The following is a 115,343-nucleotide window of genomic DNA, read 5'->3' on the forward strand; positions in this document are numbered from 1 at the left end:
GCTGTTCATCATCCACAATCAATATTTTCTTAGTTGTCGTATTCATCCTGTATCAACACTCCCTAGTCAAAAATACTTTATCGTAATTATGCCCCGCTTTTCCGGACTCGTTTTTCATTCTTAAAAATTTTCCATCGTTTGTGAAGTTAACAGTTCTTCCGTCTTAGGAGGTATGACGGTCACCTGGCCGTAGATGACAATTTCCTCATCTTCGTTCGTTGCTTGAACTGAAATATCAACACTATTTTCCGTTTGATCAACACGAACGATTTCAAATAGGAAATCAATCGTCGAATAATGATAAACCGCTTTAGGGAATGTAAGTTGCTGAGCAACAATATGCGAACCTGGCCCTGGTAAATACTTTGAAACGGCAGATGTAATAATACCTGTAAGCATAATCACGGGTACAACCGGCTTTTCATAAGCTGTCTGTGAGGCATAATCATGTTGGATATAGAGCGGATTACTATCATTTGTCAAGCCAAGGTATAATAACAGGTCTTTATCTTCAATTTTCTCTGTCAGCTTCAATTTTTCCCCGACAGAAATATCTTCAACTTTTCTTCCAAGACGCCTTTTTCTCCCTAATATCAACTTATTTCCCCCTTCGAATATGAGATAATTCAAGTTTATCAATTAATCGAAAAAAAATCGAGTAGCGAACGCCACCCGATTCATTTATATGCGATTAGACGAGCACTTCCATAACAGCTTTGACAGAGTTAGCCGACTTTGCAAGTGCAGCATTTTCTTCCTCTGTCAATTCGAGTTCAATCACTTTCTCGATGCCGCCTGCTCCAAGAACAGTCGGAACACCAAGGTAAATGCCTTCTAGGCCATATTCCCCTTCCAGATAGGCAATAGAAGGAAGAACCCGCTTCTGATCTTTTAGAATGGCTTCAGCCATCTCTACGAGAGATGCTGCTGGTGCATAATAAGCAGAACCGTTCCCGAGCAGATTCACGATTTCTGCCCCACCTTTACGTGTGCGGTCTACAATTTCTTCAAGTCTCTCAGGTGAGATTAACTTTTCCAACGGAATCCCACCGGCATAGGAATAGCGTACGAGTGGAACCATGTCGTCTCCATGTCCGCCTAGAACGAAACCTGTAACGTCTTTTACCGACAAGTTCAGTTCCTGCGCAACAAATGTACGGAAACGAGCTGTATCCAAAACGCCTGACTGACCGATTACGCGCTCTTTCGGCAATCCCGATTCTTTGTAGACCGTGTAGGTCATAGCATCTACAGGATTTGTTAATACGATGATAGTCGTATTTGGAGAATGTTTTACGATTTCACTTGTAACAGCTTTCATGACTTTTTGATTCGTTTGAACAAGGTCGTCACGGCTCATGCCCGGTTTACGTGCAATACCGGCTGTGATGATGACGATATCAGAGTCTTTCGTCTCTGCATAGTCTGAGGTACCGATAATAGTGGCGTCGAAACCTTGGACAGGTCCGGCTTCAAGCATATCTAGTGCTTTTCCTTTTGTCGGATTTTCCATTTGCGGAATATCAACAAGGACTACATCACAAAGTTCTTTTTGTGCTAGAAGGAATGCAGTTGTTGCACCTGTGAAACCGGAACCGATGACGGATACTTTTTTACGTTTCATTGTCATGCGAAAACTCTCCTTTTTTCAAATGTACGGAGGGGGACTAGTCCCCCTCCGTTCTCAATTTTACTATTTACCCGAGATATTCAGAATCCCTTATTGGAATTATAGGTTTTTAATCAGTTCATCTGCAAATTCAGATGTTTTCACTTCAGTCGCGCCATCCATCAAGCGAGCGAAGTCATATGTGACCACTTTTGAAGCAATCGTTTTTTCAATTGAAGCAGTGATCATTTTCGCAGCTTCGTTCCAGCCAAGGTGTTCAAGCATAAGAACGCCTGAAAGAAGTACTGAAGATGGGTTTACTTTATCAAGACCCGCATATTTCGGTGCTGTACCATGTGTTGCTTCGAAAATCGCATGACCTGAATCATAGTTGATGTTCGCACCAGGAGCGATACCAATTCCGCCGACTTGTGCTGCAAGCGCGTCAGAAATATAGTCTCCGTTCAAGTTCATCGTTGCAACAACGTCGAATTCTTTCGGACGTGTCAAGATTTGTTGTAGGAAGATGTCTGCAATCGCATCTTTTACGATGATTTTGCCAGCTGCTTCAGCATCTGCTTGTGCTTTGTTTGCAGCTTCTGTTCCTTCAGCTTCTTTGATCGCGTCGTATTGGTTCCAAGTGAATACTTTATCACCGAATTCTTGTTCTGCCACTTCATAGCCCCAGTTTTTAAATGAACCTTCCGTGAACTTCATGATGTTTCCTTTATGAACAAGTGTTAATGACTTACGGCCTTCTTTGATGATGTAGTTAAGCGCACCGCGTACTAGACGTTTCGTTCCTTCTTCTGAAACTGGTTTGATACCGATACCAGAAGTTTCTGGGAAGCGAATCTTGTCCACGCCCATTTCATCTTGTAGGAAAGTGATAAGCTTTTTCACTTCGTCAGTACCTTTTTGATACTCGATACCTGCGTAAATATCTTCTGTATTTTCACGGAAAATAACCATATCACAGTCTTCCGGACGTTTAACAGGAGAAGGTACACCTTCAAAATAACGGACCGGACGAAGGCAAGTATAGAGATCCAATTCTTGGCGTAGTGCTACGTTCAATGAACGGAAACCGCCTCCGATTGGCGTTGTTAGAGGTCCTTTGATCGCGATTAGGTATTCTTCGATCACGTCAAGCGTTTCTTGTGGAAGCCATTCTCCTGTTTCATTGAATGCTTTCTCACCCGCAAGGACTTCTTTCCAAATAAGTTTTTTCTGTCCAGCGTATGCTTTCTCAACAGCCGCTTCAAGTACGCGCGATGCAGCGTTCCAAATGTCAGGACCTGTCCCATCTCCGATAATGAAAGGAATTGTTGCGTGATCCGGAACATTCAAAACACCATTTGTTACTGTAATTTTACCACCGTTAGTCATAATTCATTTCCTCCTAAATTCAAGATGCTAGGGCTGGCACTTGCTGAGGCCGCTCCATTTCTATTTTTATCGATCGCCGATAGCTACGTATTTTTGCATGCCTGGCCCGTTATAATCCGCACGCGGACGAATTAGTCGGTTGTTTGCATATTGTTCAAGGATATGTGCAATCCAACCAGATACGCGGGACACTGCAAAAATCGGTGTGAATAAATCGTGATCGATTCCAAGTGAATGGTACACGGAAGCCGAATAAAAATCAACATTCGGCGGCAAATTCTTTTCGCCTGTAACGATTGCTTCAATTTTTAGAGACATGTTATAAAACTTCTCTTCACCGCGAAGTGCTGTCAATTTTTTGGACATTTCACGCAGATGTTTTGCACGTGGATCACCTTTACGATAAACGCGGTGACCGAAGCCCATAATTTTTTCTTTGTTGTCAAGTTTTTCACGAATATAAGTTTCTACGTTTTCTTCCGATCCGATTTCTGTCAGCATTTTCATAACTTGCTCATTCGCACCGCCATGCAATGGCCCTTTCAATGCGCCGATCGCAGCCGTAACGCCAGAATACATATCGGAAAGTGTTGCCACACATACACGAGCTGTAAATGTAGAAGCATTCAACTCATGGTCTGCGTGTAGGACAAGCGCCTTATCGAACGCTTCGATTGCGATTGCTTCTGGCTCTTTGCCTGATAACATGTACAAGAAGTTTTCAGCGTAACCGTAGTCCGATTTCGGAGCGATTGGTTCAAGCCCTTTACGGATACGTGCAAATGCAGTAACAATTGTAGCGATTTGAGCTTGTAGTTTAATCGCTTTTGCGTAATTTGCTTCATCGGACATATCTTCCGCTTTGTCATCGTATAATCCGAGTAGAGAAATAGCCGTACGAAGCGCCGCCATTGGGTGAACTTCCCCAATTGGGTATGTTGTAAAATGGTTCAGGACTTCCTGAGGAACAGACATATTGTTTGCAAGCTGTTGTTTCAATTCTTTGAGCTCTTCCATTTTCGGCAGGCGTTGGTGCCATAGAAGATAAATAACTTCTTCAAAACTCGCGTTTTCTGCAAGATCGTCAATGTCATAGCCGACGTATGTAAGTGTGTCATCAATAATTGAACTGATGGCGGACTGTGTCGCTACAACTCCTTCCAACCCTTTTGTTGCTGTCATATAAATCGCTCCTTCTGTTCAATGTAGCCATTCTGTTCTTGGTAAAGAAAAAATAGCTAATCTTCTAATAATGTTACAAAAGCAAAACAACTAAAAACGCTTACAGGAACTATTATAAGCAATTTTGTCACCTTTGTGAATGGAAACGCTTGTTTTTGTTTTCAGTACTATAAAAAAAGAGGTGGAAAATGACTGTTTTCAACAGTAAACATCAGGGTTTGCAACGACTTATCATAAAATGGCTTCCCGCTATTTTGATATTGGCCATCTTATTTCTTGTGCCCCCGGTTGCCATTGCGGTCATTGTCGCCTACTTCACCGCTCCGATTTTACAAACGATCCGATCTATCGTGAAATTGCCATTGACGATTGCAACGCTTATCGTCATGTGTCTGATTTTTTTACTAGTCGGCGCTTTTACTTTTATGACTTTACACGGATTACTCGATACACTTCCCGCAGTTGAACGACAAATTTCTCCTTTTACAGGAAACACCGATATTATCGCTAAACTTTTTACTTTTTTAGAAAATAATATCGTTCAATACGGACATGCCTTACTAGAATATACGGTCACAAAAATCAGCACCTTTTTTCAGCAAATGTTTAGCTTATTCATCTTCCTCGTCGCCTATTTTTTCGCATTGAGGGAATCAGGTAAAAACCGTTTTTGGTTTCTTATCTATTTTCCCAAAGCGATCCGGGCTTCGACAAAGAAGATGATCACCAATGGCAGCAAACTGATTGGTACATTTTTATCTGTAGAGTTCAGGTTGTTTTTACTAACATTTTTAGTCCTGACAGTCGGTTTTTTCTTTCTGCGATTTGAATCGCCAATTGGTACCGCATTTCTTATTTCACTGGCAGATAGCCTTCCGCTTCTTGGTATAGGTATCTTTCTATTACCGATGTCTGGATTTTTCCTTTACACGGGAAATAATCTCATTGGCATTTCATTGATTTTTCTTTATTTTTTCACTATGACAACCCGACAAATGGCGGAATCGTATATGTGGGCCTCCACATTCCAAGTGAAGCCGATACATGCCTTTTACATCACCGTATGCTCGTTCTATTTGTTCGGCATACCCGGTATTCTACTGACGCCATTTCTACTGTTTGCCGCAATAAAAGTGAGAAGGCATTCAATGTTCACATCATAATAATTCGACCATTCTTCATTTTTTTATAAATCCATCTGTGAATGAATGGGCGGATCAGATTTCTGGGCCCTTTGAAGAGCAATAGCAAGCCACAAATATCTGTTAAAAAGCCAGGTAGCAGCAATAATATCCCGCCAAAGAAAATACACACGCCATCGATGAGTGCATTGCCGGGCGTTTCCATCGCAGCCATGCGATTTTGAAACTCTTTCCATACTTTCATTCCTTGTTTTTTCGCAAAATAAGCGCCCCCGACTCCAGTGAGCAAAATAATAGCGATGGTCGGAAAAAGACCAAGCACCTTTCCCGAATAGATCAGCAACGCAAGCTCGGTCGTAGGGATCGCAATAAACGCAAGGATCAGCCATTTCATACGTAGCAACCTCCTAAACAAGGCTGCTCCGATTTTTAGCCGGAAGCAGCCTTGTTTTGTATTGAATCAGTTAGAGTACACTGGCATGGCCATTATAAATAACACCAGACTCAGCATCAATTGTTATATCATTATCATGGCGAATATTCTTTGTTGCATTTTCAACTCCGACAATAACCGGAATACCGAGACTTAGACCAACGACGGCCCCATGGCTCGTCAGTCCGCCTTCCTCTGTAATCAGTCCTGCACATTTTTCAATGGCTGGCATCATATCCTTGTCCGATGCAGTCGTCACGAGGATCGCACCTTCCGTATCGTGAGCAAGTGCTTCCTTTGCATTGTTAGCTATAACTGCACGGCCAAATGCAACTGATTTCCCAATGCCTTGTCCTCTTGCCAATAAATCACCGATCACATGAATTTTCATCAAGTTCGTCGTCCCTGCTTCTCCAACTGGAACACCTGCTGTAATAATGACAACATCTCCATGACTTACATATTGATGTTTGACACTTTCTTCCACAGATTCCTGTAAGATTTCATCGATGGACGCCACCTTTCTACCGACAATCGGATAAATACCCCAAACAAGCGAAAGTTTTCTTGAACAGGCGTCGGAAGATGTGACCGCAATAACCGGACAACCAGGACGATATTTTGCAATCATTTTCGCCGTATGACCACTTTCCGTAGGCGCTAGCACGGCCTTCACTTTTAAATTGATAGCTGTATAGGCAGCCGCTTGTCCAATCGCTTCTGTCATATTGCCATGCTTTTCACGGCGGCGTGTTGAGACGACAGAACGATAGTCGATAGACGCTTCAGTTGTCTTGGCAATTCGATCCATCGTTTGAACAGATTCAACTGGATAGAGGCCTGCCGCAGTTTCACCGGAAAGCATGATCGCATCCGAGCCATCCAATATGGCATTCGCCACGTCACTTGCTTCCGCACGCGTTGGGCGTGGGTTACGTTGCATCGAATCTAGCATTTGAGTAGCTGTAATAACCGGTTTCCCAGCCTGATTACATTTTTCGATCAGTTTTTTCTGGACGAGCGGCACTTCTTCAGCCGGAATTTCAACGCCCAAGTCTCCCCTTGCAACCATCAATCCATCCGCAATCGTCAGGATTTCATCGATGTTATCGACACCTTCCTGATTTTCGATTTTCGGAATGATCTGGAGATGTGCACCATTGTTGTTCTCTAAAAGTGTACGGATTTCCATCACATCTGATGGTCGTCTAACAAATGACGCAGCGATAAAATCGACGCCCTGCTCTATTCCGAATAGAATATCAGATGCGTCTTTTTCCGTCATGCCTGGAAGTTGTACAGAAACGCCAGGCACATTTACGCCTTTCTTATTTTTCAATGTTCCGGAATTGACGACGACAGTATGAATAAGTCCATTCTCTTTATCTAGATCAGTTACTTCCAATTGAATAAGGCCATCATCCAACAAAATAACAGAGCCTGTATGAACATCATCAATCAGCTTGTCATACGAAACCGAAAAGACATCGTTGTCACCGATGACCTCCTGCATGGAGATTTTAATAGATTGACCCGCCACAAGGTCAACTTGTCCATCTCTCATCGAATGTGTGCGGATTTCAGGACCTTTTGTATCCAATAGGATACCGACCACTTTCCCCTTTTTTTCCGACACATTTCTGATTGTCTCAATCCGTTTTTTATGCTCGTCATGATCGCCATGAGAGAAATTCAACCGGGCAACATTCATTCCCGCATCGATCAGTTTTTCCAAAACTTCTGGAGACTCACTTGCAGGGCCAATTGTACAAACGATTTTTGTTTTTCTCATTCATTCTCGCCTCTTCCCAATTTGCTAAACAACTGTATCAATTACACCACTTATGGAAGTGGGGGACTTCTGTAGCTGACGCTTCGCTTTCAGTACAAAAAGATTTGCTGATTAAATCGACAATTCTTTGGATAATTTGTACATCTTCATATCCAATTCATCAGATTGTTCGAAGACATCTTTCAAATTATATTCTATCACGTCATAATTCTTCATGCCAATCGCAACGCCGCTCTTCCCTTCCTTCAGCACTTCTACCGCTTTTGCTCCATATTGGCTGGCAATGACCCGATCGCGTGCCGAAGGGGATCCGCCCCGCTGGATATGGCCAAGGACGGAGATGCGCGTTTCGATTCCCGCTTCCTTATTAATGATTTCAGCAAGTTCTGCTGCAGTCATCACTCCTTCTGCAACAATGATAATACTATGTTTTTTACCACGGTCTGTACCACTGACGAGCCTGTCGATGATGGTCGGAATTTCGATTTTCTCCTCCGGAATCAAAATCGTTTCCGCTCCTCCTGCAAGCCCGGCCCAGAGCGCCAAATCACCGGCATCCCGGCCCATCACTTCAATAATGAATGTCCGTTCATGAGAAGTTGCTGTATCCCGAATTTTATCGATCGCATCGATGACTGTATTCAAAGCTGTATCAAAGCCGATCGTAAACTCGGTGCCGTTAATATCATTATCAATTGTTGCAGGGACACAAACACATGGGCAGCCCAATTTCGTCAATTCGAGTGCTCCCCTAAAAGAACCATCCCCGCCAATGACAACCAAGCCATCGATTCCATTATTCTTTAATTGTTGCATGGCCTTTTTCTGTCCTTCAGGAGTACGGAATTCCGCACTTCTGGCAGAACGTAGCATCGTACCGCCACGTTGAATGATGTCCCCTACCGAACCAAGTTCCAAGCGCTCGATTTTCCCTTCGATCAATCCTTGGTAGCCATTGTATACACCCGCGACTTCCAAACCTTCATAAATCGCTTTTCTTACAACTGCACGCACCGCAGCATTCATGCCGGGCGCATCCCCGCCACTTGTCAAAACTGCTATCTTTTTCATCTTCAACACTCCCGCTTTCAAAGTCAGTATCTCCGAATGTTAGAAGTAACGGTTCATTGTGTTTTCCTTACTCGGAAAATACACCGATTCGACGGAATTTTTCATAGCGGTCTTCTACCAATGCATCGCCATCCATTGCCCCCAATGTTTCTAGCGAGGAACGGATCGCTTGTCCGATATACGTCGCTTGTGTAGCAGGATCACGATGTGCACCACCAAGAATTTCTGGAATGATCTCATCGATCATCCCCATTTCTTTTAGATCAGGCGCTGTAATTCTCATCGCTTCCGCCGCTTGCTTCGCCAAGCTTGCATCCTTCCATAAAATTGAGGCAGCTCCTTCAGGCGAAATAACTGAATAAGTGGAGTGTTCAAGCATATGAATATGATTCGCGACACCTAAAGCAAGAGCACCACCGCTTCCCCCTTCTCCAATGACAATCGAGATGACTGGAACCCGAAGATTCGCCATTTCAACGAGGTTCCGCGCAATGGCCTCACTTTGTCCTCGTTCTTCTGCCGCTTTGCCGGGGTAAGCCCCTTTCGTGTCAATAAAGCAAATGATTGGGCGTCCAAATTTTTCTGCTTGTTTCATCAGACGCAATGCTTTTCGATACCCTTCCGGATGGGGCATACCGAAATTTCTTTTCACATTCTCTTTTGTATCTTTTCCGCGCTGATGGCCGATGATTGTAACCGGCGTGGCATCAAACGACCCGATTCCACCAACGATTGCCGCATCATCTCCATACGCTCGGTCTCCATGCAGCTGAATAAAATCGTCGAATAATGCTTGGATATAGTCTAATGTTGTCGGACGCTCCTGATGCCTTGCTACTTGCACCCGATCCCACGGTTCCATATTGCCGTAAATTTCTTCTTCCAAGTTTTTCAACCGTTTCTTCAACGTGTTGATTTCATCGGATAAATCAACCGAATTCGTTTTCGTAAACTCTTCTAGTTCCTGAATTTTCTCGCGCAACTTAACAATTGGCACTTCAAATCCCATTGTTTTACTCAACTTATTTCGCCTCCTTCTGGTGCAGACGTATAATTTTAGCCAATGTTTCCTTCATTTCTTCACGATGGACAACCGCATCCAACTGACCGTGTTCGAGGAGGAATTCTGCAGTTTGAAAATCTTCAGGCAGTTTCTCTCTAACAGTCTGCTCGATTACGCGTCTCCCAGCAAAACCGATCAATGCTTTAGGTTCGGCCAAATTGATATCTCCGACCGATGCAAAACTTGCGGATACGCCTCCTGTTGTCGGATACGTCATGATCGATATATATAAATTTCCTGTTTCGGCATGACGATTGAGGGCAACGCTCGTTTTTGCCATTTGCATCAACGACAATACGCCTTCCTGCATCCGGGCACCACCGCTTGCAGAGAATATGAGAATCGGAATATTCAATGCTGTCGCTTTTTCAATTGCACGTGTTATTTTTTCGCCGACGACGGATCCCATCGAGCCCATCCGGAAATGTGAATCCATAATGGCGACGGCAACTTCCATCCCGTCGATTTTCCCGGTTCCTGTAAGCACTGCCTCGTTTAGCCCTGTCCGCTCTGCATCTGCTTCCACCTTCTCCGTGTAGGCAGGAAATTGTAGCGGGTTTTCCGTTTTCAAATGATTATCAATTGACTGGAATGTGCCTTCGTCAAACAAACAGTCCACACGCTCCGCTGCGGTCATTTTGAAATGATAACCACATTTTGGACAAACTTTTTTCGTCTTGAGTAAATCTTTCGTAACGATTACATCTTTACATTGCGGACATTTGGTCATAATTCCTTCCGGGACGTCATTTCTTGCATCAACGGATGGAACAGTTGCACGTTTCTTTTTGTTTTTAGTAAATATATCGCGGATCATACGCTTCTTTCCCTTCTTTCACCTTCTACTAGCCCAATCCATTTCGAATAAGCTGCCATCGTTTCCTTTTCATTGCCTTCAAGTAAATTTTCAAGAAGACATTTGACAACATCATTCTCAACTATTGTTGTCAGCTCTTGATAAGAGACCCTGCTATACTGTTTTAATAAAAACCAGATTTTGAGTGACAGTCGATTACCTGTTGCAACAATCATCTCACGGATAAGATCTTCCCGAATGATTCCCCCATCCGTTTCAATTTTTACGAGTAAACTTGTCCAAACCGGTAAATCGCGCAAGGCCCTATCCTGGCAGACCGTCGAAATGGCCGCTTTTTCATGGATCCTTCTCGTTTCTTGTACATCGAGGAACGATTCCGGTTGTTGCATGATGAAAGCCGCTAGCACTTCAACAAGCTGGTGTTTCTTCAAATCTGCAAGAAATGTCCCTTCTCCACGGCGGGTTTCAATCAGCCCTAATAGCTCCAAACTGCGTAGCGCTTCACGGACCGTCGATCGCCCCGCTTGGAGGCGTTCAGCCAATTCCCGCTCGGACGGCAGTTTCCCCCCCGTTTTAATGCCTTCCACTTTAATGATGTTTTTGAGTTCACCGACAATATCGAGGAACATTTTTGATGACGGTTTTGGATTTTGCATGCATGAACCCCTCTAATCAATCACGCCTCGGCGTGATTGCGTCCAGATTTTGAATCGAGCTTGCTCGATTCAAAATCTGTGACATCCGCCGGAGGCTTTATCTTCGTTCAGCTGGCGTTTGAACACCTGCCGGACAGTAAACCAAAAAACATTCATCTCGCCCTTTAAGAGGTGAGAGTCTTCCGCTGAATGAAGATGATCATCATTATAAAAGTGGTCAGACCACTCTTGTCACTAGCATACAGAAAAGCGGCTTGTACGTAAAGTCATAGTTGAAAATCTTGTCATATAACCGCCATTCTCATAATTTTTCGATCTGTTGGACAAGTATTTGAGGCTGTGCTCTGCGATGTTCAACTGTCCCTTCTACCTGAAGCATCCCCATTTCAACGAGGGCATTATTCGAAGCAGCATATTGTTTCGGGAATAGGGTACAGGAAATTTGCCCCGTTTCATCCTGTAATGTGAGAAAAGCCATCGCTTCTCCTTTTTTCGTACGAATCCGTTTCATATCCACTAAGAGGCCGATCAGTCTGACTGGCGTACGATCCCGCAGTGTTGCAACCGAAACGATCGGATTGCATTGTCCGCCATCCATTTTTTTCGCTTCCAAAGCGGGATGTTCCGAAAGATAAAATCCAAGAACTTCCCTTTCAAATTCCAACATCATCATTCGTGACATGGAAGTCCCCGGAGAATACTTAGGGCTGGCCAAAGCTTGGAACATATCGCCAAACATATCTGCGTCATCATCCGGCCGAACGAATTGCACATGCGCAATAGCCGCTTCGATAGACGCAAGCAGGACATCCCGTGTTTCCCCGAACAAATCGAGTGCCCCTGCCTTGATGAGTGGTCGGATCGACTTTTCTGTAAAAGCCCCACTACCAAGTGCAACAGCCAAATCGAACATCGATTTCCAATGACCGTCGGATTTCCTCGCTCGTTTGAGTGCCTCGTAAAAGGTTGGCGTCACACCTTTAATGATACCGAGACCGATCCGGACCGATCCATTTTCAACCGTATACATATATTTGCTCTGTCTGATGGATGGAGGTAAGAGCTTGATTCCCTTCGCGTCCATTTCCCTCAATAATTCCATCGTCTTTTCACTATTGCCTGTCAGTGAAGACAACAATGCAGCGTAAAAATAGGCAGGTTCATTCGCCTTTAAAAAAGCGAGTCGATAAGAGATCAATGAATAAGCGACCGCATGGCTTTTTGGAAATCCATAATCTGCAAATTTCACGATGAGGTCATAAATTGCGATCGCCGATTCTTTTGGAAACCCATTCTCCACAGCGCTTTGCGTAAAGTGAATCCGTTCTTTTTGGAGCACTTCTCTGTTTTTCTTGCTGACAGCCCGCCTTAACAAATCCGCTTCCGCCATCGTAAAACCTGCGACTCGGACCGCAATTTCCATAATCTGTTCTTGATAGACAATAACCCCGTAGGTTTCTGCCAACACTGTTTCCAATAACGGATGGATATATGTAATTTTTTCGTTATCGTTTTTCCTACGGCTGTAAAGTGGTATATGATCCATCGGGCCCGGACGATACAATGCATTGATCGCAAATAGATCTTCGAACTGAGTGGGCCGGATCAGCTGTAATGCATTGCGCATCCCTTCCGATTCAAACTGAAAGATGCCAGTCGTGTCCCCGGCTTGGAACAGCTCGAATGTCTTGGCATCATCAAGTGGAATCGATTCAAAATCGATTCTGCCCCTTCTATCATAGGCGATCATCGATCTAATGCGATCCAATAATGTCAAATTCCGCAAGCCTAGAAAATCCATTTTCAAAAGCCCTTGTTCTTCAACATCTCCCATTGGCCATTGTGTCAAATAGATGCCGTCTCCGCCACTTTGCAAGGGCACCACATCAACAAGCGGAACCGGTGAAAGAATTACTCCCGCGGCATGCGTCGATGCATTTCGTGGCAGTCCTTCCAGTGTAATCGCAGAGTTCAGCCACTTCGTTCGCATCGGGTCCATAGCGACCCAGTCACGTAACGGCTTGGAAGCGGAAACGGCTTCTTTTAATGTGATTCCGTGCCGATTCGGAATTTCTTTCGACAAAAAGGCCATTTCCTCATTCGAAAAATCAAATACGCGGGCCACATTCCGAGCAACAGAACGCGCCGATAAAGTGCCAAATGTAATAATTTGAGCCACATTTGCTTTGCCGTATTTTCGAGCGACATATTCAATGACTTCATTCCGACGATTATCCGCAAAATCGATATCAATATCCGGCAATGTAATGCGACCTGGATTGAGAAACCGTTCAAAGATCAACCCGTACTTAATCGGGTCAACGTCTGTAATGCCGAGTGCAAATGCAACGAGTGACCCAGCTGACGATCCTCGTCCAGGTCCAGTCAGAATCTGTTGCTCTTTTGCATAGCGCATAAAATCTTCAACAATGAGAAAATAATCAGCAAAGCCCATCTTGCTTATAATGTCTAACTCATGGGCCAACCGTTTCCGATATGCTTCATCCGCTTCAGGAACACGCTTGTTCAATCCCGACAAACTGTTTCTCTCCAATAATACAATTGACGTTTCTCCTTCGTTCACCGGGTAGATCGGCATCATGGACTCGGCGGGCGGCAATGATGCCGTACAAGCTAACAACATGGCTGACATATTTTCCAACCACTCGGGCTGATCTGCGTACCATTCCAATAGCTCGCTTTCCTCAGGTAAATAGGCGGCACGATCATTGTTTTTAGGCCTTGCCGGGTCATTTAGCTTATAGCCGGTTCGGATCGCTTGAGCAACTTCATAGACGAAAGCATCGTCAGGATTGACATAACGCGATTCGTGAACCGCTACGATCGGCAAGCTGATCCCTTTTGCAAACGCTTGTATTGCCGCTTCTTTTTCATGTTTCACACCACCGGCACGGCTGATGCCAATCATAAGTGTCGCCTGTTCACAGGCCTTCAGGATCGCTCTTACCGATTCATCCTCCACTGAATCCCATGTGGCGTCTGTCAGCGGGCAGACGATGATGCAGCCCGCGCTATACGCTTTCAACCATTGGATTGGCAATGTCTCTGCATCCCGAGTGGCAGCTGCACTGCTCATTTTCAATAAATTGCGATAGCCCTCATCATCTTTGGCGTATACATACACAAGAGGTGTCGCTCCCTCACCGATATCTAAATGGACAGATAATCCGAAAACAGGGCGGATACCGTATTTTGTCATCACTTTGTAAAAGGAACGGATGCCATGCAACTTGGAGTTAACGATCGCAACAGAGACAGCCCCTCTCCTTTGCAGAAGTGGGGCCAATCGATCGAGTTTTATAATGCCACGTAGCAGATCTGCTCCTGTCACGATTTGCGGATAGACAAGTGTCAATGCAATCCCTCCGCTCAATTTTTCACCTGCATAATTGTTTCAGTTTTTCAATGACTCTATCTGCTTCTTCCCATGTATAAACGGATGCACCGGCAGCAAGTGGATGACCGCCGCCACCGTGCTCAGCCGCCAATTTATTGATAATAGGACCTTTTGAACGTAATCTCACACGAATTTGATCCGCTTCCTCAATGAAGATGATCCAGGCGCAAATCCCTTTCACATCCCCTAACGCACCGACGAGTTGTGATGTATCTGAAGGTGTCACGCCAAATTGTTCAAGTATTGATTTGTCAATTTTGACAAATGCAGCGCCATTTTCATCCATCGTGAAATTTTGATAAATATAGCCTTTCAAGTGAAGCAATTCACGTTTTACTTCATACATGCCTGCGAAGAGTTCCGGTCGGTTGAAATCATATTTGATCAAATCACTGGCGATTTCAAATGTTTTGCAGGTCGTGCTCGGAAATATGAAACGGCCAGTGTCACCGACGATACCTGCAAACAGTAGTCTCGCAGCTTCATCCGTCATTTCCCAGCCGTAGGAATCCCTTCCTTCTTCATACAATGTATAGATCATTTCCGAAGTGGAACTCGCAGAAGTGTTTACCCATTTCACATCACCGTATGGATCTTCATCCGGGTGGTGATCGATTTTCATGAGCAAATCGCCGGTAGTCGAACAGCTTTTGTCAATCCGGCCGGTATTCGCCGTATCCGTCACAATAACGAGTGCACCATCATAGAATGCACAATCGACTTGGTCTTGGACACCTAAGTATGTAAGCGTTTCTTCATGGGTTCCAGTAGCATATACTTGCTTTTCCGGATAATTGGCTCGAATCAGTTCCTTTAACCCTAACTGTGAGCCATAGGCATCTGGATCCGGCCGCACATGTCGATGAATAATGATTTTGTCATACTTCTCAATTGTGTCGATGATTTGTCTTTTCATTTTCAATTCCTCCGCGTTTTCATATATTCCGGTTTCAATCCGTTTCGAAAGTCGCTACAATATAAGAAGATTTGTTTATCTTCATTCAGCAAATGTTTTTGTACTGAAAGCGAAGCGTCAGCTACAGAAAACTCCCACCTCTATAGGTTGACGAGCTGAATGCGATTTTGTTTTACTATTCAGTGGGTGTTCAAGCACGTGCTGAACGAAGATAATGCCTCCGGCGGATGTCACAGATTTTGAAAGGAGTTAATTGCGCAAGCGCAATTCAAAATCTGGACGCAATTACGCCGAGGCGTAATTGATATTATTGGAGGGCTTTTTGTTGAGTGATACGATTCATTTCATTGTTGTTTTCTTAATTATCGCTTCGGCGGTTTTCTATTTCTATTTTAAGACAAGGCAATTCAGAACCCGGTTCGTTTTTCCAATCCGAAAAAAAATGTACGCAAGCATGGCTGGTGCTGCTCTTGGTGGTTTACTGTTCTTTTTTGGAATCAATCAACTGATTTTATTTGACGGAACCGTCACCTATATCGTTGCTGCTATTTTCATTGCTTTAGGTGCTTATGTCGGTATGTTCAATTACCGGGCATTTAAACATTATAAACGCTTTGTCGATGAGGAAACCGAGCTGAATGAAAACTGATGCATATGAATGCATCAGTTTTTCTTTGCCTCTGATTATTTATCAAATAGTTGGTACATGATCATGCCTTTTGCGATCAGTTCCCCTTCACTTTGAATTTCGAAGTCCACTTTGACAAAGCGTCTCGTCATTTGCAAAATACGAGGTTCAACAATGATCACGCTACCCAATTGCACATGCTTAATAAAATACAACGAAATGCTTTCAGGGACACTTTCTCCACGTTTTTTCATTTTGATCGCCCGACTACCTGCGTCTGCCATGATCGTTGTCAGTGCGCCATAAGAAAGCGATCCAAATTGATTGGTCATTTGCGGAACGACTGTAAATTCGACCGTAGACGACTTATTTTCAATCGTCTTCATTTGCGTTTTTACGATATCATCAATCGTTTCTCCTTGATGCGGCTGGCGCTGTGCCATCTGGAAAGCTTTCAATACGTCTTGCCTGCTGATAATCCCAGCCAGCATTCCGTTTTCTGTTTCCACGGGCATCAAGTCGATCCCTTCCCAAATCATGCTGTGCCCTGCTGAAGCTACGCTCGTTTTCCCAGTGACACTAATCGGGTTACGTGTCATCACTTTCTCGATTAATTCATCTTCCGTTTTACCAATGACATCATGCGACGTGACAATCCCTACTAATTTCCCATTTTTTTCAATAACAGGATAACCCGCGTGCGTTGTCTTGCGATTCGCTTCGTTAAAATGTGCGACTCTATCTTTGGTATGTAGCGTAATTGTATTCTCAAGTGGTGTCAAAATATCTTCCACGAGTAATATTTCTTTTTCAATCAGCTGGTCGTAAATCGCCCGATTCAACATCGTGGCGACTGTAAATGTATCGTAACTCGTTGAAATAACCGGAAGCTCAAGTTCATCGGCCAATTTCTTCACATCATCCGATGCATCGAAGCCACCTGTCACCAAGACTGCCGCTCCTGCTAATAGCGCCGTTTCATGCGCTTTTAGCCGGTTCCCCACAATGAGGAGACTGCCCGCATCTATATAGCGCATCATGTCGTCCAGCTGCATGGCGCCGATGACAAATTTCGTCAATGTTTTATGCAAGCCGCCTCGCCCGCCAAGCACGAGACCGTCCACGATATTGAGCACCTCTGCATACGTCAGGCGTTCGATGTTCTCTTTCTTTTTCTTCTCGATCCGAATGGTTCCAACTCGTTCGATCGTATTAACAAGCTTCTGATTTTCTGCTTCTTTGATCGCCCGATAAGCGGTTCCTTCACTGACGGAAAGCGCGCGGGCAATTTGACGGACTGAAATCTTTTCGCCGACGGCTAGCTCTTCAATATGGCGTAATATCTGTTCATGTTTTGTCGACATGTCTTCACCTTTTTCTCTTTCATGACCTATAGCCCATTCTATCACAAACCGCCACCTTTTACGCTTTCTTGCATCTATGCAAAGAACTTCATTGAATCAGGCTAAAAAAACCGGTCTGTGGCGCGCCATTCGCCCAGACCGAACGTTTAGACGTTTATAGTTCGAATAGGCCTCCCGCTTCCAGCACTTTCACTTCATGCCCTTTGACAAGTGCTCTGAATGTCTCTGGATCCTGTTCGATTGGTGGGAACGTATTAAAATGAATCGGGATGGCCAGTTTCGGATTCAACAATTCAACAGCAAGAGCCGCATCTTCCGGTCCCATCGTAAAATTATCCCCAATCGGAACAAACGCCACATCTATTGGATGTCTCTTACCGATCATCTCCATATCTCCGAACAGCGATGTATCCCCTGCATGGTAAATCGTCTTCCCCTCTGCTGTAAATAAAATTCCTGTTGGCATCCCGGTGTAGATGATTTGATTATCTTCAGTCGTGTAAGATGAACTATGGAATGCTTTTGTAAACTTCACCGTTCCAAATTCAAATTCACATGCGCCACCGATATTCATGCCATGTGTTTTTATCCCTTGCCAGCCAAGGTAAACGGCCAGTTCGTTCGGTGCAATGACGAGCGCATCGCACGCTTTCGCAATCGCCACTGTATCGCCGACGTGGTCATTATGACCGTGTGTCAGCAAAATCGCATCGGGTTTCTCCCCTTCAACTGTCAAATCGGTCAATTTATTACCTGTGATAAACGGATCGATCAGAATGGTATGATTGCCTGTTTTAATTTTCACTATAGAATGTCCATGATATGAAATTTGCATTGAAAAATCCCTCCATCTTTTTAGCCTATATGACATTTTTCGTTATACGACCGAAAAATCCTCCTTTTTGTTATAATTGAAGTATTCGTAGAGGAGGTAATTAGAATGAGTAAAGTAGAAGAGATTCAGCAATATTTACAGCAAGAAGGCTTAGACGCCGCTTTTATCACTACACCCGATAATGTATTTTACGTTTCGGGCTTTCACAGCAATCCACATGAAAGATTGCTCGGTGTCATGGTGTTCAAAGAGGCGGAGCCTTTCCTGATCAGTCCCTTGATGGAAGTGCCGGATGTTAAGGCAGCTGGCTGGTCTTTTGAAGCAATCGGGCATGAAGATACAGACGATGCTTGGGACATCGTCAAACTGGCGGTACAAAAACGCGGTGACCTCCCTGCTACCATCGCCATCGAAAAATCCCATTTAACAGTGGAGCGGCTCGAACGCATGACTCACCTATTTCCAGAAGCCACTTTCTCCAGAATCGATGAACAACTGAATGGGATGCGTAATATCAAAAGTGAAGATGAGCTAGAAAAACTACGGAAAGCTGCACAACTGGCTGACTACGCCATTGAAGTCGGCTGCAAGGAAATCGCGGAAGGAAAAACAGAGTTAGAAATCTTAATGGCCATCGAATTTGAAATGAAGAAAAAAGGTGCCGAAAAGATGTCTTTCGACACGATGGTTCTTTCCGGTCCTAAAACGTCGTCCCCCCACGGAACTCCCGGGGATCGCAAAATTCAAAAAGGTGATTTCATCCTGTTCGATCTAGGCGTTGTCTATCAAGGCTATTGCTCGGATATTACACGAACGGTTGCATTTGGAGAACCAAGTGATGCACAACGCGAAATTTATGAGACAGTCAAAAAAGCGGAGCAAGCGGCGATCGACCTTGTCCGTCCTGGTGTCAAAGCGATGGAAATCGATAAAGCAGCACGGGATGTTATCGAGCAAGCCGGCTATGGCGAATACTTCACACATCGCGTCGGTCACGGTCTCGGTATCTCCGTCCATGAATATCCATCCGTCACAGGAACCAATGAACTTGAACTCGAAGCAGGAATGGTCTTCACAATCGAGCCTGGCATCTATCATCCGGACATCACCGGCGTCCGGATTGAAGATGACGTAGCCGTCACGGCAGACGGTGTGGAAGTCCTTACGAAATTTCCGAAGGAACTTGTCATTATTCAGTGAATTTAGAACTGGGGCTGTCCAGAAAGTCGGTTGTTACAGACTTTCTGGACAGCCCCTTCTTACCTCCAGTCAAGTGTTATTTGACAATTTTTCAAGGGAAATGATTTTGTATAAGTGAGGAGGAATCCCTCTCCTCACTCAAACAAAATTTCCTTACGCCAAAAAGACCTAACGAAAGCTCATTTTTTCGAAAGGTCAATTATGGTATAGTAAACGTAACCAATTACGAACAGGTAGACGCTGTTTCGTAATCATAGGTGATGCCGTGTGTAATAAGGTGAAATGCGACTTTCAAGAACTTATTCATACACGCAACGGACGCAACTTTATGAGGTTTCCTCTGCGGTTGCGTTTTTAATTTGTCATAATACTCCACAAGATGATTGTTTGTTTTTTTGCGAAGGGTGATCATCGTTTGAATCATATAAAACAAAATTTTGCGCAGTTTATTATTTCCCCGTTTATTTATTTTGTCTTGGTAAAACGTATTACCTGATTGATAGCGCATGATATCAATTCCTACATAAGCATTTAGTTGTTTGTGATTTTTAAAGCGGCTAATATCCCCTAATTCTCCGATGATTCGAACGGCTGTGGCTTCACCGATACCGGGAAATGAAAGAAGCACTTGGTACTCGACTCTTTCTTCTGAAAGCTCCACCATTTGTTTGACCAGCTGCTCTTTCTTCTCTTTTAAGTCGGCAATCCTCCGGGCATAATCACGTACCTGCTCACAACGGACATCATCTTTTGAAATCGCAGGATATGCATTTTGAGCGGCTTGGAGTAGAGCCATTCCTTTTTCTTCCGCTCGTTTTAAGGATAAGTTTTTTCGTGTATTCGCTTTTAAACGATTGCGAATCACAGCTTTTGAGTGAGCCAATACCTCGTCTGGATGGGGGAATAGCTGTACAATATTTAAAAATAATGCGGAACGTGTCGAGAAAAGATATTCCAATTCTGGAAAGCTTAATTGTAGGATGGCATGCATTCGATTCTGTAAATGTGTAATTTCGCTATCCAACTCATCGTAATAACGTGTTAACCCTCGCATCTGCTGATAATAATCCTCTTCTTGATATGTCTGTCTGCGCTCCACTCGGAAATGGGATTTTGCCAGCTCGTGTGCATCATTTTTATCAGTTTTCTGCCTACGCATTGATGCCATCTGCAAGTTGGCTTCAAGCGGATTGATGCGATAGTATGCATAGTCATGATCCTGAAAAAATCTCTCCAACGCTTTTGAGTACACTCCCGTTGCTTCAAAAATGATTTCAGGTGGTTGCCCATCTTGGGCAATCAATGTTTGAAGTGTTTCATGAAGCTGTTCAAAGGAAGCGCGATTATGTAAAATCTCTCCTTCAAAATCACACTGGCGATACTGATTATAAATCACCATTGTACTTTTACCCATACTGACATCAAATGCCACTACATGTCTCATCATCTTCTATTCTCCTTATTAGCCAATCATAGAAGTCTCCACAGTGCCTTATCGCTTCCATTTTCTTTTACACGATCTCAAAGATCCAACATACTAAACTGATTCATATAAGGGTGTGAAGTTGGTCGGTTTTTAGATACGGACTCTTAGTTGGTCCCAAGGGCTGTTCGACCTTCCTTCACTTCTACTATAAAAAAATAGTAGCACAAACCATGGCCGTGGTTTGTGCTACTAATGTTAGTATGTTTTCTTTATCAATGGAGAGATGCATGTGTGCTAAAGATAAACTCTGAATGGCTACTAAAATTCAGCATTTTTTATTGATTGATAAAACGAATGGCCCGGCTCATGGTCGTCGGGACGACGGATGCATGATTCTCTTCAGGTGCACAGTAAAAGGTGCAATCCAAATTTTCCGATTGCGCTTCTTCCAATCGCTCGACTAATCGTTTCGCATCGTCTACCATGAAACGTTCCAGCTCACCAACCGCTATGAAAAGACGTTGTTCCCCATTCTTTCCCGTTCGTTCAAGAAATTGCTCAATTATAGAGAAGCAATTCATAATCATTCCACCAAATCGATGGGCTGATAGCAAGATAGGTCTGAAAAGTAGTCGGCTTTGTGAACAGCGTAAATAGTGTAAAAAGCCCGCTAAGCGAATGACCAAATAAGGCTTGTTTCCTTTCATCGACGCGATAACGACGTTCGATTTCAGGTTTTAAACGGGTTTCTAAAAACGTCAAGAATTTTAGCGCTCCCCCATATTCCCTTTCCACATTCAACCGTTTTAGACGCTCCGAATAATGATAGGCTTCAGCAGGTGCGGTAAAATCATAAAATCGGCGTTTTGAAACTTCCTCGTCTTCTCCAGGATGTCCAATGCCGACTACAATTGCTGCTTCAACAAACGTTTTAAGGGCATTTTTAGATTGTAAGCGGATTGCATCCCGCACAAATTGGAAATAGGCATTGCCATCCAGTACATATATAACCGGATAACCCTCTACAGGTGGAAAGGCTTTCGGCAATGATACTCTTATTTCATATGGTTCATCTATTTCTTCAGAATAGCAGCCCCATGCTTCTGTAAGTGCCAACGTAACTGGATTGTTCATTTTGTTTCTATCTCCTCCAACAATGCATCATAAATAAAGCCGACAGGTGTGCCATTTTCCGGGTCGACTAAGCAGACACACCCATACTAAACAAACTAATGATAATGATTATCAATTTCACTTAAAATCTAACGCACCCCATTTTAGTTGTCAATAGAAGGTTGTTCATTTTGTTAATCTATTTGAAAGACGACTTGGCTTTCGGGAAAGGAAGGGAGAAAATAGCAAAAGGGCTGTTCCGGAAAACCAGTTTTCACTGACTTTCCGAACAGCCCTTTCTCTTCATTCAGCGGAAGTTCATTTCAATAATGTCTCTGCCGGTACGTATTCAAACCCTCGTGCTTCTGCTACTCCTTGATGAGTAACATATCCTTCTAATGTGTTTAAGCCTTTTTGCAAGGATAGATTATCCAAGCACGCTTGTTGATATCCTTTATTGGCAATTTGAAGTGCATAAGGGACCGTGACGTTTGTCAAAGCAATCGTAGAAGTTTGCGGCACAGCTCCTGGCATATTCGCGACTGCATAATGGACGACACCATGCTTGACAAAAATAGGATCATCATGCGTTGTCACGCGATCTGATGTCTCAAAAATACCGCCTTGGTCAATCGCGATATCAACAAGAACCGATCCCGGTTTCATCGATTTAATCATTTCTTCCGTAACAAGTTTCGGCGCTTTTGCTCCAGGGATCAGTACTGCGCCGACTACGAGATCAGCCTCTCTCACCGCATTTGAAATATTGAATGGGTTCGAAACAAGTGTCTGAATGTCGTTTCCGAAAAACTCATCCAAATGACGAAGTCGCTCGACCGACAAATCGAGTACAGTGACTGCCGCTCCCATGCCAACCGCAGCCTTCGCAGCAGTTGTCCCTGCTTGCCCACCTCCAATAATGGTCACATTGGCACGAGGAACACCTGGAACACCGCTTAGGAGAATCCCTTTCCCACCATGCGTTTGTTGTAAATATTGTGCACCGATTTGCGTCGCCATACGACCTGCAACTTCACTCATCGGTGCTAAGAGAGGTAGTGTTTTATTTTCTAGCTGAACCGTTTCATATGCGATTGCTATCACTTTCTTTTCAAGAAGCACTTTTGTCAGTTGTTCTTCAGACGCCAGATGCAAATAGGTGAAAAGAATGAGCCCTTCACGTAAGTAATCATATTCTGAAGTGGCCGGCTCCTTTACCTTCATCACCATCTCCACATCCCATGCCTCAGCCGCGGACGGAACAATCTTCGCTCCTGCCTTGACATATTCTTCATCTGTAAAGCTTGAGTTCAGACCTGCGCCTGTTTCAATAATGACTTCATGACCTGCTGTTTTTAAATTATAAACGCCCGCTGGTGTCATGGCGACACGATTTTCATTATTTTTAACTTCTTTTGGAACACCGATTCGCATTACAATTCCTCCTAAAGAAAATGTTTGTTAGTGTTAGTATTAATTGAGCACTGAATCTAACCGTCAGAAACCAACGTAGCTACCATTTTAGCAGAAAGTCATCATTTTGGCTTCATTTTCAGAAAAATACGGAATATTCAACCGCGTATTTTTTTCACGAACATTTGTGAAGCATTTTCATGCATCGTAACAATATTGTCGAATTTCGACGAATTTCAAAATTTTTTTTGGGAAATTAAAAGGAATTTTCTCTTAACTCTCGAAATATTAATAATAACAACTAAAGAATGGAGTGGGAAAGGATGACATTAGTCTATAATCAAATTCTAGTAGCAGTAGATGGATCAAAAGAATCGGAATGGGCATTCAAAAAAGCGGTAGCAATCGCTGATCGAAATGAGGCCACTTTGAATTTGATCAATATCATTGATACTCGTTCATACGCATCTGTTGAAGCTTATGATCGTTCGATTGCAGAACGGGCTCAGAAATTCGCTGAAGAACTATTGAACAAATACAAGGAAGAGGCTTTGCAAGCGGGCGTGACAAATGTCAATATTCTTGTTGAATACGGCTCCCCCAAAACAATGATTTCCAAAGATATCGCCAAGAAATTGAATGCTGATTTGATCATTTGTGGTGCGACTGGTTTGAATGCAGTCGAACGCTTCCTGATCGGTAGTGTCTCTGAAAATATCGTTCGCTCTGCGAAATGTGATGTGCTGGTCATTCGCACGCCTGAAGGTCATTAAGCAAGAAATGCGTCTAAAACAAAAAGAGTTGTCCTGTATTTGTCGGACAACTCTTTTTCATACTAGATTAATTGCCAATGCGTTGCAAACTTGCCGGATGATCATACTTCACGAATAATGTGGTGACGGATTCTTCCACATCAATCCCCATCTCCCTTTCAAAATGTTGAATCATTTGACTAGCGATGCTTGAAGCTTTTAAAGTACATTTCTGTATCAAAAGCAGCTCAAGATAGTCAAGATAGGATTGTTCGTGATCCGGGTCTTTTTTCAAGATCCCCTCAAAATATTCGAAACAAGTATTGTATTCTTTTTGTGCATAGTAAAAATCGGCTAATCGCCTGCTTGTTTTGATATACAACGTTCGAAGCCGTTCACGTTCCGCTTCTAAAAATAATTCATATGGGTACTCTTCAAAATAATCTCCTTGAAATAAAGATATTGCTTGTTGGAGGTTATGAATCGTATCTTCGGAGTCATGATTGTCCTGTACGGAAGTTAAAAATGTAAATCGCTCGATGTCCAAATCTATTTCTTCCGTACAAAACAAATAGTGATTACCGGAACGTTTAATGAAGCGTGACCGGGTTCCCGAAGTTAAATTCGGCTCCAATACTTTGCGCAATACTGACACTGCTACATGAAACTGATTGTGTACGGTTTCGAATGATCCTTCTGGAAACACTGCATCAAGGATGATATCTCTTTCAATTTGCTTATTTCTATTCGTAATAAAATACTGGAGAAGCCGAAGACTTGAACTTCTTTTTATGATAAGCTGTTCATCGTTAAAAAATAGTTTAAAACAACCAAGTGTACGAATAACAAGTCTCGGAAGTTTCTCCTCTTCTTTATTATCAGTTTCTTCTATTTGATTGAACATCCAATCATAATTATGTTCTTTCAAAAATTTGAGCAGTTCGGCTTGTTTTTTTGCTGCACGCTTCCCATCTCCCCTCTTTTTGTATAATTCCAACTGCGTCATCCCTACTTCACAATGATAGAGTGTAAACAAGGAAGAAGCATGACTCGCTTTCTCAAGAAAATGCTCCGCTTTCTCAAGTTGTCCATTTTCGAGATAACTTTTTCCCAACTCATGAGCAGACCAGCCTATATCAAACTCAGCTCTATAACTTTCCGCTATCGCAACCGCTTTTGTTCCCCAATCCTGTGATTTTGCAAAATCTTCTTTTATGCGAAACAACCTTCCCATTGTCGTATAGACAAAAAACAGGGAAGCTTTATCAAACTGCTGTGCCAGTTCCAATGCTTGGTGGATATACAGGGAAGCTTCTTCCGTATTTTTATCATCGAGATAGATAGTTGCCATCGTATCAAGTGCTTGGATTTGTGTATGTCTGATCCGATATTTATCTGAAATAAATAACGACTCTCGCACATATGCCATCGCTTTCGAGTAATTCCCTAAGTATCTATAGATTTCCGCAAGAAGAGTTAAATTCAATGCATTCGTTGTATGATTGTGAAACCGTTCCGAGCTAGCCAAAGATTTATGGAAAAGGTCCTTCGCTGTTTGGATATCGCCCCGCACTAAATAGATTGTAGCAAGTCGATGTTGAAGATTACAAAGCCACAGTTCACTCTTCTCCTTCTGCAAAACTGAAATACTTTTCTCAAAAAGTACGGTTAACTCGTTGAAGGCGGATAATGGGATGCATCGGATTAAAAACAATGTATTGCTGGCAAATGATTCATCCGGTGATATTTCATCCAGCCATCCGTCTAATAAGAGCATGGATTCTACAGGGTTATACCGATTCCCGATCATCCCCATAACCTTTGTTGCATTTATATAATCCTTCCCGACCGTATAGTGTGCAAATGCGTTAATAAGCTGAAAACGGCCTTCATATATCGCTGCAAGTTTAAGGTGCTCACGATTGATCAATTCAATTGTTACAAGCCCTTTATAATTTTGATATAAAAATTGGCGAAATAATCGATGGTAACGCAAAATGCCTAAACCATCCCGATAAATAAACAAATGATGATTTAAAAGATGATTGAGTATTTCCCCCGATTTTTGAATCCCTAGCAATTCATCAATTACAATCGGATCCAATTCTGGCAACAAGCTTGTTCGATATAAAAACAACTTGATATCATCCGGTTGTGATTGAATGACTTCCGTAGAAAGATAATCATAAATGTCTTGAACTTTGGGAAATGTAGACCAAAAAAGGGAACGTTCCTGATGATTCATTTTACCGATCACTCCAAGGATCAGCTGGTAACTAGCAATCCATCCTTCTGTTGTTTTATGGATTAACTGAAGCTCATGGTCTTCAAGCGCCAATTTATGCGTCGTATTATAAAATTCTTTCGTCTCCTCAAATGTAAATGCTAAATCAGCAGTGGATAATTCCATATACTTTTGTTCCATTTTCAATTTCGTCATGGATAGCGAAGGACGTACTCGGCTAATGACAATGAATTTCACCATCGAAGAAGCCCGATTGATGAGCGTCGTCAGAAGGAAGCCGATTTCAGGACTTGCATCTACTGATTGATAATCATCTAAAACAATATACATCGGCGTAGATTGTCTGGATAGCAACGAAGCAATTTCTTCCAGTTCCAATTCTGTATTTTTAGGTAATACCGTTTCTATTGGATACTCTTCATTTTTCAATTTACAGATTCCAACTTTTAAATAACTTAGAAACATATGTACATAGCGTTCCGTGCCTGCTAACTGGATCCAAACAGTTGGCAAATTCTTTTCACGAATGTAATTTGAAACGAACGTCGTTTTACCGTATCCACTGTCCCCCATTAATAAAATGAGCGAGGCGTTAGGATACTTATCAAACTCATCGTATAATCGACTTCGTTGTTCATATGAGGAGTAAGTAGGTAATCGCAGCCTGTTCTCTTCAATTTTCATCGTCATCCAACTCCTTCTCCAAGCATTTCATATTCTTTTAACCTTCACTTTTCACTCAGATAACTTAAAGACTTCCATTACCATTCAATGTAAAAATACATTAGTAAGAATATTCTACCCTTTTGTAAGATTGCAGTAAGTATCGTCATTTATCATGACCTTACATGTTCCAAAGCATTTATGAAAGGGGTTGCATAATAACACGTATTATTCAGTTTAAGCCAAATTTTCCAATCATTCAAGACAATAACTATTACACATGAGGGGGTCTTTTTAATGACAAAACAAATAACGGAAAACAAAGTGAGTCCTGAACAATTACAAAAGCTCGATAAAAAACATTTCCTACACCCTACCACTCCATTACCGCTCCAACAAGCAGATGGTCCTGCTGTCATTTTTGAAAAAGGTAAAGGGATCCATATTACGGATGTTCACGGAGTTGAATACATTGACGGGGTTTCCTCATTATGGAACGTCAATCTTGGATATGGCCGACAAGAACTTGCAGATGCGGCGAGTGAGCAAATGATGAAACTGGCCTACGCTTCGTCTTTCTTTAATAACTCACACGAAGTGGTCATTCGATTATCCGAAAAACTAGCAAGCATTGCACCCGGGGATTTAAACGTTAGTTTTTTCACTTCCGGCGGTTCCGAATCAAATGAAAGTGCTTTTAAAATTGTGCGCCACTACTGGAAACTAAAAGGACAGCCAAAACGAAGAAAAATCATTTCTTTAGATCTTAGTTACCATGGCGTAACAATGGGTGCAACAAGTGCAACTGGCGTACCGGAATTTAAAAAGATGATCACAGCTATAGCGCCTGATTTTCTACATGCAATTCCTTATAAAACCAATTGCGAACTTGGGGATAAAAACGATCCGGATTACGACCGTAGTTTTAGAGGGATTATCGAGAAGGAAGGCTCAGAAAACATCGCGGCGATTATTCTTGAACCGATCCAAGGTGTTGGCGGCGTTAATATTCCACCTGAAGGGTATTTGAAAGCGGTTCGTGACCTATGTGACGAATTTGGGATTTTCATGATCACTGACGAAGTCATTACCGGCTTTGGAAGAACGGGCAAAATGTTTGGGGTCAATCATTGGAATGTTGTGCCTGATATTATGTGTGTTGCGAAAGGAATTACGAGCGGTTATATTCAGCTCGGTGCAGTGATGATGACGGAAAAGTTGAGAGATGAACTGAACAGGATGTCTGACGATGTTTTCTATCACGGCTTCACTTATAGTGGGCACCCTACAGCATGTGCAGTCGCTTTAAAAACAATTGAAATTATCGAAAATGAAGGTCTCGTGGACAATGCTCGTATAGTCGGTGAAGAATTACTAAAAGGTCTCAACCATTTAGAGCAAAAACATAAAATTACTGCAAAACCAAGAGCGATCGGTCTGATGGGAGCCATCGAATTATTCAGAGACCCGGAGCAGAGCATTCCATTTTCCCCAACTGAATTTGCAGCTCTCGCAGTCGTAGAAGAATGTGCAAAACGGAACTTGATTTTAAGACCTCTTACTTTTGGAGGGATGAACGCCGTTGCTATTGCGCCTCCTCTCATTTCAACGAAGCAAGATATCGAAAAAATGATTGACATTTTATCAGATTCGATCAGTGCATATGAAAAACAAGTTTTATAATCTGCAAGTACAATCAATTACGCCTCGGCGTAATTGCGTCCAGATTTTTTCGAGCTCGCTCGAAAAGCTCCACTAAAAAATCTGTGACATCCGCCGGAGGCTTTATCTTCGTTCAGCAGGCGTTTGGACACCCGCTGAACAGGAAAACAAAACTGCATTCATCTCACCACCTAGAGAGGTGGGAGCCTTCTGCTGAATGAAGATAATTCGTGATAATCCAGGCTATCCCGCAACCTATAAACCAGATAGAGCTGGGTGGGATAGCCTGCTTTGATTGCATCGGAATTACTGTTGCAACCCGTCTTTATGATGACTTACCCCTTTTCAACAAACAGTGGATGAAGGAGTGAATATAATGGGAATTTATAAAGATTCAAATGATTCGGTCACTACCGCAACTACCAACACTTTTGCAAACGCTTACAGTCAATCGGATGAAAATTCGTTAAAGAAAGTTTTAAAGACAAGAGATTTAGTTATTTTTGGAATGGTATTTATGGCCCCTGTATCAGCACAAACACTATTTGGCGAACTTACTCTCACTTCACAGGGTCATGCAGTGCTCTCTTATTTAGTCGGCCTCATTGCAATGGTATTTACGGCTTCTTCCTACGGGAAAATGGCAGGTGCTTTTCCAAAAGCCGGCTCTACGTATAGTTACACATCCCAAGCCATTTCTCCCAAAGTCGGCTTTGTGGCCGGTTGGGCGATCTTATTGGATTATTTACTAATCCCCATGCTACTGTATAAAATAAGCGCGATTTTTCTCATGGAACTCTTTCCGACTCTCCCATTATGGTTAACATTACTTTTCTTCCTTGTTCCTGTTACCGTAAGTAATTATCTAGGAGCCCATGTGAGCTCTCGCCTCAATATTCTGATGACCTTATTAATGCTTTTCAGTTTGGTCTTATTTATTAGTTTCGCCATCCATCATTTAATACAGAACGGTGGGATAGGCAATATATTTTCCTTTCAAGGCATTTATAATTCATCCACTTTTTCTTTTGATGCTTTACTCGCGGGGACTTCGCTCGCTGTTCTTTCTTATTTAGGATTTGACGCAGTTACAACAATGGCGGAAGATTCGAAAGTAGCAGGTAAAACAGTCGGTCGTGCGGCTGTACTTGCTCTCTTGATCAGTTCTTTCTTTTATATTTTACAAGTATACTTTGCTACAATCGTTGTCACAGACTTCACATCGTTCAGCTCCCAAGATACTGCATTCTTTGAAATTGCTGTAACCGTTGGAGGGATGGGATTAGCAACGATTTGTACCTTAATCATTGCCGTTTCAGGAATTTCAACTGCCTTGGCAGGCCAAGCCTCTGCCTCACGAATTTTGTACAGTATGGGCGGGGACAAACTATTGCCTAGCCTGTTCGCCCGATTGCATCCTAAGCATAAAACCCCTTACTGCAGCATTCTTATTTTGGCCGTTGTGGGGTATATGGGAGCGATTCTAATTCCGTTAAGTGTTTTATTTCAACTCATTGTATTTGGCGCTTTAATCGGCTTCCTTGCTGTCAACCTTTCCGTGATCATCGAGTTTTTCGGACGCCGGCATGAACGTTCGCTAAAGTATTTTATCCCGAATTTACTGGGTCCCATTTTAGGTTTAGTTGTATGCGGTTATATCACAATCGGCATTTCTCCGCTTGGAAAAACAATCGGTCTGATATGGGTATTCATAGGAATTACATTCTTATTCATCATGACAAAGATACTGAAAAGGGACGCAAACTTTTTGAATGATATGTAAGGCAAAAACTCGGTTATGAACAGTTGTTGAATGTTCATAACCGAGTTGGGTTTAATGGGACTTCTACAAGCCCGCAACACGCATCGTATCGCGCGCGATCATAATTTCCTCGTTCGTCGGGATGACTAACACTTTTACCGGTGAATGCGGGAAACTAATATAAACTTCTTTTCCGCGGATATTATTCAGATCCGGGTCAAAGTAAACACCCATGAATTCTAGGCCATGTAATACTTTCTCACGGATGACATCACTGTTCTCACCGATACCTGCTGTGAAGATGATCGCATCGACGCCGCCCATTTTTGCGGCATAAGAGCCGATGTATTTATGGATCCGCCCAGCAAAAACTTCCAAGGCAAGCTGTGCGCGCTCATTACCTTCTGAAGCCAGGATCTCGATATCGCGTAAATCGCTTGAAAAACCGGATAATGCAAGCATCCCTGACTCTTTATTGAGAATCTCCAGCACTTCTTCAACGGTTTTCCCTGTCCGTTCCATAATGTAAGGGATCAATGCAGGGTCAATATTGCCCGAACGAGTTCCCATGGTCACGCCGGCAAGTGGCGTGAAGCCCATGGAAGTGTCGATGGATTTTCCTCCTTTGACCGCTGCTATACTCGCTCCATTTCCAAGATGACAAGAAATGAGACGTGTATCTTCTAATGGGCGGTTTAATAACACTGCAGCCCGCTCAGTTACATATTTATGGCTTGTGCCATGGAAACCATACTTACGGATACCGTATTTTTCATAGTACTCATAGGGTAACGGGTACAAGAAGGAACTTTCCGTCATTGTCTGATGAAAAGCTGTATCAAAAGTCGCAGCCGCTGGAACACCTGGCAAAGCCTTTTGGAATTCCTTAATTCCAACGATATTCGCCGGATTATGCAACGGTGCCAAGCTTGAAAGTTCTTCTAGCTTTTCAAGGATTTCATCAGTGATCAATACGGAATCACTGAATATTTCCCCCCCGTGTACGACCCGATGACCAACACCGTCAATTTCCTCGTACGAACGGACAACCCCCTCACTAATGAGCATCTCCAATAACAGAGCTACCGCATCCGCATGGTTGTGAATAGCCTGTTCTTTTTTCGTATTCACCGCTTCGGATTTTAATTTAATAAAAGATCCTGGAAGTCCGATCCGTTCAATTTGCCCGATTGCCGTGACGTCCTCTTCCGGCATTTGAAGAAGCTGAAACTTTAAAGATGAACTCCCTGCATTGATTGCTAAAATATTTCGCATGGCTATGGCCTCCTATTTACTTAAATTACAATGGATCACTCTGAAGCCCAGCTATCTATCTTTTGAAGAAATAACGCCATGGCATGCTTGTCCGTCATATCTGGTACTTTTGCCAGTAGTACGTCCGGTGTTGCTGTCATTTCTGGATATGGCTTTTGCAGGATAAGTAGACTTTTGGCATGGATCGCATTTTTAAATAACGAGTCTGGCAACTGAATCACCGCTCGAATCAATGTTCGATTCTTTAAATAGGGATGTAGATAACTGGATTGCTCCGAATCAAACAAATTGGCCGGCACAAGGAATAGAGCGTAGCCGCCTGCTTTCGTATGCTTCATCGATTGTTCGATAAACAAATGATGCGCATAAGCATGACCTTCCGTCGGCATCAATTCATAATTGAGCGCATTGTCATCATCCGGGTAATAACCGACCGGCAAATCACTGATCGTCATATCGACCGGATCGACCAACAAAGGTCTTAAGGAATCTTGTATATAAAATGTAACGGGTTGCTCGAGCAAATCCGCCATCACGGCAGACAGCCGAACAAGCAACTCATCAACTTCAACCGCTGTCGCTGTTGCTCCGTTACCGATGGCATTCATCACGGTGTATAATAAATTTCCTGTTCCGGCTGCCGGGTCAAGCAATGCTAAGTTTTGCTTATCTTGAGCCACTCTCCCTGCAATATGGCCGATGAGCATCCCGATCGCATCCGGTGTCATTTGATGATTTGGTTGTGCGTGTCGGTTCATCCCTTTCAACACAGCAAGCTGGATTCCTCTTCGAATTTCCTCTTTTGTGGCTATTGCCTCTAAATCCGGTTGTTGCTCACCTTTCACCCATTTCTGGCATGCTTCAATGACCGACTCCAAGTAAAGCGAGTCCGATGATTCTGCATATGTATCGATAAACGCAAAAATTTTCTCAGTATTTGTCTCCATAATTATCCCTCTATCGCGAGAAAACCCACCCGTTTCCGAGTGGGTTTCCAAAATTAGTTTAGTAATTGTTTCACTGCTTCGATGGCTTGTTCATAGTTCGGATGGTTCGTGTTTTCACTCACGTACTCGACATACGTCACTTTATCATTTTGATCGACGACGAAGATTGAACGTGATAGTAAGCGAAGTTCTTGAATGACAACTCCATACGCTTCACCAAAAGAAAGATCACGATGATCGGAGAGAGTTTTCACATTTTCGATTCCTTCTGCCGCACACCATCTTGCCTGCGCAAATGGTAAATCGACAGAAATGGTCAAGATTTCAACATCATCTCCAAGAGATGCCGCTTCTTCATTGAACTTACGGGTTTGTACAGCGCAAACTCCCGTATCAACGGAAGGTACAACGCTGATCAGTCTGATTTTCCCTTTGGAATCTGCTAGTGTAACAGGGTTCAAATCGTTTGAGAGTACTGTGAAATCCGGTGCCGTATCTCCTACAGCTACCTCTTTGCCAAGTAATGTAACAGGATTGTTCTTAAATGTAACATTTGCCACGAAAACGCCTCCCTTTCTCTTTACATCTTACTAAATCATGGTCCCTTCTGGCAACTGTTGACTATCAGATGTACTACGATCATTGATACGCAGCTCTTTTTCATAAGCATTTTCATGGATTACGATTGTATCTGCAAACAAGTCATGTAAAGCCTCTTTTCTCGGCATGAACACAACGAGAAAATACGGGATCAAGAGCATTTTCGAAATGAAGCGTCCGAACCCTTCGCGGAAAATGACAGTTGACCACGTCAATTTCTCTCTGTCTTTCGGGATGACCTTTATGCCCATAATCATTTTTCCTACGGTTTGCTGCAAATACTTCGTCATCAAAATAAAATAGAGAAGAAGTAAAAGCAGTGCCGTCACTTTATAAGGGCTGAATAATAGAAACGAAGGATTGGTAATTTCGATACCCGCAGCTCTGAAAATCGGCTTGACAAGTATTCCACTTAACGCACTTAAAACGAGCAAGTCGATCGTATAGGCCCAGAACCGTGTCCAAAAACCTGCATATTTCGCCCGGAAGTGTTCGATCCGGACAGGCTCAGCAGTAGCAACCGATCTTGTAACGACTGTTTTTTCTGCTCGCTCTTCTTGTGGTCCCATCTGTTCTGTCATTGCGAATGCCTCCTTATCTTTCACCATACAAGTACATCATCCGTGGCGCATTGTAATCAGATAGCAATTTACCGATCAGTTCAGACTCGATATTGCTTCCAAATAATTTGCTCGCTTTCACGCCAAAAATCGAACTCCAGCTATCGAGCGTCGAATATTCGAAAACAGTTGCCTTTTGAAGATCATAGTCTTCTTTCATCGCGGCAATCACGTCCGAAGTCTTCCCGTACTCATCCGCTAATCCTGACTCGATTGCTTGACGTCCATTCATGATCCGCCCATCGGCTATTTTCTTCACATCGGCCTCTGTCATATCCCGACCTTCTTCAATAATGTCAACAAAACGCTCATACGAATCATTGATCATTTCCTGCAACATTGCCCGCTCTTCGTCTGTCATTGCACGCGAGCCACTCATAATATCTTTGTACGGACCCGTTTTGATCGTATTAAAATCGATGCCATATTTTTCAGCGAGCTTCGCATAATTGACACTTTCCATAATGACACCGATCGAACCTGTAATCGTCTCATGGTTGACGAAAATCTTATCAGCCGGTGCCGAAATGTAGTAGCCACCGGAAGCCGCCATACCACCCATGGAAACATAAAACGGGATGCCTCTTTCTTCCTGGATCATCCGTATCGCGTCATAGATATCCGCCGATTCGACAACGCCCCCGCCAGGTGTATTCACCTTTAAGACGACACCTTTGATCTGTTTGTCTTCCAGGATCCCATTCAGCTGATTCATAAAATATTGATGGTTATAGCCTGACGGTTGGAAAATGGAAGTTGAATTCCCCAAGTCTTGAATGATCCCATCAACAGTCAGAACAGCAATTTTATCTTTTCCTGTCCCTTGCTCTAAAATATTTTCCTGATAGCCCGAAGAAGAGGTGGCCCTCATCTCTTCAAAGAGACCGTTAAAATCCCTTGTAAATATGTACGATAAAGAGTTTACGCCTATCGAAACAAAAATAAGCGCTGCTGCTACGATGATTGCGATCCATCGTTTCATTGTCATTTCTAAATTCCTCCTTTTTCTCTACACCATTGTATACGTTTCAATCCCCCAAATGTTTCATATTCATGTTAAAATGGAAATACCTCATTCGGAAGGAGACAACATATTGGAAGATCGAATGAATATTTTCATTTACAGCAAACATGACAAAGACTCTCTCGAAAAGAAATCAAAAGTCGAAGATGCTTTAATTCATGAAGGATTCACAATAACGGAAGATGATACCAAAGCGAATATCATTATTAGCATCGGCAGTGACGGGTCGTTTTTACAGGCCGTTCGCAAAACCGGATTCCGTCAGGACTGCTTATATGCTGGCATATCGCTGACAGGCAAGCATGCTTTATATTGTGACTTCCATTATAACAATCTTTACGAAATGACACAGGCTATACGTGGAGCAAAACTAAAAGTGAGAAAATATCCACTTATCGAGGTAGCCGTCGATAATCAACAACCCTTTTATTGTTTAAATGAGTTCAGTATCCGTTCAAATATCATTCGGACATTCATTCTGGATGTCATCATCGACGGTACATTGTTTGAAACATTTCTCGGTGACGGGTTGATTATTTCCACTCCGACCGGTAGTACGGCTTACAACAAATCTGTAAGAGGTGCTGTCGTCGATCCATTATTGCCTTGTTTCCAAGTAACAGAACTTGCATCTGTCAATAACAATACATACAGAACGCTCGGCTCATCTTTCATCATGAGCGGTAATCGTAACTTAAAGCTGAAAGTCCACCAAGATGGGAACGACTTCCCTTCAATGGCCGCTGACAATGAAGCAATCGGCATTCGTCAAGTGGAAAATGTAGAAATCCGCTTAAGCGATAAAGTGATTAAAACGGTCAAGCTAAAAGACAATTCATTCTGGGAAAAAGTACAACGTATTTACTTATAACAGAAGGTAAAAAGAAGCCGCCTCACTGAGGTTGGCTTCTTTTTACCTTTACCACTTCCAAAATAGTAGATGCCGTAAATATGATTAATGCGAACCAGATAAATGCAAAAGACAGAAATTCAATTTTTCCAAAGGTCTCTTTAAAAACGACGACGCCGATAAATAACATTATCGTGGGCGCAATATATTGAAGGAATCCTGCCATGTAGAGCGGTATCCTTTGCACAGCTTTCGCATACATGACCAACGGGAGCGCTGTGACCAATCCTGTGAAAATCAGTAATAGATCGGTTTTCACATCGATCTGTAAAAATACGGCTTGGCCGTCCATGAATAGCCATATGTAATAAAGGACTGCAAACGGCACGATGAAAAATGTCTCAATCGTCAATCCGCGAAGGGCATCCAGTTTGACGCGCTTCTTGATCAGTCCATAGACGGCAAACGTCACTGCCAATGAAAAAGCGATCCAAGGAAATGTTCCATAATAAACCGTTAAGATGACAACGCCAATCACAGCTAATACAAATGCAATTTTTTGCGCCCCCGACAGTCTTTCCTTTAATACGATGATTCCTAAAAGGACAGAAACAAGCGGATTCATATAGTAACCAAGGCTCGTCTGAACGATATAGTTATGATTGACTGCCCAGATGTAAATAAACCAGTTGCTCGAAACAATTCCGGAGGCGGCACACAATACCCAAAAATCCCGCCGCGTACTCCACAGCTTTTTAAAATCCTCTTTCAAATGTTTTCCATTTTCCAATAATATGACGACAAGAAATGTCAAGATGAATGCCCAAACGATTCGGCTCACTAAAATTTCCATGCTGACAACATGCTCAAGACTTTTCCAATAGATCGGCATAATTCCCCATATGAGGTATGAACCAATTGCCCATAGGACACCGCTTCTCTCCGTTTGCATTACGACGCCCCCTTTTTTCTCACTATTTTATTACGTTGCAAGACCGACATCCTATTGGCCCCAAGCCCGTTTCAAAACCTTGAAGTAATTGATTTCGACTCTCGAAATAATAGTTAATTATAGACCTCTTTACGCAAAACGTAAAGTTCAACTTCCGAAATATTCAACGCTTGTCATTCGTATTAATACCAATTTTATAATCACCGAAAACATGCGCTAAATAAAAACTGCTTTTGCCCAAACGGAATTTTCCGCTAGACAAAAGCAGTAAGGCTCATGGTTAGTTAGTTATGCTGTTCCAGTTTCCGCAAGTCGACCCGTCTGATTTTTCCGGAGACGGTCTTCGGCAATTCTTCAATGAATTCAATTTTTCGAGGATATTTATAAGGCGCTGTCAAATTCTTCACATGATTCTGCATCTCAGCAATCAGGCCATCCTCATCTTTTCGTTCAGGCTCCCGGAGTACGACATAAGCCTTGACGATATTTCCTCGAACTTCATCGGGGCTTGCAACAACTGCACATTCACGTACAGCGGGATGTTTCGTTAAAGCATCTTCCACTTCAAAAGGCCCGATTGTGTAGCCGGAGCTAATAATAATATCATCGCCTCTTCCTTCAAACCAGAAGTAACCATCCTCATCCATTTTCGCCCGATCGCCCGTTACATAATAATCCCCACGGAATTGCATATGTGTCCGTTCAGGGTCTTTCAAATACTCTTTGAACAATGCAGGGGTCGAAATATGTACGGCAATATCCCCGACTTCTCCGGCTTGGACCGGATTGCCTTCATCGTCTATAATTTCGACTTTGTTGCCTGGTGTTGATTTGCCCATCGATCCTGGTCGGGCCTCCACATCGAGTAAAGATCCGATCAATAATGTATTTTCGGTCTGCCCATACCCATCTCGCACATTGAGTCCAAACGTTCGATCAAAAATATCAATGACTTCGCGGTTAAGTGGTTCCCCCGCTGAAACCGCGCTTCGAATGGATGACAGATCATAATCCTTCAAATGATCCGCTTTCGCCATGAAGCGATATTCCGTCGGTGTGCAACAAAGCACATTGACATTGTAAGTCTTAATATGTTCCAAATAAGTTTGGACATCAAATTTCCCGTTATACACCAAACCGATAGCGCCGCTTCCTAAAACGGAAAGGAACGGAGTCCAAATCCATTTTTGCCAACCAGGCGCTGCAGTAGCCCATACGATGTCATCTTCTTCAATGCCAAGCCAAGCACCGGCTGTTCGTAGATGTGCATAGCCCCAGGCATGTGTATGAACGACGCCTTTCGGGTTACCTGTCGTCCCTGATGTATAGGAAAGGAATGCCATATCTGTTCGACGGGTAGGCGGTGTCTCGAACTCCGTAGGCATCGTCTTCATCAATTCAGAGAGGGAGAGCTGCCCCTTCTCTGCTTTTCCAACAACAAATAGCTGAACGTCTTTCAAATTTTCCACTTCATTAAATTGATCTGTAAATGCTTCATAGGCAACGATGGCTTTTGCCCCACTATGCGCCAACCGATATTCGATATCAGAAGCACGTAACATTTCCGAACTTGGAATGACGACAAGCCCCGCTTTTAGGGCTCCGATGTAAGTCACATAAGCTTCAATCATCCTCGGCATCATGACAAGAACGACATCCCCCTTTTTCAATCCATTTCGGGTAAATACATGGGCTGCCCGGTTTGCCTCTTTCAGTAACTTATTGTATGTAATCTCTTTCTTTTCACCATTCGCATCAATATAAATCAATGCTTTTTTGTCTTGATCAATTGCATGTTTTTCAAATTCATCCACTATATTATATTGTTCCGGTGCAATTAGTTCTTCACGTTTCATAAACGTCCCCTCCATCTCATTATGCTTATTATACATGCCGATAAACATCAATTCAAAAGGAACCACTATTTATAAGCACGGTTTAGTTTCTCTTGGAAATGTACATACTGTCTATACAATTAAAAAAGCTGTTCCGGAAAAAAATCCAGAACAGCTTTTCCTATGTTATATTATTGCTCGAAGCCCTTCATTTGCTGTTGAGCCTGACGTACTAATCGCTTCGTAATTTCTCCGCCTACGGATCCGTTGGCACGCGATGTACTATCCGGTCCAAGTTGTACGCCAAATTCATTAGCAATTTCGTTCTTCATTTGATCAAGTGCTTGTCTAACACCAGGAACAAGTAGCTGATTTGAATTTCCGTTGTTGTTGCTAGTCATGATGATCACCTCCTTGTACGTATAGAATGTACCGTTAGCGAAATTTCATGCATTTTTTTATGAAGGAATTTTTAAATCATTCTTCGTTGGCGGTTTAATCACCTGTTTTTTTGTCCACACTTTATGAAGTAGAACCTGTACCGATCAATTGATGATGGACAGTCTAAATGATCAATTATTCTTGCGTAAAACCTTTCATCTGCTGCTGAGCTTGACGTACTAATCGCTTCGTAATTTCTCCGCCTACAGATCCATTGGAACGCGATGTAGAGTCGGGTCCCATGTTGACTCCAAATTCGTTTGCAATTTCATTTTTCATTTGATCAAGTGCTTGTCGTACACCCGGAACGACTAGCTGATTTGAATTTCCGTTGTTATTACTCGCCATATTGATCACCTCCTTGTGCAGTTAGAATGCACCACATGTGAAATTTCATGCATTTTTAAAATTACAATTTTATCCATTTCGCTGAAGTCGGTTTAGGCATTACATGTTTTGCCTAAACTGATTCAACAATTTATCTTATCGCTCTCTTTCACTTTGCTTGCCCTAAAAAAGACAGAAAAGCTGTTCCGAAAAATTCGGAACAGCTTTTTAAAGGATTCGATTATTGTTCAAAACCCTTCATTTGTTGTTGGGCCTGGCGTACTAATCGCTTCGTAATTTCTCCGCCTACGGATCCGTTGGCACGCGATGTACTATCCGGTCCAAGATTCACACCAAATTCGCTGGCAATTTCGTACTTCATTTGGTCAAGTGCTTGTTGCGCACCTGGCACTAGAAGCTGATTTGAATTTCCGTTGTTGTTGCTAGCCATGTTTACCACCTCCTTGTGCAGTTAGAATGCACCGCTTCAAAAAATTCATACAGGAGGTTTTATTGGTAATTTATTCTATACTCACAACAAGTCTTCAAACGCATCTTCCTGTTGTAGTGGCAATTGCACCGTCTCTCTGTTTTTCACCGCTTCTTCAACGAGTGGTGCGAAATCGGAAAAGCTTTCATAGTAAATGACCTTGTCAAGCCGTGGTTTTGTTTTCGGATTGGAAGGCGAGAAGATTGTACAGCAATCTTCATATGGTTGAATGGAAATATCATACGTACCGATTTTCTGCGCAATCTGGATAATCTCAAGTTTGTCTGCCGCGATGAGCGGGCGCAAAATAGGGGTCTCTGTCACGGCATTGATCGCTGTCAAGCTTTCAAGTGTCTGACTCGCAACTTGTCCTAAACTTTCCCCCGTCACGATGGCAAGCGCACCTTCTTCTTGTCGCACTTTATCCGCAATTTGCAACATCAGTCTCCGCGTCGTGGTCATCGATACATTATCAGGCACCTGAGAGACGATCATTTGCTGGATCTCAGTGAACGGAATGATATGAAGACGTACTGCGGCACCGAACGTACTTAATTTTTCCGCAAGATCCATCACTTTCTTCTTTGCTAATTCGCTTGTAAAAGGTGGGCTTGCAAAGTGGATCGCGTCGATGGATACACCGCGCTTCATCATTAAGTACCCCGCAACCGGACTATCGATGCCCCCTGATAGCATCAACATGGAATGACCATTAGAGCCAACAGGCATCCCACCTGCACCTTCATATACTTTCGCCGTCAGGAACGCACCTTCCTCACGGATCTCCACATGCAATAAAATATCCGGTTTCTTCATCTTAACAATAAGCTTGGGAAAATGACGTAGCACATGACCCCCAATTTCCTGTTGCAACTCACCTGTCACAAGTGGAAACGACTTATCTGTCCGTCGAATTTCAACTTTGAACGTTTTTCCTTCCGTTTCATCTGCACCGATGACTGCAAGTGCTTTCTCTTTAATCGCATCTAATGATGCTTCACATTTCGCGACTGGACTAAACGATTGAATACCGAATATATACGGCAATCTTGCGATGGCCTCTTTCATATCTTGTTGATCTTCCGCTATCAAAAACATCCGATCACGCTCGGGCTTAATGACAACTGTCTTCAAATCACGCAATGCCTCTTTTATATTGTTTCGCAACTTCCGGACGAACGTATTCCGATTTCGTCCTTTTAGTGATAATTCTCCGTAGCGAATTAACAGCTCATTCCATTCCATTATTGTTTTCCCCTTCCAAGCAATTCCATGAATCCGGTAAAGACACGTTCTAATTCACTTACATGCTGTTCTGAATTATTTTTTCCGAAACTAATACGGATGACACCATTTTTATATTTTTCGGGCACGCCAATCGCTTCAATGACATGACTCACTTTTGTATTTTTCGATGAGCAGGCACTGGATGTTGAAACCGTTATGCCATTTTCCTGAAAGTAATTTACGGCCACTTCCCCTTTTATTTTCGGGAATGCAAGGGATAAGATATGAGGCGCCGCCGAATCCCGTGCAAGTATGCGAACATCTTCATATCGTTCCACAACCGAAATGATCCGATTTCTCCATGCTCTGAAATCTTCTCGTTCCTGATTTGCAACATGCAGTCGCATCGCTTTTGCCAAAGCGGCTGCATCAGCCACGGACACAGTGCCGCTCCGCAGTTCTTTTTCCTGTCCACCGCCAAAGTTGATCGCTTGAGGGATCATTCCTTTTCGCATCGCGAGTATACCGGACCCTTTCAGACCATGGATTTTATGGGCAGAAATCGTTAAAGCATCCGGTCCGTCTCCCGTTAACATAACAGGAAGTTTCCCGAAACTTTGTACAGCATCACTATGAAAGACCGCCCGTGATTGTCCTTTAATCATTCGTGCACATTCCGCAATGGGCTGGATCGCACCTATTTCATTATTGACATGCATGATGCTTACTAAAATCGTCTCTTGTCGAAGCTTACTTTTCAACTCTTCAATCGAGATGACACCTTGCGCATCCACTTGTAAATAATCCACTTCAAAGCCTTGTGTTTCCAAGTATTCCATAGAGCGAAGCACCGCTGGATGTTCAATGGAGGTCGTAATAATATGGTTACCTCTTGAACGATATGCATGTGCAAAACCGATAACCGCTAAATTATTCGCCTCCGTTCCTCCAGAAGTGAAAATAACCTCACCTTCCGGCATACCTAGAATCGATTTGATCTGCTCACGAGATCTTTCCAATAATAATTCCGCTTCCTTTCCAGCAAGGTGAAGCGAAGCCGGATTCGCAAAAAAGCGTCGATTCACTTCTGTAAATGAAGCTAGAACGCTGTCATCCGGCAAAGTCGTAGCACTATTATCCAAATAAATCATTTAAATCTTCCTTTCATTTTCCGCATGAATAAGCGTGACAAAGCCACCCGCACAAGATGCGCTGGTGGCTATTTCTTTGTAGACATTCGTCGTTGTTATTCACCCAGTCAACCCTGACGAAAAAATTTATACTTGCTCTTTCACAAGTTCTTCAATCCTTTTCATCGCACCGGGTTCCACTTCTTCCACTGCGGTTGCAGCCTCTTCCAAAGCTTTCGCATATCTAAATTGCCTGAACGACTCTTCCGCCTCAAGCAATCGGGCATGCATATCAGGATTCGATGCACGGTAACGATTGCCATATTGAATGATCCATTCAATGAGCATTACATTTTCAAGCAGTTCTTCAACTTTTTCAGTTACATCCTGAACCACTTTCGCGGCATTGCCTAAATAAGAATCCACAAGTTGCATATTCAATGGAACTTCTTGCAAGCTTTGCTTTACTATGTAAATTTGCTCGTCAGCTTCCTCAAGCCGCGCTTCCATCTCATCCGGAATCCCCGGGATATTCCCTCTATGCAATAACCGATCGGCATGCTGTAATTTACGGGAGAGCTCATTCAGTTTTGTGCGAACATTGTTTTCGTCGATCCGTAAATTTTTCATCCGGTTTGTAAAACCTTCTTGTTCTTCCGCAATTTCTTCAAGCTCCTCAGAAATACTTTGCAATTCTTCCCACAAACTTGAATAGGCAGATCCTTGGCTTTCAAGACGAGTAGTCAGCACTTCAAATCTTTTTTCAAGGACATTCAATTTTTTGAGACTTTGTTGCGGGATTTGCGCTTCTTTTTCATCGAGTCTGTAACTTTGTTGTACGTATGTGGCCTCTGCCGATGTCTCCCTTGCCTGTCTCGTCATCTCTAATAGTCTTTCCGCCACATATTCATAATGTTCGTCGACGTAATGTTTCGCATTTACTTCATGTTCTAGCGCATCGTAAAAGGAATCGATGCGATCATTGATTTCCATTGTACGTTGTTGCACGACTTCAATTTGAAGTTCCGCCATTTTCTCCAACAGCTCTTCGATTTCTTCCTCAATAGCACTCAACTGCTTTGGCAGTTCAAGATGCTGCAAAAAGTAGGATTGTTCTTCCATCTCCATCGTACCCATTTTCAACTCCCGCAAAGATGCAGGTATTTTGTTTTGTAATTCCGTCAGTAATGAAGGGGTTTCATGGATAAGCCTGAACACTCTTTCTCCCTGGGCAGCCAGCGAAATGACGATTTCCCTTGCCAGCAAGTAGTTGCCGTTCGCAGTCAACTCGTCATACTCTTGAAACTTTGGATTGAACGATTCGAGCTCTTTTTCCAACGGTCTCGCTGTCATACCGAAAGAATGTTGATGGGCTAGTACCGTTTTCCGGGCAGCGCGATGTTGTTCTTTTAACTTTTCGATTTCAATCCGATTTTTCTCTTCGCTACCAACGAGCTCGTTCAACTCTTTGAGGATTTCATTCATTTTCTGATCGCAGAAACGAATTTTCTCTTGGATTTCTTTTTCCGTCTCTGTTGCTTTTCTAAAGCGGAAACGGTCAACCATATCCTCTACATCGAATAACAACGAATCAATTTTTGGCATATGTACGTCCATCACTTCTGCCCAATCGTTACGCCAACGCTCGAATTTCTCTTCAGTTTCACCAGTCATATTCAACTGTTTCACTTTCGTCATCTCTTCTAATATGGGCTTATGTTGGATCTGTAGTTTCTCTTTTTCTAAACGGCTAATTTCTTGTATATGTTTACGCCTGAATAAGAAGGCGATTGTTGTTAATATAATGAGCACTATTATTGCAATGATGAAGGTTTTCATCGTTGTCCCCCTATTCCAAATCACTGTACCATAGTATTATCCTATATAGTACCACGTTTAAAGATTTTTGGTTGCGAAAATGAATGATTTATAGGGAAAAATCTGTTTTTCCGCCATGCGGTCCGGAAAAATTGTTAAACAAAGCCCAAATGTGTATAATTAATAATTAATAATTAATTCATTTCAAGATAGTAAGGAGTGTTCGATTTGTTCGTTGGAGTCGATTATGCTACGGATGGAAAAGTAAAATATGAACAACTTGCCAGTCAACTGGACGCATTGCTGGATGGCGAGAAAAATAGATATGCAAACTTAAGCAACGCTTCTGCATTGCTAAACCAGTTTTTCGATCGCATCAATTGGGTCGGATTTTATTTGATGGATGAAGGGGAACTTGTTCTCGGTCCATTCCAAGGTTTGCCTGCCTGTATCCGGATTCCGCTTGGAAGAGGCGTCTGTGGAACAGCTGCGGCGCGTAAAGAAACAATTATCGTACCGGATGTCAATGCATTTCCAGGCCATATCGCTTGCGATGCTGCCTCGCAGTCCGAAATCGTCGTGCCGATAATAAAAGACGATGTACTTCTTGGCGTACTGGATATCGACAGTCCAGAACTCGATCGATTCACTGAAGAAGATTGTATCGGTCTCGAACACTTCGTCGATGTGCTTGTCAAACATCTTTAACAGTCATTTATTTTTGAATGAAATAAAGTCCAGGAAGTCTTATCCCGCTAGACTTCCTGGACTTGTTAGTTATTCCCCTATTTTATCCAACTGTTGCTCCAACTTCATGAATGCCGACTCCATGTCTTGGATCAAGTCATCTTCGTGTTCAAGGCCGACCGATAAGCGCAATAAGGAATCTGAGATACCCATGTGGAGCCTTTCCTCCTCCGGAACACTGGAATGGGTCATCGTTGCAGGGTGTTGAATCAATGTTTCTGCATCACCTAGACTCACCGCAATTTTAATTAGGGCAAGGTGATCCATGAATAATTGGGCTCCTTTTTTCCCGCCCTTCACAGTAAACGAAATAAGCCCCCCACCGGCCCTCATCTGACGTTTTGCAATGTCATATTGTGGATTGTCTGGATCGAACGGATAATAAACTTCCCCGACCAGTTTCTGCCCTTTTAAATAGCGGATCAATTTTTCTGCATTCGCTGTATGGCGTTCCATTCGGACCGATAATGTTTTCAAACCGCGAAGTAATAACCACGCATCAAACGGCGACATAATCCCACCAAAATCCTTTTGAATCGTCAAGCGGATTGATTCCATCTCTTCTTTATCATTGCCAACCAATAACCCTGCAATGACATCACCATGTCCATTTATATACTTAGTAGCACTGTGAACGACGAAATCGGCACCGATATCAATCGGATTTTGCAAATAAGGGGAGGTGAAAGTATTATCCACAACTACACGAATCCCATGCCGCTTCGCTACCTTGACAACCGCATGCAAATTCACAAGTTCCATCGTTGGATTGATCGGTGTTTCGACATAGATACAAACGGTTTCTGGTTTGACGAACGGTTCGATATCCTCTTCGGATTCCATCTTGATCAGGTCATGACTGATGCCATACTTCCGTTGCATAATGCCAAGTAGACCAAATGTGCAACCGTAAATCCCTCGGGAACAAAGAATATGATCGCCCGCCTTCGTTAAGTGAACTAAAACCGAACTGACCGCAGCCATCCCTGAACCGAATGCAAGCGTACTTTCTCCATTCTCAAGTGCCGTCATTCGATCTTCCAAAACGCGTACCGTTGGATTACCGAGCCTTGAGTAAATATTCCCTTCTTCCATCCCGGCAAACCGATTCTCCCCTTGAACCGCCGTGTCAAATGAAAAAGTCGAAGTCTGATAGAGTGGAACAGCAAGACTACCGTGATGCATGGTGTCCTCATAACCTTCGTGTACAACGAGCGTATCCTTATGTTTCTCCTGTCCTTTCATAGCCGATCAACCTCCTATTAGTAAGCGTTTTCATAAGATCCCAGCAAATAACCGCCACCTCTTTCATGACGGCTTTTTGCTTGCTACTGATGGGTCCTGAGCTAGCTATGCGCAATGCAAAAATCGAACGTCATAGCACAGAGAACTAATGGATTACCTTACTTTCATTTTACACCTAAAGTACGAAAAGGAACAGGCTCAATGCCTATTTCAAAGCTTCAAGATCGTGGGTTGATAGATTATCAATTGGTTTTTCCCGCTTTCTTTAGCCGAATAGAGTGCTTTGTCAGCGGTTTGAAAGATGTCCTGGAATGTCATCGGCATTTCTGAAGTCCAGCAACTGATGCCTGCTGATATAGTCACTCTTGGCTCTGTCGCCATAGGAATCTGTTGAATAAGTCGCTCGGAAAAGAGGACTCCTTCATCTAATGTACTCGAAGGCAAATAGACGGCTATCTCCTCCCCTCCCCATCGTGCAGCTATCCCTTCCCCCTCGACTTCTGCTAAGATGCTCTTCGAAATTTGCCTCAGCACCTCATCACCTGTCGAATGCCCGTAGGCGTCATTCACTTGCTTAAAATCATCTACATCCAATAAGAGGAAAACACCTGATTCCTCATTTGCAATGGAACGCTCGATCATCTCATCTAAATAATTTCGGGTGTACAACTTTGTTAAATGATCCTTATCCACGAGTTCCTGTAATTGATCTCGCAACATGGAGTTTGCTAGGGCAAGAGACGAATGGCTAATCAAAGCTTGCATGAGCTTAAAGCTATCGAAAGAGAAATAATAAGGATCTGCATGCAATAGTAGAATAAAACCTCTCATTTTTTCTTGGTTCATGATTGGAATGGCAATTAGTGATTCATAAACTGATGTATCGTTCTTCGCATTGCTGAATCTCGCGTCAAACAACGCTTCTTTTCCGTTCTTTAAATAAGTGGAGGCAAAAGCGATATATGTTTGGCCGGATATGGTATGAAATACTTCCGTACTTAATGGTGAAATAGCATCATTTCCACTTTCATCGTAAAAGCAGAATGCGATTTCTTCCGGTTTGAATGCTTTGATAAATTGTTGTTTCAAAAAAGAAAGCATTTCATCAAATTGCATATGACTATTCAATTTTCTCGATGTTTCATTCACGAGCTGTAAATCCTCGATCACTCGGTGGGATTGTTCATATAGACTGGCATTTTCCAATGCATTCCCTGCTGTATTCGCGACCATCCGTATGAAGTTTTTCTCACTTAAAGAATATTCAAAATCAACAGGAGCATGGATTTGTAACACTCCGTAAATCCCTTGTCTGCCTTTGATTGGCGCGTTAATCAGTTTGGTAACTGTTTCAGGCAATTGCTCCATGGTCACTTTTCCGGAAACATAGGCATCGATTGCGGACGGTCTTTCATTCATATAATCGAATAGCTTATATGTATGCTGTCGCTTGTTTTGATCATGTGATAATAATAGTTCAATGTCGAACCTCGGAAAGGACTCTTTGACCACTTCGATAATGCCGTCAAGAATCACATCTCTTTCCATCGTCGAATTGAACAACTCTGTTACACGAAACAGGCACCTGAAACTTTTCTCCTCCTTGACGAGAAAAACCATTTTCTTAATCTGTTGGATGACGTTGCTCACGATTTCCTCCAACTCCTGTAAAAATGACGTTCCCCTAAACGCTTTCCAATGGCCCGTCGATCCCACAATCAAAAGACCTACTACTTCGCCTTTATCGTTCCGGAATAAAAGATAATCATCCGCATACGCAAATCCCTTTTCGTGAAAAGGAGTAAGAAAAGCGGTTGAACTTTCGGTTTCATCTAATTCGAAAGGACTATGCGGAATCGCATCATTTCTCACCGATGTAAATGTTCGTCCTGTCAGCTGCATAAACTTATTATTCGAGAAGATGAAGAAGTCTGCCTGCTCAATGCCAAAATGCCTGAACAGCTTCGGCTGCAACACTTCAAACCATTGTTCATAATATTGGACTGTGATGCCTTCCGTCCATAAATACAGCAGTTCACTCTTTATTTGCAACAATGTCATTTGATGATCTATCATGCAATCACCCCGATTTCGTGAATAAGAAAATTCATATAAGGTATATAGGTTTAACCCCATTCTAATACATTAGAACTAGATAATCCATCTATTTTCATAAATCGGATTGCGGACTCTGGAAATGAATTGTTAATACTTGACTCCGTACTTAGTCCTTGTTATGATAAATCTTGTGTAAAATAGTTGCAGCAGTTGTGTGTTTCGAATCGTCCAGTCTATTCCTTTTGACAAAGGTGTATCGCGTAACCTTTTGGCTGCAAAGGCGAGGATACAAGATGATAGAATGGCATTTGGATTGAACACATCTGGTTCTTATTTTACAACAAAATAAAACCAAAAACAGAGGAGGAGTCATTCATGGCTCGTTATACAGGTCCATCTTGGAAACTGTCCCGTCGTCTTGGAATTTCACTTTCAGGCACTGGGAAAGAAATCGAAAAACGCCCTTACGCACCAGGACAACACGGTCCTAACCAACGTAAAAAACTTTCCGAATACGGAATGCAATTACAAGAGAAACAAAAACTTCGTTTCATGTTCGGTGTAAACGAACGTCAATTCAAAACGATCTTCAACAAAGCTGGTAAAATGCCTGGTAAACACGGTGAGAACTTCATGATCCTTCTTGAAACTCGCTTGGACAACCTCGTATACCGTATGGGTCTTGCTCGCACTCGTCGCGCAGCTCGCCAACTTGTTAACCACGGCCATGTTATGGTTGATGGCAAACGCGTTGACATCCCATCTTACAGCGTAAAACCTGGTCAAGAAATTTCTCTTCGCGAGAAATCTCAAAACCTTGACATCGTAAACGAAGCAATCGAAGTGAACAACTATGTTCCTGAATACGTTTCTTTCAACGCTGATACTAAAGTTGGTCAATTCATCCGTCTACCTGAGCGTAGCGAACTTTCAGCTGAAATTAACGAAGCACTTATCGTTGAGTTCTACTCTCGTTAATCGCTTCACCCAAAAAGAGTCCTTCTCAGGGCTCTTTTTTTCATGCACTTCGTGTACAATGAAGACATTCCACATGAATGAGGTGGCTTTATGAAACTGATATCGATTTGTCCAAGTAATACAGAGTTACTAGCTTATCTGGATCTGGTAGATCAGCTTGTGGCGGTTGATGATTTTTCCGATTGGCCTGTAAGCATTCAAGCCCTTCCCCGACTCGGACCGGATTTATACATCGATATGGATAAATTAGAACGATACAAGCCTGATTTAGTGCTTGCTTCGCTTAGCGTACCAGGCATGGAAAAAAATGTGGAGGAACTGCAAAAGCGCAATATCCCCCATATCGTCCTCAATCCGCATAGCCTGGATGATATCGCCGCCAACCTTCTGCTAGTTGGAAAGGCGTGCGGCATTGAAGAACGGGCCAAACTGATTCGGGATGAGTTCTTGTCGTTTATCGACAAAATGAAAGCGCGTGCTACAAGCGTCGCAACATCACCGCGACTCTACTGGGAATGGTGGCCGAAACCGGTGTTCACACCGGGCTCTACCAATTGGCTCACTGAAATCAGTGCGATTGCAGGTGGCTCCAACGAATTCAGTGATGTCGAACTCTCCAGCGTCCAAACCGATTGGGAGGATGTCTTGCAAAGAGATCCTGATTACATTTTACTTGCCTGGGTTGGCGTCCGACCGGAAAAAGTGAAAAAAGAAGTGGTGTTGAAACGACCTGGTTGGAAAGAACTTAAAGCAATTCAAGGTGGCCGTCTCTCGATTATGGAGGAAGAGTTATATTGCCGCCCTTCCCCTCGATTGCTTGAGGGTGCGTTAAAATTGGGGAATATGATTCATCCTGAGACGTATAAGGATCTGGAACTACCGCACTGGGTTGCAGACACATAAAAAGAAAAAGGCTATTTTCCTTTGCAATCAGGAAAATAGCCTTTTCGTTACTTAAAAAATTAAACGAATTTCACCATTTTATAATTCTTTTTCCCTCGGCGAACAATCGTAAATGCATCTTCCAAACGGTCTGCAGCACTTACTTCATACGCTGTATCCGTAATGCGTTCCCCATTCAAGGAAATGGCCCCGTTCGTCACATCTTCACGCGCTTGACGCTTCGATGGCGACACGCCCACTTCAACGATAAAGTCGACGATGTTTTTAGCGTCTTTCGTCATTTCGTATGACGGAACATCTTTAAATGCGTCTTTCATTTCAGCAGCTGTCAATGCCTTTAAATCGCCGCTAAACAGCGCTTTGGAAATGCGGATCGCTTGGTCTAGCGCTTCTTGTCCATGAATTAGACGCGTCATCTCTTCTGCCAATGTTTGCTGCGCTTTCCGTAAGTGCGGTTCCTCTTGCACGGAAATTTCCATCGCTTCGATTTCTTCGCGCTCTTTGAACGTAAAGATCTTCAAGTATTTGATGACATCAGCGTCAGCTGTATTGATCCAGAACTGGTAAAACTCATACGGGGATGTTTTTTCTGCATCAAGCCATACTGCGCCACCCGCAGTTTTTCCGAACTTCGTGCCATCCGCTTTTGTGACAAGCGGAATGGTAATCCCGAATGCTTTTACTTCTTCCTCATGTGTTTTTCGAATGACTTCAAGGCCTGTTGTAATATTGCCCCACTGGTCCGAACCGCCTACTTGTACACGGCAGCCGTAGTGGTTGAATAGATGATTGAAGTCGATTCCTTGGATGAGCATATACGAAAACTCAGTAAAGGAGATGCCGCCTTCCAGACGCGATGCGACATTATCTTTTGCAAGCATATAGTTGACACCCAACAATTTACCGTAATCGCGTAAAAACTCGATGATGCTCATCGACCCAATCCAATCGTTGTTATTGACCATTTGCGCCCCGTTTTCGGCATTAAAATCAAAAATCTGTTCCATTTGTTTTTTAATACCGCTCACGTTTTTCACAATCTGTTCCATAGTTTGCAGTTGTCTTTCTTCTGAGCGGCCAGATGGATCCCCGATCGTCCCCGTCGCTCCACCGACAAGTAAAATCGGCCGATGCCCATGCAGTTGGAAACGTCTAAGCGTTAGCAATGGAACAATATGTCCGATATGCATGCTGTCCGCCGTAGGATCGACACCACAATATAGGGAAATCTTCTCCTTGTTCAGCAAGTCCTCAAGGCCTTTTTCGTCTGTTTGTTGGTACAACAGACCTCTCCATTTCAAATCTTCCATCAATGCATTTTTCATCTGAATCCCTCCTAATAATTCACAGACTATAGCGGCAAATTCATGTCTCATCCGTTCTAGCACTCTCAAAAAGACAGCAAAAAGTCCCTGCACGATTATCACAATCATGCAGGGACGCTAATTCTATCATTAACGCGGTACCACCCGGCTTGAGAAAAATTTTCTCCGCTCAAAACGCCCTATCGCGGCGCATACGTCACACTCCAGAACTGTAATTCATGATCGTGGTCCGGGCAACTTTCACCAGCCGTTACCTCTCTAATACGGATTCCACGCCACTACTGCGGTTCTTTCATTATGCGAAAAAATATATAAGACTCATTCTATCCTATATTTTAACTTTGTCAAATATTATCGATTGGTGAATACAAAAATATGCTATAATAGGTAAGATTTCAGGAGGTTGATCTACTTGAGTGAACAGGAAAAAAAACGACTTGATCTTATAGAAGAGAAGCTTGAAACGTTAAACAAAACCAAATGGGCGAGAGGTTTACGGATTACTTCAGGTGTTTTTTGGAACCTATTTCTTCTATTTCTTATCTTTGGTATGACGCTATCTATCTTTGGCGCCTCGGTCGGGGCAGGTTATTTTGCATCGCTCGTCTCCAAAGAGCCTTTACGCTCTAAAACGGAAATGCGCGATGCCATCTTTAACTATGAAGAAACATCCGAAATCTATCTTGCTGGCGGTGTCTATATCGGTAAAGTCAATTCCGATATAGAGCGAAAAGAAACAAAACTTGAACAAGTCTCTCCATACGTCCTTGATGCGGTATTAGCAACCGAAGACGAATATTTTCAACAGCATAATGGCATTGTGCCGAAGGCGATTTTTCGTGGGCTATTCCAAGACGTGACAAATTCTGAAAGCCAAACAGGCGGTTCGACACTGACTCAGCAATTGATCAAAAACCAAGTGCTAACAAACGAAGTGTCTTATGAGCGGAAAGCGAAAGAAATTCTTCTCGCCATGCGATTGGAACATTTTATGGATAAAAATGAAATCCTCGAGGCTTATTTGAACATCATCCCCTACGGCCGAAATGCGAATGGCCAAAACATTGCAGGGATTGAGACGGCAGCTGAAGGCATTTTCGACAAAAAAGCAATTGATTTGAATTTACCGCAAGCCGCTTTCATCGCCGGAGTTCCACAAGCCCCTTTTGCCTATACACCGTTTAAAAGTGGTGGCGGTATGAAGGATCCGGAATACTTAACACCGGGTATCGACCGGATGAAAACCGTCCTCTATCGGATGAAAGAAACAGGCTACATCAATGAACAGCAATATAACGAAGCAGTCACCTATGATATTACAAAAGATTTCCGTGAACCCGTCCTTCGTGCAAGTGAACGTTATCCATACTTAACGCAAGAAATCCAAAACCGGACAGTCGATATCTTAGCAAAGATCATAGCTGAACAAGATGGTGTCGATCCGGAACGACTTGATATCGAAAAGAAACTTTACGAGAAATATGCAATTCTCGCTACACGTTCTATGAAAAATGACGGTTACAGAATCTATTCAACGATCGATAAAAATTTATACGATAAAATGAATGAAATCAGTAAGTCATTTGAACACTATGGTTTCACATATACACGTGAAGTGAAAGATCCGCACTCCGGAGAAATCGAATTGAAAGAAGACCCTGTTCAAGTCGGTGCCATTCTCATCGAAAACAGTACCGGAAAAATCCTTTCTTTCATCGGGGGGCGCGATCATGAACAAGAAGCCCTCAATCACGCAACACAGGCGTACCGGCAGAATGGTTCTTCCATGAAACCGTTGCTCGTCTATGCACCGGCAATCGAATACGGAGTCATTGGAGCCGGCAGTCCCGTTGTCGATGTGAAATTTAACGTACGACAGCCTAACGGCTCAACGTGGTCACCAAGTAACTATAATGCAACATCAGAACTTGGCATCATCCCGGCCAGGGAAGCTCTTGCGAAATCATTGAACTTGGCTACAGCAAGACTCTACCGGGATATCATTGATCGTCGTCCAGCAGAATTCCTTGAAAAAATGGGGATTTCCAGACTTGATCCGGGTGACTATGTCAACTACTCCACTTCTTATGGAGGCATGACCCGAGGGATGAGTGTGGAGGAAAACACCAATGCATTTGCGACATTTGCAAATGGCGGCCAGTTCATCGATGCATACATCGTCGAACGGATTGAAGATATGGACGGCAATATCATCTATGAGCATAAGCCCGAACCTGTTGACGTTTTCAGCCCAGAGACAAGCTATATCATTACTGATATGTTGCGCGATGTTTTGAAACCTGGCGGGACAGGTACTTTGATTAAACAAAATCTGAATTTCAATATCGACCTCGCAGCGAAGACAGGAACCACTCAAGGGTATGGTGACGCGTGGATTGTCGGATACAATCCGAATGTCTCCCTCGGTGTCTGGCTCGGCTATAAGGAACAGTCCAGAAGTCTTTACTATGGGCTCCAAAGACAAACCTTGCATCCATCAACACGGACAAGTATGCTGTTCGGTCGACTTATGAATGCAGCCAACGAAGTGAGTCCTGAAATTGTCGGAGCAACTGACAAGTTTCAACGTCCGGAAGGTGTCGTAACACGATCATTCTGTGGCATTTCCGGTCTTGCACCGTCTGCCGCATGTTCGAATGCGGGACTTGTCAAATCAGATTTATTTAACGCAAAAGCGATGTTACCGACAGCCGCAGATGACAGCATTATTTCATCTTCGTATGTCATGGTAAAAGGAACAAGATACCTTGCACATCCTACGACACCAGCTGAATTTATCCAAACGGGCGGGACAGGGGTAAATGAAGGCTTCATCAACCGGATGCTCGGTCCGTGGAAAGGCGATGCATCCAAGCTGTTTCCGGCAAATTCCGCTTTCGCTTCACGTGTTGTATCCGGAGCTGTGTTCAATGCAGATAATAGTGCACCGGCACCCGTTCAAGCGGCCATCAATGGATCAACGCTTACATGGACCGCTTCATCTTCTAACGATGTTATCGGCTATTACATCTATGAAGGTGGCACGAAAATCGGGACAATCCGAGATGGGATGTCAAATTCCTTAGCGATCGGTTCTGGTTCCTATTCCGTCCGAGCAGTCGATATCACGGGCAAATTATCCGAAATGTCCAATGTCGTCACTCCGGAGAACAGTTTACCAGAGGAAAATCCGGATGAAACTGCACCGGACGATACCAATGAGGAAACAGGAAATCCCGGCAATGGTAACGGCGGTAACGATACCCCACCTGCCGAAGAAACCGACATACCGGATGACGATTCCGAATAAAAAAGAGCTTGTCCACTGTAAATTGTGGACAAGCTCTTTTTCTTTCAATCAATTTTCCATCGTTGACAAATCGCCTGTCGGCAAGTTCAACTCCCAAGCTTTTAGTACACGGCGCATGATTTTCCCACTTCGTGTTTTCGGTAATTTATCTTTAAACTCAATTTCCCGTGGGGCTGCATGTGCTGCAAGACCTTTCTTGACAAAAGCACGGATATCCTCTTCCAACTCCTCAGACGGCTCATACCCTTCATGCAATGCGACGAACGCTTTGATGATTTCACCGCGAACCGGATCCGGCTTCCCGATCACACCAGCCTCAACGATTGCCGGGTGCTCCAGCAGCTTACTCTCCACTTCGAACGGTCCGACACGCTCGCCGCTCGTCATGATCACATCATCTACGCGCCCTTGGAAGAAGAAGTATCCATCCTCATCCATATAAGCCGAATCGCCGGAAACATACCATTCCCCATTCAGGAAATAGGAATCATACTTCTCCGGGTTATTCCAAATTTGGCGCATCATTGCCGGCCAGCCTTTTTTGATGGCCAAGTTGCCCATACGATTTGGAGGCAAGACGTTCCCTTGATCATCAACGATCGCCGCTTCAATTCCCGGAACCGGTTTCCCCATAGATCCCGGCTTAATTGGCAAACAGCCGAAATTACAAATCGTTTGTGCGCCTGTCTCCGTCATCCACCATGTATCATGAATGCGCAGATTAAACGCTTCCGTCCCCCATCGAATGACTTCTGGGTTAAGCGGCTCACCGACAGAAAGGATATGTCGAAGTGAAGAGAGATCATGGCTGCGCAGTGGACCTTCCCCTACGCCCATCAACATCCGGAACGCGGTCGGCGCGCTATACCAGACCGTTACTCCATAGTCCTCTATGGCTTTGTACCAGCTATCTGCCGAGAATCTTCCACCGACCACCAAACTTGTAACACCCGCAAGCATCGGTCCGAAAATGCCATAAGCCGTACCTGTCACCCAGCCAGGGTCAGCGGTACACCAGAATATGTCCTCATCCTTCAAATCAAGTACCCAGCGAGTTGTCTGAAGCTGTTGCACCATCGCTTCTTGAACATGCAAGACGCCTTTCGGTTTGCCTGTAGACCCTGATGTATAATGCAGCAAAGTAGGGTCTTCCCGCTGCAGCCATTCCACTTGGAAATGAGATGACGCTTCTTGCAAATGTTTCGTAAAATCGACGTACATTCCTTTTTCTTCGATATTCTCACCGACAAGGAACACTGTTTTTAGATGTGGTAATTTGTCGATTGGTACACGATGAAGCAATTCCGGTGTTGTCACAATCGCTGTTGCCTCACTATCGGACAATCGGTCATAGACTGCACCTTCCATGAACGCTTCAAAAAGCGGACCCACAATCGCTCCCAGTTTCAATGAGCCTAGAAGTGCAAAATACAGTTCTGGAGATCGCGGCATGAAGATGAAAATCCGATCCCCTTTTTCAAGCGAGGAATGATTGCGCAATACGTTGGCAGCCTTATTTGACATCTTTTTCATTTCATTATACGTATAGGACTCTTCTCGATCTGCGTCTTTATAAAAAAGTGCAACCTTATTTTTTCTATAGGTTTCAGTATGACGGTCTACCGCTTCATGGGCGATATTGATGAGACCGCTTTCATACCAACTGAAATCTTTTTCCACGTCTGTCCAATTGAACGACTCGACGGTACGATCATAATCCTCTAGTTGAAATTCCCCTTGAATGACTGGTAACATTTTCATCACCATACTTCTCACCCTTTCAAAACTTTATGATTTATATTCTACAACTTCCCCCTGGAAATGTCTAACTTATTTTATTTTTACAATAGTTCCATTTTTGTAAAGAATTATTACGTTTTCTTTAATTTTTTTTGTTGTATACTAGACTTGGCTGTACATTTTGTAAGGCGGTGATAATCGTGAACCATGTAAAAACATACAATGCAATGGAAGTGAAGCATAAGAACGGGGACCTTATTATTGAAGGACCTATTTCTTCAAAAGTGCTGGCAAGTCTCGATTTTCATGAAGACCTCATCGCATTTAGACCACCTGCCCAGCAACATAAAGCTCTAGTCGAAATTGCAGACCTTCCAGAAGGTCGCATATTGATTGCACGAAATCAGAACGAAATCGTCGGCTATGTCACGTTTTTGTATCCGGATCCATTGGAAAGATGGTCGCAGGGAAACATGGAAAACTTGATTGAGCTCGGAGCCATCGAAATTATTCCGGCGTTCAGGGAAGGTGGCGTCGGAAAAGCACTGCTACGCGTTTCAATGATGGATGATGCAATGGAAGATTATATCATTCTAACGACGGAATATTACTGGCATTGGGACTTGAAAGGCACGAATTTAAACGTATGGGAATACCGCAAAGTAATGGAGAAAATGATGAACGCAGGCGGATTAGAATATTTTGCAACCGATGATCCGGAAATCTGTTCTCACCCAGCCAATTGCTTGATGGCAAAAATCGGGAGACGTGTCGATCAGGAGTCCATTCAACAATTTGATAGTCTTCGGTTAATGAACCGATTCATGTACTGAAAGGGGGAGCTTGCATGCTGCTAGAAGAAGTTATGATTAAGGATGTCATTACACTTTCACCATCAAATACAGCTAAGGATGCCCTTCAGACTATGAAGGAAAACAAAATTCGGCATCTGCCTATTGTAGAGTCAGATGGAACTGTTGTCGGCATTGTGTCGGACCGGGATTTAAAGAATATCGACCCTCCCACGCTAATAGGAGGGTCCAATCACGATGTGCCCAATCCCCTTCTTGTCGATATTATGACGCCCAACCCAATTCTTGGCCATCCGATGGACTTTGTCGAGGAAGCAGCCATCCTATTTTACGAACATAAAATCGGGGCGCTACCAATCGTCTCCACTGACAAATTGGTCGGCATTATTACAGAAACCGATTTGTTGTATAAATACATCGAATTGACGGGTGCACATCAGCCGGGATCACAAATTGAAGTTCGGGTACCAAATGTGCCAGGTATTCTATATGAAGTATCCAAAGTGTTTCATGAACAACAAACGAATGTATTAAGTGTACTCGTGTATCCTGATAAAGAGAATGCAACAAATAAAATAATTGTCATACGCATCAACTCCATGAATCCGCTTCCAGTTATCCAAGGACTTAGACAAAATGGATTTGAAGTGTTATGGCCAAATGTACCAGGAATTGACGTATGAAAAAAGATGCTGTCTTTATTTATTCTGAAGACCAACTGAATTACTCTTTTTCAGATACACATCCATTTAACCAAAAGCGAATTATATTGACACTTGATCTGTTAAAAAAAATGCAAGCGATCTCTGATGAGGATATCATTCCGCCTCGGATTGCTACAGAGGAGGAATTACTCCTCGCTCACGATGTCAAATTCATCGAAATCGTTAAAAAAGCGAGCAAAGGCGAATTGCAAGAAAATGTCGGGGCCATTTACGGAATTGGTACTGAAGATACACCGATTTTTCCAAATATGCATGAAGCAAGCGCCTTGCTAGTCGGTGGGACATTGACCGCTGTCGACGAAGTTATGAACGACCGTGCAAACTATGCATTGAATCTCGGTGGAGGGTTACACCATGGATTTCACGGAAAGGCTTCGGGTTTCTGTGTCTACAATGACAGTTCAGTAGCCATTAAATATTTGCAGCAAAAATATGGGGCGCGTGTTCTGTATATCGATACCGATGCCCATCACGGTGACGGGGTTCAATGGAGCTTCTATGATGACCCAAACGTTTGTACATTGTCGATCCACGAAACAGGTCGATACCTCTTCCCTGGTACCGGCCATATTACGGAACGGGGAAATGGAAAAGGTTATGGAACTTCATTCAACTTTCCGATCGATGCCTTCACAGAAGATGAATCATTTTTAGAGGTTTATCGTACCTCAATTAAGGTAGTAGCCGAATACTTTCAACCGGATGTCATCCTAACACAAAACGGAGCAGACGCCCATTACTTCGATCCATTGACCCACTTGTATGGAACGATGGCCATTTACAATGAAATTCCACGGATTGCACGTGAAATTGCCGAACAGTATTGTGCAGGGCGCTGGATCGCGGTCGGTGGCGGCGGATATGATATTTGGCGTGTTGTACCAAGAGCGTGGGCACAGATCTGGCTGGCCATGAAACAGCTTCCTGCGCCCACTGGGCCGCTTCCAGCTGATTGGCTTTCCTCGTGGCAAGGAGAATCACCCGTGCCCCTTATTCCTACTTGGGAAGATCCGGATCCGCTCTATGAGCCGATTCCGCGAAAGAAGGAAATAACAGAAAAAAATGCCCAAATGTTAGATCGCGCACTTCATATCATTCGTAACGAAAATATAAACAAATAATTCCCCTTAGTCAAAAAAAGAGTCAATCGCTACTGGATTTCTCCGGTAGGATTGACTCCCTTTTTCTCAACCGTTACGCACGATGCTTATTTTTTCATGGAGTCCCGTTCTTCTAGTCTGAACGGCAAGATCACTTGCTCCTCAGAAACCTCTTCCCCATCCATCAATTTTGTCAACAGCCGCATCGCCACCGCTCCCAAATCGTAAAGTGGCACAACAATCGACGTCAATTGCGGTCGAACGACTCTTGCCATATTAGAATGTTCGAAACAGATGATTTCATAATCCTCTGGCACCGATAGACCATTATCCCGTAGCCCATTCAAAATGCCTACAGCAATGCGATCATTTGTAGCAACAATGGCATTCGGCTTTCCAGGTAATTCTGCAATCCTGTGCCAATTCTGATAGGCAGTATCATATGAATTATCCAATTCGATGATCAATTCTTCCTCGACAGGCAGGCCTGCCTCTTCAAGCGCCCGGATATAGCCGACTTTTTTACTCGCCCGGTTTATATCTCTTGTAAACGGACCAGATGCGAAGACAATTCTTTTATGCCCACTGTCAATCAATTTCTTGACCGCCATATAAGCAGCTTCTTCATAGTCGATATTCACGGATGGTAATTGCTTTTCAACATCCAACGTCCCAGCCAGGACAATCGGGATATTCGCTGTAGCCATTTCCTTTCGCACTTCATCAGAAATTGAATCACTCATAAAAATCATCCCATCCACCTGTTTCCCTAGATGGTCCTCGATCAATTCGACTTCCCTCACCGTGCGCTCATCGGAATTGGAAAGAATGATATTATACTCGTACATCGTGGCGATATCTGCCACCCCTCGGGCAAGCTCGGAATAGAAACTGATAGAAATATCCGGTACAATGACCCCGACCGTTGTAGTCTTCTTACTGGCAAGTCCTCTTGCTACCGCATTCGGGCGGTAACCAAGCCGCTCAATACAATCGAGAACCTTCTTTCTCGTTGCGGGCTTTACATTCTGATTGCCATTAACGACGCGGGAGACCGTCGCCATCGAAACATTTGCCTCCCTGGCTACGTCGTAAATTGTTACTGCCATCGTCTTTTCTCCTTTCAACTAACTGGATTTAACTCCATTATAAACAAAACGCCGGAACCATGAAAGTTCCGGCGTCGAATCATGAGATTGTTTGATGGGTATTCATGAATTGTTCAATGGCTTCATAAAATTCATCGAACTGTTGCAGATCCATCTGTTGTGCAGAATCTGACAAGGCAACAGCCGGATCAGGATGCACTTCTGCCATTACTCCATCCGCACCTACTGCAATTGCAGCTTTTGCTGTCGGCAACAACAAATCTTTTCGACCTGTCGAATGCGTCACGTCAACAAATACCGGCAAATGCGTCTCTTGTTTCAAAATCGGAACTGCCGAAATGTCCAATGTATTGCGAGTAGCGCGTTCGTATGTCCGGATACCGCGTTCACAAAGGATGATCTGGCTATTTCCTTTAGATATGATATATTCAGCTGCATTAATGAATTCATCGATCGTCGCAGCCAAACCTCGTTTCAGAAGGACCGGTTTGTTGACCATACCTGCTTCCTTCAATAGTTCAAAGTTCTGCATATTACGTGCACCGATCTGGATGACATCGATATAATCCAGTGCTTCTTCCAAATGGGTTGGCGTGATGATTTCTGTCACAACGGACAAACCTGTTTCATCTGCAACACGCTTCAAAATTTGCAAACCTTCCAAACCAAGACCTTGGAAATCATACGGAGAGGTACGAGGCTTGTAAGCACCGCCTCTGATCATCGTCAAGCCTTTCGCTTTAATGGACTTTGCGACAGCGGATACTTGCTCATATGATTCGACTGCACATGGACCGTAAATGAATGATGGTGCGCCGTCACCAATCTTATGGCCATTGACGTCAACAATCGTATCTTCCTTTTTCCGTTTACGTGAAACGAGCAAAGCATTGCGTTGTTCGTCTTCTTGTATTTCAAGAGCAGACATGAAAATGCCCTTAAATATCTGTTCTAAAACGCCGTTTGGCAACGGACCATTGTTTTTCTCTTTCAAGGAATTGAGCATCTCGCGCTCCCGGATCGGGTCATAGCGATTGACACCTTGCTTTTCTTTAACTTTGCCAATTTCTTGAACTACAGCTGTTCTCTCATTAATCAGATCCAAAATCTTGTCGTTTAGCTCAGTTACTTGGCTACGTAATGCTTCAAGTTCATTTTGTCTCATTTGTCCGTCTCCTCCCCCACATATGATTCCCTTTTCGAAGTCAGGAATATATGTTACATTTTTAGATAATAGACCAAGTATAATGAAGACTGTTTGAAAAGTCACGTTATTTCTGCAAGATTTCATAAAAAAGTTGATTTTACGACAGAAAGGATGAATTGTTCTGGCTACAACCTTATTTGCACTTGACATCGGAACCCGTTCCGTCGTCGGTATCATCCTGAAGGAAAAAAACGGTGCCTACTCCGTCGACGACCTTGTCTCGATTGAACATCAAGAACGCTCTATGATCGACGGACAAATACATAATATTTTAAGCGTTGCCAATGTCATTGTAGATATTAAAGAACGACTTGAAAAAAAGCATGGCCCCTTAAAACGGGTAAGCGTAGCCGCGGCTGGACGGGCATTGAAAACAGCAGAAGGATCGATGACCATCGATATTTCCGAAAATACCCTCATGAACGATGAAGATATTAATCGGTTGGAGCTGGCAGCTGTCCAGCAAGCTCAACAAAAACTATTATCATCCGCTTCGATGTCAAAAGATGAATACTATTATTGTGTCGGATATTCGGTTCTGCACTATAAGCTGGATGGAGAAGAAATCGGCCATTTGCTCGATCAAACTGGACAAACTGCTTCCGTTGACGTCATTGCCACCTTTTTACCGCGGGTCGTTGTCGAATCTCTACTATCCGCTTTAAAACGTGCCGGACTTGAAATGGAGGCGCTGACTCTCGAGCCGATTGCTGCCATCAATGTGCTCATTCCGCCTTCCATGAGGCGTCTCAACGTCGCTCTTGTCGATATCGGAGCGGGTACTTCCGACATTGCCATTACCGACTCCAATACAGTTGTAGCCTATGGTATGGTACCGATTGCCGGTGATGAAATTACAGAAGCGCTCAGCAATCATTATTTACTCGATTTCCCACTTGCCGAACAAGCAAAAAGAAGCCTTTCTTCCGGTAGCGATATTGTCGTGACGGATATTCTTGGTTTTGAACAGATCGTCCCGTCCAATGAGGTGATCTCCATTATCCGACCAGCGATTGAGCGATTGGCCCAATCGATTTCAAACGAAATCAAACGGTTAAATGGCGGACAATCACCAAAAGCGGTCATGGTTGTAGGTGGTGGAAGTTTAACGCCAACTTTGATGAAAGAGTTGAGCACTTGTCTGGAGCTTCCCGAAAACCGTGTGGCTATACGAGGGTTGGATGCGCTCACCAATGTCACGTTAGCAACGGAGATTCCTTCCTCTCCAGAACTTGTAACACCGATCGGCATTGCCATTGCAGCTCGAAGAGCACCGATTCACTATATGTCAGTGACGGTCAACGATAAAACAATCAGACTTTTCGAATTGAAGGAAATGACAGTGAGCGATGCCCTGCTAGCCGCCAATGTTAAAGCACGCCAATTATATGGCAGACCTGGACTCGGGATGTCCATATCAGTCAATGACAATGACATCATCATTCCCGGTGAACATGGAACGCCGTCGATCGTGCGAGTGAACGGACAGATCGCCAGTACGAAAGACCGTATCGCAGACGGGGATTGTATCGAGTTACATGCCGGAAAAGAAGGCCGTCACGCATCCGCCACCTTGGCAGATGTAGTCGAAGGTAGCGGAACCATTGATGTAACGATTGATGAGGTTCCCCTTACACTAGTACCTGAAATTACCATCAATGGAGTTAACCAACCTTTAGAAACGATACTCCAAGATCGCGACAAAATAATCATCCAAGAACTACATACACTTGCAACAGCACTGGAAAAACTCAATCGAAATGATCTATTGACAACAAGTACCTTTACGATCACATTGGATGGAAAACCGATTGCACACACAGTGAAATCGGTCGAATTCATGGCTAACGGAACAGTAATCGGCACTTCTTATCTCCTGAAAAATGGCGATAACATCACAAGCGAAAAAAAGGACAAACTGACGATAGGCGAGGTTATTAATCACCTTGGCAAAAAGTTAGCAGATGAAATAACCGTCACATTCAATGGCGAAACCCTTCTTATCCAAAAGCAACGAATCGCCATAACAGTAAATGGTCAGCAGGCATCCGCCAAAGATTTCATCAAAGCGGGCGATCAGCTCGACCTTATAACGTTGCAAGCCGATCCTATTCGATTCAGTGATATTTTTACCTCTTCGGATTATCAATTACCGAAAAACACTTCGGGTAATTACCAGTTACTGCGGAACGCTTCTCCAATTGGCTTCAATGAACCCATTTTTGGAGGAGATGCATTGGAAATTATTTTTACATAACAACAACTTATCTCTAATACAAGTAGAAAAGCCCGTCAATTTGACGGGCTTTTCTGCTTAACATTTTATTTTGATTTGTCGTCGTTAATATCCGAGACATAATTTTGATTGGTGATTTTATCTTCTCCAATATTTTCGGCATTATTGTAGGAAACACTGCTGTTTCCTGTTTTTTGCTTTTCAGGTGAAGAGTTTTCATGTTTGTCAAACGGTTTGATGACGGCTTCTTTGAGCGCTTCAGCAGTGGAAGTTACTGGTTCCTCTCCCGTTTCGTTCTTCTGTGTTTGAGTAGAAGCTGTTTTTCCAGTGTATTCAATCGCCTCTTCTCCTTCTGACGAAACAGTGCCGTCGTCCATCGGTACAGAAGTTTTCGATGTCATGGATTTCACTTTGTCAACGAGTTGCCCCGATTGCTCTTGAATCGTTTTCGATAAACCACCGGTCTTCTCTTTCGCAACGGAAGTGAATTCTGTTGCTTTTTCTTTGGCCACCGAACTGATTTCAATACTTTTCGCCTTTAACTGGGTAGCTTGAGATGAAAAATCTTCACGCATTTCACTGCCTGATTTCGGTGCAAGAAAAAGGGCGGTAGCGGCTCCAATCACACCACCTACGAGCGCTCCAAATAGAAAGCTTCCAGCATGACTATCATTCTCCTCATCATAAAAGGAGCTTCTATAGTTTCGATCGTCATAACTTGCTGGCAAATAAGATGGTTCTCCGAAAGAGTTTTCGTAATACTTGTTACCACCATTAAATTCATGATGAACCTTTGGATCGTTAAAATTCGGCTTTCCTGTGTTATTTTCACTCATAGCTGTTTCCTCCTATTTCTCTTCGCTTTCTATTTTCGGTCCAGCTTAAGGTTTGTAGACCGTCCATCCTGTACTCTCCTTTTTCCTGCTCTTCACTTTATCAACAACGTCAATGACTACGTTACTCCATTGTACGACCTGAGCAATCTTTTCACTATTCCTCTCGGCCCCACTTGCGATGGAGTTTGAAACGCGTCGGACGGATGTGTTCAAGTCCGTAACGGAATCCCCCACCCCTTTAACTGCATCGACGACAGAATTTAGCTTGACCACTTTTTGTTGGATATCCTCTGCAAGCGTATTCGTCTTATGTAGAAGCTCCGTCGTTTCTTTCGTCACACCTTCCAATTGCTCGGTCATTTCATCCATTGTTTCAGATACACTTTTCAACGTTTTCTTTAACGAGAACAGCGTCATTGCAAGTCCTATACATAGGATCAAAAATGCAATCGCAGCAACAATTGCCGCTATGTACAATAAATTCTCCATGGCGATGCCTCCTTCATCTTGCTAACTATTGTCTACCCTTTTTCATTGAAGAATAAACGTTATACCTCTACAACAACTTCGACAACAATCTTCTTTTTCCTGCACTTAAATAAAATCATTTTCTTACATTCCACTTTTCCATCAATCACGCCTCGGCTTGATTGCGTCCAGATTTTTTCGAGCTCGCTCGAAAAGCTCCTCTGAAAATCTGTGACATCCGCCGGAGGCTTAACTTGAATCAGCAGGGCGTTTGAACTACCTCCGATTGAAATGCCTTCTGACATTCATCCCAATACTTTTTGATGTAGGGGACTTCTGCTGAATCAAGTTAACTAAAGAAAAAACAGCCAATCCATATGGATTAAGCTGTTTTTCCCTTTTCGAGAAAGGATTTGAAAGCATTCATATATTTTTGAACGTCACCGGCACCCATAAATAAGTACACGGCATTTCTATGCGTATTCAACATATGACTCTCTTCCAACGGCAAATGTTTTGCCCCCGGTATTTTATTCACCAAGTCCTCAACCGTCAGATCGCCGGCCTTTTCGCGGGCAGAACCGAAAATATCACATAAATAAACATGATCCGCCGCAGAAAGGCTCGATGCAAACTCTTCCATAAGGGCAGCGGTCCTTGTAAACGTATGCGGCTGAAAGATCGCCACAATTTCACGATCAGGGTATTTTTGTTTTGCAGATTGCAAAGTCGCCCGGATTTCGGTCGGATGATGTGCATAATCATCTACGATGACTCGATCATCCATTTCCGTTACGGTAAAACGTCTTTTCACGCCATGAAACGTTGTAAGTCTCTCCTGGATAACAGAAGCTTCCACACCTTCATAATGGCAAAGGGCAATAATGCCTAACGAATTCAAGATGGCATGATCACCGGCCAACGGAATAGTAAAAGTATGGTAAAACTCATTGCGAACAAATACGTCAAAACTTGAACCCGTGACTGTTTTCTTTATATTTTTTGCAGCAAAATCGTTTGACTCCTCAAAACCGTAGTAAAGGACAGGCACGTTCGCCTGGATCTTTTGAAGATGGATGTCATCTCCACATGCAATCAGTGCTTTTTTGACGCGCAATGCCATTTCGCCAAATGCATTCAATACATCCGACAAATCTTTAAAGTAATCGGGATGATCGAAATCGATATTTGTCATAATTGCATAATCAGGCGCATAGGCAAGAAAATGCCTTTTATATTCGCATGCTTCAAATACGAAGTATTCACTATTTTCCGGCCCACTTCCCGTACCATCCCCAATCAGATAGGCAGTGGCCGAGTGGCCGGATAGAACATGGGCAAGCAAACCGGTCGTCGACGTTTTGCCGTGTGAACCGGTCACTGCGATCGATGTGAAATTCCCCATATAATTCCCAAGAAATTCATGATATCGAATCACTTCAAGCCCCAATTCCCTTGCTTTTATCAGTTCCGGATGACTATCTGGAAAAGCATTTCCCGCGATAATTGTCATACCGGGTTTAATATTGTTTTCATCGAAGGGTAGAATAGGAATTTTTCTTTCATGTAGTGGTTCTTCTGTAAAGAACCACTTTTCCACATCCGATCCCTGTACTTCGTTGGCTGAATCATGGAGAATTTGGGCGAGTGAACTCATCCCGGCTCCCTTGATGCCCGTAAAATGGAACAATGTCATAGTGCAACCTCCCGGGATCATTTCTGTTCCCAATTTAATCAAGCTCGTTCATGAGCTACTTCATTGTAACATCGTTTTTGTGAAACGATGAATTATCTTAATAATCCGGACGCTCTGTCAATTTTTCTATGTCACTTTCTGTCAAAAAGACATCACGCGGTTTGCTTCCACGCTGTTCAGAGATGAACCCTTTTTTCTCCATGCGGTCCATCAGCTTAGCTGCCCGATTATAACCAATACTAAAATTACGTTGTAATAATGATGTAGATGCGCCGCCTTGTTCATAGACGAATATGCAGGCATCTTCAAAAAGAGGGTCAGTCTCCTCTTCTTCTATACTAGTGGCGAGCAGCTCTTCCTGTCCGAATAGATAGTCCGGAGCCGCCTCGTTTTGAACGTGTTCTATTATACGTTCAATTTCATCATCCGTGACAAATGTACCTTGAAGCCGCACAGCCGATGACTGTCCATTGCCAATATACAACATATCCCCTTTTCCGAGTAGCCTTTCCGCTCCCGGAGTATCAATGATCGTTCTGGAATCGATTTGGGATGACACTGAAAACGCAATGCGTGTCGGTATATTCGCTTTAATGGTACCTGTAATGACATCTACAGAAGGCCGTTGCGTCGCAATGATCAAATGGATTCCACAAGCGCGTGCTTTCTGTGCAATACGGCTAATCGACACTTCAACATCCGCTGGCGCCATCATCATTAAATCCGCCAGTTCATCGATGACGATGAGCAAATAAGGCATCTTTAATGAAAATTGTCGATTTTCCATCGCGAGCTTATTATAGCGCTCAATATCCCTGACCCCAGCATGTGCAAGCAGTTCGTACCGTCTTTCCATCTCTGCAACAGCCCACTTTAATGCTGCAGTAGCCGCCTTCACATCTGTGATGACGGGGCTGATCAGATGTGGTATGCCATTGAATGGTGCGAGTTCAACCATCTTCGGATCGATTAACATCAGCTTTAAATCTGCCGGGTTAGCCTTATAGAGAAGACTGACCAAAATGGAATTGATACAGACCGATTTTCCAGATCCCGTGGCCCCTGCAATCATTCCATGAGGCATTTTCCGCAAATCCAACGTGACAGGTTCACCGGTCAAGCTCAGCCCAAGGACAGCTTCCATCGGAGAAGTAGACGCACTGAACTGTTCTGTCGAAATCACTTCCGATATCCGGACAGCCCTTGTCTTTCGATTCGGTATTTCAATCCCTATGGAACTCCGGCCTGGAATCGGTGCTTGAATCCGAATATCCTCTGCCGCTAGTGCAAGCTTCAGGTCATCGGTCAAGTTTCGGACTTTGCTCACCTTGGTTCCCTGTCCGACCGTCAGTTCAAAACGGGTGACAGTCGGTCCTTGTACCGCCTCAATGACATTGGCTTGTACAGAAAAATGGGATAGGGCTACTTCTAGCTTTTCCGATTGTGACTCCAACCATTCTGAATCTTCGATGTGAAGTTCAGGAGGAATGAGAAAATCCATAGGAGGCATAGCATAATAAGGCTCTTCTTCTACTGTTTCCTCCACTTCGCTCGCAGCAGCATGAAACGAACTGCCGGTCTCCTTCTGGATCACTTCACGTTCAACGGTCTCTTTATTGGCACGGAAAAAATTTTCTTCTCTTTCGTTACGTTCTAACAATGCATGGATAGTGGATGGTTGCGAAGCCTGCAGTTTTTCTTTGTCCGATTTCAACATTAACACATTGAAAGGAACGATTTTCTCCGACTTCTCTTCCGGCTCTTGTACGACAGGTTCAATCACTGGCTCTGAAATTTCTTCAGTAGAAATAGAAGATTCAATAGCGCGTTCTTCTACTAGTTCATCCACCATGTCCACTGTATCGGTCTCAGGCAATTGCTCCAGAATTCTCGTCGGCTTGTCCTGAAAATGGAAAGTTTCCTCGAGGGAAGTTGGGCCTTCCATTGCATACTCTGCTCTTTCATCTTCTACCATTTCCATGGACTCGATTTCTTCCAGTCGTTCCGAAACTTCTGTCGGATCATCCATAAGTTCCTCTGTTTCCTCAGGAGGAGTCGAAGTTACAAGCGGATGCTCCACCATCTGCTCTTCTACCGCTTCCATGGACACGAACTCGGCCTCATCCAATTGTCTTGGAACTTCTAAAGGCTCTTTCACAAGTTCCAGCGGGCCCTCACTAGCTGGTGGAGTTTCAACTGAATACTCAGCCAGCTGTTCTTCTGCCATTTCTATGGAGTCGGCTTCATCCGCTTGTCCTGGAACTTCTATAGGCTCTTTCATAAGCTCCAGCGGGTCCTCACTAGCTGGTGGAGTTTCAACTGGATACTCAGCCAGCTGTTCTTCTGCCATTTCTATGGAGTCGGCTTCATCCATTTGTCCTGGAATTTCTAGAGGTTCTTTCATAAGTTCCAGCGGGTCCTCACTAGCTGGTGGGGTTTCAACTGGATACTCAGCCAGCTGTTCTTCCGCTTTTTCTTCTACCGCTTCCTGAAACTCGATTTCATTCGATTGTTCAGAAGCTTCTTCAAAATCAGGCGTCGAATACACAGTTTCTTCTTCAAAAATAGAAGGTTCTGGCTGATTCTTTTCCTTTACCTCCTCAACCTTTTCCATCAAATCAATTTCATTCAATTGTTCCGGAACCTCTGCAAGCTTATCCATAGGATGCACAGTTTCTTCCGTTACAATTCCCACCGTTTCGATCTCATCTGGAATCTTTGCATCCATTTGTTCTGTAAGTAAAGAAAGCTCCTCATCATAATAAATGGAGGTCTGTTCTTCTTTTATTGCCACAGAAGACGTTTCTTCCAAAATGCGCTCCCGACTGTCCGGAAATGCCGGCTTCGATTCTTGTGATTTCAATTCATTTGACATCATGTTGTTCGGCCGAGTATATCCGTATATCGGAGAAGGGACCGAGGACGGTATAAACGTTTTACTGAAATATTTTGGGTTCGTTTTTTTCTTTGCAGTACTTTCCTTAGGCAAGGCGTCCGCTTTTAACGGGAAGACTTCCTTCTCTTTCTCATCTGAAATCGGATATTTTTTTATATCTCCTACCCGATACACATTGACAGGTCTGCTGTCGCCCGGCCATCTTTCGTTTTCAAATAACGGCTTCGTCTCATAATCATCTTCAGTATCTTTTCGATCCTTATCGTTTTTAGTAGATGCACGTTTCGTTGTCGACTCGTCCTCCCAACCGTATATTTCCGCATCCGAAATGATGGGGAATCGAAAGGATGGTCCTTGTTTCCGTTCAAATTTTTCAACCGTTTCCACTTGCTCATCGTCATACTGCTCTACACTTTCTGTGCTAGTATCTTCTTCCGGTCCAATAAACCGATTCATTATTTTTTTAAACCAACTCAAGACTATCACTCTTTTCATCTCAATCACTCTATTTTAACAGGAATATCAAGACGAAATCAATTTAATCCGTGAAAATAGGAAATGCGTAGGGGCTACATCAATAAGGACTGTAGTCTACGTACGCAATATGTCCATATCCCAAAATCAATTATTATTTCAAAAAGAGTGTAGACAAGTAAAACACTTTGTCTACACTCCTAAATATGCTCGAACAGGACGTTGTCACAATTACTTTTTAAACGAAGTCCCTACAACCGCATCGCTATTTAAAACTAAAATTCCTTTTTCTTCAGGTGCGTCCGGCAAGGCAAGTTCTTTCGCTGAACAGATCATACCAGCCGAAGCAACGCCGCGCAATTCGGCATCCCGAATGACCATCCCGGAAGGCATGACTGCCCCGACCTTCGCAACAACTACTTTTTGCCCAGCATCGACATTCGGAGCCCCACAAACGATTTGCACGGTTTCATCACCGATATCTACTGTACAAATACTTAGTTTGTCTGCATTAGGATGCTTTTCCTTTTTCGTTACATGCCCGACAACGAACTTCGGAGACAGGTCAACCTCCAACTGAATGTCAGCGCCGTTCTTATGAAGTGCCTCTTGGAGTTGTTTTACGATCTCTTCCGATAACTCATCGCCACTAAGTTTTTCTACATCTACATAAATAGATGCATGGAAAAGGTTCAACGCAACCAACTCGTCTGATGTTTCATCGTGAATGGCTGTGACATCCCCATAAGATTTTATTGTAACCGATTGTGAACGGGCTGTTGTCAACTGGACAAGTAAAACATCCCCGATACCGTTCACATTATAAAACAAATTCATTTTTTCTTTCCTTCCCTTCTTGCCAACCGATTTTTTGCCATGATGAAAATAGGTTCCAACTTGCCATCTTCATAGATGAATGAGAGCGAAGTAACCGGTACAACGCCAGTTGTAAAGAAATGCATCGTCATCTGCGCCAACACATCGTATCCAGTATCATTACGGATATCCCCGATGATCAACACATCTTGATGAGGAACAGAGACAGTCATATGCCCTTCAATTTTCCCGGCCATTTCCTTCAAAAATGCACTATTCAAGATTCGGCTCGCGTCATAGCCATCATTATTATTGACGAAATAATAGATATTTCCCGAAACTTCATCTCGTTTCATCGTCGTCGGCAACGCTCTTAATCTAAACAACGCCGACTCCGTCATTTCCTGCACGGACAGTCCAATTGATTCTACCATGCTTTCATCGATCAGACGATAAGTTGTCCCTAAATCGAGCGCATAGTAAATACGCGTTTCAGCTGTATGTTCTTTCGTGATGAACCGACGTCCTGCAGTAGATTCACGAGGAAACGACGTCGATCGGATAACAGGATAAATGACCGATTCACTAGAAAATCCTTCAGCCTCTTCTTTTTCCATCGCTTGGAATGTTTCACGGATCGTATAGACCACCTCATCGATGGCCACTTCCTTCTTCTGTTCATACTTTGCCAGAATTTCAGGTAAAGAGATACTCATTCCTTTTTTCAATAGCGTGTGTTCCAATCGAACTTTGTCATGTTTTCGGTCAAACTGCCACTGAAAATGTTCGGAAGGTAGATGCTGTTTCAATACTTCAATCAATTGTTCAGAGTTCATTTATAACTTATGCCTCCAATCAGGAATCCCGCTTAATGGAGCGCACGATTTCCATCATTCTAGTCAAATCTTCTTCAATATTTTTTGGTTTTGCCATTGTCGTCATTTTCGCACCGCCCACGCTAGCAATCAGTTCCACTCGATCATTGCCAGTTGCGATAACGGCAACAAAACCAAAAACGTCTTCTTCTTCAAATGTGGCTTGCTTGACAATTTCTTTTGCTTGGTCTGCCAACAGTAATTCGTAAAACAATTTGCTATCCTTCTTTTCATTTGGATTATTGAAAAGAATATAGGTTTCATCCTGTTTCGTGAAAATGATATTTTGTGCATCCGAGTTTTCACTTAAACTAAAACCCGCGGGCTTATATAGTTTAACGCCTTCAATTTCTTCTGTGACGTTCTCATCATTTGATTGAAATGCCAATTGAGCCGCCCGGATTCCGGCTGCTGCCCTTTCATCGAGCGTTTTTCCACATCCAACGAGCAATAGTACCGATAACATCACAAGGATTATCCATTTCCATTCCCGGGACATTCGATTTCCCCCCATCCTTTAAGATGAATTCCAATTCCCATTTTAGAGATGTTACAAAGCAGTTGCAACCATCGTGGTTTATTCGTCCATTTGACGATACTTGAATTGACCGATTAACAATTGCAAAATATGTTCAAATAACGCATCCCTTTTGACAGCTTGGGCAGTGAACATACCCATTGCGCCTTCCTTTTGACGGATGCCATTCATTTTAAAATAATGGTCAACGACCGGTCCAAGTTCCTTGCCATTCAGCATCTCTTCCGCAATGGCAGGCGGGAGTGGTATTTGGGCACCGCCCGCGGTAAATTTTGTCCCGTCAGGCAACTTCAGCGCTCCCCAATTACAAAGGTACACTTGACCATCAAGTGTACGAACCCCTCCTTCCAATCCGATGCCAATCGCACCTTCTTTCAGGCTTGACGCCCGTAAAGCCCGATTCAGCGCGCCAAGTCTTGTCTCTTCATCCCCAAAAGGTTGCTCCGATACGCCTGAACCTACCTCCGCCGATTCAATCACGGCCTGCGGAAAATGAAGAGCAATGACACGTCTCGCGGCACTTAGTTTTGCCGAATTTGTTGATCCGATGATAAAATCCATATGCTTTCACCTCTTTAATCATTTTAGACCTACTAAAAACCGTCCCACAACAGTTTAGGACGGTTATGTCATGAGCATTTATACGTTGTTTTTTATCGTTTCCAAAGTCGTTTTATCACATGCTTTTACCAGTTTGACAAGTAGTTCTTTCGCTGCCGCATAATCATCTGTGTGGATGATGGAGCCTGATGTATGAATATAACGTGAACAGATCCCGATGACAGCGCTCGGCACACCTTTGTTGGACGTATGGACACGCCCCGCATCTGTTCCGCCTGGTGAAATGAAATATTGATAAGGAATTTGATGTGTTTCCGCCATGTCGAGAACAAATTCACGCATTCCACGATGAGTAACCATCGAACGATCAAAAATACGCAATAATGTTCCTTTCCCTAGTTGCCCAAATTCATTTTTATTGCCATTCGCATCATTGGCTGGACTTGCATCCAGCGCAAAGAATAAATCGGGATCAATCATCGTCGCCGCCGCGGCAGCCCCTCTGAGTCCGACTTCTTCCAATACATTTGCGCCGGAATACAGCTGATTCGGCAAAGATTCTCCGTGTAATTCTTTCAATAATTCAATGGCGAGACCACAGCCATAGCGGTTATCCCATGCTTTGGCAAGGATTTTTTTTTCATTTGCCAACGGTGTGAACGACGTAACCGGAACGATTTGTTGACCAGGACGAATCCCGATTCTCTTCGCATCGTCTTTATCATCCGCACCGATATCAATCAGCATGTTTTTGATATCCATCGGCTTATTACGCACTTGATCACTTAACAGATGCGGTGGAATGGAACCGATTACACCAATGACCGGACCGTTATCCGTCATCACTTGCACACGTTGTGCGAGCAAAACTTGGCTCCACCAGCCGCCGAGCGGTTGAAAACGGATCATGCCATTATCCGTTATTTGACTCACCATAAAGCCGACTTCATCCATATGACCCGCCACCATTATTCTCGGGCCATCCTCGGGTCCTTTTCGGACACCAAAGATTCCACCTAAATTATCTTGAATCACTTCATCGGCATACTTTCGAAGTTCCTCGCGCATATAGTCCCGGACAGCATGTTCGTTACCGGGGGCACCTGGTAGTTCAGTCAACGTCCTAAACATTTCCATCGTCTCTTTGTGCATGAAAAGACCTCCACTTCTTTATGTATAATCCTTATTGTAGTCGATATTGCCGATAGTATCCAACGTTCCATACAACCTTCCGAAATACTTTTTTCCACTTTTTTCGTTTAACTGAAGTTCAAAAGCCAGCACCGCTCCGAAGCAAATTTATGGTACACTAGTTAAAAGTCTGATAGTGGAGGGATACAGCAATGAAAGTGAATAATTTCCTAGCAGGAGTATTGACTGGTGTAGCGGCAGGCATCGTTGTCAGCGAAACAATAGATCGTCTGAACAAAAATGTCTCGGCCGATACCGTCCTAAACACTGTAAAAGAAGCGTTTAAGACCGAAGGACCGATAGACGGCTCATGGATTGTCATGAAGACAGAGCCTTTTCAAAATAATGTCATTTCAATGGATGTATACCGCGGGGGCATTTCACGCATCAAAAACGGCGAACTGGAACAATTTGAATTCGCGGCGGATGCCAAAACGGGCACAGTCGTTGAACTTGTGAAACGCTAACACACAAAAAAACCGTTACATACCCGAATTTTTCGGCATGTAACGGTTTTTTTCACCCAGTTCGTTTCACGGACTCAATAATCTTCTGACCACTCTCATCCCATTTCACAAGCCGATAAACAGCATCATGGTAAAAGATGAATCGATATCCATTCGCCAACCCTTCCTTCATCAACTTTTCTTTCGCAAAAATCGAATCCATCGGATAATCATCGTAGGCGAGGACCCATAGCGGATTGCTGTGGGCATGCGTCGGCATAATATCCGCCATATGTAAAATCGTATCGCCGTTTTGCGTCAGTTGAATAATCGAATGGCCATTGCTGTGCCCTCCCGTATGGATCATCTCGATGCCAGGAAGTACGGTAAAGCGGTCTTCAAACGTTTCCACTTGCTGCTGAATTGGCTTCCAATTTTCTTTCCAATACGTATTTCGGGAGCGGATATTCGGATTGCGCATCTCATCCCACTCTATTTTGGAAACATGAATCGTTGCATTGGGAAAAACAGAAACGAAGCGATCCCCTTCTCCCCCTGTCAATCCTGCCGCATGATCATTATGCAAATGAGTCATCAGGATAAGATCGATATCGGTAGGTGCTAACCCTAGCTTTTGTAAACTTTCCTCGACTCGAGTCTCTTCCCGGATGCCCAAATTCCGTTTCATCTTGTCATTGAGCTTCTCTTTCCCGATTCCCGAGTCGATCAAAATATTCTTTCCTGCATAACGAATGAAAATCGGGTCTGTTCGCATTTCGATCAAATTGTTTTCATCCGGTGCGTACCGTTTTGACCAAAGTGCCTTTGGGACAACCCCAAACATTGGGCCGCCATCTAAATAACTTAGCCCTCCATCCAACCACGTCAGTTCCATATCGTGAAACGTAAATGCATCCATCCCAAAACTCCCCTTCCCTAACGTTCACACCCTTCTCAAACATTCATATATTGTGATTCAAGTCGGTAGATCGGCTGTCCTTTTGCGGAAAACTTCTCTTCGTACTCTGTCATTATATTATCTTCGGGCATCTCCGCGTGCAAATCGAGTGATACAGCTTTTAATCGCATTCCATAAGCGGACATGGAAACAAGTGAATACTCGAATAAATGCCGGTTATCCGTTTTAAAATGGATCTCTCCTCCCGGCACGAGGACCGTTTCATAGAGCTTCAAAAAGGATTCATGTGTCAATCTTCTTTTTTCATGCCTTGTTTTCGGCCATGGATCTGAAAAGTTCAAATACACCCGGTCAATTTCTCCTTTATGGAAAATCTTCAAAAGATCCACTCCATTCGCACGGAAAAGACGAAGATTGGAAGGTTTTCCTGCCTCTATCGCTTTTTCAAGAGCCGAGACGATGACATTATCGAAATGCTCAATTCCAATATAATTGACATTCGGGTTGGCAAGTGCCATCCCGATGATAAATTGCCCCATCCCCGTTCCCACTTCAATATGGATTGGATGGTCATTGCCAAATAGGGTATGCCACCCATTGTTCAGTTTTTCGGGTTCTGCTAAAAGGACGTCGGGATGTTCAGCCATGAAATCCCTTGCCCACGGTTTATTTCGAAGACGCATTTCATACACTCTTTTCTATTCAAAATTCTTCTTTGTTTAGTTTTTCACTGTCGTTTTGTTCTTCATCCGCATCAAAGATCCTACTTATCGAAGTGCTCTGCCCGACATCCAATATCGCTTGGGCAGCTTTAAACTGGGAAAACTTCATCGGGGTCACTGACTTTTGCAGAGCGGCAAACCATTCAGGATAGGAGCGTCTGTCAATCATTTTGACATCGAAAGACGTCCCTGGATAATCGATAAAGCCATTGCGAGACAACAAGTACTTCTTGACGGGAAAGTCGATATCCGACGCCTTAAAAAGTCCGCTGATGATTTTTTCCATCCGGTTCAAGGCGATTAATGGATTGAGCAACTTTGTCTCATTTTCTCCGAATTTTTTTATCCAAAACCGTTCCCCTCCCCCGACAAATGCTGCTACATCTTCTTCTTCGAGGACGGTGATGCACATGCATTCAACAGGAGTGACAATGATGATATCCAGTTCAATAGGCGCTTTTTTCAATAATAGAATCGGGTAATAGAAAAGCAAATAATTATCCGGAAGCTGTTGGGCAAAACTGCGTAATAAGGAATCCCGCATGAAGCGTGGATCCACACGGGACCTGTCCATCAATGTGGAGCTTGCCCATTTGATCTGAAAATGGAACAATTGATCGATATACAGTTTCCTTAATTGTTTCAAAGTGGTTGGATTGTAGATGATGTTCGGATTAAATCCTAAGTCCGGCTCTTCATCCTTTTCCATCTCTTTCGATTCAAGTTCTTCCTCCTCCGCTGTTTTCCGTTGCCCGAACAACCGGAAAATCGGGGAAAACCATTTTCCGTTCCCCCGCTCTTCAGGTTCCTCCTCCACTTGCTGATGCCACTCCGTCAAATCCGCTCCGTTTTCCCATTGGGCTTTCATCCGCTCCCATTGATATTTCTTCAGGCGAATATATTGCGTTGGGTAACGGGATAAATCCTGTTCATAACGCGAAACATAGTCCAACATTTTAACGAGTTGCGCCATTTTTCACCACTCTCCTCACAACCGTGCGTAATCAATCATTCACCTGGGACGAATGCTGGGAATTGGGTTGCAAACGCTTTTTGTAAGTCGACCGTAAAAGCACCTGGTTTGCCAGTACCGATCGGTCGTCCATCAATTGACGTGATCGGTGTAATTTCCGAAGTTGTCGATGTTAAAAAGAACTCATCCATCGCAAATGCTTCGTCGAGGGTAAACGGCGTTTCCTCCACCTGAATCCCCTGCTCACGACATAGTTTCAGGACGACTTGACGTGTAATGCCATTCAAGATCAGATTGTTCGCAGGATGTGTATACACCTTACCGTCTTTCACACCAAACAGATTGGATGACGAACCTTCTGTTACCACCCCGTCCCGATGAAGGACCGCTTCGGTACATCCCGCTTCGAACGCTTCCTGCTTTGCCAGCACATTGCCGAGCAAGTTCAAACTTTTTATATCACAACGCAGCCAGCGGACATCTGCAACGGATTTAACGGGAACTCCATTTCCAATCGCCTTTTCGGGCCGTGGATTATTCACTGCATAGGCGATGACAACAGGTGCTACAGTTGGATCCGGGAACTGATGGATCCGCGGTGCAACGCCTCTTGTCACTTGCATATAGACATGCCCCGTCCCGATTTGGTTGTCTTGTACAAGTTTTTTAGCTATTCCAAACAATTGTTGCTGCGTGAAAGGGATTGTCAGTTTGATTTTCATTGCACTTTCAACTAATCGATTCAAATGCTCTTCAGCAGTAAATAGCTCGCCCTCATATACTTTTATCACTTCATAGACACCATCACCAAAATAATAACCTCGATCTTCCACAGAAATCTTCAGATTTTCTTTTTCTGTAAATTGACCATCAACAAAGTAAATTGCCATTCGTCATTCCCCTTCCCAATTCTCTTCATTCAGCAAATGTTTTTGTAATGAAAGCGAAGCGGCAGCTACAGAAAACTCCCACCTCTATAGGTGGCGAGATGAATGCGGTACTGTTTTCCTGTTCAGCGGGTGTCCAAGCGCCCGCTGAACGAATAATGGAAGGCAGTCTAAGTGCGCGACGTCCTAAAAGGAAAGTGCCTTAATTTCTGCACAGATCGCAGAAATTAAGGCAAATCGAACCCTTCGCTGTTCGATTCGCAACGACTGCATGACCTACATCCTGTAGACCCGCGGATGTCACAGATTTTGAAAGCAGTTAATTCTCCAAAAGCGTAGGGCGCCTGCCTAGGAGCGGCAGGCATAAGGAGAAGATGCGGCGTGGTGCTTTTTACCACAGAACAACTTTGACTTATGACCCGAGCTCCAGGCGCCCGAAGACTAGACGTGAGCGTTGCTCAATTCAAAATCTGGACGCAATCACGCCGAGGCGCGATTGATCTTATAACAGTCGATTGATGGCATCCGCATACATGGCAGTTGCCTTTAATAAATCTTCAATATAGACATATTCATTCGCTTGGTGTGCGACGTCCTCCCGGCCTGGAAAAAGCATTCCGAACGCGACGCCTTTTTCAAGAACACGCGCATACGTCCCCCCACCAATTGCTAACAAAGTCGCTTCCTCATCCGTATGATCGGTATAAACAGCTTGCAACGTCTGGATCAGCGGGTCTGTAGCATCGACATGATGAGGAGGTGAATTGGACTCAACATCGACGGTGAACGGTGAATTCGTTAGACGCGCCATACAAGTCGTCATTTTTTCTTCAAAAGGGTAAGTGACGGAATAGCGCATGCTGACATGCACTTCGCCCATCGTTTCCGGATGAAAGGAAACTACACCCGCATTGAGCGTCGTATCGCCCGACACTTCATCATTGAACGCCAGCCCTAGAAAATGTCCACGTGTTTCACTCCCAAACGCTTCCGACATGAATTGGGTAAAGTTTTTCGACGATCCTTCCACGAAGATCCGATTCAAGAACGATGCAAGTAGCACGGCTGCATTCACGCCGTCATCGGGTTCCATCGCATGCGCCGATTTGCCATGGAGCGTAATGATCGTTTTCCCATCCACTTCTTGCAAATCACCTATCACATCATGGACATTCAGAAATGTCCGGTATTGTTCACCAATCTCCTCGATTCTCGCTGTAATATGCGCCTCTGCATAGTCTGGCACCATATTCGTCCGATTCCCAGATTGGAAGCGCAATAATTGACCATCCGGGTCTTCCGCTCGTTGTTTGAATACGAGCATTGCAATCCCTTTTTCAGCGTTGATGATCGGAAAGTCGGCATCTGGTGCAAACCCGAGTGTCGGCATCTCCTCTTTTTCAAAATACCGGTCCATACAGCGAAAACCACTTTCCTCATCTGTTCCAATAATAAGGCGAACCCGCTTATTGAACTTTCTCCCAGAATCCTTCACGATCTTCATCGCATGCCAAGCGGCAATTGTCGGACCTTTATCGTCTATTGCTCCCCGGCCAAACAACTTGCCATCCGAAATGGTTCCTTCAAAAGGGTGAGTCGACCAATTACCGCCAGCCGGAACTACATCGACATGGCAAAGGATTCCGATGATATCGTCTCCTTCTCCCATTTCAATATGTCCAGCCCGATTATCGATGTTTTTCACAACAAATCCTTCTTGGCGTCCTTGTTCAAGCAACCATTCAAGCGCACGTTTGGGCTCTGGTCCGAATGGGGCATCCGGCGTCGCCGCATCCTCATCGAGGACGGAAGGTATGGCAATCAATTGCTGTAAGTCTTGAATCAGTTGTGCTTCTCTTTTCAATGCTTCCTGTTTCCAATTCATTATTCAACACACCTTCTTTCGTCATCTTTCTATTTTCACACGGAAAGCGCTCAAAAGAAAGAATTACCTTCGCCATTGATTTTTTTACAATAACTTCATGTAATCCTTACAAAAAATATGTTATACTAGTATTGTCAGAAGATTTGATCTGACAATATTATTTGCATGATTGCCAATGGAAAGGATGTGCAGGGTCGGGGTAGTTTCAGTACAGCTAAGGCAACATTCATAAGTCTCATGACCATGTTTTTGGAAAATGATGATGAAGGAGTGGGTCAACACTTGAAACCTGCAACTGATCGTATGCTTACACGTATCAAGGATGTTTATCTGTACATTCTTGATAACGGTACCGTTACAACAGAAAGCTTGGCCGAAGAATTTGGCATCACTCACCGTACCGTTCAACGGGACTTGAATGTCCTCGAATACAATGAGCTCATTATGAGCCCGGTCCGCGGTAAATGGACGACGACAGCAAAAAAAGTGAAACTAACCTCTTGATTTCTGCATATCCTTATCAGAAGAAGGCTGAATCGCGTAAAGCGGCTCAGCCTTCTTCATGCTAGTTCCTCAAGCAGCGCTATCTCCTCTACCGTCAACTCCCGATAGGCACCTAAGCCCAACCCTTCGTCCAAAGTGAGCGGCCCCATCGATAAGCGTTTTAAATAGACAACTTTCTTCCCAACCGCTTCGAACATCCGCTTCACTTGGTGGTACTTCCCTTCTGTTATTGTCAATTCGATCTCAGATACAGGAGCTGATTTGAGAATGGCCAGTCGACCAGGTTTTGTTTCATAACCATCATCGAGGATGACCCCTTCCTCAAACCGCTCCACATCTTCTTCTGTGACGATCCCCTCAACGTGAGCAAAATACGTTTTCGGCACCCCTTTTTTCGGCGACAATAAATTATGTGCGAGCTTCCCGTCATTCGTCAGCAACAGGAAGCCTTCCGTGTCTTTATCCAACCGCCCGACCGGAAACGGTTCAAAATGGCGGAATTCCGCATCCAATAGATCGATCACGGTCGGATCCCTCAAATCTTCCGTAGCCGACAACACGCCTTGCGGTTTGTTCATCATCAAATATATAAATTCTTTATAGACCACTTTTTCACCGAGGATCGTTACCTCATCTTTATCTATGTCAATATGTAAAGCCGCATCTTTCACGGTTTCTGTATTGACACGGACCGCGCCTTTTTTCAAAAGTTGCCGTACCTCTTTCCGTGAACCATAACCCATATTTGACAATAATTTATCCAAGCGCATATCCATCATCTCCTAAAGCCAAGCTTGTTCGTCAATTTAGTCAAACGATTTCCAAATAGTTTTTGTGCAAGACCGGTTTTAAAAGACAGATAACCGTAGACAGCTGCTCCCACCATTGCACATAGTAAAACATAAAGGAGCGCATGCATTTTCCCATCCGCCTCACTAATCGCTGTTAAACCTTTCAGCGTGAGCGCCACTGTTATGAACATGACCAGGTTTAATAGCCCAATTAGGATCAATCTTCTGAACACCATTTTCGAACGATAATGAAGCGTTTTTGTAATAACAGCGATATTCAAACCGACTGCGATGGCATATCCGATGGCGGTAGCGGCAATCGCTCCATCCGTCTCGAACAATTTAATAAGTGGTATGTTCAATACCAATTTGAACAGCAAGCCGAGCAGCGATGTGAAAACAATCCATTTTTGGCGGTCAATCCCTTGCAAAATCGCCGCCGTGACCGTGAACAAGCCGAACAGAATGGCCACAGGTGCGTAGTGTGCCAGGATTTCAGATCCCGCCGCACTCTTGCTGTACAAGAATTGATAAAGTTCATCCGACAACACGATCAATCCGATCACCATCGGAACTGTCAAAAACAACATGATCTGATAGGTTTGATCAAGAGAACGTGTAATCCCCTTTTGATCATTTTTCGCATAATAACCCGTAATGACGGGGATGAGCGCCATTGAAAACCCTGTTGCGACCATCACAGGAATCATCACAAACTTATGTGTAAGGAGATTTAACATCGCAAAATAGGTGTCTGTCACATTTGCCAATCCAATTGATGCCATTGCATTGTTAAAGGTGATCATATCGACAAACTGATAAAGCGGATTGATGACCCCGACAAGGACAAACGGTAAAATATAGGCAAATACTTCCGTATACATATCTGTGATGGATACCTTACTGGCAGAAGGACTATTGGCGAGCAGATGATCGAATTCAGGCTTGTAACTTCTCCAATACTTATAAAGGACGACCAAACCGGCAAGTGCTCCGATAAACGCCGCAAATACAGCAAAATTCACTGCAGTCCTCGGGGATTCATTCATGAAATTGACGACGATGAAAGCCCCTACGAGTACAACGACAATCCTTACAATCTGTTCCACCAACTGTGAAACCGATGTCGGCATCATTTTATGATTCCCTTGCAGAAAGCCACGCACAATGCTCATGATCGGAACGACTAACAATGCAAAGCTCACCCAACGGATCACACCCGCGATTTCTTCCACTGTAAAAATTTGTTCATCATTTCTCCGCACAAGGTGCGCGAGCGGCTCAGCTAGAAAGTACAGCGTTAAAAAAGAGAGTATGCCTGTAAGGGCCATCACCAGCATGCCCGATTTCAGCATTTTCCTCCCCGTCGCATAATCTCCAAGCGCATTATATTTTGAAACAAATTTCGAAATGGCGAGCGGAGCACCCGAAATGGCAATAGAGAGCGCAATATTATAAGGGATATAGGCATATTGATAAAGGCCGATATTTTCCTCTCCGACAATTGCATAAAACGGCATAAGGTATAAAAGACCGAGCGCTTTAGATAAAAAGAGCCCAATCGTCAAAATGGCACTGCCTTTGACAAGATTCGATGACATATGTAATCCTTCCAATCTCCATAAAGTGAAACTTCAATTCGTGAGGACATACCCTCTACCGATTTAAACGAACAGCAAGAAAGCTTACGGCAAAGCCTCTGTAATCGGCATCTGTGAATCGGACATTGACAGATCATATCCCTTGCCTTTCAACAGTTGATGGCGCTTTTTGTCCGTTCATGCGGCTAAATCCACTTTATACAGTTTACCCTCAGTCGACATTTTTCACAATGCATTGCCGTTATTTGTGTATAATGAGAGAAAAACCGAAAGCGTGGTTCCACTATGTATGACGTTATTATCATCGGCGGGGGTCCCTCTGGATTGATGGCTTCCATTGCAGCCGCTGAAAAAGGAAAGAAAGTTCTCCTTCTTGAAAAAGGAAAAAAACTTGGTAATAAACTGGCCATCTCAGGAGGCGGGCGTTGCAATGTGACCAATCGGTTGCCGCAGGAAGAAATCGTGAAAAACATCCCCGGGAACGGCCGATTTCTATACGGGCCATTCTCTGTCTTCAACAATGAAGATATCATCCGATTTTTCGAAGGCCTTGGGGTCGCTTTAAAAGAAGAAGACCACGGGCGTATGTTCCCTGTGTCCAACAAAGCGAAAGACGTAGTCGATGCCCTCCTAACGGAAATGGCCCGTTTGAAAGTCGAAGTGAAACTCGAAACACGTGTCAAAAAACTTTTAATGGATGACGAACGTATTCTTGGCGTACGGCTCGATTCCGGCGATGAAATCCGGTCAAATGCGGTCGTTGTCGCAGTCGGCGGCAAGGCGGTCCCTCAAACCGGTTCAACAGGGGACGGCTATCCTTGGGCAGAAAAAGCAGGTCATACAGTGACAGAGCTCTATCCGACAGAAGTGCCTTTATTATCCAGCGAACCTTTCATCGTCTCTAAAGAATTGCAAGGACTGGCCCTTCGTGATGTGGCGGTATCTGTCCTGAACGCCAAAGGCAAAACATTGATCACTCACCAAATGGACATGCTGTTCACCCATTTCGGCTTAAGCGGCCCAGCCATATTGCGGTGTAGCCAGTTCGTCGTCAAAGAACAGATGAAAAACGGGAAAGGCCCAGTTGAAATGCGCATTGACTCACTCCCTTCCATGAATGAAGAGAAAGCCTTTCAACTGCTCCATTCTACACTGAAAGAAGATCCAAAAAAAGCGGTGAAAAACGCATTGAAAGGGATCGCTCCGGAACGATGGTTGCTCTTTTTATTTGAACAGGCGGCTATTGATCCTACTGAAACCGGAGCTTCCATGTCCGCTGAGAAAATTCGTTCACTCGCTAAATTATTAAAAGCTTTTTCGATGAAAGTCAACGGCACACAACCGATTGAAAAAGCTTTCGTCACTGGCGGCGGTGTTTCCGTGAAAGAAATCGTCCCAAAAACCATGGCTTCCCGCAAAAGAGAGGGACTCTATTTCTGCGGAGAAATCTTAGATATCCACGGCTACACTGGCGGCTACAATATCACATCCGCTCTCGTCACCGGAAGAATCGCAGGAATGAGCGCCGGCGAATACGCGACCAGTCTATAGTATATGCAATAGGCGCCTGACTAAATCTGTCGGCGCCTATTTATAGGTTGTAACAGCGGGGAGTGAGGAATAAACTCCCTATAACTGGTTCAAGTAATCATACATTGTTGGTTGACGCTCTATTATTCTACTTAGTGATCATACTCTTTGATTGGCGCTCTTAGAATACTAATAGCGATCATTAACTTTAAATTGCGCTCTATTACTTCTAACGATCATTAACTTTGGATCGCGCTCTATAAGCCCTTCAAACAATCATCCCCCTTAAAAATCTCGCATAAAAACCAGACAAATAATCACCAACAACTCCCATCACCTAAAAAAAATCCGCAAGAGCGATAAACGCTCCCGCGGATTTCATGTGATTAGCCAGCTACAACGATATTGATCAGTCTTCCAGGAATTGCGATGATTTTCTTCACGTCTTTTCCTTCCAGAAGCTCTTTCACTCGTTCGTCGTCAAGGACACTTGTTTCAAGTTCTTCTTTCGTTGCATCTTTTGAAACAACGATTTTCACGCGGACTTTACCATTAATTTGAACGGCCATTTCAACCGTGTCGTCAACCAGTTTTGACTCATCATACGTCGGCCATGCTTCATACGTAATAGTATCCGTATGGCCCAATTTCTCCCATAGTTCCTCTGCTAAATGCGGAACGATAGGTGAAATCATTTTCACGAAGCCTTCCACATATTCTTTTGGAATTGAATCGACTTTGTAGCCATCGTTAATGAATACCATCAATTGGGAAATAGCAGTATTATTACGCATTCCTTCAAAGTCTTCCGTCACTTTTTTCACGGTTTGATGGTACACTTTTTCAAGTTCTCCACCTGATCCTTCAGCGATTTTCGTGCTTAAGGTACCGTCTTCATTGACAAATAGACGCCAGATGCGATCTAGGAAGCGCCTTGCTCCGTCGAGACCGTTCGTTGTCCATGCTTTGGATCCTTCCAATGGTCCCATGAACATTTCATACAAGCGAAGTGAGTCTGCGCCATGTGAATGAACAATATCATCTGGGTTAATGACGTTGCCTTTCGACTTCGACATTTTTTCATTGCCTTCTCCGAGGATCATCCCTTGGTTGAACAATTTTTGGAACGGCTCTTTCGTCTGTACAACACCGATATCGTATAGCACTTTATGCCAGAATCTTGCGTATAGAAGATGGAGCACCGCATGTTCCGCACCTCCGACATAAATGTCAACCGGCAACCAACGTTTTGCCAATTCTGGATCGATGATCATTTCGTCGTTATTTGGGTCGATATAACGCAAGTAGTACCAGCAGCTACCCGCCCATTGCGGCATCGTATTCGTTTCGCGACGGCCTTTCATGCCCGTTTCCGGATGTACAACATTCACCCACTCTTCGATATTCGCAAGTGGTGATTCGCCTGTCCCACTCGGTTTGATATCATCAGTGACCGGTAATTTCAGCGGTAGTTCAGATTCGTCAAGCGGAGTCATTGTGCCATCTTCCCAATGGATGATCGGGATCGGCTCGCCCCAATAACGTTGTCTGGAGAATAACCAGTCACGCAAGCGATATGTGATCTTCTTCTCGCCTTTACCTTGTTCCACAAACCAAGCAATCGCTTTTTCAATCGCTTCTTCTTTGCCTAGACCATCTAAGAATCCGGAATTGATATGAGCTCCGTCTCCTACATAAGCTTCCTGTAAAATATTGCCGCCCGCAACCACTTCAATGATCGGCAGGTCAAATTCCTTTGCAAACTCATAGTCCCGTTCATCATGGGCTGGAACCGCCATGATAGCACCTGTTCCGTATGTAGCCAATACGTAGTCTGCAATCCAGATCGGCATTTTCTCGCCGCTCGCCGGGTTGATAGCATAAGCACCTGTGAATACGCCCGTCTTCTCTTTCGCTAGATCGGTACGTTCAAGGTCACTTTTCATTTTCACTTCATTCAAATAATTCTCAACCGCTACTTTCTGCTCGGCTGACGTAATTTTTTCAACGAGCTTGTGTTCAGGTGCAAGCACTGCATATGTCGCTCCGAAAATCGTGTCCGGACGTGTTGTGAATGCTTCGAACGATAAATCCGTTCCATCGATGTCGAACGTCAATTGTGCCCCTTCTGAACGGCCGATCCAGTTGCGCTGCATATCTTTCAAGCTTTCCGGCCAATCCAATTCATCGAGGTCTTCTAGCAAACGATCGGCATATTCAGTAATGCGCAATACCCATTGGCGCATCGGACGGCGCTCGACCGGATGCCCTCCGCGCTCTGATTTCCCATCAATTACTTCTTCATTGGCCAACACAGTGCCAAGTGCCGGACACCAGTTCACCGCTACCTCATCTACATAGGCCAGGCCTCTCTTATACAATTGGATGAAAATCCATTGAGTCCACTTGTAATATTTCGGATCTGTCGTATTGATTTCACGATCCCAGTCATAAGAAAAACCGAGGTCATTCATTTGACGTTTGAATGTCGCGATATTTTTGGCCGTAAATTCAGCAGGGTCATTCCCCGTATCAAGGGCATATTGTTCTGCCGGGAGCCCGAATGCATCCCACCCCATCGGATGCAACACATTGTAACCTTGCTTCCGTTTGAATGAACTTAAAATATCCGTCGCAATATAGCCAAGCGGATGCCCGACGTGAAGCCCGGCACCTGATGGATACGGGAACATATCGAGAGCATAAAACTTCGGTTTTGAAGGATCGTCCGTCATCTTGAACGTGTGGTTGTCCTTCCAATATTTCTGCCATTTCTTTTCAATCTGCCCATGATTATAACTCATCTGACAATTCCTCCTATTCAAAATAAAAAAAACTCTCGTCCCTTAACAAAAGAAGGGACGAGAGTTTTATCCATACTCCCGCGGTACCACCCAAATTGACGACAAAGCCGCCCAACTTGAATCCTTAACGCGGAAAACGGCATTGATTACTAATCATTCACCAATGCAGGCTCGTAGGCGAGTTCATCTTCGTCGTACAAGCTTTCACCAACCGCCTGCTCTCTAAAATCGATCGTACAGATTACTAATCCTCTTCAACGCCCAAACTATTGGTTACAGTGTACCCGAATTGTTGGTGAATTACAAGCTTTCATTGAACTGTATACCCGCCGTCAAGCACGACGGCTTGCCCGGTCATCCCTTTCGCCCCTTCACTGGATAAAAACAGCGCCAAATCCGCTATTTCCTTTACATCCAACAGCCGTCTTTGGGGCACGAGCGGGTAAATCACTTCTTCCAGCACCGACTCCAGCGGAACATTCCTTGTTTCCGCTAAATCTTGCAACTGATTGCGAACGAGCGGCGTGTCCGCATAGCCTGGACAAATGGCATTAACGGTTATTCCGTCCGCTGCAGTCTCCAATGCCGCCACTTTCGTCAATCCAATGACACCATGCTTGGCAGAATTGTAAGCGGCTTTTCCTGCAAAGCCGACCAAGCCATTAATCGATGCCATATTGATAATACGTCCAAAACCATTCTTCCGCATATGTGGCAGCACAAGTTTCGTCGCCACAAAGGGGGCCGTCAACATGATTTTTACAAGCAGTTCAAATTTTTCAGTCGGAAAATCTTCGAGCAAAGCGACATGTTGCATCCCCGCATTATTGATTAATATATCGATACGTCCAAATTGTTCGATCGCATCATCCATCGCTTGTTGCAACTCGGATTCAGAAGTGACATCGCAATTCAAACCGATCGCATCTTTCCCAAGACTGGCTGCCGCTTTCTCCACAGCATCCCCATTTAAATCGGTCAGTACTACTTTAGCCCCGGCCTGTGAAAATTCTTTCGCAATTTCAAACCCGATCCCCCGAGCAGCCCCCGTAATCAAAAGCACTTTCCCTTTTACCATGTCCATTCTCCCCCTCAAATCAATTAATTCGAACCGTTAAAAAAGCCGCCATCAGCGGCTATTTTCATATTTTATTATATCCCTAGTCCCAATGAGAATAAAACAATAGCGATGACAACACCAATGGCTGGAACTATAACGGTTACTGCCCCGACTGCTCCATACGCAGCACGATGCGTTTCACCACAAATCGACTGGATTGTCGTTACAACATAACCATTATGCGGAAGTGAATCAAGTGCACCCGAGGAAATCGCCACAACGCGGTGCAAGGCTTCTGGATTGACGCCCATATCCATATAGTGTGGCGCCAATAACGGTAATGCAATTGCCTGACCTCCCGATGAAGATCCTGTCATCCCCGCAATAACGGAAACGGCAATTGCTGCACCGATTAACGGAGAGCCCGGGATACTCGTCATTGCATCCACCGCCGTCTGGAAAGCAGGAACATTTTTTGCCACTCCTCCAAAACCGACGACTGCTGCTGTATTCCCAATGGCAACGATGGCCCCAAGAGTGCCGGCAGAGACAGCCCCTCCGAAATTAGCTGAGTATTTGCGTCCTACAAAGTAGGTCGTGATGACTCCGCCTAAAAGTGCAACGATCAATGCGGATTGTGCAAGGGAATCATGGAAAGCAAATGATATTCCTAATACAACAAGCAGAGGAATCATTGACAAGAACGGATTTGGCAACTCGCGTGTCGTATCGAAGTTCGGATCCGTTTCCCGATCTAAGAACCGTTCTCCTCTGTTTAGAGCTTTGGTGACCATCTTTTTTAACCACCAATAGCCAAATACAGCCATAAAAACCGCGACAATCGCACTAACTTGCCAACCTGCCCACGGAGACGTCCCTAAAAATTCGATAGGAATCCAGTTCTGAATTTCCGGCGAACCTGCTGATGTCATCGTAAAGGTTACAGAACCAAGTGCAAGCGTCGCAGGTATGAACCTTCTTGGCAAATCAGCTTGTTTAAACAGAGAAATCGCCATCGGATAAACAGAAAAGGCAACGACAAACAAACTTACCCCGCCATACGTCAAAACAGCACATGCCGCAACGATTGCTAAAACTGCATATTTCATCCCTAATGTCTCGACAAACCATTTGGCGACAGCATCCGCAGCTCCGCTATCTTCCATCGCTTTTCCGAATACAGCACCGAGCAAGAACATCAAATACCATGACATGATAAATCCCGTGAACCCCGTCATATAGCTCGTAACAAAGTTTGCTTCATCCCCTATAGCAAGCTGTGAAAATAATGGCATCCCACTCATTATGGCAACAAAGAGTGCAGATATCGGTCCGACAATTAAAATATTAACCCCTTTCATCGTCAAAAAGATCAGTAATGCCAAGCCACCGATAAGACCGATCATACTTAAGATCCCCATCACCATTCCCCCGAAATTTGTATTTTCCCAGAGTAAATCTGGCATTTTAATTTAGGCTTATTTTCCTCTCAACCTCTTCTGCAGAAGAATAGTTTAACTTCTTTACCCTGGAATAAGAGTGCTTTCATGCCTTATATCAAAGTCTTTCGGCTACTAACAGTAAGACGTTAGATCAAAAAGGTAATCTTGGAAACCAGTTTACTTTTGCGAGATTTCTTGACTCACAAGGATTATACGTCCAAATCGACAAATGTATTCGTTGTGAGAAGTCTGTAATCTTAAGAGGATAAAACCAATCAGTGAAGAAACCAAAAAAGCCCTAAACAATTCAAATTTGTTCAGGACCTTTTTAGTAGAATTTTAGAATCTTCCTTGTATTTTAAATACAATTTCTGCAAACAATGCTGCGAAAAGGAATGTCCCCGTATATACAACGAGTGAGATAACGACAATGCGCCAGCCTAGCTTTTTAAAGCTCTCCAGATCTTTACCAAGCGAAAGTCCTGCATAGGCTAAAATCGGTGTTGCCAGTGCCATAAAATTAATTTCCCCAGTCTTTTCCACGAGCCATCCATTTCCAGGGAAGATGGGAGTCGTTACAATGAGTGCAATGAGCGAAATCCATATGACAGACGGCATCTTTGGTAAAACGGCATTCAATGCTAAGCCGATAATGGTAATGATGACAATAACAATCATTCCTGGCAATGCCGCTATCGGAGATACCCCATAACCGACCCAGTTCCCCAAGATAGCAATGACCCCGATCAAAGCGAGTACTTTAGATTTTTCAATCATTATTTTGCTCCCTCCTTGCGCGTGCGTCCAATTTTCGGCTCAAGCCATTCGTATAGACGAGCTGTTACAGGTAGAGAGAAAAATACGCAAATATAAGTTCCCAAAATGGTCGTGATCAAGTTGGCTGCCGCTGCAAATAGAGCGATATCTTCTGCATCATCCGGGAAGGTGACCGCAAGTGCACCAGAAGCAGCCGCCATCATACTTCCGGATCCGACACCAGCGCCCATCGCCAAAGAAATTGGATGCAGAATGCCAAGACTTCCTAAAAATCCTGCAAGTATCGCCAAATAAATGGCACCGAATACCGTTCCACACACATAGACACCTAACGCTCCCCTACCTTCAGGTGAGTCAGCGCCATACTTTTCTGAAATAATCGCCAAGTTTGGCTCCCTATCTATGGAGAATGTTGCACCAATCGCTTCTCGCTTCATGCCGATCAGCAATGCAATCGGCAAGCCTATGGCAATCGTTCCGATAACATGTCCGACTTCCTGAAATGCCAACGAAAACCCAGCTTCGAAAATTTTCGGAAGGGATGGACCGAGCATCGTGCCCAACTTCGCGACAAATAACATGAACGATATACCCAATATTCCTGCAGCTTTTTTCATTTGCGCTTCGTTCAAAAGCTTCAACTTTGGGAAGCTGACAATTCCACCCAATATTAACACATAGAGCATCGGGAATAAGGCAACAGTTCCAACTCCTAAGTTAAACTGTTTAACTCCGATTGCTTCACCGAGTAAGACGAAAATTAGCACAATTATATGTAGTTTCCAATTTTTCGCCATACTCATTTCTTTTTTCTGTTTCATAACACGCCTCCTCACTTCATTATTCTATGATAAGCTCTCGATCACTTCAATAGCGGATGTTGTATCTTTGAAACCTTTTCCTGTTGCTTTTGCCGCTTCAAAGAGCTGATAAGAAAGAGAACCTAAGAAGGAGGGGGAAGCGAAAGAAGCCGCTGTCTTCATATATAGAGACAGATCTTTATGCATATGATTCAAACTAAACAAGACGTTTTCATATTCTTTTTGAATAATATTTTGCCCAAATACTTCGAAAACTTTTGTAGCGCTTCCTGTCGAAAGTACTTCAGAAAGTTTCTCACGACTAAGCCCCGCCTTTTCCGCGGTGATAAATGCCTCACCAAGACTGAGGATCATTGAAGATACGATCATATTATTACATAGCTTGGCAATTTGCCCGTTTCCACTTTCACCCAAGTAATGAAGATCTTTTCCAACAACCCGTAAGATCGGCTTTATTTCTTCAAACTTATCGCGATCTCCGCCTATCATCAACGTAAGAGTACCATTATTCGCTCCATCTGGTCCCCCACTTACCGGGCTGTCAAAATAATAAAGATTTTTACGTTTTGCTTGATTTGCTAACTGAATGGCCGTATCCGCATCTGTCGTACTCATATCAATAATGACTGCGCCTTCTTGAATCGTATTAAAAACCCCATTTTCTCCCAAGAAAGAGTCATTCACAATGTCTACTGTTGGCAATGAGGCAATGACAATTGACGCTTCGCTGCTAAGTTCCTGAAGCGAAGCGGCTGCAATTGCCCCATTTTGCTTAATCCATTCCACTGTTGCTAGATCAGGATCATAAACTACAACCTTATATTGTTCACCTACATAACATTTTGTAATACCTTTTCCCATTAATCCACAACCAATTATTCCAATTGTCGTCATTTCAGCGCCCCCCTTGACATTGAACGAAGTTAATCGTTTGTTTCCTTTGAATTAAAATACTCCATGGCCGTCGCAATGCTATTTCCTGCTGCTGGTACGCCACAGTAAACAGCACATTGTAAGAGCACTTCTTCAATTTCTATTTTTGTACACCCATTTCTGATTGCACCGTCAAGATGGATTTTCAATTCATGCTGATAATTTAAAGCCGTTAAAAGAGCGATATTGACTAAGCTTCTCGTCTTACGATCAAGACCGGGACGATTCCAAATATCCCCCCAACAATACTTCATTGCCAACTCGTGAAAAGAACGATTAAAATCATTCGTATTTGCAATGAAATTTTCCACATTTTCTTTCCCTAGCACTTCTTCGCGCGCTTGAAACCCTTCTTTAAAATCATTCGGATTCATCTGATTCTCTCCCTCACTTGTTTTGAAATGGTCCGACATACTCGCCGTAATTCACCCAAATTGTTTTCAGTCGCATATACTGCTCCATTGCCTCCATCCCTTCCTCGAGCCCAATTCCGCTATCCTTATATCCGCCATAACCGGAGCTAGGGGAAAGTGTGTGGACGGTATTGATCCAAACAATTCCGGATTCAAATTTACTTGCCAAATCATGCACTTTTTTCACGTCGTTCGTCCACAAGCTCGTTGCCAGTCCATATCTCGTCCCATTGGCAATTTCCAAAGCCTCTTCCTCATCTTTAAAGCTGATGACAGAAAGGATAGGACCGAATATTTCTTCCTGCGCAATTCGCATATCAGGCGATACATCTGTGAAAATAGTCGGACTCATAAAGTAACCGTTCTCAAACCCTTCTAGGTGCAATCGTTCACCGCCACATAATAGAGTAGCCCCTTCAGCTTTTCCAATCTCTATGTAATCTTCAATTCTCTTTAACTGCTTCTCTGTGATTACAGCGCCAATTTGTGTTTGTTCGTCAAAAGGATCACCGATTCTTAACTCTTTGACCCGGTTCAATAATTTTTCTAGAAATTGTTCTTGAATAGCCTCATGGATGAGAAGTCTTGTCCCCGCTGTACAGGTTTGCCCTTGATTCATGAATGCGGTAAATAAAGTGCCTTCTACCGCGGCATCCATTGTGGCATCCGGAAAAACGATATTCGCAGTTTTCCCGCCTAATTCAAGCGTAGAAGATTTAATGCCACTATTATTTGCCAAAATCTTTTGTCCTACTATCGAAGAGCCTGTAAAAGTTACTTTCTTAATATCCGGATGTGAAACAAGCGCTTCCCCTGTTTCCGGCCCTCCGTTGACTACATTGAATACGCCAGGAGGCAAGCCTTCTTCGACTGCAATTTTAGCTAACAGAATTGCGGCTAGAGGTGCTTGTTCAGCGCTTTTAAGGACAACTGTGTTACCACACGCTAAAATGGGGGCAATTTTTGTTGCGACATTGATCATCGGATAATTCCATGGGACGATCGCACCGATCACTCCGTACGGTTCTCTAACTGAATAATTTAAGAATGACGAAGAGGTCGGGATAGTCGCTCCCCTTGCATACTCGGGAAGGGCAGCAAAAAAATCAAATAATCTTGCCACCGCTTCTGTATCGCCATAAGTCGTATGACTAATCGGCCGACCTGCATCCATTGTGTCCGTTCGTCCAAAAATCGCTCGATCTTTTCGGACCCTTCGCGCAATATTTCTCAAAATATCCCCTTTTTCAGACGGGCTCATGTTTTTCCATTTTTCAAAAGCCTGTTTTGCCGATTGGACAGCTCGATCGACATCCTTCTCCGTCCCTGATGAGACACGCGCTATTTCTTGACCCGTAGCCGGATTATAAGAGGGAAAATCATTTGCAGCCAGGCTCTCTTCTACCCCATTGATAAAATGTCCAACTGTCAAAACTGTCTCTGTCATTTGTTAGTCCCCTTTACTCGTTTTTCAGCACAACTTTTTCACTCAACAATTAATTATTGACAAGGTTGATTAATAGTCTTTAATTTAGTGATTAACCATATAGTAGGGCATTTATTTCGAAATTGCAAGCTCCTTTTCCGAATAGTTATACAAGTGGAATTTATCCGTCATGCGCTTCAAAAGGTAAAGCAGTCTTTCTTTCATTCTGAAAGTTTGGCCTATATACTAATAGCAAGTGGAATGAATAGTGAAACTGAAAGGAGGCTTATTTCTAATGGTGACAAAATTAGTAGTTGGCATAATAGGTCCGAAAGACTTGGTCAGACAAGTTGCCGATCAAACGAATTTACAAAAACTTAAAAACATTGAATTCAAGCCTTTTATAATCCAACAGGTGGAAGAAACGAGCAAACTTGATACAACTCAATTACATAACTGCGATCTGCTGTTTTTCACGGGGCAAATGGCTTATAAAGTTTATTTGGAAAACAGACCTGCTTCTTTCCAAAATGAAAATGTAATCCCTATTATCCTTCGCTTTGATGGCTCTGCACTTTATAAGACTTTGTATGAATTAGCAATGGAAAATGCAGGAGCACTTCCCTCCTTTACCCCATTTACCATTGATGTATTGAGTCAGTCAGAAGTGCATGAGTCGTTGAAAGAAGTACATATATTTGAAGAAAATATCATTACAGTGGAAGGACACTCCACCTTTTCAACAACTGAATGGGCGGATGTTCATGAAGGATTTTACAATGAAGGAAAAAGTAAATATGCTATTACATGTATAACAAGTGTTGCGGAGGAGTTAAAAAAGAGAAACGTCCCCGTTAAACGGGTCATGCCGACCCATGCTTCAGTCAATGCAGCACTCGAACTTCTATACGCCAATTCACAGATTTTGCTTAATAGTCATTTGCAAACCGTTGCGATGATGATTAAATGGCATGAGTCTGATCGTAGACCTCAAACCCGCTACGATTTTTATCGGCAAAAGTTAAAATTTGAACAAAACATACTTAATTTCTGTGAAGATCTGAAATTATCTTTGACTTTCGCTAATGACAATCAGGCAAATATTTATACAAATAAATTGGAATTTAAAAAGTATACGAATGGATTCCGGAGTTTTCCACTCATTCATAAATTGGAAGAAGAATTGGGAAATCGAATTTCTATAGGAATAGGCATTGGTGTTGACAATTCAAAAGCGGAGTATTTTGCCGAAAAAGCAATGAAATTCGCAGAACTTAAGAAAAGTTCCTGCGCCTATATCACTTTTCCAAATGGGGATATTCATGGTCCACTTCAACATGTAGATAGTTCACCGCTTACTTTCACGACAAGTTTAGAAGATGATCGATTAAAAGCAATCTCCACTAAAGCAAATTTAAGCGCGGTTACGATTTCCCGCCTTGTCTCCTTGTTGCAACAAAATAACAATGATCAGTTAACCGTCCACCAACTTGCCGAAGCTTTCAATGTATCGTTAAGAACGGCTAGCAGGCTTTTAAAACAATTGGAAGTGGCTGGGTTTGCAAAAGTGAACGGCGAAGAACAACCACCAGGACGAGGAAGACCGAGAAAAATCTACCAAATAAACTTATCAATTGAATTAATGGAGTAACCCGGAAACCCAGCCAAGCTATTGAAAAATATCTAATTGCCACGGTAACGCCAACAAAGTATAGGCAAAAAAAAGAGGATCCCGAAAAGGGTCCTCTTTTGAATCCTATCCTTCATACTCCGACTGCCCCCCTACCTTTCTTAAAGGTCGATCATAGAAGAGGCTTGTGCAAATCGGGATGAGCAAAAAGGCTGTGATCACGAATAGCATCACTTGCACCCCATACTGGTCTGCAAGGACCCCTCCGAAAAATGGCCCAAGCATCCGACCGATCGTCGCAAAGGAGTTCACGATCCCTTGATAAAAACCATCTCTCCCTTTCGGCGACAGCTGATTAGCAATCGTTGGAACCGCAGGCCAAACGAACATTTCGCCAAATGTCAAAATCACCATAGCAACGACGAATACCTTGAAAGTGCCGGCAAAACTGAGCACGATAAAGGATGCGATAAAAATGATGAGACCTAAAAGCATCTGAGCCTTGATCCGGTGCTCCAATCGCCTGATAATTGGCTTGATGAGCGGTTGCCCAAGTACGATCAGCAAGCCATTGACTGTCCATAGCAAACTATATTGTCTCAACGTAATGCCGATGGACAAGGCATGCGCTGAAATCGTAGTCACCCATTGAGAATAGGCAAGCCACATGATCAGATACCCACCTGAAATGATAAGCAATGCGTAAAATGGAGCTTTTTGCTGTATTTTCTTTCGCTCTTTTATAACACTCGTATGGCGATCCGGTGCGATTTCCAAATTTCGATAACCAAAAAAAGCGAGCATGAAAAAGAAGACATAAAAAAAGAGATTTGCTGAAAATATATAATCGATACTTATAGAGGCAACTAGTCCAGCTAAAGCAGGGCCAATCGCAACGCCGACGTTCTGAGCAAGATAAATCGAATTGAATGCTTTCCGTCCGCCCTCTGGCCAAAGCGTTCCAACCATCGCAAACATACTCGGGAAAATAATACCGCCGCCAAAGCCGAGCAATGTTAAAAACCATACATAATGAGGCCATCCATGCCAAAAAACTAGACCTACAAGAGCAAATATGGAGATGATGATCCCTGAGAGGATTGATTTAAATCCGCCGATCCGGTCAAATAGTACTCCCCCAAGCAAATTCCCGACAACGCCAGCTCCCGAATTCGCCATGAGGACAAGCCCTGCAACGGATAACGACTTGCCTAAATAATCATGCATATAGATGGTGTTCAATGGCCATAGAAATGAATTCCCCATGACATTGATCAGCATACCGATAATGAGCAACCAAACCTTTTTAGGCATGCCATCATCTCCTTTCTACAATAAACTTACTTAGAGTGTATGCTTTTCCTATCATTTCGACAAGGAGAACAGGAAAAGTTCAGCAATTCAGATGATACAGCATCCCCAGAAACATGATACAATCTACTGTTAGAGGAGTTGAACCATATGGAAAACATCGAGTTACCGTTCCCTTCCGAAGGGAAACGTTATCATACATGGTCACGTCATCTAAAAGATGAATTTGGTTTCAAAGTATTTAAAGTGGCATTGGATGCAGGGTTTGATTGTCCCAATCGGGATGGGACTGTCGCGTTTGGCGGTTGCACATTTTGCAGTGTTGCGGGATCCGGTGACTTTGCAGGTGATCGCGTCGATCCGATTGACATCCAATTTGCAGAAATCCGTGATAAGATGCACCAAAAATGGAAAGACGGCAAGTATATGGCTTATTTCCAAGCCTATACGAATACGCATGCTCCCCTGCCTAAACTGAAGGAGAAATTTGAGGCAGCTCTTACACAAGAAGGGGTCGTCGCCTTATCCATCGCAACCCGTCCAGATTGCTTGCCGGATGATGTTGTCGAATACTTGGCAGAGCTGAATAAACGGACATACCTGTGGGTGGAACTTGGCCTACAGACCGTCCATGAAAAAACTGCTAAGCTTATTAATCGTGCACATGATTTCGCAACCTATGTGGAAGGGGTCGAGAAGCTTCGCAAGCATGGGATTCGCGTTTGTTCGCACATCATCAACGGCTTGCCACTCGAAGATTACGATATGATGATGGAGACAGCGCGTGAAGTTGCAAAACTTGATGTTCAAGGCATCAAAATACATCTCCTACACCTATTGAAGGGAACGCCGATGGTCAAACAATATGAAAAAGGACAATTGGAGTTCCTAGAAAAAGAACAATATATCAACCTTGTTGCCGATCAACTTGAAATCTTACCTCCAGAAATGATCGTTCACCGCATTACAGGTGACGGACCGATTGACTTATTAATCGGGCCGATGTGGAGTGTAACGAAATGGGAAGTGCTAAACGGGATCGACAAAGAACTCGTACGACGCGGCAGCTGGCAAGGAAAGCACTATGCAAAGGCGGTGGAACAACAATGAAACTGCTTCGCGTACTTCCATTTTCAAAATATCTACTCAGTGAAACGATCGTGGCAGGTGAAACAGTTGTCGATGCAACAGCCGGTAATGGGAACGATACCCTCTTTCTGGCCGAACATGTTGGAGCCGAAGGACATGTTTACGCGTTCGATATCCAACAAGCCGCCCTGGACTCGACAGCTGAACGTCTAGGGGAACTGAATGAACGCGTTTCGCTTATTCTCGATAGCCATGATAATGTTGAACAATACGTAACAGGACCGATTGGCGGCGCCGTTTTCAACCTCGGCTATTTGCCTTATAGCGATGATTTGTCAATCGTGACGAAACCAGAAACGACGATTAAAGCAATCCATACGTTACTCGGCCTATTAAAAAAAGGCGGCATCATTGCTATCTCTGTCTATGATGGTCATGAAGGCGGAAAAGAAGAGCGGGACGCATTGCTCAGCTATGTAAAAACACTGCACCAAGCGGACGTCCACGTCATTCGCTACGAATTGTTAAATCAGCGCAACAACCCACCTTTCCTCGTAGCCCTCGAAAAGATGAGAGACTTTGAAACGGTCAAACAAGTGGATTGATTGAACAAAAGCGCAGGGCGCCTGCCTTAAAGGAACGTAGTCTAAGTTCGCCGCGTCCTGAAAGAAAGTGCCTTAATTTTTTCAAAGGACGCAGAAATATGGCAAATCGAACCCTCCGCTGCTCGATTGGCAACGACTGCATGACCCACATCCTGTGAGCCCAAGAGGCGCTTTTTGCCTCACAGCCAAAACGGCTTATGACCCGAGCGTCTGGCTCCCGGAGTCTAGACGAGAAGAAAAGGTTGCCTAATGTGGGGCAACCTTTTCTTTATAACGTGCATCCATCTTTCAGAAGTGACGAATATCTGCAATCGGACCTACTTTTCGAAAGTTTTCTTTTTCCATAAAGCTGATCAACTTTTCAGCCGTTTGTTGTGCACTACTTAATAATCCCTTTTCTTTATATTCGACAAACCGATCCAACAATGGAAATGCCTCTTCATGACTCGACCGAATCGTTTCCTGCATCCCCGTGTCAATAATACCCGGCGCGATGGAAACGATGTCTACCGGATAGTCAACACTTGCTTGTTCCAAGGCGACAACACGCGAAAAATGGTCAAGGCCCGCCTTTGTCGCACAATAGCTTCCCCAGCCCTCATATTCCTTTCTTCCTGCTCCAGATGAAATATTGATAATTCGCTTCTGTCCTTCAAAACCAACCAAATTTGAAATGAAAATATTTGAAAGAATCATCGGAGCTGTCAGATTGAGCGCAACTGCTTGACGCATCATGTCTGCATCAACAGCGCCAATCAGTCCGATCGGCTCCACCATCCCAGCATTGTTAATAAGCGTGAAGGAAGTCGCTGTTTCGCAATGATCGTCAATAATCTTCGAAAGTAGCTCTTCAAGATGTTCTGTAGCCGACAAATCTGCTACTACAAAATCTTTAGAATCTACTTGGGGCGTCCTTGCTATGCCGATCACCTTGTTTCCTTTTTCTCGAAGCTGTTTCACCAGTTCATATCCGATTCCTTTTGAAGCACCCGTCACAATATACACTTCCATATAACTCTCCCCTTTCATCCACTATCATTCATACTACTATACAGTGGCTTTCGTTGATAGACCGACGAATTGAATGCCCAAAAACAACCAAAAAACCAATTCTTCCGAAGAAAAATTGGTTCTTGTATGTTTATTCCAATATTTTAATTTTGACGTCTTTACGACCCCATTTATACGCTTCGCTCTTAGTCGGGAAAAATACATCGATTTTATTCCCTTTGATGGCGCTTCCTTTATCGGCTGCAACGGCATACCCGTACCCTTCCACATGCACTTTCGTCCCAAGTTTAATGACCTTTGGATCGACAGCGATAACTTTCACATCCGGGTTCTTTTTAAGATCAATGCCGGTTGCAGTGATACCAGTACAGCCGTTACAGCCTGCCGTATATGCACTTGCCGAGACGGTGAACTCTTTGACAACCTTTTCAGAATCTGACCGGGAAGGGGTCTTCGTATTTGCTTTTGCCACTGTTTTTGATTTAGTCGCTGCTTTAGCAGTTGTTTTCTCTTTTGTAATCTTCAATTTTTGTTTTGGATGAATGACGTCAGACTTCAAATTGTTCCAAGCTTTTAATTCCGAGACAGATATCTGATACTTTTTGGAGATTTTATACAACGAATCTCCTTTTTGTACCGTGTAAGTCGAAGAAGCCGCCTGACTCTCCGTTGCCCCGGTGACCAATAACGCAATCGTAATGATGAGTGCTCCAAGAATTTTCTTCAAATGCTCTCCCCCGTGCTTTTTAGTCTATACTTAGATTAACAAGCTTCTATTACAGAGAGATTACAATAATCTTCCTTTCACATTACAAAGTAGAAAAGATTGTTACAGAAATGGAGTTATATAAAATGAAAACAATTTCGATTCGGAGAGCGACTAGACATGATGCAAAACCTATGGCGGACCTGCTTGCAAAGTGCCAATGGTTCACCTACAAAACGCTCTATTCCGATGAATATATCGAAAACTTAATCGCCCAATATTACAATGTGGAACGTATTGAACAAGAAAACGTCTTCATTAGTAAGGACTGGCACGGCTATTTCATAGCAGAAATGGAGAAATCGATTATCGGGGTCATCGGAGGTGGAATAACAGATGCTTCCATCGGGGAAGTGTATGTCTTTTACATCGATCCTTCTCTGCGTGGACAAGGTATCGGTACTCGACTTCTTGATTTTTTCACGAAACACCAAAAGTTTACATACGGTGCACAGGAACAGTGGGTAGCTGTAGCCAAGGGGAATCAGCACGGCATCCCTTTTTATGAGGCACGAGGCTTCACCTTTCAACATGAAGAACTAACCTACGGTACTAGGGAAGAGGATCAGGACATATCCCTGAAGTACAAACGGGAAATTTAAGCGGCACATTTTGAATAAGCTAGGAGATTTTTATGTTTGCCATTTTAAGTTATATTAGAGAAATGCTTCCTTATATGGTTGCGGCATTACCTTTTATCCTGCTCGCTCGGTTCGGCTATAATCGAATACGCGGCGTTCAAAAATCGAACCTTTTTCATGAAATAGGTGTAATCGCCTTTTTATTGTTCATGACAGCGTTATTCTCTCAAACCATTCTGACGTTCCTTTATACAGGTCCAGTTGTTACGCGGTCTTTTACCAACCTAAATCTTGTTCCATTCAGAGTGTTTGTAGATAATTATTACGCCATTACGGAATTGCGCTTCTGGCAACCATTCATTATCAACTTTTTGGGAAATATCTTTATCTTCATGCCGATCGGTTTTCTTGTCCCAATGCTGTGGCGAGCATTCAATAGATTTTGGAAAACGACGCTTTTCGGCTTCTGTATTTCCTTTTTTATCGAAACAATGCAATTGACACAAGCAAGAAGCAGCGACATTGATGACTTATGGTTGAACACTACGGGCACTATGCTCGGATACGGGGTGTACATTGCAGCAAAGAAACTGATCCCATACTTGGATACAACATTTAAAAAAGTAAATTCATAATGCAATATATTGTATACCTTTTATCTTTCATCAAAATCCGGTATAATAAAAAAATACTGACTTATACAGGATGGTGAATCATCATGCCGATACCTACCGATCTATCTAAACCGGTACGTAAAACTGCAAAAGAGAACGCTTTCGAACAGCTACAAGATTGGATTATCGATGGAACTTTACAACCTGGCGAGAAGCTGAACGATACAGAACTGGCCCAGGCATTAGGCGTGAGCAGGACGCCCATCCGTGAATCGCTTCAGTTGCTCGAAGTACAGCGATTTGTAAAAATGTATCCCGGAAAAGCAACTCAAGTGACGGAAGTGGAGAAAGAATCCATCTCGGATTTACTGCCTCCCCTTGCCGCTTTACAAGCATTGTCCGCCGAGCTTGCGATTCCGAATCTTACACCGGAAACAATCGAGCTACTTGAACATACAAATAAACGCTTTGCAGATGCGGTCCTTGCCGAAGATTATTTTTCTGCTTTGAAGATCGATGAGGAATTCCATCAGATTATCGTCGACACTGCAAACAATCCGTATATCAAAACGACGGTACCCACCCTTCAAGTGCATGTCAGACGATTATTCTTCCATAACTCCATCGTCTTGACAAAAGACTCGATCGAAGAACATACACGTATCATCGAACTGATGAAACAGGGTGATGCGGAAGGGGTATCTGCCATCATGCGCAACAACTGGGTGCGGGCGATCGACGAATTCCATCATTTAAATGAAAACACAGCAAAAAAACCGGTTTCCTCCCGATGAGGAAACCGGTTTATTCTGCATTATGATTGAACCGTCTCGGTTTGTGTCAGACGGGCAATTACTCCTGTAATGAGCATGACCACTAAAACTGGCAATAACCAGCCAAGGCCGTCGCGGTAGAATGGCAATACATTTTCATAGAAAGTAATAATGGGTGCCAACCAACCAAAATAGTCGATTTCAAGTAATTGACAAAGTGTTTTCAATCCATCTACTGTACTGATTAAGAAAGCAACGATTGTCGCCGCTACATAAACGAGACGGGCATGTTTGAAGAGTGGAGATGTGAATGTCAGCAACATCAGTACAACTGCAAGTGGATAAAGGAACATCAATACCGGAATGGAATACGTGATGATATTCGCCAAACCGAAGTTTGCCACTATAAAACAGAATACTGTAAAGATGATAACGAACATTTTATAGCTTACTTTCGGGATAAGCGTATTGAAGTATTCCCCACAAGCCGTCACTAACCCGATAGCTGTTGTCAAACAAGCAAGAATGATAACGATTGCCAATAACACAAGTCCGAATGTTCCAAGATAGTGAGCAGCTGCTTCACTTAAAACAGGACCACCCGTATCAAACAAGCCAAATTCCTCCACACTAGTAGCTCCTAAATAGGCAATTCCTACATAGATGAGTGCAAGAAAAGCAGTTGCCACGGCACCTGTTTTCGCTGTAGCTGCCAAGATACCACGTTTTGATGTCACACCCATTGATTGAAGTACATTGATAACAATGATTCCGAATACTAGAGCAGCAAGAGCATCCATCGTATTATAACCTTCTGTAAATCCTTTCATGAAGGCACCATTGGCATAAACATCTTGTGGCGATCCGATTGTACCGAGCGGATTGACAATGGCCATGATCAACAAACCGATCAATAGAATGATGATTCCGGGGGATAAGATTTTCCCAACATTATCGACAATTTTAGCCGGGTTCAATGAAAGCCAAAGCGTAAGACCAAAAAATAGTAACGTAAAAATAAGTAAGCCGAGCTGTGTATAATCCTCGGCAATAAACGGTGCAATTCCGATATCATACGCAACAGCCCCTGTACGTGGCGCTGCAAAAAACGGGCCGATCGTCAAATAGAGAAGTGATGTGAAAATCACTGCATACACGGGATGGATTCGAGTTGCAAGATCTTGCAGGTTTCGGCTTCCCGAAAATCCCATCGCCAATACTCCGAGAAACGGTAAACCGACACCCGTAATTAAAAATCCGAGAACCGCTAGCCATAAATTTGACCCAGCATACTGACCAAGTTGTGCAGGGAAAATAAGATTTCCGGCACCAAAAAATAAAGCGAATAACATCACACCGATAACTAGATATGATGAAAACGATAGTTTGGGTTGCATAATACAAATTTCCTCCTCAAATGTAAAAAAATATAAATATATATACAATATATCGCTGAAACAATAATACTCTTTTCATTTAGAAAATGCAATCCAATACTGAGAACTTTATTTATTCGAATAAATAAAAAAAGTCCTAATTAAACCCTGTAAATAAAGGATTTAATTTCATTAGAAGATTCAAATAATAATTAAAAAATTAAGCAATCTAATAGAATTATTATAGATTATTAACAAGATTGATAACCGATGAATATGTAGGTATTGACATCATCAGAAAGAATTCAACTAAAATCTTTTTATCCTTTTTTCAGAATAATAAATTGTTAACCATAGATGTTAATCCACCTACTTTCCCATTCCCTTTAATCCAAAGAAAAAACCCCGTTTGCATTATTTACCATACAAACGGAGCTAATCATGAGTTATTTGACTACAATCCTAGTTTTACTATGCCCTTCTTTCGATTTCCTCACTTCAAGAATCGCCGGAAGTGCGGCTTTCAACTCGGGTACATGGGAAATGACGCCGATCATCCGGCCTGATTTCTGCAGTTCTATCAAAGTATCAATCGCTTTGTTCAACGATTCCTCATCCAGTGAACCGAAGCCTTCGTCGATGAACATCGTATCGATCGAGACGGCCCCTTGGAACCCTTGGATGACATCGGCCATACCGAGCGCTAGACAAAGGGATGCATTGAATTTTTCTCCACCCGACAACGTTTTCACATCACGGGTTTGGCCTGTATACGCATCATAGACATCCAATCCTAAACCACTCTGTTTCCCACGTACTTCCTGTCGATCGCTGCGCATCAATACAAATTGCCCGTTCGACATGTCCTTCAATCGTTCGTTTGCCGATTGGATAATCCGTTCTAAATATTCTATCTGGATATACCGTTCAAATGACAGTTTCAGCCCATTCTGCCCTCTGACGACGTCGTATAGATCCGTTATTTTCCCATACGTCCGTTCCAGCTCGATCACTTTAGTGGAAGATTGGACAAGCTTCTCTTTCAGACCCAACGCTGTTCTCTCATATTGAGAAGAAGCATTGTACGCTTTCAATGCCGCTTCATAGTCCAATTTCAGCTTGTTCATCTCCGCTTCCAAGACTACCAAATCAACAGTTTCTTTCCCTTTCAACAACTCCTGTAATTCGGCGACCGTTTCCCTCAACGAATGGTACTGCTGTTTGAAGGTTGTGATGTTTTCTTTCAATGAAAGACGATCCGCGTCTGTCATTTTCGCTTCGCGATATGCGGTTTCGGTCGGGAAATCAGAGTTTCTCAAAGCTTCCTTGAACCTTGCTTCCGCAAGCTCTTTTTTCCCCGTTACGTCTTCCAGCATTTTTTCCGCATGCATTCTTGCAGATGTAGCAGCTGCCAACCTTTCGGCCGCTTCCTCCCGGAGTTTTTGCACCCGTTTCCACTCACGCTCAAGCTGGTTCTTCCGACTTTCTATGTCAGCAATCCGTTCTTGCAGGACGGATAGTACACGGACATCCCCCGGAATCGTCTGTAACGTCGTTTCCAAAACAGCGGTCTTCGTTTGGTAGTCGGATTGCCGTTCAAGCAACGCCCGTTCCAAATCTGTTTTGGCTTGAACAGATTGAGCAGTCACCATTTCTTGCTGTTTCGTTTTCTCTTTCAATTCAGCAAGAATTTTTCGCTCCTCCCGCAGTTGAGCCATTTCAATTTCCAGTTTCCGCTTTTGATCATGCAATTCATCATTTGGCATTTCAATGTGTAAACGCTCCATCTCTTTCTTTTTTTCACTCAACAATTGTAAGCAGTTCTCAACATTGATTGTCGCCAGACGATACTGTTTTTCAACTTGCGCCAGCTGTTCTTTTTGCTTTTCAAGCTGTTCCTTTGATAAGGCTCCCTCGATTTTTTTATGCGATTTAGCGGGATGGTGTGCACTTCCACATACCGGGCATGCTTCTCCTTCGCGAAGTGACTCCGCCAGCATTGCCGCTTGGTTGGCAAACCAGCGCTGCTCCGTTTCGTCATATTCCGCTTTATGTTTTCGGTAAAGCATCTCCTTTTCATTTCGCTCTACTTTCAGTACAGCGTTCCGCTTTTCCAAGCCGTTGAATTCATCAAGCACTCTGCATTTTTCTGTGAGTTCTGTCAACCGATCGAGATGCTCGTCATATGAACCGAGTCTCGTTTCGATCTGCTCCATCTCTGTTATGAATGCTGTCGATTTGACGGCTTCGTCTTCCGCTTTTTTCTCTGCTACAAGAAGTTGTTGTTCCAATTGTTTTACCTCATGTTTCAACCTTTCAAGATCGGCTTCTTTCGCAGCCAAACCCGAAACAGCAGGCAGATGATCATGAAGGCGGATCAGGCTTTCTGTCACTTTCTCACGTTCTTCCTGTTTCCCTTCCTCCACGAGGTAACGATGTTTTGCCGCCTCCATCTGTTCAGTCGCCATTTGGAGGGCAACCGTAGCGTTTTTTAATTCACTGTCCTTCACAATCATCTCTTCTTGCAACGCAGTAAACTGTCTTTCGATTTCTCCGATGGTGACAGCCCGGTCCGCATCCGCCAATTGTTGTTCTTTTCTTTTGAGCAGCGGCAATTTTGTCGATAATTCCTGTAGCGCACGTTCTTTTTCATGTAATTCAGTTAACCGTTCATTGATCGTTTTAGCGGTATGATAGCTTTCTTGCATGTTTAACTGTTGCACATAGACATCATCCGTACTTTTTTTATCAGCGACTGTCTTCCTTTCATAAAAGGAATGTTCTTCCTCCAAACCAAGGACAACTTGCTGGACATTATAATGTTCTTGATCCAACACTTCGAAAATCGATGACTCACGTTCCGGGAGTAACGATAGAATTTGTTGGATATGTCCTTCGCTCAGTTGCATCTCATTCGACAGGTCCAATTGAGCTTCGTCTTTCTTTACTTTCAGTCTTTCTACGAGCTCACGATAAGGCTCCGTTTTGAAGATCTTTCGCATGATCGTCTCTTTGTTTTCGGTATCCGATGTGAGGAACTTCCGGAATTCCCCTTGCGGCAACATGACGATTTGGCTGAATTGCGCTTGCGTAAAACCGATGAGTTCTTCCACTTTCTTGTTAATTTCGGAGACGATTTGCCGATCGACACAAGGTACTTCCCCTTCCGCTGTCAATTCATGAAACGTACAACGGCCGGCCGTTTCGGATTTATTTCCTTTTTTTATGTAGGGAATTTGTCGCATAATGCGATATGTCCGCTGATGGATCATAAATGTCAATTCTACCGTCGTTTGAACGGCATCGTCCGCAAAATCGCTGCGCATCGCCTTGATATCTGTCCGATCTTCACCGCTTGCTTGTCCGTACAACGCAAAGCAGATTCCATCGAAAATCGTCGTTTTTCCAGCGCCAGTAGCTCCCGAAATAACAAACAACCGATTCTCTTTCAACTCCCTAAAATCGATCGTTTCCGTCCCTTTATACGGTCCAAATGCCGTCATTGTCAACTGAATCGGTCTCATGAGCCAAATCCTCCCTTCTGCATCACTTCGTGGAGCACTCCCACGAATAGCCCTTCCGTCTCTTCATCGGCTGCCTCCCCTTTCACCTCTTCGTAAAACGCTTTGAAAAGAGCAATGTCATCTTGTTTTTCATGTCTGATTTGCCCTTCACTTTCCAAACGCCCTTTCGGTAGCGTCATCTTCCGCTCGACATGCATGGCATTCGGATAGACCGACCGTATTTTCTCCATCGGGAATAAAACCGGTGTCTCATCAAGCAATTTGACAAAGACATAATCTTCACTGATCGGCTGTAACAGAATTTCTTCCATCGTTCCTTCGACAGTGCGCATATCATGCTGAGGGTTCAATGTACGCTTTTCCACACTGACTTGCCCGTCAGCATCCAATTCCACGACCAAAAATCCTTTTTGATGATGTTCTTCCGAAATGGAATATTTCAAGGGTGAACCCGCAAAACGGATCGTTTCATTCAACACATAATGCGCTTGGTGCAAATGGCCGAGTGCTGTGTAATGAAACGGTTCAAACAGATGAGCCGAAACATATTCCGCCCCGCCAATCGCCAATGGTCGTTCTGAATCACTCGTATTCGCTTCACTTTCCCCATGTGGTGTCACAAATGCATGGCCGACAAACACATGTCGTGCACGCTTCGCCATGTTTTGCTCAATGCCCTCGATTACTTTTTTCATCGCGTCGTTATGATTGGCAATCGTCTCGTCATCCTGTAGGTATTTGACAATGGAAGGATCCGCAAATGGGACAAGATGAAAATGGACTTCGCCGTGATCATCCGCCAACACAACCGGTTCGATCACTTGCGTCATCTGGCCCGCAATATGATAGCCGTTCGCGCGCATCAATCCGCTTCCGAAATGTAGACGACCAGGACTATCATGGTTGCCACTGACAGCCAAGACAGGCGTCTTCAATTCAATAGTGATTCTCTCAAGCACGTCATCCAATAGCGCAACCGCTTCCGTTGGAGGGACTGCCCGATCATACAAATCACCCGCAATGACGACTGCATCCGGCCTTTCTTCTTTGATTGCTTCGACGAATTGATCCAACACATGGCGCTGGTCATCGGTCATGTAAACCCCTTGTACCAGCTTGCCTAAATGCCAATCCGCTGTATGAAAAAACTTCAATGTCCTCTCCCCTTTGCACTTCTTTTCTTCATTTTACAGGACAAAGTCCGAAAAAGGAAACATACATTCCTTTCTTACTATTTCAACAATAAAGGTTGACCTTCCATTTCAACTATGCCTATAATGGGGGCGAATCCAATTGCATACGCTCCACCGCTAGGGGTGCTCAAACAGAGCTGAGAGAGGCATTGCCTTAACCCTTATAACTTGAACTGGTTAATACCAGCGTAAGGAAGAGGTGCTGACAATGAATTCTGCCGTTCTGTCTCTCGGTATGAGCACGCTGTCTACAACCCACTCCTTCTTCATGAGTGGGTTTTTCGCTTTATTTTGAAGATAAAGTGAGAGCCTTCGATGATTGCCAAAGCGGATGGAATGGATTGGTTTCAATAATTTAAGGGAGTGTTGGAAAAATGAAATTTACTGATCGCTTGCTTGAAAAGACGTTACCAATCTGGAGACAGAATCATAGTCATCCATTTGTACAAGGAATTGGCGATGGGACGCTCGATCCGGATAAATTCCGATTTTACATGGTACAAGATTATCTGTATTTAATTGATTACTCGAAAGTGTTTGCGATCGGGGCAGTCAAAGCGGACGATTTGGAAACGATGGGCAAGTTCGCTTCGCTCCTCGACGGTACATTGAACACGGAGATGGCCCTTCACCGAAGCTACGTGAAGCGATTTGGTATTTCCGAACAAGAACTTGAAACGGCAAAGCCTTCTCCTATCGTTCTTGCTTATACGCACTACATGTTGCATGTCTGTCAAAATGGCACAACCGCTGAAGTCATTGCCGCATTGCTTCCTTGTGCATGGAGCTATTGGGAGATCGGCAAGGAGCTCAATGCCATTCCAGGAGCTGCTGATCATCCATTATATGGGGATTGGGTGCGTATGTACTCCTCAGAAGAATTTGGGGAACTCGCCGGTTGGTGTATCGAACTGATGGACAAAGCGGCGGAAGGCAAACCGGAACATGAATTGCTGAAGCTAGAAGAGATTTTCCTCAATACGACTCGTTTTGAATATATGTTCTGGGATATGGCGAATACCAAACAGATGTGGCCTGGAGCTGAAACCGTCAATGTTAGCGTTTGACAAAGTAACATTCGGTTATGGATCGAATGACAACATCTTAGATCAGCTATCTTTCAAAATCCGCCCAGGCGAATTCATTTCGATTGTCGGGAGAAGTGGATCGGGGAAAAGCACGATTTTCCGCCTCGTTACAGGATTGGACGAACCGTCAACAGGAACCATTACACTGGACGGCAATCTGAACGGGCAGCGCCTCGGCAAGGTCGGTTATATGCCGCAACAAGATCTTCTATTGCCTTGGCGTACTGTATTGGAAAATGCCTGTTTACCACTTGAAATTGCCGGGATGAAGAAAAAGAGTGCCCATGAACAGATCATGCCTCTATTGCAAGAGTTCGGCCTTGCCGGAACGGAAAACAACTATCCGGAGGAATTATCCGGTGGGATGAAACAGCGCGTCGCTTTTTTGCGCGCTGTCCTCTCCGGCAATCCGCTCCTCTTATTGGACGAACCTTTTTCTGCGCTCGATGCTATTACAAAACTAGCGATGCAAGAGTGGTTGATCGAACGGTGGGAAAAGCGGACGGCCACCGTGCTCTTCATTACACATGATGTAGAAGAAGCACTGTTCTTATCAGACCGCATTTTCATGTTGCGGAATAAACCTGTCACATCTTTTGAAGAAATCGAAGTGCCACTGGGAAGACCTCGTTCACGGAATGATTTACATAATCCGGAGATTCTTCAATTGAAAGAACAATTGCTGTGTGCATTACGGGAAGAGGTGATGCAATGAAAAACGCATCTTCTCTGCTCATTGTCCTTCTATTTCTCAGTGTGTGGGAAATCGGAGCACGACTGGCCAATCAAGCATTCATCCTTCCTTCACCAATTCAAATTGCTATCAAGCTTTGGGAATTAAAAGAAGTACTGATTATCAATCATTTGCCCGTCACTTTACTGACCATCATCATCGGGCTCGCCATCTCAATTGTTTCAGGTACGGCAATCGCTGTTTGGATGTTTTCCAATCCTTCGGTACGAAAAGCACTCTATCCGATTCTGATCGCCTCCCAAATGATTCCTGTCATTGCATTGGCACCGATTTTCGTGCTATGGTTCGGCTACACAATTTGGAGTAAGGTGGCTGTTGCGGTACTGATCACTTTTTTCCCGATTACCGTCAATACATTTGACGGATTAGCATCCGGTAAGAAAGAAACGGAGGAACTGTTGTTAACGATGGGTGCAACGAAAAAGGATATTTTCTTGAAGTATTCGATTCCTACCGCCCTCCCCCATTTCTTTTCCGGTTTGAAAGTGGCTGTGACATTGAGCGTGATCGGGGCTGCCATCGGGGAATGGCTCGGTGCGCAAGCCGGACTCGGATATTTCAGCCGCCGCATGATGACGCAATTTGACGGAGCAGCCGTTTTCGCACCTATTTTCGTCTTGACTGTTGTCGGAATTGTTTTGTTTGTCTGTGTAACTTTTATTGAAAAACGTCTCGTAAAACGGAGGAATATAAATTGAAGAAGATTTCATTATTATTAGCAAGTGCTGTAATTATTCTATTGCTGAGCGCTTGCAATCAAGATGAAACAAATACGGAAAAAGTGAGCATTATGCTCGATTGGTATCCAAATGCCGTACATAGCTTCTTGTATGTCGCACAGGAGAAAGGCTATTTTGAAGAAGAAGGGATTGAACTGGATATTCAGTTCCCCGCAAATCCCACTGACCCGATCAATCTTGCCGCCGCTGGAAAAGTGACGATGGGCATCACCTATCAGCCAGATGTCATCATTGCAAAATCCGAACAAGATATCGGTGTTAAATCGGTCGGCGTCATTGTCCGATCACCATTAAATCATATCGCTTTTCTAAAAGAGAGCGGGATTGAAAGGCCAAAAGATTTAGAAGGAAAAACAATTGGCTATTCTGGAATTCCATTGAATGAAGCAATGCTTGAAACAATAATGGAGGCAGACGACGCTGATTTCAATAAAGTAAAAATGGTCGATGTCGGATTTGAATTAAATTCTTCATTAATAACAAAGAAAGCAGATGCCGTCATCGGGGCATATATCAATCACGAAGTGCCGTTGCTGGAATATGAAGGATTCCCTACAGGCTACATCGATCCGACAGACTACGGTGTACCATCGTTTTACGAACTTGTTGTCGTGACGAGTGATGACACATGGAAAAAAGATCAGGAGAACATCGAAGCATTTTGGCGTGCCGCCGGAAAAGCATTTGCCGATATGGAAAAAGATCCAGATGAAGCATTGTCCATCTTGCTGAAACACCAAGACGAAGCCAATTTCCCGCTTATTGAAGAAGTGGAAAAAGAATCGCTTGCTGTTCTTCTTCCGAAAATGATTTCACCCGGAAATTTTGGCGAACAGAACGAAGAAACGTGGAAGGTGACTGCGGATTGGATGAAGGAAACGGGTTTATTGAAAAAAGAAGCGGATCTTGAGGGAATATTTATCAATATGCAGTGAGCAATGTTCGATTTTTATTCCGAATAATCAACCTCCATTTGAACATACTAACAAAGGATTTTACAAAAGGGAGGACTGTGCAATGTCGGAAGATAACAAAAATCGTAATAAAGATAAGGGTAACCAGCGAAATGTCATGCCGAAATATGATACAGCACCGAAAAATGAAGAAGTGGAATTTGCGGAAGAAAGTGAATTCCTCAATATTAATGGCAAAAGGAATAAAAGGAAGCGAGGATAATCCATTCGGTTGCCTGGAGCTAACATATTACTTTCATTATAAAAACATTTGCTAAAGAAAAAAACTGTCATCCTTACTTTCTACTGCACAGAAAGTTAAGGATGACAGAAAATATTTATATGTTCTTAAACATGAGTTTTTGCTTTTTAGCACACCCCTTAGCTAATCACGCGATACTTAAAGTATAATGTTCACTGCTAAATAGTACGCTAATACCAAGAGAAGCCCTAAACCCCTACTTTAAGCCTTTCAATTTCTTCTACTAATAACGGAACGATTTCAAATAAATCTCCAACAATCCCATAGTCAGCTACTTTGAAAATATTGGCTTCTGGATCCTTATTGATGGCGACAATGATTTTAGAGTTGGACATGCCCGCCATATGCTGGATGGCTCCGGATATCCCTACCGCAATGTATAGATCTGGTGTGACGACCTTTCCCGTTTGGCCAATTTGTAAGGAGTAATCGCAATAATCAGCATCACATGCACCACGGGAAGCGCCTACTGCTCCTCCTAATAGATTCGCGAGTTTTTGCAATTGCTGGAAGCCTTCCGTGCTTTTCACACCACGTCCTCCTGCTACGACAACTTTCGCTTCTGATAAGTCAACACCTTCTGATGTCTTCTGAATGACTTCCGAAATGATAGAACGCAAACTGTCAATGACAATGGAGACCGCTACGATATCACCTGTACGACTTGTATCCGGCTCCAGTGGCTCAATATTGTTTGGACGCACGGTCAAAAATAACAGCCCGTCCTTGTTTTTCACCTTCTCAAATGCCTTGCCTGAATAAATTGGACGGATAAACACTGTATCGTCGCTTTCACCTTCGATGCCCGTCACATCGGAGATTAAACCTGTCCCGAGTTTACTTGCGATTTTCGGTGATAAGTCTTTCCCAAGTGCCGTATGTCCAAAGACAACGGCTTCCGGCTGTTCCTGCTCATAAACCGCCATGAATGCCTGTCCGAACCCATCCGGGGTATAATATTTCAAATGTGGGTGTTGTACAATCAGTACACGATCAGCTCCATGATGAATCATTTCATCCGCCAATGACTGGACGTCTTCACCAAGCAATACCCCTACAACTTCCCCGCCATTCGCTATCTTTTTTGCGGCAGCAATTGCCTCAAATGAGACATTTCGCAATGCTCCTTCGCGTGCTTCCCCAAGCACCACTACTTTTTTTGGCATACCTAATCCCTCCAACGACTCGATTCGGTCCCATTCAACATATTCGGAACCTAAATATTTATGGGTACGCGCACCCTATTAGATTACTTTTGTGTCCGTATGCAGTAAATTCACAAGTTCCCGAACTTGATCGGTCGGATCGCCTTCCAACAGACGTCCCGCAGCTTTTTGAGGTGGTAAATACACGTCGACTATTTCCGTTTTCGCCACCACATCGTTCTCGTCCAAGTCGAGATCATCGAATTCAAGTTTTTCCAACGGCTTTTTCTTCGCTTTCATAATACCTGGAAGCGAAGGGTAACGCGGTTCGTTGAGGCCCTGTTGCGCTGTCACTAAAAGCGGCAAGGACGTTTCAATCGTCTCGGAATCCCCTTCGACATCACGAATAATTTTCGCGGATGTTCCGTCAATTTCAAGATTCGTAATCGTCGTCACATAATTTATGCCGAGCAATTCCGCTACACGCGGACCAATTTGTCCAGAACCGCCGTCGATTGCTACATTACCTGCTAAAATAAGATCTACTTTTTGCTCTACCAAGTATGACGCTAGGAGCATTGCCGCTGTGAATTCATCCACTTCGTCCACGTCGTCTTCCACATTGATAAGCACCGCTTGATCGGCCCCCATAGCAAGTGCCGTGAGCAACTGTTTTTCTGCATCCGCTTCGCCTAGCGTCACAACCGTCACCTCACCGCCGTGTACATCACGAAGTTGAATCGCCTCTTCAACGGCATATTCATCGTATGGATTAACAATAAATTCAGCTTCACCTTCGGCAATTTTGCCGTTCTCCACCGTAATCTTTTCCTCTGTATCAAACGTGCGTTTCACCAATACGTAAATATTCATAATGGAAGCCCCCCTATCAATTGAAAAAGTCCGGCTGTTGGTTGACAATTCTTTCCCATAATGGCTGGAAACAGCGTTTCGCTTCTTCTGGCGATCCAACTTGCGCTGCCGTATGTCTTGCATGATCTTCAGCAATTAAAACCGGTTTGCCAACGGATTCAGCTAGAATTTGCACTTGGCATGAACGCTCCATGCTTACAAACCACCAAACAGCTTCCTCCAACGAACCTCCGACTGTCAGTAAACCATGGTTTTGCAAAATACATGCTTTATTGTTTCCAAGCGCTTTCCCGATTCTCGCCCCTTCATCCAACTGATGGACGACCCCCGTATAATCACTGTACAGCCCATGGTCATTGTAAAAAGCACATGCTTCCTGATTGATAGGATCCAAATATCGACCTAACGTCGACCATGCCTTTCCGTAAACTGAATGTGCGTGAGCAGCTGCAACTACATCCGGTCTAGCTTTATGTAGTTGTGAATGGATCGTAAAACCAGCCTTATTCACTTCACGATGTCCTTCGACCACTTCACCTTCATGATTGACCATGACAAGATCAGATACTTTTATTTGACTGAAGTGCATATTGTATGGATTCACCCAAAAACAATCATCAAATTCAGGATCTTTCACCGTTATATGCCCCGCGTTTCCTTCGTCAAATCCAAATAAGGAAAATAAACGAAACGCTCCTGCCAGCTTTTCTTTCCGTGATTGACGCTCTTGTTCGATATTCACCAATTCATTTACTTTTGCCACCCTAAACGCCTCCAACATTTATAATAATCTAACTTTTCACCGTACAAATATCATGCTTCACTTAAGAACTGGTTGCCTTTTTTCGATTTCTAGATCATGTAGCTCCAAAAACTTTGTATTGAAATTTCCTTCTTTGAACTTTTCATGTTCCATCAACTGCATGTGAAAAGGAATAGTTGTTTCAATGCCAGTGACCACAAATTCTTCTAGAGCTCTTTTCATTCGACTGATCGCTTCTTGCCGGTCTTTCCCCCACACAATCACTTTCGCGACCATCGAGTCATAAAAAGGTGGAATTTCATATCCCGGGTAAACTGCACTGTCGATACGAACACCATTCCCACCAGGTGCTACATACTTCTCTACTTTTCCTGGACTTGGCAGGAAGTTTCTTGAAGGATCTTCGGCATTGATCCTACATTCGA

Annotated in this window: 103 protein-coding genes, 1 riboswitch and 1 other annotated feature (2 of these 105 running past the window's edge); of the genes, 29 read left to right on the forward strand and 74 right to left on the reverse strand. The window is 43.6% G+C overall.

Features of this window, described 5'->3' with window-relative positions:
* The 5 genes from ACFPRA_RS15845 to citZ all read right to left on the reverse strand — a co-directional run.
* Positions 1-46, reverse strand: the beginning of a protein-coding gene (locus tag ACFPRA_RS15845) for a response regulator transcription factor (RefSeq protein ID WP_381436731.1). Its footprint begins 665 nt before the window's first position; 46 of the gene's 711 nt are visible here — the first part of the coding sequence; the start codon lies at positions 44-46; the stop codon falls past the left edge of the window.
* Positions 47-120: 74 nt separating this feature from the next.
* Positions 121-597: a MaoC family dehydratase gene (locus ACFPRA_RS15850; protein WP_381436734.1), complete on the reverse strand. Its 477-nt coding sequence runs from the start codon at positions 595-597 to the stop codon at positions 121-123.
* 94 nt (positions 598-691) lie between these two features.
* On the reverse strand, positions 692-1,630 hold the full coding sequence (mdh, locus tag ACFPRA_RS15855) for a malate dehydrogenase (protein ID WP_381436737.1): 939 nt from the start codon (positions 1,628-1,630) through the stop codon (positions 692-694).
* 99 nt (positions 1,631-1,729) lie between these two features.
* Complete coding sequence (gene icd / locus ACFPRA_RS15860) at positions 1,730-2,998, reverse strand: NADP-dependent isocitrate dehydrogenase (RefSeq protein WP_381436740.1); 1,269 nt, start codon at positions 2,996-2,998, stop codon at positions 1,730-1,732.
* Between the two features lie 66 nt (positions 2,999-3,064).
* The gene (gene citZ, locus ACFPRA_RS15865; RefSeq protein ID WP_381436743.1) at positions 3,065-4,180 is read right to left on the reverse strand and encodes a citrate synthase; all 1,116 of its coding nucleotides are present in this window, start codon (positions 4,178-4,180) and stop codon (positions 3,065-3,067) included.
* 188 nt (positions 4,181-4,368) lie between these two features.
* Here citZ and ACFPRA_RS15870 point away from each other — a divergent pair, with 188 nt between their 5' ends.
* Positions 4,369-5,343, forward strand: a complete 975-nt coding sequence (locus ACFPRA_RS15870; protein ID WP_381436745.1) for an AI-2E family transporter — start codon at positions 4,369-4,371, stop codon at positions 5,341-5,343.
* On the opposite strand, the gene ACFPRA_RS15875 is transcribed toward ACFPRA_RS15870, so the two are convergent.
* The 8 genes from ACFPRA_RS15875 to ACFPRA_RS15910 form a co-directional block, all read right to left on the reverse strand.
* A complete protein-coding gene (locus ACFPRA_RS15875; RefSeq protein WP_381436748.1) occupies positions 5,333-5,716 on the reverse strand; it encodes an FxsA family protein in 384 nt (127 codons plus the stop codon). The genes ACFPRA_RS15870 and ACFPRA_RS15875 overlap by 11 nt on opposite strands.
* 70 nt (positions 5,717-5,786) lie before the next feature.
* Positions 5,787-7,547 carry a pyruvate kinase gene (gene pyk, locus ACFPRA_RS15880; RefSeq protein WP_381436751.1) on the reverse strand — a complete coding sequence of 587 codons (1,761 nt, stop codon included), beginning with the start codon at positions 7,545-7,547 and terminating at the stop codon, positions 5,787-5,789.
* Positions 7,548-7,658: 111 nt separating this feature from the next.
* Positions 7,659-8,618 carry a 6-phosphofructokinase gene (pfkA, locus tag ACFPRA_RS15885; RefSeq protein WP_381436754.1) on the reverse strand — a complete coding sequence of 320 codons (960 nt, stop codon included), beginning with the start codon at positions 8,616-8,618 and terminating at the stop codon, positions 7,659-7,661.
* Between the two features lie 67 nt (positions 8,619-8,685).
* Positions 8,686-9,639, reverse strand: coding sequence for an acetyl-CoA carboxylase carboxyltransferase subunit alpha (locus ACFPRA_RS15890; protein WP_381436757.1), 954 nt, complete (start codon positions 9,637-9,639; stop codon positions 8,686-8,688).
* Position 9,640: 1 nt separating this feature from the next.
* Positions 9,641-10,498: an acetyl-CoA carboxylase, carboxyltransferase subunit beta gene (accD, locus tag ACFPRA_RS15895; protein ID WP_381436759.1), complete on the reverse strand. Its 858-nt coding sequence runs from the start codon at positions 10,496-10,498 to the stop codon at positions 9,641-9,643.
* The gene (locus ACFPRA_RS15900; RefSeq protein ID WP_381436762.1) at positions 10,495-11,154 is read right to left on the reverse strand and encodes a FadR/GntR family transcriptional regulator; all 660 of its coding nucleotides are present in this window, start codon (positions 11,152-11,154) and stop codon (positions 10,495-10,497) included. Before ACFPRA_RS15900 ends, accD begins: the two co-directional genes overlap by 4 nt.
* 301 nt (positions 11,155-11,455) lie before the next feature.
* A complete protein-coding gene (locus ACFPRA_RS15905) occupies positions 11,456-14,530 on the reverse strand; it encodes a DNA polymerase III subunit alpha (RefSeq protein ID WP_381436765.1) in 3,075 nt (1,024 codons plus the stop codon).
* Between the two features lie 22 nt (positions 14,531-14,552).
* Complete coding sequence (locus tag ACFPRA_RS15910; RefSeq protein WP_381436768.1) at positions 14,553-15,488, reverse strand: DHH family phosphoesterase; 936 nt, start codon at positions 15,486-15,488, stop codon at positions 14,553-14,555.
* Positions 15,489-15,813: 325 nt separating this feature from the next.
* Here ACFPRA_RS15910 and ACFPRA_RS15915 point away from each other — a divergent pair, with 325 nt between their 5' ends.
* On the forward strand, positions 15,814-16,137 hold the full coding sequence (locus ACFPRA_RS15915) for a YtpI family protein (protein WP_381436770.1): 324 nt from the start codon (positions 15,814-15,816) through the stop codon (positions 16,135-16,137).
* A gap of 35 nt (positions 16,138-16,172) precedes the next feature.
* On the opposite strand, the gene ACFPRA_RS15920 is transcribed toward ACFPRA_RS15915, so the two are convergent.
* Positions 16,173-17,480 carry a DRTGG domain-containing protein gene (locus tag ACFPRA_RS15920; protein ID WP_381437580.1) on the reverse strand — a complete coding sequence of 436 codons (1,308 nt, stop codon included), beginning with the start codon at positions 17,478-17,480 and terminating at the stop codon, positions 16,173-16,175.
* Between the two features lie 154 nt (positions 17,481-17,634).
* Positions 17,635-18,315, reverse strand: a complete 681-nt coding sequence (locus tag ACFPRA_RS15925; protein WP_381436773.1) for a metal-dependent hydrolase — start codon at positions 18,313-18,315, stop codon at positions 17,635-17,637.
* A gap of 105 nt (positions 18,316-18,420) precedes the next feature.
* Between ACFPRA_RS15925 and ACFPRA_RS15930 the strand changes: the two genes are divergently transcribed.
* Positions 18,421-19,515: a M24 family metallopeptidase gene (locus tag ACFPRA_RS15930; protein ID WP_381436776.1), complete on the forward strand. Its 1,095-nt coding sequence runs from the start codon at positions 18,421-18,423 to the stop codon at positions 19,513-19,515.
* Between the two features lie 223 nt (positions 19,516-19,738).
* On the opposite strand, the gene ACFPRA_RS15935 is transcribed toward ACFPRA_RS15930, so the two are convergent.
* The 4 genes from ACFPRA_RS15935 to ald form a co-directional block, all read right to left on the reverse strand.
* Positions 19,739-20,959, reverse strand: a complete 1,221-nt coding sequence (locus tag ACFPRA_RS15935) for an IS110 family RNA-guided transposase (RefSeq protein ID WP_381437582.1) — start codon at positions 20,957-20,959, stop codon at positions 19,739-19,741.
* Positions 20,960-21,276: 317 nt separating this feature from the next.
* A complete protein-coding gene (locus tag ACFPRA_RS15940) occupies positions 21,277-21,522 on the reverse strand; it encodes an alpha/beta hydrolase family protein (RefSeq protein ID WP_381436778.1) in 246 nt (81 codons plus the stop codon).
* Positions 21,500-22,075 carry an alpha/beta hydrolase gene (locus tag ACFPRA_RS15945; RefSeq protein ID WP_381436781.1) on the reverse strand — a complete coding sequence of 192 codons (576 nt, stop codon included), beginning with the start codon at positions 22,073-22,075 and terminating at the stop codon, positions 21,500-21,502. Before ACFPRA_RS15945 ends, ACFPRA_RS15940 begins: the two co-directional genes overlap by 23 nt.
* Before the next feature lie 297 nt (positions 22,076-22,372).
* Positions 22,373-23,488 carry an alanine dehydrogenase gene (ald, locus tag ACFPRA_RS15950; protein ID WP_381436784.1) on the reverse strand — a complete coding sequence of 372 codons (1,116 nt, stop codon included), beginning with the start codon at positions 23,486-23,488 and terminating at the stop codon, positions 22,373-22,375.
* A gap of 302 nt (positions 23,489-23,790) precedes the next feature.
* On the opposite strand from ald, the gene ACFPRA_RS15955 reads away from it, so the two are divergent.
* Entirely contained in the window at positions 23,791-24,240 is a 450-nt protein-coding gene (locus ACFPRA_RS15955; RefSeq protein ID WP_381436787.1) for a universal stress protein, read from the forward strand.
* Positions 24,241-24,307: 67 nt separating this feature from the next.
* On the opposite strand, the gene ACFPRA_RS15960 is transcribed toward ACFPRA_RS15955, so the two are convergent.
* On the reverse strand, positions 24,308-27,154 hold the full coding sequence (locus ACFPRA_RS15960; RefSeq protein ID WP_381436790.1) for a tetratricopeptide repeat protein: 2,847 nt from the start codon (positions 27,152-27,154) through the stop codon (positions 24,308-24,310).
* Positions 27,155-27,424: 270 nt separating this feature from the next.
* Between ACFPRA_RS15960 and ACFPRA_RS15965 the strand changes: the two genes are divergently transcribed.
* Both ACFPRA_RS15965 and ACFPRA_RS15970 read left to right on the forward strand, forming a co-directional pair.
* Entirely contained in the window at positions 27,425-28,810 is a 1,386-nt protein-coding gene (locus tag ACFPRA_RS15965) for an aminotransferase family protein (RefSeq protein WP_381436793.1), read from the forward strand.
* A 355-nt stretch (positions 28,811-29,165) separates the two neighbouring features.
* Positions 29,166-30,572: an APC family permease gene (locus ACFPRA_RS15970; RefSeq protein ID WP_381436797.1), complete on the forward strand. Its 1,407-nt coding sequence runs from the start codon at positions 29,166-29,168 to the stop codon at positions 30,570-30,572.
* A gap of 63 nt (positions 30,573-30,635) precedes the next feature.
* Here ACFPRA_RS15970 and ACFPRA_RS15975 read toward each other — a convergent pair whose 3' ends face one another.
* Genes ACFPRA_RS15975 through sppA form a run of 5 tightly spaced genes read right to left on the reverse strand, consistent with a single transcriptional unit; the run spans position 30,636 to position 34,981 of the window.
* The gene (locus ACFPRA_RS15975) at positions 30,636-31,826 is read right to left on the reverse strand and encodes an acetate kinase (protein ID WP_381436800.1); all 1,191 of its coding nucleotides are present in this window, start codon (positions 31,824-31,826) and stop codon (positions 30,636-30,638) included.
* Positions 31,827-31,861: 35 nt separating this feature from the next.
* Complete coding sequence (locus ACFPRA_RS15980; protein WP_381436804.1) at positions 31,862-32,773, reverse strand: class I SAM-dependent methyltransferase; 912 nt, start codon at positions 32,771-32,773, stop codon at positions 31,862-31,864.
* A gap of 53 nt (positions 32,774-32,826) precedes the next feature.
* Complete coding sequence (gene tpx / locus ACFPRA_RS15985; protein ID WP_381436806.1) at positions 32,827-33,333, reverse strand: thiol peroxidase; 507 nt, start codon at positions 33,331-33,333, stop codon at positions 32,827-32,829.
* Positions 33,334-33,363: 30 nt separating this feature from the next.
* Positions 33,364-33,954 (reverse strand): RDD family protein, encoded by a 591-nt coding sequence (locus ACFPRA_RS15990; RefSeq protein WP_381436809.1) that lies wholly within the window; start codon positions 33,952-33,954, stop codon positions 33,364-33,366.
* 13 nt (positions 33,955-33,967) lie between these two features.
* A complete protein-coding gene (sppA, locus tag ACFPRA_RS15995) occupies positions 33,968-34,981 on the reverse strand; it encodes a signal peptide peptidase SppA (RefSeq protein ID WP_381436812.1) in 1,014 nt (337 codons plus the stop codon).
* 106 nt (positions 34,982-35,087) lie between these two features.
* Here sppA and ACFPRA_RS16000 point away from each other — a divergent pair, with 106 nt between their 5' ends.
* On the forward strand, positions 35,088-35,888 hold the full coding sequence (locus ACFPRA_RS16000) for an NAD kinase (RefSeq protein WP_381436815.1): 801 nt from the start codon (positions 35,088-35,090) through the stop codon (positions 35,886-35,888).
* Between the two features lie 22 nt (positions 35,889-35,910).
* Here the strand turns inward: ACFPRA_RS16000 and rarD are convergent, their stop codons facing one another.
* From rarD to ezrA, 8 genes are all read right to left on the reverse strand, one after another.
* On the reverse strand, positions 35,911-36,819 hold the full coding sequence (rarD, locus tag ACFPRA_RS16005) for an EamA family transporter RarD (RefSeq protein WP_381436817.1): 909 nt from the start codon (positions 36,817-36,819) through the stop codon (positions 35,911-35,913).
* 284 nt (positions 36,820-37,103) lie between these two features.
* Positions 37,104-38,675 carry an acyl-CoA synthetase MbcS gene (mbcS, locus tag ACFPRA_RS16010; RefSeq protein ID WP_381436821.1) on the reverse strand — a complete coding sequence of 524 codons (1,572 nt, stop codon included), beginning with the start codon at positions 38,673-38,675 and terminating at the stop codon, positions 37,104-37,106.
* 170 nt (positions 38,676-38,845) lie between these two features.
* On the reverse strand, positions 38,846-39,055 hold the full coding sequence (locus ACFPRA_RS16015) for a small, acid-soluble spore protein, alpha/beta type (RefSeq protein WP_381436825.1): 210 nt from the start codon (positions 39,053-39,055) through the stop codon (positions 38,846-38,848).
* 175 nt (positions 39,056-39,230) lie between these two features.
* Positions 39,231-39,443 (reverse strand): alpha/beta-type small acid-soluble spore protein, encoded by a 213-nt coding sequence (locus ACFPRA_RS16020; RefSeq protein WP_239390398.1) that lies wholly within the window; start codon positions 39,441-39,443, stop codon positions 39,231-39,233.
* A gap of 220 nt (positions 39,444-39,663) precedes the next feature.
* Positions 39,664-39,873, reverse strand: coding sequence for a small, acid-soluble spore protein, alpha/beta type (locus ACFPRA_RS16025; protein ID WP_381436828.1), 210 nt, complete (start codon positions 39,871-39,873; stop codon positions 39,664-39,666).
* A gap of 81 nt (positions 39,874-39,954) precedes the next feature.
* A complete protein-coding gene (gene thiI, locus ACFPRA_RS16030; RefSeq protein ID WP_381436831.1) occupies positions 39,955-41,157 on the reverse strand; it encodes a tRNA uracil 4-sulfurtransferase ThiI in 1,203 nt (400 codons plus the stop codon).
* Positions 41,157-42,290: a cysteine desulfurase family protein gene (locus tag ACFPRA_RS16035; protein ID WP_381436833.1), complete on the reverse strand. Its 1,134-nt coding sequence runs from the start codon at positions 42,288-42,290 to the stop codon at positions 41,157-41,159. The genes thiI and ACFPRA_RS16035 overlap by 1 nt, the downstream gene beginning before the upstream one ends.
* A 126-nt stretch (positions 42,291-42,416) precedes the next feature.
* Positions 42,417-44,108: a septation ring formation regulator EzrA gene (gene ezrA, locus ACFPRA_RS16040; RefSeq protein ID WP_381436836.1), complete on the reverse strand. Its 1,692-nt coding sequence runs from the start codon at positions 44,106-44,108 to the stop codon at positions 42,417-42,419.
* A 207-nt stretch (positions 44,109-44,315) separates the two neighbouring features.
* Between ezrA and ACFPRA_RS16045 the strand changes: the two genes are divergently transcribed.
* Positions 44,316-44,795 carry a GAF domain-containing protein gene (locus ACFPRA_RS16045; RefSeq protein WP_381436839.1) on the forward strand — a complete coding sequence of 160 codons (480 nt, stop codon included), beginning with the start codon at positions 44,316-44,318 and terminating at the stop codon, positions 44,793-44,795.
* Positions 44,796-44,864: 69 nt separating this feature from the next.
* Here the strand turns inward: ACFPRA_RS16045 and megL are convergent, their stop codons facing one another.
* Entirely contained in the window at positions 44,865-46,079 is a 1,215-nt protein-coding gene (gene megL / locus ACFPRA_RS16050; RefSeq protein ID WP_381436842.1) for a methionine gamma-lyase, read from the reverse strand.
* A 210-nt stretch (positions 46,080-46,289) separates the two neighbouring features.
* Positions 46,290-48,155, reverse strand: coding sequence for a sensor domain-containing diguanylate cyclase (locus ACFPRA_RS16055; RefSeq protein ID WP_381436845.1), 1,866 nt, complete (start codon positions 48,153-48,155; stop codon positions 46,290-46,292).
* A 357-nt stretch (positions 48,156-48,512) separates the two neighbouring features.
* Here ACFPRA_RS16055 and rpsD point away from each other — a divergent pair, with 357 nt between their 5' ends.
* Both rpsD and ACFPRA_RS16065 read left to right on the forward strand, forming a co-directional pair.
* A complete protein-coding gene (gene rpsD / locus ACFPRA_RS16060; protein WP_239390406.1) occupies positions 48,513-49,115 on the forward strand; it encodes a 30S ribosomal protein S4 in 603 nt (200 codons plus the stop codon).
* Between the two features lie 90 nt (positions 49,116-49,205).
* Positions 49,206-50,018 carry a cobalamin-binding protein gene (locus ACFPRA_RS16065; RefSeq protein WP_381436849.1) on the forward strand — a complete coding sequence of 271 codons (813 nt, stop codon included), beginning with the start codon at positions 49,206-49,208 and terminating at the stop codon, positions 50,016-50,018.
* Positions 50,019-50,077: 59 nt separating this feature from the next.
* Here ACFPRA_RS16065 and tyrS read toward each other — a convergent pair whose 3' ends face one another.
* Positions 50,078-51,343 carry a tyrosine--tRNA ligase gene (tyrS, locus tag ACFPRA_RS16070; protein WP_381436852.1) on the reverse strand — a complete coding sequence of 422 codons (1,266 nt, stop codon included), beginning with the start codon at positions 51,341-51,343 and terminating at the stop codon, positions 50,078-50,080.
* Positions 51,344-51,755: 412 nt separating this feature from the next.
* Here tyrS and ACFPRA_RS16075 point away from each other — a divergent pair, with 412 nt between their 5' ends.
* Positions 51,756-54,653: a transglycosylase domain-containing protein gene (locus ACFPRA_RS16075; protein WP_381436855.1), complete on the forward strand. Its 2,898-nt coding sequence runs from the start codon at positions 51,756-51,758 to the stop codon at positions 54,651-54,653.
* A 48-nt stretch (positions 54,654-54,701) separates the two neighbouring features.
* On the opposite strand, the gene acsA is transcribed toward ACFPRA_RS16075, so the two are convergent.
* Positions 54,702-56,420, reverse strand: coding sequence for an acetate--CoA ligase (gene acsA / locus ACFPRA_RS16080; RefSeq protein ID WP_381436859.1), 1,719 nt, complete (start codon positions 56,418-56,420; stop codon positions 54,702-54,704).
* Between the two features lie 173 nt (positions 56,421-56,593).
* On the opposite strand from acsA, the gene ACFPRA_RS16085 reads away from it, so the two are divergent.
* From ACFPRA_RS16085 to ACFPRA_RS16095, 3 genes are read left to right on the forward strand one after another with little or no spacing between them, the layout of a single operon-like run.
* Complete coding sequence (locus ACFPRA_RS16085; RefSeq protein ID WP_381436863.1) at positions 56,594-57,226, forward strand: GNAT family N-acetyltransferase; 633 nt, start codon at positions 56,594-56,596, stop codon at positions 57,224-57,226.
* A 14-nt stretch (positions 57,227-57,240) separates the two neighbouring features.
* Complete coding sequence (locus ACFPRA_RS16090) at positions 57,241-57,888, forward strand: acetoin utilization AcuB family protein (RefSeq protein WP_381436866.1); 648 nt, start codon at positions 57,241-57,243, stop codon at positions 57,886-57,888.
* On the forward strand, positions 57,885-59,051 hold the full coding sequence (locus tag ACFPRA_RS16095) for an acetoin utilization protein AcuC (RefSeq protein WP_381436869.1): 1,167 nt from the start codon (positions 57,885-57,887) through the stop codon (positions 59,049-59,051). The genes ACFPRA_RS16090 and ACFPRA_RS16095 overlap by 4 nt, the downstream gene beginning before the upstream one ends.
* A gap of 86 nt (positions 59,052-59,137) precedes the next feature.
* On the opposite strand, the gene ccpA is transcribed toward ACFPRA_RS16095, so the two are convergent.
* A complete protein-coding gene (ccpA, locus tag ACFPRA_RS16100; RefSeq protein WP_381436872.1) occupies positions 59,138-60,139 on the reverse strand; it encodes a catabolite control protein A in 1,002 nt (333 codons plus the stop codon).
* A 79-nt stretch (positions 60,140-60,218) separates the two neighbouring features.
* On the reverse strand, positions 60,219-61,304 hold the full coding sequence (locus ACFPRA_RS16105; protein ID WP_239390415.1) for a bifunctional 3-deoxy-7-phosphoheptulonate synthase/chorismate mutase: 1,086 nt from the start codon (positions 61,302-61,304) through the stop codon (positions 60,219-60,221).
* A gap of 286 nt (positions 61,305-61,590) precedes the next feature.
* Here ACFPRA_RS16105 and ACFPRA_RS16110 point away from each other — a divergent pair, with 286 nt between their 5' ends.
* Positions 61,591-63,603 carry a cell division protein FtsA gene (locus ACFPRA_RS16110; RefSeq protein ID WP_381436876.1) on the forward strand — a complete coding sequence of 671 codons (2,013 nt, stop codon included), beginning with the start codon at positions 61,591-61,593 and terminating at the stop codon, positions 63,601-63,603.
* A 65-nt stretch (positions 63,604-63,668) separates the two neighbouring features.
* Here ACFPRA_RS16110 and ACFPRA_RS16115 read toward each other — a convergent pair whose 3' ends face one another.
* From ACFPRA_RS16115 to ACFPRA_RS16160, 10 genes are all read right to left on the reverse strand, one after another.
* Positions 63,669-64,418: a YtxH domain-containing protein gene (locus ACFPRA_RS16115; RefSeq protein ID WP_381436878.1), complete on the reverse strand. Its 750-nt coding sequence runs from the start codon at positions 64,416-64,418 to the stop codon at positions 63,669-63,671.
* 45 nt (positions 64,419-64,463) lie between these two features.
* Positions 64,464-64,907, reverse strand: a complete 444-nt coding sequence (locus ACFPRA_RS16120; protein WP_381436881.1) for a DUF948 domain-containing protein — start codon at positions 64,905-64,907, stop codon at positions 64,464-64,466.
* Between the two features lie 59 nt (positions 64,908-64,966).
* Positions 64,967-65,191: a hypothetical protein gene (locus ACFPRA_RS16125; protein WP_381436884.1), complete on the reverse strand. Its 225-nt coding sequence runs from the start codon at positions 65,189-65,191 to the stop codon at positions 64,967-64,969.
* 77 nt (positions 65,192-65,268) lie between these two features.
* Positions 65,269-66,582 (reverse strand): UDP-N-acetylmuramate--L-alanine ligase, encoded by a 1,314-nt coding sequence (gene murC / locus ACFPRA_RS16130; RefSeq protein ID WP_381436886.1) that lies wholly within the window; start codon positions 66,580-66,582, stop codon positions 65,269-65,271.
* 97 nt (positions 66,583-66,679) lie between these two features.
* On the reverse strand, positions 66,680-69,955 hold the full coding sequence (locus ACFPRA_RS16135; RefSeq protein WP_381436889.1) for a DNA translocase FtsK: 3,276 nt from the start codon (positions 69,953-69,955) through the stop codon (positions 66,680-66,682).
* Between the two features lie 228 nt (positions 69,956-70,183).
* Positions 70,184-70,789 carry a YtpR family tRNA-binding protein gene (ytpR, locus tag ACFPRA_RS16140; protein WP_381436892.1) on the reverse strand — a complete coding sequence of 202 codons (606 nt, stop codon included), beginning with the start codon at positions 70,787-70,789 and terminating at the stop codon, positions 70,184-70,186.
* Positions 70,786-71,604: a DUF1444 domain-containing protein gene (locus ACFPRA_RS16145; RefSeq protein ID WP_381436895.1), complete on the reverse strand. Its 819-nt coding sequence runs from the start codon at positions 71,602-71,604 to the stop codon at positions 70,786-70,788. Before ACFPRA_RS16145 ends, ytpR begins: the two co-directional genes overlap by 4 nt.
* A 19-nt stretch (positions 71,605-71,623) precedes the next feature.
* Positions 71,624-72,142 carry a hypothetical protein gene (locus ACFPRA_RS16150; protein ID WP_381436897.1) on the reverse strand — a complete coding sequence of 173 codons (519 nt, stop codon included), beginning with the start codon at positions 72,140-72,142 and terminating at the stop codon, positions 71,624-71,626.
* Between the two features lie 78 nt (positions 72,143-72,220).
* Positions 72,221-72,742, reverse strand: coding sequence for a DUF84 family protein (locus ACFPRA_RS16155; protein ID WP_381436901.1), 522 nt, complete (start codon positions 72,740-72,742; stop codon positions 72,221-72,223).
* A gap of 78 nt (positions 72,743-72,820) precedes the next feature.
* Positions 72,821-73,894, reverse strand: a complete 1,074-nt coding sequence (locus ACFPRA_RS16160; RefSeq protein WP_381436904.1) for a M42 family metallopeptidase — start codon at positions 73,892-73,894, stop codon at positions 72,821-72,823.
* 191 nt (positions 73,895-74,085) lie between these two features.
* Between ACFPRA_RS16160 and ACFPRA_RS16165 the strand changes: the two genes are divergently transcribed.
* A complete protein-coding gene (locus ACFPRA_RS16165; RefSeq protein WP_381436907.1) occupies positions 74,086-74,400 on the forward strand; it encodes a hypothetical protein in 315 nt (104 codons plus the stop codon).
* Between the two features lie 52 nt (positions 74,401-74,452).
* Here the strand turns inward: ACFPRA_RS16165 and ACFPRA_RS16170 are convergent, their stop codons facing one another.
* From ACFPRA_RS16170 to pepV, 5 genes are all read right to left on the reverse strand, one after another.
* Positions 74,453-75,298 (reverse strand): YtnP family quorum-quenching lactonase, encoded by an 846-nt coding sequence (locus tag ACFPRA_RS16170; protein ID WP_381436909.1) that lies wholly within the window; start codon positions 75,296-75,298, stop codon positions 74,453-74,455.
* 35 nt (positions 75,299-75,333) lie between these two features.
* Positions 75,334-75,981, reverse strand: coding sequence for a tRNA (guanosine(46)-N7)-methyltransferase TrmB (gene trmB / locus ACFPRA_RS16175; protein WP_381436912.1), 648 nt, complete (start codon positions 75,979-75,981; stop codon positions 75,334-75,336).
* Between the two features lie 19 nt (positions 75,982-76,000).
* Positions 76,001-76,993 (reverse strand): nuclease-related domain-containing protein, encoded by a 993-nt coding sequence (locus ACFPRA_RS16180; RefSeq protein WP_381436914.1) that lies wholly within the window; start codon positions 76,991-76,993, stop codon positions 76,001-76,003.
* A gap of 35 nt (positions 76,994-77,028) precedes the next feature.
* On the reverse strand, positions 77,029-77,883 hold the full coding sequence (gene dat, locus ACFPRA_RS16185) for a D-amino-acid transaminase (RefSeq protein WP_381436917.1): 855 nt from the start codon (positions 77,881-77,883) through the stop codon (positions 77,029-77,031).
* Between the two features lie 499 nt (positions 77,884-78,382).
* Entirely contained in the window at positions 78,383-79,765 is a 1,383-nt protein-coding gene (pepV, locus tag ACFPRA_RS16190; RefSeq protein WP_381436920.1) for a dipeptidase PepV, read from the reverse strand.
* A 282-nt stretch (positions 79,766-80,047) separates the two neighbouring features.
* On the opposite strand from pepV, the gene ACFPRA_RS16195 reads away from it, so the two are divergent.
* Positions 80,048-80,269, forward strand: a complete 222-nt coding sequence (locus ACFPRA_RS16195; protein ID WP_381436923.1) for a DeoR family transcriptional regulator — start codon at positions 80,048-80,050, stop codon at positions 80,267-80,269.
* Between the two features lie 56 nt (positions 80,270-80,325).
* Here ACFPRA_RS16195 and ACFPRA_RS16200 read toward each other — a convergent pair whose 3' ends face one another.
* Both ACFPRA_RS16200 and ACFPRA_RS16205 read right to left on the reverse strand, forming a co-directional pair.
* The gene (locus ACFPRA_RS16200) at positions 80,326-81,039 is read right to left on the reverse strand and encodes a pseudouridine synthase (RefSeq protein WP_381436926.1); all 714 of its coding nucleotides are present in this window, start codon (positions 81,037-81,039) and stop codon (positions 80,326-80,328) included.
* A gap of 5 nt (positions 81,040-81,044) precedes the next feature.
* Entirely contained in the window at positions 81,045-82,661 is a 1,617-nt protein-coding gene (locus ACFPRA_RS16205) for a putative polysaccharide biosynthesis protein (protein ID WP_381436928.1), read from the reverse strand.
* Between the two features lie 285 nt (positions 82,662-82,946).
* Here ACFPRA_RS16205 and ACFPRA_RS16210 point away from each other — a divergent pair, with 285 nt between their 5' ends.
* Positions 82,947-84,212 (forward strand): BaiN/RdsA family NAD(P)/FAD-dependent oxidoreductase, encoded by a 1,266-nt coding sequence (locus ACFPRA_RS16210; protein ID WP_381436932.1) that lies wholly within the window; start codon positions 82,947-82,949, stop codon positions 84,210-84,212.
* A 365-nt stretch (positions 84,213-84,577) separates the two neighbouring features.
* On the opposite strand, the gene leuS is transcribed toward ACFPRA_RS16210, so the two are convergent.
* From leuS to ACFPRA_RS16250, 8 genes are all read right to left on the reverse strand, one after another.
* Positions 84,578-86,995 carry a leucine--tRNA ligase gene (gene leuS, locus ACFPRA_RS16215; RefSeq protein ID WP_381436935.1) on the reverse strand — a complete coding sequence of 806 codons (2,418 nt, stop codon included), beginning with the start codon at positions 86,993-86,995 and terminating at the stop codon, positions 84,578-84,580.
* 50 nt (positions 86,996-87,045) lie between these two features.
* Positions 87,046-87,262: a binding site (T-box leader), on the reverse strand.
* Between the two features lie 43 nt (positions 87,263-87,305).
* On the reverse strand, positions 87,306-88,073 hold the full coding sequence (locus tag ACFPRA_RS16220) for a 3-hydroxybutyrate dehydrogenase (protein WP_381436937.1): 768 nt from the start codon (positions 88,071-88,073) through the stop codon (positions 87,306-87,308).
* A 74-nt stretch (positions 88,074-88,147) separates the two neighbouring features.
* Positions 88,148-89,470, reverse strand: coding sequence for a GntP family permease (locus ACFPRA_RS16225; RefSeq protein ID WP_381437585.1), 1,323 nt, complete (start codon positions 89,468-89,470; stop codon positions 88,148-88,150).
* 366 nt (positions 89,471-89,836) lie between these two features.
* On the reverse strand, positions 89,837-90,274 hold the full coding sequence (locus tag ACFPRA_RS16230) for a hypothetical protein (RefSeq protein WP_381436940.1): 438 nt from the start codon (positions 90,272-90,274) through the stop codon (positions 89,837-89,839).
* The gene (locus ACFPRA_RS16235; protein WP_381436942.1) at positions 90,274-91,095 is read right to left on the reverse strand and encodes a DUF3100 domain-containing protein; all 822 of its coding nucleotides are present in this window, start codon (positions 91,093-91,095) and stop codon (positions 90,274-90,276) included. The genes ACFPRA_RS16230 and ACFPRA_RS16235 overlap by 1 nt, the downstream gene beginning before the upstream one ends.
* Before the next feature lie 24 nt (positions 91,096-91,119).
* On the reverse strand, positions 91,120-91,989 hold the full coding sequence (locus tag ACFPRA_RS16240) for an NAD(P)-dependent oxidoreductase (RefSeq protein ID WP_381436945.1): 870 nt from the start codon (positions 91,987-91,989) through the stop codon (positions 91,120-91,122).
* Between the two features lie 29 nt (positions 91,990-92,018).
* Positions 92,019-92,402 (reverse strand): carboxymuconolactone decarboxylase family protein, encoded by a 384-nt coding sequence (locus tag ACFPRA_RS16245; RefSeq protein WP_381436948.1) that lies wholly within the window; start codon positions 92,400-92,402, stop codon positions 92,019-92,021.
* Between the two features lie 13 nt (positions 92,403-92,415).
* Positions 92,416-93,888 (reverse strand): aldehyde dehydrogenase family protein, encoded by a 1,473-nt coding sequence (locus tag ACFPRA_RS16250; protein WP_381436951.1) that lies wholly within the window; start codon positions 93,886-93,888, stop codon positions 92,416-92,418.
* Between the two features lie 274 nt (positions 93,889-94,162).
* Here ACFPRA_RS16250 and ACFPRA_RS16255 point away from each other — a divergent pair, with 274 nt between their 5' ends.
* The gene (locus tag ACFPRA_RS16255) at positions 94,163-95,518 is read left to right on the forward strand and encodes an HTH domain-containing protein (protein WP_381436954.1); all 1,356 of its coding nucleotides are present in this window, start codon (positions 94,163-94,165) and stop codon (positions 95,516-95,518) included.
* 105 nt (positions 95,519-95,623) lie between these two features.
* On the opposite strand, the gene ACFPRA_RS16260 is transcribed toward ACFPRA_RS16255, so the two are convergent.
* Positions 95,624-96,811 (reverse strand): MDR family MFS transporter, encoded by a 1,188-nt coding sequence (locus ACFPRA_RS16260; RefSeq protein ID WP_381436957.1) that lies wholly within the window; start codon positions 96,809-96,811, stop codon positions 95,624-95,626.
* Positions 96,812-96,958: 147 nt separating this feature from the next.
* Between ACFPRA_RS16260 and mnmL the strand changes: the two genes are divergently transcribed.
* Together mnmL and mnmM are read left to right on the forward strand one after the other, a co-directional pair.
* Positions 96,959-97,918 carry a tRNA modification radical SAM protein MnmL/YtqA gene (mnmL, locus tag ACFPRA_RS16265; RefSeq protein ID WP_381436960.1) on the forward strand — a complete coding sequence of 320 codons (960 nt, stop codon included), beginning with the start codon at positions 96,959-96,961 and terminating at the stop codon, positions 97,916-97,918.
* Positions 97,915-98,502 carry a tRNA 5-(aminomethyl)-2-thiouridylate-methyltransferase MnmM gene (mnmM, locus tag ACFPRA_RS16270; RefSeq protein WP_381436963.1) on the forward strand — a complete coding sequence of 196 codons (588 nt, stop codon included), beginning with the start codon at positions 97,915-97,917 and terminating at the stop codon, positions 98,500-98,502. Before mnmL ends, mnmM begins: the two co-directional genes overlap by 4 nt.
* A 288-nt stretch (positions 98,503-98,790) precedes the next feature.
* On the opposite strand, the gene ACFPRA_RS16275 is transcribed toward mnmM, so the two are convergent.
* The gene (locus tag ACFPRA_RS16275) at positions 98,791-99,513 is read right to left on the reverse strand and encodes an SDR family NAD(P)-dependent oxidoreductase (RefSeq protein WP_381436966.1); all 723 of its coding nucleotides are present in this window, start codon (positions 99,511-99,513) and stop codon (positions 98,791-98,793) included.
* 130 nt (positions 99,514-99,643) lie between these two features.
* Complete coding sequence (locus ACFPRA_RS16280; RefSeq protein ID WP_381436970.1) at positions 99,644-100,240, reverse strand: 3D domain-containing protein; 597 nt, start codon at positions 100,238-100,240, stop codon at positions 99,644-99,646.
* Positions 100,241-100,365: 125 nt separating this feature from the next.
* On the opposite strand from ACFPRA_RS16280, the gene ACFPRA_RS16285 reads away from it, so the two are divergent.
* The 3 genes from ACFPRA_RS16285 to ACFPRA_RS16295 all read left to right on the forward strand — a co-directional run bounded on the left by ACFPRA_RS16285 (position 100,366) and on the right by ACFPRA_RS16295 (position 102,268).
* Positions 100,366-100,881: a GNAT family N-acetyltransferase gene (locus ACFPRA_RS16285; protein WP_381436974.1), complete on the forward strand. Its 516-nt coding sequence runs from the start codon at positions 100,366-100,368 to the stop codon at positions 100,879-100,881.
* 32 nt (positions 100,882-100,913) lie between these two features.
* Complete coding sequence (locus ACFPRA_RS16290; protein ID WP_381436976.1) at positions 100,914-101,495, forward strand: VanZ family protein; 582 nt, start codon at positions 100,914-100,916, stop codon at positions 101,493-101,495.
* 83 nt (positions 101,496-101,578) lie between these two features.
* Positions 101,579-102,268, forward strand: a complete 690-nt coding sequence (locus ACFPRA_RS16295) for a GntR family transcriptional regulator (protein ID WP_381436979.1) — start codon at positions 101,579-101,581, stop codon at positions 102,266-102,268.
* A gap of 20 nt (positions 102,269-102,288) precedes the next feature.
* Here ACFPRA_RS16295 and brnQ read toward each other — a convergent pair whose 3' ends face one another.
* From brnQ to ACFPRA_RS16310, 3 genes are all read right to left on the reverse strand, one after another.
* The gene (brnQ, locus tag ACFPRA_RS16300; protein ID WP_381436982.1) at positions 102,289-103,644 is read right to left on the reverse strand and encodes a branched-chain amino acid transport system II carrier protein; all 1,356 of its coding nucleotides are present in this window, start codon (positions 103,642-103,644) and stop codon (positions 102,289-102,291) included.
* A gap of 425 nt (positions 103,645-104,069) precedes the next feature.
* Complete coding sequence (locus ACFPRA_RS16305; protein ID WP_381436985.1) at positions 104,070-107,147, reverse strand: AAA family ATPase; 3,078 nt, start codon at positions 107,145-107,147, stop codon at positions 104,070-104,072.
* Positions 107,144-108,301: an exonuclease SbcCD subunit D gene (locus tag ACFPRA_RS16310; RefSeq protein WP_381436987.1), complete on the reverse strand. Its 1,158-nt coding sequence runs from the start codon at positions 108,299-108,301 to the stop codon at positions 107,144-107,146. Before ACFPRA_RS16310 ends, ACFPRA_RS16305 begins: the two co-directional genes overlap by 4 nt.
* A 148-nt stretch (positions 108,302-108,449) precedes the next feature.
* A riboswitch (TPP riboswitch) is annotated at positions 108,450-108,552 on the forward strand.
* 162 nt (positions 108,553-108,714) lie between these two features.
* On the opposite strand from ACFPRA_RS16310, the gene tenA reads away from it, so the two are divergent.
* The 5 genes from tenA to ACFPRA_RS16335 all read left to right on the forward strand — a co-directional run bounded on the left by tenA (position 108,715) and on the right by ACFPRA_RS16335 (position 112,098).
* Entirely contained in the window at positions 108,715-109,407 is a 693-nt protein-coding gene (tenA, locus tag ACFPRA_RS16315; protein ID WP_381436990.1) for a thiaminase II, read from the forward strand.
* Entirely contained in the window at positions 109,394-110,143 is a 750-nt protein-coding gene (locus ACFPRA_RS16320; RefSeq protein ID WP_381436993.1) for an ABC transporter ATP-binding protein, read from the forward strand. Before tenA ends, ACFPRA_RS16320 begins: the two co-directional genes overlap by 14 nt.
* A complete protein-coding gene (locus tag ACFPRA_RS16325; protein WP_381436996.1) occupies positions 110,140-110,880 on the forward strand; it encodes an ABC transporter permease in 741 nt (246 codons plus the stop codon). Before ACFPRA_RS16320 ends, ACFPRA_RS16325 begins: the two co-directional genes overlap by 4 nt.
* Positions 110,877-111,857: an ABC transporter substrate-binding protein gene (locus ACFPRA_RS16330; RefSeq protein WP_381436998.1), complete on the forward strand. Its 981-nt coding sequence runs from the start codon at positions 110,877-110,879 to the stop codon at positions 111,855-111,857. Before ACFPRA_RS16325 ends, ACFPRA_RS16330 begins: the two co-directional genes overlap by 4 nt.
* An 82-nt stretch (positions 111,858-111,939) precedes the next feature.
* Positions 111,940-112,098 (forward strand): hypothetical protein, encoded by a 159-nt coding sequence (locus ACFPRA_RS16335; RefSeq protein ID WP_381437001.1) that lies wholly within the window; start codon positions 111,940-111,942, stop codon positions 112,096-112,098.
* A 227-nt stretch (positions 112,099-112,325) separates the two neighbouring features.
* Here ACFPRA_RS16335 and ACFPRA_RS16340 read toward each other — a convergent pair whose 3' ends face one another.
* The 4 genes from ACFPRA_RS16340 to accC form a co-directional block, all read right to left on the reverse strand.
* Positions 112,326-113,303 carry an electron transfer flavoprotein subunit alpha/FixB family protein gene (locus tag ACFPRA_RS16340; RefSeq protein WP_381437003.1) on the reverse strand — a complete coding sequence of 326 codons (978 nt, stop codon included), beginning with the start codon at positions 113,301-113,303 and terminating at the stop codon, positions 112,326-112,328.
* A 78-nt stretch (positions 113,304-113,381) separates the two neighbouring features.
* Positions 113,382-114,155 carry an electron transfer flavoprotein subunit beta/FixA family protein gene (locus ACFPRA_RS16345; protein WP_381437006.1) on the reverse strand — a complete coding sequence of 258 codons (774 nt, stop codon included), beginning with the start codon at positions 114,153-114,155 and terminating at the stop codon, positions 113,382-113,384.
* A gap of 16 nt (positions 114,156-114,171) precedes the next feature.
* Positions 114,172-114,918: a class II aldolase/adducin family protein gene (locus ACFPRA_RS16350; protein WP_381437009.1), complete on the reverse strand. Its 747-nt coding sequence runs from the start codon at positions 114,916-114,918 to the stop codon at positions 114,172-114,174.
* A gap of 57 nt (positions 114,919-114,975) precedes the next feature.
* On the reverse strand, positions 114,976-115,343 hold the 3' end of the coding sequence (gene accC, locus ACFPRA_RS16355; protein WP_381437012.1) for an acetyl-CoA carboxylase biotin carboxylase subunit. Its footprint extends 1,003 nt past the window's final position; the window shows 368 of its 1,371 coding nt (coding positions 1,004-1,371); its start codon lies beyond the right edge, outside the window; it ends in the stop codon at positions 114,976-114,978.

The organism is Sporosarcina soli (assembly GCF_042655805.1).
GTDB lineage: Bacteria > Bacillota > Bacilli > Bacillales_A > Planococcaceae > Sporosarcina > Sporosarcina soli.

What these genes read in the sequence shown, in the direction of transcription:
- mdh (WP_381436737.1), bottom strand. Translation starts at nt 1,630, where the DNA reads ATGACAATGAAACGTAAAAAAGTATCCGTCATCGGTTCCGGTTTCACA.
- ACFPRA_RS16035 (WP_381436833.1), bottom strand. Translation starts at nt 42,290, where the DNA reads ATGATTTATTTGGATAATAGTGCTACGACTTTGCCGGATGACAGCGTT.
- pfkA (WP_381436754.1), bottom strand. Translation starts at nt 8,618, where the DNA reads ATGAAAAAGATAGCAGTTTTGACAAGTGGCGGGGATGCGCCCGGCATG.
- ACFPRA_RS15910 (WP_381436768.1), bottom strand. Translation starts at nt 15,488, where the DNA reads ATGAAAAGACAAATCATCGACACAATTGAGAAGTATGACAAAATCATT.
- tyrS (WP_381436852.1), bottom strand. Translation starts at nt 51,343, where the DNA reads ATGAAAAATGCATTGATGGAAGATTTGAAATGGAGAGGTCTGTTGTAC.
- ACFPRA_RS16340 (WP_381437003.1), bottom strand. Translation starts at nt 113,303, where the DNA reads ATGCCAAAAAAAGTAGTGGTGCTTGGGGAAGCACGCGAAGGAGCATTG.
- ACFPRA_RS16090 (WP_381436866.1), top strand. Translation starts at nt 57,241, where the DNA reads ATGCTGCTAGAAGAAGTTATGATTAAGGATGTCATTACACTTTCACCA.
- ACFPRA_RS16295 (WP_381436979.1), top strand. Translation starts at nt 101,579, where the DNA reads ATGCCGATACCTACCGATCTATCTAAACCGGTACGTAAAACTGCAAAA.
- ACFPRA_RS16345 (WP_381437006.1), bottom strand. Translation starts at nt 114,155, where the DNA reads ATGAATATTTACGTATTGGTGAAACGCACGTTTGATACAGAGGAAAAG.
- ACFPRA_RS15875 (WP_381436748.1), bottom strand. Translation starts at nt 5,716, where the DNA reads ATGAAATGGCTGATCCTTGCGTTTATTGCGATCCCTACGACCGAGCTT.
- ACFPRA_RS16255 (WP_381436954.1), top strand. Translation starts at nt 94,163, where the DNA reads ATGGTGACAAAATTAGTAGTTGGCATAATAGGTCCGAAAGACTTGGTC.
- ACFPRA_RS16110 (WP_381436876.1), top strand. Translation starts at nt 61,591, where the DNA reads ATGATCGACGGACAAATACATAATATTTTAAGCGTTGCCAATGTCATT.
- ACFPRA_RS16240 (WP_381436945.1), bottom strand. Translation starts at nt 91,989, where the DNA reads ATGACGACAATTGGAATAATTGGTTGTGGATTAATGGGAAAAGGTATT.
- ACFPRA_RS16210 (WP_381436932.1), top strand. Translation starts at nt 82,947, where the DNA reads ATGTATGACGTTATTATCATCGGCGGGGGTCCCTCTGGATTGATGGCT.
- ACFPRA_RS15900 (WP_381436762.1), bottom strand. Translation starts at nt 11,154, where the DNA reads ATGCAAAATCCAAAACCGTCATCAAAAATGTTCCTCGATATTGTCGGT.
- icd (WP_381436740.1), bottom strand. Translation starts at nt 2,998, where the DNA reads ATGACTAACGGTGGTAAAATTACAGTAACAAATGGTGTTTTGAATGTT.
- ACFPRA_RS16200 (WP_381436926.1), bottom strand. Translation starts at nt 81,039, where the DNA reads ATGCGCTTGGATAAATTATTGTCAAATATGGGTTATGGTTCACGGAAA.
- ytpR (WP_381436892.1), bottom strand. Translation starts at nt 70,789, where the DNA reads ATGAATTTGTTTTATAATGTGAACGGTATCGGGGATGTTTTACTTGTC.
- thiI (WP_381436831.1), bottom strand. Translation starts at nt 41,157, where the DNA reads ATGGAATGGAATGAGCTGTTAATTCGCTACGGAGAATTATCACTAAAA.
- pyk (WP_381436751.1), bottom strand. Translation starts at nt 7,547, where the DNA reads ATGAGAAAAACAAAAATCGTTTGTACAATTGGCCCTGCAAGTGAGTCT.
- ACFPRA_RS16020 (WP_239390398.1), bottom strand. Translation starts at nt 39,443, where the DNA reads ATGGCGAGTAATAACAACGGAAATTCAAATCAGCTAGTCGTTCCGGGT.
- accD (WP_381436759.1), bottom strand. Translation starts at nt 10,498, where the DNA reads ATGATCCGCGATATATTTACTAAAAACAAAAAGAAACGTGCAACTGTT.
- ACFPRA_RS15970 (WP_381436797.1), top strand. Translation starts at nt 29,166, where the DNA reads ATGGGAATTTATAAAGATTCAAATGATTCGGTCACTACCGCAACTACC.
- ACFPRA_RS16170 (WP_381436909.1), bottom strand. Translation starts at nt 75,298, where the DNA reads ATGGATGCATTTACGTTTCACGATATGGAACTGACGTGGTTGGATGGA.
- mnmM (WP_381436963.1), top strand. Translation starts at nt 97,915, where the DNA reads ATGAAACTGCTTCGCGTACTTCCATTTTCAAAATATCTACTCAGTGAA.
- ACFPRA_RS16165 (WP_381436907.1), top strand. Translation starts at nt 74,086, where the DNA reads ATGAAAGTGAATAATTTCCTAGCAGGAGTATTGACTGGTGTAGCGGCA.
- ACFPRA_RS16245 (WP_381436948.1), bottom strand. Translation starts at nt 92,402, where the DNA reads ATGAATCCGAATGATTTTAAAGAAGGGTTTCAAGCGCGCGAAGAAGTG.
- ACFPRA_RS16230 (WP_381436940.1), bottom strand. Translation starts at nt 90,274, where the DNA reads ATGATTGAAAAATCTAAAGTACTCGCTTTGATCGGGGTCATTGCTATC.
- ACFPRA_RS15980 (WP_381436804.1), bottom strand. Translation starts at nt 32,773, where the DNA reads ATGGAGACAAATACTGAGAAAATTTTTGCGTTTATCGATACATATGCA.
- sppA (WP_381436812.1), bottom strand. Translation starts at nt 34,981, where the DNA reads ATGACAATGAAACGATGGATCGCAATCATCGTAGCAGCAGCGCTTATT.
- tenA (WP_381436990.1), top strand. Translation starts at nt 108,715, where the DNA reads ATGAAATTTACTGATCGCTTGCTTGAAAAGACGTTACCAATCTGGAGA.
- ACFPRA_RS15955 (WP_381436787.1), top strand. Translation starts at nt 23,791, where the DNA reads ATGACATTAGTCTATAATCAAATTCTAGTAGCAGTAGATGGATCAAAA.
- mnmL (WP_381436960.1), top strand. Translation starts at nt 96,959, where the DNA reads ATGGAAAACATCGAGTTACCGTTCCCTTCCGAAGGGAAACGTTATCAT.
- ACFPRA_RS16275 (WP_381436966.1), bottom strand. Translation starts at nt 99,513, where the DNA reads ATGGAAGTGTATATTGTGACGGGTGCTTCAAAAGGAATCGGATATGAA.
- ACFPRA_RS15975 (WP_381436800.1), bottom strand. Translation starts at nt 31,826, where the DNA reads ATGCGAAATATTTTAGCAATCAATGCAGGGAGTTCATCTTTAAAGTTT.
- ACFPRA_RS16235 (WP_381436942.1), bottom strand. Translation starts at nt 91,095, where the DNA reads ATGAAACAGAAAAAAGAAATGAGTATGGCGAAAAATTGGAAACTACAT.
- ACFPRA_RS16025 (WP_381436828.1), bottom strand. Translation starts at nt 39,873, where the DNA reads ATGGCTAGCAACAACAACGGAAATTCAAATCAGCTTCTAGTGCCAGGT.
- ACFPRA_RS15870 (WP_381436745.1), top strand. Translation starts at nt 4,369, where the DNA reads ATGACTGTTTTCAACAGTAAACATCAGGGTTTGCAACGACTTATCATA.
- ACFPRA_RS16095 (WP_381436869.1), top strand. Translation starts at nt 57,885, where the DNA reads ATGAAAAAAGATGCTGTCTTTATTTATTCTGAAGACCAACTGAATTAC.
- ACFPRA_RS16290 (WP_381436976.1), top strand. Translation starts at nt 100,914, where the DNA reads ATGTTTGCCATTTTAAGTTATATTAGAGAAATGCTTCCTTATATGGTT.
- ACFPRA_RS16155 (WP_381436901.1), bottom strand. Translation starts at nt 72,742, where the DNA reads ATGGATTTTATCATCGGATCAACAAATTCGGCAAAACTAAGTGCCGCG.
- ACFPRA_RS15930 (WP_381436776.1), top strand. Translation starts at nt 18,421, where the DNA reads ATGAGTAAAGTAGAAGAGATTCAGCAATATTTACAGCAAGAAGGCTTA.
- ACFPRA_RS15990 (WP_381436809.1), bottom strand. Translation starts at nt 33,954, where the DNA reads ATGACAGAACAGATGGGACCACAAGAAGAGCGAGCAGAAAAAACAGTC.
- ACFPRA_RS16105 (WP_239390415.1), bottom strand. Translation starts at nt 61,304, where the DNA reads ATGAGACAAAATGAACTTGAAGCATTACGTAGCCAAGTAACTGAGCTA.
- ACFPRA_RS16150 (WP_381436897.1), bottom strand. Translation starts at nt 72,142, where the DNA reads ATGTCCCGGGAATGGAAATGGATAATCCTTGTGATGTTATCGGTACTA.
- ACFPRA_RS16065 (WP_381436849.1), top strand. Translation starts at nt 49,206, where the DNA reads ATGAAACTGATATCGATTTGTCCAAGTAATACAGAGTTACTAGCTTAT.
- ACFPRA_RS16335 (WP_381437001.1), top strand. Translation starts at nt 111,940, where the DNA reads ATGTCGGAAGATAACAAAAATCGTAATAAAGATAAGGGTAACCAGCGA.
- pepV (WP_381436920.1), bottom strand. Translation starts at nt 79,765, where the DNA reads ATGAATTGGAAACAGGAAGCATTGAAAAGAGAAGCACAACTGATTCAA.
- ccpA (WP_381436872.1), bottom strand. Translation starts at nt 60,139, where the DNA reads ATGGCAGTAACAATTTACGACGTAGCCAGGGAGGCAAATGTTTCGATG.
- ACFPRA_RS15925 (WP_381436773.1), bottom strand. Translation starts at nt 18,315, where the DNA reads ATGCAAATTTCATATCATGGACATTCTATAGTGAAAATTAAAACAGGC.
- ACFPRA_RS15940 (WP_381436778.1), bottom strand. Translation starts at nt 21,522, where the DNA reads ATGAATTGCTTCTCTATAATTGAGCAATTTCTTGAACGAACGGGAAAG.
- megL (WP_381436842.1), bottom strand. Translation starts at nt 46,079, where the DNA reads ATGAAAGGACAGGAGAAACATAAGGATACGCTCGTTGTACACGAAGGT.
- ACFPRA_RS15965 (WP_381436793.1), top strand. Translation starts at nt 27,425, where the DNA reads ATGACAAAACAAATAACGGAAAACAAAGTGAGTCCTGAACAATTACAA.
- ACFPRA_RS16015 (WP_381436825.1), bottom strand. Translation starts at nt 39,055, where the DNA reads ATGACTAGCAACAACAACGGAAATTCAAATCAGCTACTTGTTCCTGGT.
- ACFPRA_RS15960 (WP_381436790.1), bottom strand. Translation starts at nt 27,154, where the DNA reads ATGACGATGAAAATTGAAGAGAACAGGCTGCGATTACCTACTTACTCC.
- ACFPRA_RS16285 (WP_381436974.1), top strand. Translation starts at nt 100,366, where the DNA reads ATGAAAACAATTTCGATTCGGAGAGCGACTAGACATGATGCAAAACCT.
- trmB (WP_381436912.1), bottom strand. Translation starts at nt 75,981, where the DNA reads ATGCGTCTTCGAAATAAACCGTGGGCAAGGGATTTCATGGCTGAACAT.
- leuS (WP_381436935.1), bottom strand. Translation starts at nt 86,995, where the DNA reads ATGAGTTATAATCATGGGCAGATTGAAAAGAAATGGCAGAAATATTGG.
- dat (WP_381436917.1), bottom strand. Translation starts at nt 77,883, where the DNA reads ATGGCAATTTACTTTGTTGATGGTCAATTTACAGAAAAAGAAAATCTG.
- murC (WP_381436886.1), bottom strand. Translation starts at nt 66,582, where the DNA reads ATGACATTGTTCCATTTTACGGGCATCAAGGGAGCCGGGATGAGTTCA.
- ACFPRA_RS16115 (WP_381436878.1), bottom strand. Translation starts at nt 64,418, where the DNA reads ATGAGTGAAAATAACACAGGAAAGCCGAATTTTAACGATCCAAAGGTT.
- ACFPRA_RS15945 (WP_381436781.1), bottom strand. Translation starts at nt 22,075, where the DNA reads ATGAACAATCCAGTTACGTTGGCACTTACAGAAGCATGGGGCTGCTAT.
- ACFPRA_RS16160 (WP_381436904.1), bottom strand. Translation starts at nt 73,894, where the DNA reads ATGCACAAAGAGACGATGGAAATGTTTAGGACGTTGACTGAACTACCA.
- ACFPRA_RS16205 (WP_381436928.1), bottom strand. Translation starts at nt 82,661, where the DNA reads ATGTCATCGAATCTTGTCAAAGGCAGTGCCATTTTGACGATTGGGCTC.
- ACFPRA_RS16320 (WP_381436993.1), top strand. Translation starts at nt 109,394, where the DNA reads ATGTTAGCGTTTGACAAAGTAACATTCGGTTATGGATCGAATGACAAC.
- rpsD (WP_239390406.1), top strand. Translation starts at nt 48,513, where the DNA reads ATGGCTCGTTATACAGGTCCATCTTGGAAACTGTCCCGTCGTCTTGGA.
- acsA (WP_381436859.1), bottom strand. Translation starts at nt 56,420, where the DNA reads ATGGTGATGAAAATGTTACCAGTCATTCAAGGGGAATTTCAACTAGAG.
- brnQ (WP_381436982.1), bottom strand. Translation starts at nt 103,644, where the DNA reads ATGCAACCCAAACTATCGTTTTCATCATATCTAGTTATCGGTGTGATG.
- rarD (WP_381436817.1), bottom strand. Translation starts at nt 36,819, where the DNA reads ATGCAAACGGAGAGAAGCGGTGTCCTATGGGCAATTGGTTCATACCTC.
- ACFPRA_RS16325 (WP_381436996.1), top strand. Translation starts at nt 110,140, where the DNA reads ATGAAAAACGCATCTTCTCTGCTCATTGTCCTTCTATTTCTCAGTGTG.
- ACFPRA_RS16250 (WP_381436951.1), bottom strand. Translation starts at nt 93,888, where the DNA reads ATGACAGAGACAGTTTTGACAGTTGGACATTTTATCAATGGGGTAGAA.
- ACFPRA_RS16305 (WP_381436985.1), bottom strand. Translation starts at nt 107,147, where the DNA reads ATGAGACCGATTCAGTTGACAATGACGGCATTTGGACCGTATAAAGGG.
- ACFPRA_RS15935 (WP_381437582.1), bottom strand. Translation starts at nt 20,959, where the DNA reads ATGAGACATGTAGTGGCATTTGATGTCAGTATGGGTAAAAGTACAATG.
- ACFPRA_RS16125 (WP_381436884.1), bottom strand. Translation starts at nt 65,191, where the DNA reads ATGTCAGAAGGCATTTCAATCGGAGGTAGTTCAAACGCCCTGCTGATT.
- ACFPRA_RS16120 (WP_381436881.1), bottom strand. Translation starts at nt 64,907, where the DNA reads ATGGAGAATTTATTGTACATAGCGGCAATTGTTGCTGCGATTGCATTT.
- mbcS (WP_381436821.1), bottom strand. Translation starts at nt 38,675, where the DNA reads ATGAAACGTGAAGAACTAATTGCACCGGAACAATATAATATAGTGGAT.
- ezrA (WP_381436836.1), bottom strand. Translation starts at nt 44,108, where the DNA reads ATGAAAACCTTCATCATTGCAATAATAGTGCTCATTATATTAACAACA.
- ACFPRA_RS16260 (WP_381436957.1), bottom strand. Translation starts at nt 96,811, where the DNA reads ATGCCTAAAAAGGTTTGGTTGCTCATTATCGGTATGCTGATCAATGTC.
- citZ (WP_381436743.1), bottom strand. Translation starts at nt 4,180, where the DNA reads ATGACAGCAACAAAAGGGTTGGAAGGAGTTGTAGCGACACAGTCCGCC.
- ACFPRA_RS16220 (WP_381436937.1), bottom strand. Translation starts at nt 88,073, where the DNA reads ATGGTAAAAGGGAAAGTGCTTTTGATTACGGGGGCTGCTCGGGGGATC.
- ACFPRA_RS16055 (WP_381436845.1), bottom strand. Translation starts at nt 48,155, where the DNA reads ATGATAGATCATCAAATGACATTGTTGCAAATAAAGAGTGAACTGCTG.
- ACFPRA_RS16180 (WP_381436914.1), bottom strand. Translation starts at nt 76,993, where the DNA reads ATGGCGCAACTCGTTAAAATGTTGGACTATGTTTCGCGTTATGAACAG.
- ACFPRA_RS15920 (WP_381437580.1), bottom strand. Translation starts at nt 17,480, where the DNA reads ATGTCGACAAAACATGAACAGATATTACGCCATATTGAAGAGCTAGCC.
- ald (WP_381436784.1), bottom strand. Translation starts at nt 23,488, where the DNA reads ATGCGAATCGGTGTTCCAAAAGAAGTTAAAAATAATGAAAATCGTGTC.
- ACFPRA_RS16145 (WP_381436895.1), bottom strand. Translation starts at nt 71,604, where the DNA reads ATGAACTCTGAACAATTGATTGAAGTATTGAAACAGCATCTACCTTCC.